At 64.7% G+C, this 115,343-nt stretch carries 93 protein-coding genes, 2 tRNA genes and 2 pseudogenes (2 of these 97 cut by a window edge); 44 read left to right on the top strand and 53 right to left on the bottom strand.

Annotated features, from left to right (window positions below):
• The 3 genes from metW to VXM69_RS18655 all read left to right on the top strand — a co-directional run.
• Window positions 1-248 carry the end of a methionine biosynthesis protein MetW gene (gene metW / locus VXM69_RS18645; RefSeq protein ID WP_034179337.1) on the top strand. It extends 361 nt beyond the left edge of the window, so 248 of the gene's 609 nt are visible here — the last part of the coding sequence; its start codon lies beyond the left edge, outside the window; its stop codon occupies window positions 246-248.
• A gap of 93 nt (window positions 249-341) precedes the next feature.
• Window positions 342-1,763 carry an AmpG family muropeptide MFS transporter gene (locus VXM69_RS18650; protein ID WP_059561492.1) on the top strand — a complete coding sequence of 474 codons (1,422 nt, stop codon included), beginning with the start codon at window positions 342-344 and terminating at the stop codon, window positions 1,761-1,763.
• A complete protein-coding gene (locus VXM69_RS18655; RefSeq protein WP_069706568.1) occupies window positions 1,753-2,805 on the top strand; it encodes a M48 family metallopeptidase in 1,053 nt (350 codons plus the stop codon). Before VXM69_RS18650 ends, VXM69_RS18655 begins: the two co-directional genes overlap by 11 nt.
• A 9-nt stretch (window positions 2,806-2,814) precedes the next feature.
• Here the strand turns inward: VXM69_RS18655 and VXM69_RS18660 are convergent, their stop codons facing one another.
• Window positions 2,815-3,759, bottom strand: coding sequence for an AraC family transcriptional regulator (locus VXM69_RS18660; RefSeq protein WP_034190243.1), 945 nt, complete (start codon window positions 3,757-3,759; stop codon window positions 2,815-2,817).
• 227 nt (window positions 3,760-3,986) lie between these two features.
• Here VXM69_RS18660 and VXM69_RS18665 point away from each other — a divergent pair, with 227 nt between their 5' ends.
• Window positions 3,987-5,039 carry an NAD(P)-dependent alcohol dehydrogenase gene (locus VXM69_RS18665; RefSeq protein ID WP_367189997.1) on the top strand — a complete coding sequence of 351 codons (1,053 nt, stop codon included), beginning with the start codon at window positions 3,987-3,989 and terminating at the stop codon, window positions 5,037-5,039.
• Between the two features lie 86 nt (window positions 5,040-5,125).
• Here VXM69_RS18665 and VXM69_RS18670 read toward each other — a convergent pair whose 3' ends face one another.
• The 5 genes from VXM69_RS18670 to gatC form a co-directional block, all read right to left on the bottom strand.
• The gene (locus VXM69_RS18670) at window positions 5,126-5,899 is read right to left on the bottom strand and encodes an exodeoxyribonuclease III (protein ID WP_034190241.1); all 774 of its coding nucleotides are present in this window, start codon (window positions 5,897-5,899) and stop codon (window positions 5,126-5,128) included.
• A 41-nt stretch (window positions 5,900-5,940) separates the two neighbouring features.
• The gene (locus VXM69_RS18675) at window positions 5,941-6,780 is read right to left on the bottom strand and encodes a polyphosphate kinase 2 family protein (RefSeq protein ID WP_124609236.1); all 840 of its coding nucleotides are present in this window, start codon (window positions 6,778-6,780) and stop codon (window positions 5,941-5,943) included.
• A gap of 118 nt (window positions 6,781-6,898) precedes the next feature.
• Window positions 6,899-8,374, bottom strand: a complete 1,476-nt coding sequence (gene gatB / locus VXM69_RS18680; RefSeq protein ID WP_034190239.1) for an Asp-tRNA(Asn)/Glu-tRNA(Gln) amidotransferase subunit GatB — start codon at window positions 8,372-8,374, stop codon at window positions 6,899-6,901.
• A 3-nt stretch (window positions 8,375-8,377) separates the two neighbouring features.
• Window positions 8,378-9,868, bottom strand: a complete 1,491-nt coding sequence (gene gatA / locus VXM69_RS18685; protein WP_367189998.1) for an Asp-tRNA(Asn)/Glu-tRNA(Gln) amidotransferase subunit GatA — start codon at window positions 9,866-9,868, stop codon at window positions 8,378-8,380.
• Window positions 9,869-9,937: 69 nt separating this feature from the next.
• Complete coding sequence (gene gatC / locus VXM69_RS18690; protein ID WP_034190237.1) at window positions 9,938-10,237, bottom strand: Asp-tRNA(Asn)/Glu-tRNA(Gln) amidotransferase subunit GatC; 300 nt, start codon at window positions 10,235-10,237, stop codon at window positions 9,938-9,940.
• A gap of 367 nt (window positions 10,238-10,604) precedes the next feature.
• Between gatC and VXM69_RS18695 the strand changes: the two genes are divergently transcribed.
• The 5 genes from VXM69_RS18695 (at window position 10,605) to rodA (ending at window position 16,878) form a co-directional block, all read left to right on the top strand.
• Window positions 10,605-11,648, top strand: coding sequence for a rod shape-determining protein (locus VXM69_RS18695; protein ID WP_004189550.1), 1,044 nt, complete (start codon window positions 10,605-10,607; stop codon window positions 11,646-11,648).
• A gap of 125 nt (window positions 11,649-11,773) precedes the next feature.
• The gene (gene mreC, locus VXM69_RS18700; protein WP_343727679.1) at window positions 11,774-12,832 is read left to right on the top strand and encodes a rod shape-determining protein MreC; all 1,059 of its coding nucleotides are present in this window, start codon (window positions 11,774-11,776) and stop codon (window positions 12,830-12,832) included.
• Complete coding sequence (mreD, locus tag VXM69_RS18705; protein WP_006482567.1) at window positions 12,829-13,341, top strand: rod shape-determining protein MreD; 513 nt, start codon at window positions 12,829-12,831, stop codon at window positions 13,339-13,341. The genes mreC and mreD overlap by 4 nt, the downstream gene beginning before the upstream one ends.
• 94 nt (window positions 13,342-13,435) lie before the next feature.
• A complete protein-coding gene (mrdA, locus tag VXM69_RS18710; protein ID WP_343727680.1) occupies window positions 13,436-15,718 on the top strand; it encodes a penicillin-binding protein 2 in 2,283 nt (760 codons plus the stop codon).
• Window positions 15,719-15,729: 11 nt separating this feature from the next.
• Entirely contained in the window at window positions 15,730-16,878 is a 1,149-nt protein-coding gene (rodA, locus tag VXM69_RS18715) for a rod shape-determining protein RodA (RefSeq protein ID WP_049028978.1), read from the top strand.
• Window positions 16,879-16,960: 82 nt separating this feature from the next.
• On the opposite strand, the gene VXM69_RS18720 is transcribed toward rodA, so the two are convergent.
• From VXM69_RS18720 to def, 14 genes are all read right to left on the bottom strand, one after another.
• Window positions 16,961-17,713, bottom strand: coding sequence for a tetratricopeptide repeat protein (locus VXM69_RS18720; RefSeq protein WP_034190233.1), 753 nt, complete (start codon window positions 17,711-17,713; stop codon window positions 16,961-16,963).
• Entirely contained in the window at window positions 17,710-18,495 is a 786-nt protein-coding gene (locus VXM69_RS18725; RefSeq protein ID WP_034190232.1) for an HpcH/HpaI aldolase/citrate lyase family protein, read from the bottom strand. The genes VXM69_RS18720 and VXM69_RS18725 overlap by 4 nt, the downstream gene beginning before the upstream one ends.
• A gap of 317 nt (window positions 18,496-18,812) precedes the next feature.
• Entirely contained in the window at window positions 18,813-19,265 is a 453-nt protein-coding gene (gene queD, locus VXM69_RS18730; protein ID WP_006482561.1) for a 6-carboxytetrahydropterin synthase QueD, read from the bottom strand.
• An 18-nt stretch (window positions 19,266-19,283) separates the two neighbouring features.
• Window positions 19,284-19,916, bottom strand: a complete 633-nt coding sequence (gene queE / locus VXM69_RS18735) for a 7-carboxy-7-deazaguanine synthase (RefSeq protein ID WP_034190231.1) — start codon at window positions 19,914-19,916, stop codon at window positions 19,284-19,286.
• A 75-nt stretch (window positions 19,917-19,991) separates the two neighbouring features.
• Window positions 19,992-20,726 carry a 7-cyano-7-deazaguanine synthase QueC gene (queC, locus tag VXM69_RS18740; protein ID WP_059561481.1) on the bottom strand — a complete coding sequence of 245 codons (735 nt, stop codon included), beginning with the start codon at window positions 20,724-20,726 and terminating at the stop codon, window positions 19,992-19,994.
• Window positions 20,727-21,076: 350 nt separating this feature from the next.
• A tRNA-Phe gene (locus tag VXM69_RS18745) sits at window positions 21,077-21,152 on the bottom strand.
• A gap of 61 nt (window positions 21,153-21,213) precedes the next feature.
• On the bottom strand, window positions 21,214-21,915 hold the full coding sequence (gene esaR, locus VXM69_RS18750; protein ID WP_034190229.1) for a response regulator transcription factor EsaR: 702 nt from the start codon (window positions 21,913-21,915) through the stop codon (window positions 21,214-21,216).
• Window positions 21,916-24,330 carry a sensor histidine kinase EsaS gene (esaS, locus tag VXM69_RS18755; RefSeq protein ID WP_367190002.1) on the bottom strand — a complete coding sequence of 805 codons (2,415 nt, stop codon included), beginning with the start codon at window positions 24,328-24,330 and terminating at the stop codon, window positions 21,916-21,918.
• Window positions 24,320-24,910 carry a DUF4390 domain-containing protein gene (locus tag VXM69_RS18760; RefSeq protein WP_034190340.1) on the bottom strand — a complete coding sequence of 197 codons (591 nt, stop codon included), beginning with the start codon at window positions 24,908-24,910 and terminating at the stop codon, window positions 24,320-24,322. Before VXM69_RS18760 ends, esaS begins: the two co-directional genes overlap by 11 nt.
• On the bottom strand, window positions 24,907-26,298 hold the full coding sequence (gene rsmB, locus VXM69_RS18765; RefSeq protein ID WP_069706588.1) for a 16S rRNA (cytosine(967)-C(5))-methyltransferase RsmB: 1,392 nt from the start codon (window positions 26,296-26,298) through the stop codon (window positions 24,907-24,909). The genes VXM69_RS18760 and rsmB overlap by 4 nt, the downstream gene beginning before the upstream one ends.
• Before the next feature lie 229 nt (window positions 26,299-26,527).
• A complete protein-coding gene (gene htpX, locus VXM69_RS18770; protein ID WP_059561479.1) occupies window positions 26,528-27,385 on the bottom strand; it encodes a zinc metalloprotease HtpX in 858 nt (285 codons plus the stop codon).
• Between the two features lie 100 nt (window positions 27,386-27,485).
• Entirely contained in the window at window positions 27,486-28,127 is a 642-nt protein-coding gene (locus VXM69_RS18775; RefSeq protein WP_367190005.1) for a LysE family translocator, read from the bottom strand.
• Between the two features lie 110 nt (window positions 28,128-28,237).
• Window positions 28,238-29,221, bottom strand: coding sequence for a methionyl-tRNA formyltransferase (gene fmt / locus VXM69_RS18780; RefSeq protein WP_200086591.1), 984 nt, complete (start codon window positions 29,219-29,221; stop codon window positions 28,238-28,240).
• Window positions 29,222-29,253: 32 nt separating this feature from the next.
• Window positions 29,254-29,757 (bottom strand): peptide deformylase, encoded by a 504-nt coding sequence (def, locus tag VXM69_RS18785; RefSeq protein WP_006477461.1) that lies wholly within the window; start codon window positions 29,755-29,757, stop codon window positions 29,254-29,256.
• 185 nt (window positions 29,758-29,942) lie between these two features.
• On the opposite strand from def, the gene dprA reads away from it, so the two are divergent.
• The 3 genes from dprA (at window position 29,943) to VXM69_RS18800 (ending at window position 34,492) form a co-directional block, all read left to right on the top strand.
• Window positions 29,943-31,256, top strand: coding sequence for a DNA-processing protein DprA (gene dprA, locus VXM69_RS18790; RefSeq protein ID WP_367190006.1), 1,314 nt, complete (start codon window positions 29,943-29,945; stop codon window positions 31,254-31,256).
• Window positions 31,257-31,292: 36 nt separating this feature from the next.
• Window positions 31,293-31,673, top strand: coding sequence for a thioredoxin family protein (locus VXM69_RS18795; RefSeq protein ID WP_034190222.1), 381 nt, complete (start codon window positions 31,293-31,295; stop codon window positions 31,671-31,673).
• 194 nt (window positions 31,674-31,867) lie between these two features.
• Window positions 31,868-34,492, top strand: coding sequence for a DNA topoisomerase III (locus VXM69_RS18800; protein ID WP_367190007.1), 2,625 nt, complete (start codon window positions 31,868-31,870; stop codon window positions 34,490-34,492).
• A 138-nt stretch (window positions 34,493-34,630) separates the two neighbouring features.
• Here VXM69_RS18800 and VXM69_RS18805 read toward each other — a convergent pair whose 3' ends face one another.
• Window positions 34,631-35,680, bottom strand: coding sequence for a LysR family transcriptional regulator (locus VXM69_RS18805; protein WP_034190220.1), 1,050 nt, complete (start codon window positions 35,678-35,680; stop codon window positions 34,631-34,633).
• Between the two features lie 426 nt (window positions 35,681-36,106).
• Here VXM69_RS18805 and VXM69_RS18810 point away from each other — a divergent pair, with 426 nt between their 5' ends.
• Complete coding sequence (locus VXM69_RS18810; protein ID WP_034190219.1) at window positions 36,107-37,120, top strand: D-2-hydroxyacid dehydrogenase family protein; 1,014 nt, start codon at window positions 36,107-36,109, stop codon at window positions 37,118-37,120.
• A gap of 49 nt (window positions 37,121-37,169) precedes the next feature.
• Here the strand turns inward: VXM69_RS18810 and VXM69_RS18815 are convergent, their stop codons facing one another.
• Window positions 37,170-38,036, bottom strand: a complete 867-nt coding sequence (locus VXM69_RS18815; RefSeq protein WP_034190218.1) for a patatin-like phospholipase family protein — start codon at window positions 38,034-38,036, stop codon at window positions 37,170-37,172.
• Between the two features lie 8 nt (window positions 38,037-38,044).
• Window positions 38,045-38,449, bottom strand: coding sequence for a PaaI family thioesterase (locus tag VXM69_RS18820; protein WP_034201217.1), 405 nt, complete (start codon window positions 38,447-38,449; stop codon window positions 38,045-38,047).
• A gap of 190 nt (window positions 38,450-38,639) precedes the next feature.
• Between VXM69_RS18820 and VXM69_RS18825 the strand changes: the two genes are divergently transcribed.
• A tRNA-Lys gene (locus VXM69_RS18825) sits at window positions 38,640-38,715 on the top strand.
• Window positions 38,716-38,897: 182 nt separating this feature from the next.
• The gene (locus VXM69_RS18830; protein WP_069706575.1) at window positions 38,898-39,947 is read left to right on the top strand and encodes a DUF3592 domain-containing protein; all 1,050 of its coding nucleotides are present in this window, start codon (window positions 38,898-38,900) and stop codon (window positions 39,945-39,947) included.
• A gap of 36 nt (window positions 39,948-39,983) precedes the next feature.
• Here VXM69_RS18830 and VXM69_RS18835 read toward each other — a convergent pair whose 3' ends face one another.
• Window positions 39,984-40,598 carry a CGNR zinc finger domain-containing protein gene (locus tag VXM69_RS18835; protein ID WP_069706576.1) on the bottom strand — a complete coding sequence of 205 codons (615 nt, stop codon included), beginning with the start codon at window positions 40,596-40,598 and terminating at the stop codon, window positions 39,984-39,986.
• A gap of 81 nt (window positions 40,599-40,679) precedes the next feature.
• Here VXM69_RS18835 and VXM69_RS18840 point away from each other — a divergent pair, with 81 nt between their 5' ends.
• A complete protein-coding gene (locus tag VXM69_RS18840; RefSeq protein WP_200089145.1) occupies window positions 40,680-41,495 on the top strand; it encodes an alpha/beta fold hydrolase in 816 nt (271 codons plus the stop codon).
• Window positions 41,496-41,519: 24 nt separating this feature from the next.
• Here VXM69_RS18840 and VXM69_RS18845 read toward each other — a convergent pair whose 3' ends face one another.
• The 5 genes from VXM69_RS18845 to phnA all read right to left on the bottom strand — a co-directional run bounded on the left by VXM69_RS18845 (window position 41,520) and on the right by phnA (window position 46,655).
• Complete coding sequence (locus tag VXM69_RS18845; RefSeq protein WP_367190008.1) at window positions 41,520-42,278, bottom strand: amino acid ABC transporter ATP-binding protein; 759 nt, start codon at window positions 42,276-42,278, stop codon at window positions 41,520-41,522.
• A complete protein-coding gene (locus tag VXM69_RS18850) occupies window positions 42,275-42,955 on the bottom strand; it encodes an amino acid ABC transporter permease (RefSeq protein WP_034190212.1) in 681 nt (226 codons plus the stop codon). Before VXM69_RS18850 ends, VXM69_RS18845 begins: the two co-directional genes overlap by 4 nt.
• A 14-nt stretch (window positions 42,956-42,969) precedes the next feature.
• Window positions 42,970-43,752 (bottom strand): amino acid ABC transporter substrate-binding protein, encoded by a 783-nt coding sequence (locus VXM69_RS18855; protein ID WP_049028912.1) that lies wholly within the window; start codon window positions 43,750-43,752, stop codon window positions 42,970-42,972.
• Window positions 43,753-43,932: 180 nt separating this feature from the next.
• A complete protein-coding gene (phnY, locus tag VXM69_RS18860; protein ID WP_034190339.1) occupies window positions 43,933-45,387 on the bottom strand; it encodes a phosphonoacetaldehyde dehydrogenase in 1,455 nt (484 codons plus the stop codon).
• Window positions 45,388-45,416: 29 nt separating this feature from the next.
• Window positions 45,417-46,655, bottom strand: coding sequence for a phosphonoacetate hydrolase (phnA, locus tag VXM69_RS18865; RefSeq protein WP_034190338.1), 1,239 nt, complete (start codon window positions 46,653-46,655; stop codon window positions 45,417-45,419).
• A 209-nt stretch (window positions 46,656-46,864) separates the two neighbouring features.
• On the opposite strand from phnA, the gene VXM69_RS18870 reads away from it, so the two are divergent.
• The 5 genes from VXM69_RS18870 to VXM69_RS18890 all read left to right on the top strand — a co-directional run bounded on the left by VXM69_RS18870 (window position 46,865) and on the right by VXM69_RS18890 (window position 53,511).
• Complete coding sequence (locus VXM69_RS18870; RefSeq protein WP_226229461.1) at window positions 46,865-47,920, top strand: putative 2-aminoethylphosphonate ABC transporter substrate-binding protein; 1,056 nt, start codon at window positions 46,865-46,867, stop codon at window positions 47,918-47,920.
• Between the two features lie 106 nt (window positions 47,921-48,026).
• Window positions 48,027-49,118 carry a putative 2-aminoethylphosphonate ABC transporter ATP-binding protein gene (locus tag VXM69_RS18875; protein WP_367190009.1) on the top strand — a complete coding sequence of 364 codons (1,092 nt, stop codon included), beginning with the start codon at window positions 48,027-48,029 and terminating at the stop codon, window positions 49,116-49,118.
• Window positions 49,115-50,842 carry a putative 2-aminoethylphosphonate ABC transporter permease subunit gene (locus VXM69_RS18880; RefSeq protein ID WP_367190011.1) on the top strand — a complete coding sequence of 576 codons (1,728 nt, stop codon included), beginning with the start codon at window positions 49,115-49,117 and terminating at the stop codon, window positions 50,840-50,842. The genes VXM69_RS18875 and VXM69_RS18880 overlap by 4 nt, the downstream gene beginning before the upstream one ends.
• A 47-nt stretch (window positions 50,843-50,889) precedes the next feature.
• Window positions 50,890-52,020, top strand: a complete 1,131-nt coding sequence (locus VXM69_RS18885) for a 2-aminoethylphosphonate--pyruvate transaminase (RefSeq protein WP_367190012.1) — start codon at window positions 50,890-50,892, stop codon at window positions 52,018-52,020.
• Window positions 52,021-52,122: 102 nt separating this feature from the next.
• Window positions 52,123-53,511 carry an FAD-dependent oxidoreductase gene (locus VXM69_RS18890; RefSeq protein WP_034190336.1) on the top strand — a complete coding sequence of 463 codons (1,389 nt, stop codon included), beginning with the start codon at window positions 52,123-52,125 and terminating at the stop codon, window positions 53,509-53,511.
• A 91-nt stretch (window positions 53,512-53,602) separates the two neighbouring features.
• Here VXM69_RS18890 and VXM69_RS18895 read toward each other — a convergent pair whose 3' ends face one another.
• Together VXM69_RS18895 and VXM69_RS18900 are read right to left on the bottom strand one after the other, a co-directional pair.
• Entirely contained in the window at window positions 53,603-54,331 is a 729-nt protein-coding gene (locus VXM69_RS18895) for a phosphonate utilization associated transcriptional regulator (protein ID WP_034190207.1), read from the bottom strand.
• A 190-nt stretch (window positions 54,332-54,521) separates the two neighbouring features.
• Window positions 54,522-56,693 (bottom strand): phosphocholine-specific phospholipase C, encoded by a 2,172-nt coding sequence (locus VXM69_RS18900; protein WP_367190014.1) that lies wholly within the window; start codon window positions 56,691-56,693, stop codon window positions 54,522-54,524.
• A 230-nt stretch (window positions 56,694-56,923) separates the two neighbouring features.
• Between VXM69_RS18900 and VXM69_RS18905 the strand changes: the two genes are divergently transcribed.
• Entirely contained in the window at window positions 56,924-57,841 is a 918-nt protein-coding gene (locus tag VXM69_RS18905; protein WP_367190015.1) for a LysR family transcriptional regulator, read from the top strand.
• A 95-nt stretch (window positions 57,842-57,936) separates the two neighbouring features.
• On the opposite strand, the gene VXM69_RS18910 is transcribed toward VXM69_RS18905, so the two are convergent.
• Window positions 57,937-59,577: an L-lactate permease gene (locus tag VXM69_RS18910; protein ID WP_034190204.1), complete on the bottom strand. Its 1,641-nt coding sequence runs from the start codon at window positions 59,575-59,577 to the stop codon at window positions 57,937-57,939.
• Window positions 59,578-60,043: 466 nt separating this feature from the next.
• On the opposite strand from VXM69_RS18910, the gene VXM69_RS18915 reads away from it, so the two are divergent.
• Complete coding sequence (locus tag VXM69_RS18915; protein ID WP_034190203.1) at window positions 60,044-60,355, top strand: DUF4148 domain-containing protein; 312 nt, start codon at window positions 60,044-60,046, stop codon at window positions 60,353-60,355.
• Window positions 60,356-60,429: 74 nt separating this feature from the next.
• Here the strand turns inward: VXM69_RS18915 and gshA are convergent, their stop codons facing one another.
• The 3 genes from gshA to ada all read right to left on the bottom strand — a co-directional run bounded on the left by gshA (window position 60,430) and on the right by ada (window position 64,556).
• Window positions 60,430-62,043 (bottom strand): glutamate--cysteine ligase, encoded by a 1,614-nt coding sequence (gshA, locus tag VXM69_RS18920; protein WP_301743055.1) that lies wholly within the window; start codon window positions 62,041-62,043, stop codon window positions 60,430-60,432.
• 465 nt (window positions 62,044-62,508) lie between these two features.
• Window positions 62,509-63,468: a DNA-3-methyladenine glycosylase gene (locus VXM69_RS18925; protein WP_301743054.1), complete on the bottom strand. Its 960-nt coding sequence runs from the start codon at window positions 63,466-63,468 to the stop codon at window positions 62,509-62,511.
• Window positions 63,465-64,556, bottom strand: a complete 1,092-nt coding sequence (gene ada / locus VXM69_RS18930; RefSeq protein ID WP_367190016.1) for a bifunctional DNA-binding transcriptional regulator/O6-methylguanine-DNA methyltransferase Ada — start codon at window positions 64,554-64,556, stop codon at window positions 63,465-63,467. The genes VXM69_RS18925 and ada overlap by 4 nt, the downstream gene beginning before the upstream one ends.
• Window positions 64,557-64,987: 431 nt before the next feature.
• Between ada and VXM69_RS18935 the strand changes: the two genes are divergently transcribed.
• Window positions 64,988-65,401: a VOC family protein gene (locus VXM69_RS18935; RefSeq protein WP_059561439.1), complete on the top strand. Its 414-nt coding sequence runs from the start codon at window positions 64,988-64,990 to the stop codon at window positions 65,399-65,401.
• A 21-nt stretch (window positions 65,402-65,422) separates the two neighbouring features.
• Here VXM69_RS18935 and VXM69_RS18940 read toward each other — a convergent pair whose 3' ends face one another.
• The 3 genes from VXM69_RS18940 to speG form a co-directional block, all read right to left on the bottom strand.
• Window positions 65,423-65,977, bottom strand: coding sequence for a YaeQ family protein (locus tag VXM69_RS18940; RefSeq protein ID WP_034190198.1), 555 nt, complete (start codon window positions 65,975-65,977; stop codon window positions 65,423-65,425).
• Between the two features lie 189 nt (window positions 65,978-66,166).
• Entirely contained in the window at window positions 66,167-66,514 is a 348-nt protein-coding gene (sap1, locus tag VXM69_RS18945) for a surface attachment protein Sap1 (RefSeq protein WP_034190197.1), read from the bottom strand.
• Window positions 66,515-67,001: 487 nt separating this feature from the next.
• On the bottom strand, window positions 67,002-67,559 hold the full coding sequence (gene speG / locus VXM69_RS18950) for a spermidine N1-acetyltransferase (protein WP_049029762.1): 558 nt from the start codon (window positions 67,557-67,559) through the stop codon (window positions 67,002-67,004).
• Between the two features lie 151 nt (window positions 67,560-67,710).
• Between speG and VXM69_RS18955 the strand changes: the two genes are divergently transcribed.
• The 3 genes from VXM69_RS18955 to VXM69_RS18965 all read left to right on the top strand — a co-directional run bounded on the left by VXM69_RS18955 (window position 67,711) and on the right by VXM69_RS18965 (window position 69,708).
• Complete coding sequence (locus tag VXM69_RS18955) at window positions 67,711-67,881, top strand: hypothetical protein (RefSeq protein WP_006489933.1); 171 nt, start codon at window positions 67,711-67,713, stop codon at window positions 67,879-67,881.
• 111 nt (window positions 67,882-67,992) lie between these two features.
• Entirely contained in the window at window positions 67,993-68,241 is a 249-nt protein-coding gene (locus VXM69_RS18960; RefSeq protein WP_049029761.1) for a DUF2795 domain-containing protein, read from the top strand.
• A 108-nt stretch (window positions 68,242-68,349) separates the two neighbouring features.
• Window positions 68,350-69,708 carry a sensor domain-containing diguanylate cyclase gene (locus VXM69_RS18965; protein WP_034190194.1) on the top strand — a complete coding sequence of 453 codons (1,359 nt, stop codon included), beginning with the start codon at window positions 68,350-68,352 and terminating at the stop codon, window positions 69,706-69,708.
• 466 nt (window positions 69,709-70,174) lie between these two features.
• Here the strand turns inward: VXM69_RS18965 and mnmE are convergent, their stop codons facing one another.
• A complete protein-coding gene (gene mnmE, locus VXM69_RS18970) occupies window positions 70,175-71,569 on the bottom strand; it encodes a tRNA uridine-5-carboxymethylaminomethyl(34) synthesis GTPase MnmE (protein WP_301743053.1) in 1,395 nt (464 codons plus the stop codon).
• A 328-nt stretch (window positions 71,570-71,897) separates the two neighbouring features.
• Here mnmE and VXM69_RS18975 point away from each other — a divergent pair, with 328 nt between their 5' ends.
• Window positions 71,898-72,332: a transcriptional regulator gene (locus VXM69_RS18975; RefSeq protein WP_034190192.1), complete on the top strand. Its 435-nt coding sequence runs from the start codon at window positions 71,898-71,900 to the stop codon at window positions 72,330-72,332.
• A 115-nt stretch (window positions 72,333-72,447) separates the two neighbouring features.
• Here the strand turns inward: VXM69_RS18975 and yidC are convergent, their stop codons facing one another.
• The 4 genes from yidC to rpmH all read right to left on the bottom strand — a co-directional run bounded on the left by yidC (window position 72,448) and on the right by rpmH (window position 75,077).
• Window positions 72,448-74,115: a membrane protein insertase YidC gene (gene yidC / locus VXM69_RS18980; RefSeq protein WP_367190018.1), complete on the bottom strand. Its 1,668-nt coding sequence runs from the start codon at window positions 74,113-74,115 to the stop codon at window positions 72,448-72,450.
• Window positions 74,116-74,123: 8 nt separating this feature from the next.
• Entirely contained in the window at window positions 74,124-74,390 is a 267-nt protein-coding gene (yidD, locus tag VXM69_RS18985) for a membrane protein insertion efficiency factor YidD (RefSeq protein WP_006750110.1), read from the bottom strand.
• Window positions 74,391-74,465: 75 nt separating this feature from the next.
• Entirely contained in the window at window positions 74,466-74,927 is a 462-nt protein-coding gene (gene rnpA / locus VXM69_RS18990) for a ribonuclease P protein component (RefSeq protein WP_006489941.1), read from the bottom strand.
• 15 nt (window positions 74,928-74,942) lie between these two features.
• Window positions 74,943-75,077 carry a 50S ribosomal protein L34 gene (rpmH, locus tag VXM69_RS18995; RefSeq protein ID WP_004198824.1) on the bottom strand — a complete coding sequence of 45 codons (135 nt, stop codon included), beginning with the start codon at window positions 75,075-75,077 and terminating at the stop codon, window positions 74,943-74,945.
• A 421-nt stretch (window positions 75,078-75,498) separates the two neighbouring features.
• Between rpmH and dnaA the strand changes: the two genes are divergently transcribed.
• From dnaA to VXM69_RS19030, 7 genes are all read left to right on the top strand, one after another.
• Window positions 75,499-77,076, top strand: coding sequence for a chromosomal replication initiator protein DnaA (gene dnaA / locus VXM69_RS19000; RefSeq protein WP_034190190.1), 1,578 nt, complete (start codon window positions 75,499-75,501; stop codon window positions 77,074-77,076).
• Between the two features lie 170 nt (window positions 77,077-77,246).
• Complete coding sequence (dnaN, locus tag VXM69_RS19005; protein WP_006490996.1) at window positions 77,247-78,353, top strand: DNA polymerase III subunit beta; 1,107 nt, start codon at window positions 77,247-77,249, stop codon at window positions 78,351-78,353.
• A 193-nt stretch (window positions 78,354-78,546) separates the two neighbouring features.
• Window positions 78,547-81,021, top strand: a complete 2,475-nt coding sequence (gene gyrB, locus VXM69_RS19010; RefSeq protein ID WP_367190193.1) for a DNA topoisomerase (ATP-hydrolyzing) subunit B — start codon at window positions 78,547-78,549, stop codon at window positions 81,019-81,021.
• A 1,524-nt stretch (window positions 81,022-82,545) separates the two neighbouring features.
• A complete protein-coding gene (locus VXM69_RS19015) occupies window positions 82,546-83,553 on the top strand; it encodes an AAA family ATPase (protein WP_367190020.1) in 1,008 nt (335 codons plus the stop codon).
• Window positions 83,554-83,944: 391 nt separating this feature from the next.
• On the top strand, window positions 83,945-86,167 hold the full coding sequence (locus VXM69_RS19020) for a S8 family peptidase (protein WP_367190021.1): 2,223 nt from the start codon (window positions 83,945-83,947) through the stop codon (window positions 86,165-86,167).
• A 161-nt stretch (window positions 86,168-86,328) separates the two neighbouring features.
• Window positions 86,329-87,906 carry an AAA family ATPase gene (locus VXM69_RS19025; protein WP_367190022.1) on the top strand — a complete coding sequence of 526 codons (1,578 nt, stop codon included), beginning with the start codon at window positions 86,329-86,331 and terminating at the stop codon, window positions 87,904-87,906.
• 404 nt (window positions 87,907-88,310) lie between these two features.
• A complete protein-coding gene (locus tag VXM69_RS19030) occupies window positions 88,311-88,769 on the top strand; it encodes a hypothetical protein (RefSeq protein WP_367190023.1) in 459 nt (152 codons plus the stop codon).
• A 189-nt stretch (window positions 88,770-88,958) separates the two neighbouring features.
• Here VXM69_RS19030 and VXM69_RS19035 read toward each other — a convergent pair whose 3' ends face one another.
• The 4 genes from VXM69_RS19035 to VXM69_RS19050 form a co-directional block, all read right to left on the bottom strand.
• Window positions 88,959-89,162: a hypothetical protein gene (locus VXM69_RS19035; RefSeq protein WP_208807039.1), complete on the bottom strand. Its 204-nt coding sequence runs from the start codon at window positions 89,160-89,162 to the stop codon at window positions 88,959-88,961.
• Window positions 89,163-89,307: 145 nt separating this feature from the next.
• Window positions 89,308-92,430: a type I restriction endonuclease subunit R gene (locus VXM69_RS19040; protein WP_367190024.1), complete on the bottom strand. Its 3,123-nt coding sequence runs from the start codon at window positions 92,428-92,430 to the stop codon at window positions 89,308-89,310.
• Window positions 92,427-93,659, bottom strand: a complete 1,233-nt coding sequence (locus tag VXM69_RS19045) for a restriction endonuclease subunit S (protein WP_367190194.1) — start codon at window positions 93,657-93,659, stop codon at window positions 92,427-92,429. Before VXM69_RS19045 ends, VXM69_RS19040 begins: the two co-directional genes overlap by 4 nt.
• Window positions 93,649-95,145, bottom strand: a complete 1,497-nt coding sequence (locus VXM69_RS19050; RefSeq protein WP_367190025.1) for an N-6 DNA methylase — start codon at window positions 95,143-95,145, stop codon at window positions 93,649-93,651. The genes VXM69_RS19045 and VXM69_RS19050 overlap by 11 nt, the downstream gene beginning before the upstream one ends.
• A 74-nt stretch (window positions 95,146-95,219) precedes the next feature.
• Here VXM69_RS19050 and VXM69_RS19055 point away from each other — a divergent pair.
• Window positions 95,220-96,034: pseudogene (locus tag VXM69_RS19055) on the top strand (IS5 family transposase); the annotation flags it as partial.
• On the opposite strand, the gene VXM69_RS19060 reads toward VXM69_RS19055, so the two are convergent.
• On the bottom strand, window positions 95,962-96,153 hold the full coding sequence (locus VXM69_RS19060) for a type I restriction-modification system subunit M N-terminal domain-containing protein (protein ID WP_367190026.1): 192 nt from the start codon (window positions 96,151-96,153) through the stop codon (window positions 95,962-95,964). The pseudogene VXM69_RS19055 and the gene VXM69_RS19060 overlap by 73 nt on opposite strands.
• Before the next feature lie 334 nt (window positions 96,154-96,487).
• Window positions 96,488-96,775: a DUF6471 domain-containing protein gene (locus VXM69_RS19065; RefSeq protein WP_367190027.1), complete on the bottom strand. Its 288-nt coding sequence runs from the start codon at window positions 96,773-96,775 to the stop codon at window positions 96,488-96,490.
• A gap of 245 nt (window positions 96,776-97,020) precedes the next feature.
• Between VXM69_RS19065 and VXM69_RS19070 the strand changes: the two genes are divergently transcribed.
• From VXM69_RS19070 to VXM69_RS19105, 8 genes are all read left to right on the top strand, one after another.
• Complete coding sequence (locus VXM69_RS19070) at window positions 97,021-97,791, top strand: hypothetical protein (protein WP_367190028.1); 771 nt, start codon at window positions 97,021-97,023, stop codon at window positions 97,789-97,791.
• Window positions 97,788-99,821 (top strand): transposase, encoded by a 2,034-nt coding sequence (locus VXM69_RS19075; RefSeq protein WP_367190029.1) that lies wholly within the window; start codon window positions 97,788-97,790, stop codon window positions 99,819-99,821. The genes VXM69_RS19070 and VXM69_RS19075 overlap by 4 nt, the downstream gene beginning before the upstream one ends.
• Window positions 99,818-100,804 carry a TniB family NTP-binding protein gene (locus VXM69_RS19080; RefSeq protein ID WP_230948081.1) on the top strand — a complete coding sequence of 329 codons (987 nt, stop codon included), beginning with the start codon at window positions 99,818-99,820 and terminating at the stop codon, window positions 100,802-100,804. Before VXM69_RS19075 ends, VXM69_RS19080 begins: the two co-directional genes overlap by 4 nt.
• A complete protein-coding gene (locus VXM69_RS19085; protein WP_060121863.1) occupies window positions 100,801-102,648 on the top strand; it encodes a TniQ family protein in 1,848 nt (615 codons plus the stop codon). Before VXM69_RS19080 ends, VXM69_RS19085 begins: the two co-directional genes overlap by 4 nt.
• Window positions 102,649-102,788: 140 nt before the next feature.
• Window positions 102,789-103,124 (top strand): hypothetical protein, encoded by a 336-nt coding sequence (locus VXM69_RS19090; protein ID WP_060121865.1) that lies wholly within the window; start codon window positions 102,789-102,791, stop codon window positions 103,122-103,124.
• A complete protein-coding gene (locus VXM69_RS19095) occupies window positions 103,108-103,308 on the top strand; it encodes a BPSL0761 family protein (RefSeq protein WP_081078601.1) in 201 nt (66 codons plus the stop codon). Before VXM69_RS19090 ends, VXM69_RS19095 begins: the two co-directional genes overlap by 17 nt.
• Window positions 103,309-104,015: 707 nt before the next feature.
• A complete protein-coding gene (locus VXM69_RS19100) occupies window positions 104,016-106,607 on the top strand; it encodes a hypothetical protein (RefSeq protein ID WP_367190030.1) in 2,592 nt (863 codons plus the stop codon).
• 1 nt (window position 106,608) lies between these two features.
• Complete coding sequence (locus VXM69_RS19105) at window positions 106,609-108,426, top strand: hypothetical protein (RefSeq protein ID WP_367190031.1); 1,818 nt, start codon at window positions 106,609-106,611, stop codon at window positions 108,424-108,426.
• Window positions 108,427-108,545: 119 nt separating this feature from the next.
• Here VXM69_RS19105 and VXM69_RS19110 read toward each other — a convergent pair whose 3' ends face one another.
• From VXM69_RS19110 to zorA, 4 genes and pseudogenes are all read right to left on the bottom strand, one after another.
• Window positions 108,546-112,298 carry an SNF2-related protein gene (locus VXM69_RS19110; RefSeq protein WP_367190032.1) on the bottom strand — a complete coding sequence of 1,251 codons (3,753 nt, stop codon included), beginning with the start codon at window positions 112,296-112,298 and terminating at the stop codon, window positions 108,546-108,548.
• Window positions 112,299-112,307: 9 nt separating this feature from the next.
• Window positions 112,308-114,001, bottom strand: a pseudogene (locus VXM69_RS19115) (EH signature domain-containing protein).
• Window positions 113,998-114,708, bottom strand: a complete 711-nt coding sequence (locus tag VXM69_RS19120; protein WP_060121874.1) for an OmpA family protein — start codon at window positions 114,706-114,708, stop codon at window positions 113,998-114,000. The pseudogene VXM69_RS19115 and the gene VXM69_RS19120 overlap by 4 nt, the downstream one beginning before the upstream one ends.
• A 3-nt stretch (window positions 114,709-114,711) precedes the next feature.
• Window positions 114,712-115,343 carry the 3' end of an anti-phage ZorAB system protein ZorA gene (zorA, locus tag VXM69_RS19125; RefSeq protein WP_367190033.1) on the bottom strand. It continues 1,393 nt past the right edge of the window, so the window shows 632 of its 2,025 coding nt (coding positions 1,394-2,025); its start codon lies beyond the right edge, outside the window; it ends in the stop codon at window positions 114,712-114,714.

Raw genomic sequence — 115,343 nt, forward strand, 5'->3', positions numbered from 1 at the left:
CGAACTTCGGCTACTGGCCGCACCGGCTGTCGGTGCTGCACGGCCGCATGCCCGTGTCGAAATCGCTGCCGTACCAGTGGCACAACACGCCGAACGTGCGGGTGCTGACGATCAAGGATTTCGAGGCGCTCGCGCCCGAAGTCGGCGTCACGATCCTCGACCGCGTCGTGCTGCACGAGGGCCAGCCGATTCGATGGGGAGCGAACTGGCGTGGTAGTCTTGCTGTCTACCGCGTCAAGCGCAGCTGAGCCGGGGGGCCGTTGACGGACGCCGGGCCCGGCCCGCGCCGCCCCCGCCGCGCGCTGCCGCCGCAATCAGTCAACGCTACCCAGTTCCAGTCCATGTCGAAAACGCCACACGAGGCGCCCGCACTCACCGCTCACGAGGATCACCCCGGCTGGCGAGCCTATCTGAACACGCACATGCTGATCTGCGTGTTCCTCGGCTTCACGTCAGGCCTGCCCCTCTTCACGCTCGTCTACCTGGTGCAGGCATGGCTGCGCTCCGAGGGCGTGAACCTGAAGGAAATCGGCCTGTTCGCGCTGATCCAGTTCCCGTATACGTGGAAGTTCCTGTGGGCGCCGCTGATGGACCGCTACATCCCGCGCCTGCCCGGCTGGCGGCCGGGCCGCCGGCGCGGCTGGATGCTGCTCACGCAGGTGCTGGTCGCCGGCGCGATCGCCGCGCTCGGCTTCGTGTCGCCGCGCGACTCGATCTGGACGGTCGCCGCGCTCACGACGCTCGTCGCGTTCTTCGGCGCGAGCTCCGACATCGTGATCGACGCGTACCGCCGCGAGCTGCTGCGCGACACCGAGCAGGGCCTCGGCAACGCGGTGCACGTGAACGCGTACAAGCTCGCCGCGCTGATCCCCGGCTCGCTGGCGCTGATCCTGTCCGACCACATGCCGTGGGACGCGGTGTTCGCGCTCACCGGCGCGTTCATGCTGCCGGGCATCCTGATGACGCTGCTCGTGCGCGAGCCCGAAGTGGTCGGCACGCCGCCGCGCAACCTGCGCGACGCGATCGTGCTGCCGTTCCGCGAATTCATCCAGCGCGACGGCTGGGCCGGCGCGCTGCTCGTCATCGCGTTCATCTTCCTGTTCAAGATCGGCGACACGATGGCCACCACGCTGTCGACGTCGTTCTTCCTCGACATCGGCTTCTCGCGCACCGAGATCGGCATTGTCGCGAAGACCACCGCGCTCGTCGCGAGCGTCGCCGGCGGCATCATCGGCGGCATCTGGCTCGTGAAGATCGGCATCGGTCGCGGGCTGTGGATCTTCGGCGCGCTGCAGATGGTGTCGACGCTCGGCTTCGCGTGGCTCGCGCAGCTCGGCCCCGGCTCGCCGGTACTCGCGATGCTGTACGACTTCACCGTCTCGACGAGCCATGCGATCGCATCGGCGCTGTCGGTGTTCGGCATCGCCGTCGCGCCGCAATTCAGCCCGATGACGGTCGCGCTCGCGATCGTCTACGGGTTCGAAACCTTCACGACGGGCCTGACGATGGCCGCGTTCGTCGCCTATATCGCGAGCACGACCGACCCGCGCTACACGGCCACGCAGTTCGCGCTGTTCACGAGCCTCGCGTCGGTGCCGCGCACGCTCGCGTCGGCCGCGAGCGGCTTCATCGTCGCGAAGATCGGCTGGTTCGACTACTTCATCGTGTGTACCGCGCTCGCGATTCCCGGCATGCTGCTGCTGTTCAAGATCGCGCCGTGGAACGGTACCGCCCGCAACGGCGAGGCCAGCCGTGCGCAGTGACCGCCTGCACCGCGTCGCGCGCGCGGCGGCCTCGCTGAGCATCGGCGCCGCGGCACTTGCGGCGTCGTTCGCGCACGCATCCGACGCCGCCGCGACCGCGGCGGGCTCCGGGCCCGCCGCACCGCCCGCGCCGGCGACTTCCGCCGCGCCCGTGGCGCCGTCCGCCGCCGAAGCCGCGCAGCCGACCGGCGCCGCCGCGCCGGCGAAGGCGTATGCGCAAACGCCTCAGCAGCAGGTCCGCTACGGCAACGCGATCGCGTTCCGCACGCTGATCCCGTCGCCGCTGCTCGAACAGCTCACCGCGAACGAATATGCGCAGATCGTGCAGACGGCCGCCGACAGCAACCGGCTGCTGCCCGCGAACCAGCCGCGCGTGAAACGCCTGCGCGCGATCGTCGCGAAGCTCGCGCCGTATTCGGTGAAGTGGAACGACCGCGTGAAGAGCTGGGCCTGGGACGTCAACGCGATCCGCTCGCGCGACATCCGCCTGACCTGCCTGCCGGGCGGCAAGGTGCTCGTGTACGGCGGCATGCTCGACCGCATCCGCCTGAACGACGACGAGCTCGGCGTGCTGCTCGCGCACGGCATCGCGCACGCGCTGCGCGAACACGCGCGCAGCAACTTCAGCGCGACGTCGCAGACGTCGCTGCGGGCGGCCGCGCTGCCGCCGCTGTTCGGCGTCGGCGATCCGCTGCCGCAGGCGCTGAATCTCGGCGAGCGCCTGCAGTCGCTTCACTACGAGCCGACCGACGAGACCGAAGCCGACGTGATCGGCGGCGACATCGCCGCACGCGCGGGCTTCGATCCGCGCGCCGCGATCACGCTGTGGGACAAGCTCGCGGTCGCGACGCGCGCGAACAAGGCGACGGGCTTCATCTACACGCACCCGTACAGCACCGCGCGACGCCAGGACCTGCTGAACCGGCTGCCCGACCTGATTCCGCTGTATGCGAAGGCGATCGGCAAGCGGGTCGACGCGCTGCCCGACTATGCGGGCATCAGCGCGCAACGGCGCAAGGTCGTCCGGCGCGCCGCCGGGTAACGCCGAACGCTACGCGTCCACCCCGGTCGCGACCGGGCGGACCCCGCTTTCACGCATCCAGCGCACCTCGTCACCGGGGCTGCGGCCGAACAGCCGCTTGAACTCGCGGCTGAACTGCGACGCGCTCGCATAACCGACGCGCGCGGCCGCCGTGCCGGCGCCCATCCCGTCCTGCACCATCATCAGCCGCGCCTGGTGCAGCCGCGCCGCCTTCACGTACTGCATCGGCGACGTCGCCGTCACGTGCTTGAACTGCGCGTGGAACACCGCGAGGCTCATTCCGGCCTCGCGCGCGAGCGTCTCGACGTCGAGGTCGGCGTTCAGTTCCGCATGGATGCGCCGCAGCGCCTTCGCGATACGGCCGAAGTGATGCTGCTGCACGAGCGCCGCGCGCATCGCGTCGCCCTGCTCGCCCGTCAGCACGCGATAGGCGATCTCGCGCATGATCGCGGGCCCCAGCACGCGCGTGTCGTGCGGCGATGCGAGCGCTTCGAGCAGCCGCACGACCGCGTCGGCCAGCGGCGCGTCGAGCGGCGTCGAATAGACGCCGAGCGGTTCGCTGACGGCCGCGCCGAGCGTCTCGTCGAGCAGGATCGCGAGCTCGGCGATCACCGCGAGGTCGACGCGGATCGAGATCGCGAGAAACGGCTCGTCCATGCTCGCGAAGGTCTCGCATTCGAACGGCAGCGGCACCGACAGCACCAGGTACTGCTGCGCGTCGTAGACGAACGAGCGGTCGCCGAGATAGCCGAGCTTGCGCCCCTGGCACACGACGATGATGCTCGGTTCGTACAGCACGGGCAGGCGCGGCACGGGACGGCTCACGCGGATCAGGCGCACGCCGTCGAGCGCCGCGAGCGTATCGCCCTCGTTCGGCGCGAGATGCGTGTGCAGCTCGATCATGCGGCGCTGCACGCGGTCGCCCGCGTCGGCCAAAAGGGGTTGGAAGCTCATCGGCGTGGTCCTGCGCGGCAAGAGAATCTGGCTTGCAATGTAGCAGCCTGCACGCGTTTTGACGGCTGTTCGCGTGCAGTTCAAGAGGAATAGGCAAATCTTCGAGACCTTCGTGTATTTCGCCGGCGCGCCGCGATCCTTACGATGACGTCCTGCCTCGCCGCATCGCCACATGATGCGACGGCAGTCTGTTTCGCCGGATCCGTTCCGGACAAGGAGCCCATCGCATGAGCACTACCTATGCCTACGCGGCGACCGATTCGCAGTCGCCGCTCGCCCCGTTCGAATTCCAGCGTCGCGCGCTGCGCGACCTCGACGTCCAGATCGACGTCCTCTACTGCGGCGTCTGCCACTCGGACCTGCACCAGGCGCGCAACGAATGGCGCAACACGATGTACCCGGTCGTGCCGGGTCATGAGATCGTCGGCCGCGTGACGGCGACCGGCCCGCAGGTCTCGCGCTTCAAGGTCGGCGAGCTGGTCGGCGTCGGCTGCCTCGTCGATTCGTGCCGCACCTGCCCGAGCTGCGCCGAAGGGCTCGAGCAGTATTGCGAGAACGGCTTCGTCGGCACCTACAACGGCCAGGATCGCGTGACGGGCGACGTCACGTACGGCGGCTATTCGACGCAACTCGTCGTCGACGAGGCGTTCGTGCTGCGCGTGCCGGACACGCTCGACCCGGCCGGCGCCGCGCCGCTCCTGTGCGCGGGGATCACGACCTACTCGCCGCTGCGGCAGTGGAACGTCGGCCCCGGCAAGAAGGTCGGCATCGTCGGGCTCGGCGGCCTCGGCCACATGGGCGTGAAGCTGGCGCGCGCGATGGGCGCGCACGTCGTGCTGTTCACGACGTCGCCGTCGAAGATCGAGGACGGCAAGCGCGTCGGCGCGCACGAAGTCGTGATCTCGAAGGACGAAGCGCAGATGAACGCGCACCTGAACAGCTTCGACTTCATCCTGAACACGGTCGCCGCGCAGCACGACCTGAACCCGTTCCTGCACCTGCTGAAGCGCGACGGCACGATGACGCTCGTCGGCGCGCCGGAACACGATCACCCGTCGCCGCAGGTGTTCAACCTGATCTTCAAGCGCCGCCGCCTCGCGGGCTCGCTGATCGGCGGGATCGCGGAAACGCAGGAAATGCTCGACTTCTGCGCGCAGCACGGGATCACGTCGGATATCGAGACGATTCCGATGCAGCAGATCAATGCCGCTTACGAGCGGATGCTGAAGAGCGACGTGAAGTACCGCTTCGTGATCGACATGGCGTCGATCAAGCAGTAAGCCCCGCCTCAAACGAAACGGGCCGCATGTTCGACATGCGGCCCGTTTCGCATTCGGCGACTGCGCACGCGGCGCAGCGCCGGCAATCACTTCGCGTAGTCGTAGTCGATCGTCAGCGGCGCGTGATCGCTGAACTTGATGTCCTTGAAGATCGACGTGCGTTTCGCGGTACCGGCCACGCCCGGCGTCGCGATCTGGTAGTCGATCCGCCACCCGACGTTCTTCGCGTACGCCTGGCCGCGATTGCTCCACCACGTGTACTGCTCGGGACGCGGGTCGAGCGTGCGGAACACGTCGACATAACCGACGTCGTCGAACAGCTTCGTGAGCCATTCACGCTCTTCCGGCAGGCAACCCGAGTTCTTCTGGTTGCTCTTCCAGTTCTTGATGTCGATTTCCTTGTGGACGATGTTCACGTCGCCGCACAGGATCACCTCGCGCTTCTTCTTGAGCTGCGCGAGGTGCGGCATGAATTCGTCCATGAAGCGGTACTTCGCCTGCTGGCGCTCCTCGCCGCTCGAACCGGACGGCACGTACACCGACACGACCGACAGCTTGCCGTAGCGCGCCTCGACGTAGCGCCCTTCGGCATCGAATTCGCTGCTGCCGAAGCCGATGATCACGTCATCGGGTTCGCGGCGGCTGTACACGCCCGCGCCGCTGTAGCCCTTCTTCTCGGCGTGGTGGAAATAGCTCTTGAAGCCGTGCGGCTCGACGAATTCGGCCGGCAGGTCGTCGGCCGATACCTTGATTTCCTGCACGCACACGCAATCGGCATTCTGTTCGCCGAGCCAGTCGAAGAAGCCCTTCTTCGCGGCGGAGCGGATGCCGTTCAGGTTGGCGGTAATCACTCGCATCATGTCGGGTTCCGTTCAGTTCGATGTTTTTACAGGGTGGCAGCTTAACGGATCTTCACGCCTTCGAGCTCGGGCTTCGGCGGCGGGAATTCCAGCTTCATGTCGGTCATCGTGCGCAGCAGCAGCTCGGCGATCATCACGTTGCGGTGCGTCTTCGAGTTCGCGGGGATCACGTACCACGGCGCATGCTCGACCGACGTCGCGGCGAGCGCGTCGCGGTACGCGGACTGGTAGGCGTCCCAATGCTTGCGCGCATCGAGATCGGCGATGTCGAACTTCCAGTGCTTGGTCGGATCGTCGATGCGCGCCTGCAGCCGCGCGCGCTGCTCGTCCTTCGAGATGTGCAGGAAGCACTTGACGATCGTCGTGCCGTTTTCGTGCAGCATCGTCTCGAAATCGCGGATCTGCCGGTAGCGGCGCTCGCATTCCTTGCTGTCGATCGCGTCGAGCACGCGCGGCACCAGCACGTCTTCATAGTGGCTGCGGTTGAAGATCGCGAGCTCGCCCGCGGCCGGCACCTGCGCGTGCACGCGCCACAGGAAATCGTGCGCGGCCTCGATCGGCGTGGGCGCCTTGAACGACACGACGCGCAGGCCGAGCGGGTCGACCTCGCGGAACACCGCGCGCACGGTGCCGTCCTTGCCGCTGGTGTCCATCCCCTGCAGCACGAGCAGCACACGCTTCTTCTGCTGCGTGTGCAGGCGCTCCTGCTGGACGTCGAGCTCGGTCGACACGGCCGACAGCCGTTCGCGGTCGGCGTCCTTCGAGCCGGACGAAAACGGCTTCGCGGCCGGGTCGAACGCATCGAGCTTGAATGCGGCGGCTTCCTTCTCGCGCGTGAATTCAGGCACGCGGAAATCGTCGAGAGACGGTTGTTTCGCCATTCGTTCCTCCGTTGGACGGTGTGGCGCATACGATAACGCATCCGCCAAACGCAACGGGCCGCCCCGAACTGGTTCGAGGCGGCCCGTCGTCAAGCGCGGTTCAGGCGCGCGGTCATGCTCAGCCGAGCTTCTTCTTCAGCAGTTCGTTGACCTGCTGCGGATTGGCCTTGCCCTTGGTCGCCTTCATCGCCTGGCCGATCAGCGCGTTGAACGCCTTTTCCTTGCCCGCGCGGAATTCCTCGACCGACTTCGCGTTCGCCGCGAGCACGTCGTCGATGATCGCTTCCAGCGCGCCGGTATCGGAGATCTGCTTGAGCCCCTTCGCGTCGATGATGCGGTCGGCCGCGCCTTCGTCGGTCGCCTTCTCGTCCCAGATCGTCGCGAAGATTTCCTTCGCGATCTTGTTCGAGATCGTGCCGTCGGCGATGCGCTGCAGCAACAGCGCGAGCTGCGCGGCCGACACGGGGATCGCGTCGATCTCGATGCCGTCGCGGTTCAGCTGCGACGACACGTCGCCCATCAGCCAGTTCGCGACGGTCTTCGCGTTCGCCGCGCCGGCCTTCGCGACCACCGACTCGAAATACGCGGCCATCGCCTTGCTCGACGTCAGCACGCCCGCGTCGTACGCGGACACGCCGTACTCGTCGGCGAAGCGCTGCTGCATCGCGGCCGGCAGCTCGGGCATCCCGGACTGCACGCGCTCGATCCAGTCCTGGCCGATCACGAGCGGCATCAGGTCGGGGTCGGGGAAGTAGCGGTAGTCGTGCGCGTCTTCCTTGCTGCGCATCGAACGCGTCTCGCGCTTGTCCGGATCGTAGAGGCGCGTTTCCTGCACGACCTCGCCGCCGTCCTCGATCAGCTCGATCTGGCGACGCACTTCATAGTTGATCGCTTCCTCGAGGAACCGGAACGAGTTCAGGTTCTTGATTTCCGCGCGCGTGCCGAACTTCTCCTGGCCGACCGGGCGTACCGACACGTTCGCATCGCAGCGGAACGAGCCTTCCTGCATGTTGCCGTCGCAGATGCCGAGCCACACGACGAGCCCGTGCAGCGCCTTCGCGTACGCGACGGCCTCGGCCGCGCTGCGCATTTCCGGCTCGGTGACGATCTCGAGCAGCGGCGTGCCCGCGCGGTTCAGGTCGATCCCCGTCATCCCGGCGAAGTCCTCATGCAGCGACTTGCCCGCATCTTCCTCGAGATGCGCACGGGTCAGGTTGACCGTCTTCTCGTAGGCCGGCTTGCCGGCCTTCTCGTTGGCGGGCACCTGGATCGTGATCCGGCCGCCCTGCACGACCGGAATCTCGTACTGGCTGATCTGATAACCCTTCGGCAGATCGGGGTAGAAATAATTCTTGCGCGCGAAGATGCTGCGCGGCGCGATGGTCGAGCCGATCGCGAGGCCGAAGCGGATCGCCCGCTCGACCGCACCGCGGTTCAGCACCGGCAGCACGCCCGGCAGCGCCAGGTCGACCGGGCAGGCCTGCGTGTTCGGCTCGGCGCCGAACTGCGTCGACGCGCCCGAGAAAATCTTCGAGACGGTCGACAGTTGCGCGTGCGTCTCGAGACCGATGACGACTTCCCATTGAGTAGCCATTGCTTACACCCCTGCCGGAACTTGCTTGTGCCAGTCGGTCGCGCGCTGGAACGCGTCGGCGACCTGCAGCATCCGGGCTTCGTTGAAATAGTTGCCGATGATCTGCAGGCCGACCGGGCGCTTCGCGTTCGCGCCCGCGCCGAAGCCGCACGGCACGCTCATGCCGGGAAGACCGGCGAGGCTCACCGACAGCGTGTAGATGTCCGCGAGATACATCTGCACCGGATCGTCGCCCTTCGCGCCGAGATCCCATGCGACCGTCGGCGACGCCGGGCCCATGATCACGTCGCAGGTCTTGAACGCTTCCTGGAAATCGTTCGCGATGATGCGGCGGATCTTCTGCGCCTGCAGGTAGTACGCGTCGTAGTAGCCGTGCGACAGCACGTACGTGCCGACCAGGATGCGGCGCTTCACCTCGGGGCCGAAGCCTTCGGCACGCGACTTCTTGTACATGTCGAGCAGGTCGCCGTACTGCGCGGCACGATGGCCGAAACGCACGCCGTCGAAACGCGACAGGTTCGACGACGCTTCCGCCGGCGCGATCACGTAGTACACGGGGATCGACAGTTCCGTCTTCGGCAGCGACACCGGCACGAGCGTCGCGCCGAGCGCCTCATACTGCTTCAGCGCCGCGTCGATCGCCGCGCGCACGTCGTCGGCGAGGCCGTCGCCGAAATACTCGTTCGGCAGGCCGATACGCAGGCCCGCGAGCGGCTTGCCCGCATCGTTGCCGGCCGCCCACGGCTGGCCGAGGTGGCGCGTGAAATCCTCGTCGTCGCGCTCGAGGCTCGTCGAGTCGCGCTCGTCGAAGCCGGCCATCCCGTTCAGCAGCAGCGCGCAGTCGGACGCGCTCTGCGCCATCGGGCCGCCCTGGTCGAGCGACGACGCGAACGCGATCATCCCGTAGCGCGACACGCGGCCGTAGGTCGGCTTGATGCCCGTCACGCCCGCGAACGACGCGGGCTGGCGGATCGAGCCGCCGGTGTCGGTGCCGGTTGCCGCCGGTGCGAGGCGCGCGGCGACGGCGGCCGAGCTGCCGCCCGAGCTGCCGCCCGGCACGGCGTTCGTGTCCCACGGGTTCTTCACCGCGCCGAGCGCGGAATTCTCGTTCGACGAGCCCATCGCGAACTCGTCCATGTTGGTCTTGCCGAGCGTGACCATGCCGGCCGCCTGCAGGCGGGCGACGACGGTCGCGTCGAACGGGCTCTCGTAGTTCGCGAGCATCTTCGAGCCGGCGGTCGAGCGCCAGCCGCGCGTGACGAAGACGTCCTTGTGCGCGATCGGCAGGCCGGTGAGCGCGCCGCCCGCGCCGCGCGCGAGTTCCGCGTCGGCGGCTTTCGCCTGCGCGAGGGTCAGGTCGGCGTCGACCTGGACGAACGCGTTCAGGTCGCGTGCGGCGTCGATCCGCTTCAGGTAGAGCTGCGCGAGCTCGACGGCCGAGCACTCCTTGGCGGCGAGCGCGGCGCGCAGTTCGGTGAGGCTTTTTGCGTGCATTGAGTGGTTTTCCTGGGAATTCTGGGTGGCGCGCGGCGCAGGGCGGCCGGCGCGCTTGTCATCGAATGCTTACTCGATCACCTTCGGCACGAGGTAGAGGCCGTCCTGGACGGCCGGCGCCGGACGCTGGTTGTCGTCGCGATTGACGACTTCCGTCACGGCGTCGTCGCGCAGGCGCTGCGCGACTTGCTGGATCTGTTCGATCGGGTGGGCGAGCGGCGCGATGCCGGCGGTGTCGACCGCCTGCATCTGCTCGACGAGCCCGAAGAATTCATTGAGCTGGCCGAGCATGTGCTCGGCGTCGGCGTCGGCCATTTCGAGTCGCGCGAGGTGCGCGATGCGTTTCACATCGGTCAGGGTCAGGGCCATGCGATCACCGGAAAAACAAGGCTGCGCAGCGCATCGAAAGCAGCGCTGCGGCGGGGGGTTGGAGGGTGCGATCCCACCCTCAAAAATCGGGGCCGAAGCGGCAAAAATACCGCCCGTTTCGATTCAAATACCGTGAAATTATAAGGTATCATTACGCGTTCGACCCAAACCCGGCAGCCTTTTCCCGCACCGTTTCGCCCCGCTTCGGCAAGCCGTGCGTGCTTCGTGCGATCCCCGGTAGACATCACTCGCAGCTTCGTGCGCCGCGGCGGCCGCTTCCGCCACGCTTCCCGAGGCTGTTATTTTTTCCGCTGCCGCCCTCAGCGTCCGCTAAGCAGGGCCGGCCCAGAGCGAAACAGGATTCTGAATGTTCGGTTTTTTGCGCAGCTACTTCTCCAACGATCTTGCGATCGACCTCGGCACCGCAAACACCCTGATCTACATGCGCGGCAAGGGCATCGTCCTCGATGAGCCGTCCGTCGTGTCGATCCGCCAGGAAGGCGGCCCCAACGGCAAGAAGACGATCCAGGCGGTCGGCAAGGAAGCCAAGCAGATGCTCGGCAAGGTGCCGGGCAACATCGAGGCGATCCGCCCGATGAAGGACGGCGTGATCGCCGACTTCACCGTCACCGAGCAGATGATCAAGCAGTTCATCAAGACCGCTCATGAATCGCGCATGTTCTCGCCGTCGCCGCGCATCATCATCTGCGTGCCGTGCGGCTCGACCCAGGTCGAGCGCCGCGCGATCAAGGAAGCCGCGCACGGCGCCGGCGCATCGCAGGTCTACCTGATCGAGGAGCCGATGGCGGCCGCGATCGGCGCGGGCCTGCCGGTGTCGGAAGCCACCGGCTCGATGGTCGTCGACATCGGCGGCGGCACGACCGAAGTCGGCGTGATCTCGCTCGGCGGCATCGTGTACAAGGGTTCGGTGCGCGTCGGCGGCGACAAGTTCGACGAGGCGATCGTCAACTACATCCGCCGCAACTACGGGATGCTGATCGGCGAACAGACCGCCGAGGCGATCAAGAAGGAAATCGGCTCCGCGTTCCCGGGCTCCGAAGTCAAGGAAATGGAAGTGAAGGGCCGCAACCTGTCGGAAGGCATTCCGCGCAGCTTCACGATCTCGAGCAACGAAATCCTCGAGGCGCTGACCGATCCGCTGAACCAGATCGTGTCGTCGGTGAAGATCGCGCTCGAGCAGACGCCGCCGGAACTCGGCGCCGACATCGCCGAACGCGGGATGATGCTGACGGGCGGCGGCGCGCTGCTGCGCGACCTCGATCGCCTGCTCGCGGAAGAAACCGGCCTGCCGGTGCTCGTCGCCGAAGATCCGCTCACCTGCGTCGTGCGCGGTTCGGGCATGGCGCTCGAGCGCATGGACAAGCTGGGCAGCATCTTCTCGTACGAGTGATCGTCTAGGCAGTTCCCTGACATGACGCACCCGCGGCGTGGCCGGATCGCTCGTTCAGAACGAACCGCCGCGCCGTTTGCGCGTCTGAGCATCATTTAACCGATCACACGCGCCCGGCGCCGACCATGGAATACAGTCCGCCGCCCCTCTTCAAGCAAGGTCCGCCCGCGCTCGCGCGGCTCATCTTCTTCGTTGCCCTCGCCATCGCGCTCCTCGTGTCGGACGCGCGCTTCAGCACGCTCGAAATCGTGCGCGGCGTGCTCGGCACCGTGCTCTATCCGCTGCAGCGCGCGGCACTCGTGCCGCGCGACCTGTTCATGGGCGCGGCCGACATCGCCGTCACCGGCGCGTCGCTGCGCCACGAGAACGACGATCTGCGCAAACGCAACCTGCAGTTGTCCACGCAGGCCAACCAGGCCGCCGTGCTCACGCAGGAAAACGCGCACCTGCGCGCGGTGCTCGAGCTGCGCCAGCACATCGCGACGCAATCGACGCCGGTCGAGATCCAGTACGACACGAGCGATCCGTTCACGCAGAAGATCGTGATCGGGCAAGGCTCGCAACAGGGCATCCAGAACGGCTCGCCCGTCGTCAGCGAGGACGGCGTGATCGGCCAGGTCACGCGCGTGTTCCCGCTGCAGGCCGAAGTCACGCTGGTCACCGACCGCGATCTCGCGATTCCCGTGCAGGTGCTGCGCACCGGCCTGCGCAGCGTGATCTACGGCACGCCGAAGGGCGATTCGCTCGACCTGCGCTTCGTGCCGACGAGCGCGGATCTCGTCGCCGGCGACGAACTCGTCACGAGCGGCCTCGACGGCGTCTATCCGCCCGGCCTGCCGGTCGCGAAGGTCGCGCGCGTCGACAAGCTCGCCGATACCGCATTCGCACGCGTGACCTGCGCGCCGATCGCCGCCGTGCGCGGCGCGCGCCAGATGCTCGTGCTGCATTACCAGAACGACATCCCGCCGCGCCCGGCCGAGCCCGATCCGGCCGCCGACAAGAACGCGAAGGGCAAGAAGGGCGCGAAAGCCGCCGCGAAGGGCGAGAAAGCCGACGCGAACGCGAAGCCGGCCGCCGCGCCCCCGCCGGCCGCGAAGCCTGCACCGGCGGCGCCCGCCGCTCCGGCCAAGCCGGCCGCCGCGCCCGCGAAGCCCGCGGCCGGGCAACCAGGAGCCCAGCGATGAACCGCCCGCAATACATCCTGCAGCCGGTCAATCCGTACTTCATCGTCTTCAGCCTCGCCGCCGCGTTCCTGCTGAACCTGATGCCGTGGGGCCGCCTGCCCGGCGTGCCCGACTTCGTCGCGCTCGTGCTGCTGTTCTGGAACATCCATCAGCCGCGCAAGGTCGGGATGGGCGTCGCGTTCGCGCTCGGCATCCTGATGGACGTGCACGACGCGGGGTTGCTCGGCGAGCACGCGCTCGCCTATACGCTGCTGTCGTACGGCGCGATCACGATCCACCGCCGCGTGCTGTGGATGCCGATCGGCGTGCAGGTGCTGTATGTCACGCCGCTGCTCGTCGTCGCGCAGCTCGTGCCGTTCGTGATCCGTCTGCTGATGGGCGCGGCGTTCCCGGGCTGGCGCTACCTCGTCGACGGCTTCGTCGAAGCCGCGCTGTGGCCGATCGCGAGCCACCTGCTGCTGATGCCGCAACGCCGCCCGGTCGATCCGGACGACACGCGCCCCATCTGAGCCGGACCGACCTTGAATACCCGCCGCTCCCACGCCCGTTGCGCCCAGGGGCGGCACCTCGCCCGCCCGCGCGGGCCAGACCGCCCCTAACCGCATGACCGAATTCAACGACACCCAACAGCAGCTCTCGAAGTTCCGCCTGCGCGTCGCGGCGGCGGGCGTGTTCGTGTTCGTCTGCTTCGGGCTGCTCGCGAGCCGCTTCTTCTACCTGCAGCTGATGCAGCACGGCAAATACGCGCTGCAGGCCGAGGAGAACCGCATCTCGGTCGCGCCGATCGTGCCGAACCGCGGGATCATCACCGACCGCAACGGCGTGATCCTCGCGAAGAACTATTCGGCGTACACGCTCGAGATCACGCCGTCGAAGCTCGACGACACGCTCGACAACACGATCGACAAGCTGTCCGAGATCGTCCCGATCGACGCGCGCGACCGCCGCCGCTTCAAGAAGCTGCAGGAAGACTCGAAGAACTTCGAGAGCCTGCCGATCCGCACGCGGCTCACCGACGCGGAAGTCGCGCGTTTCACCGCGCAGCGCTTCCGCTTCCCCGGCGTCGACGTACGCGCGCGGCTGTTCCGGCAATATCCGCTCGGCATGACGGCCGCGCACGTGATTGGCTACATCGGCCGGATCTCTAAGCGCGACCAGGATCGCATCGACGCGATGAGCGACGACAACGACAGCGACCAGGAAAACTACGATCCGCGCCGCGACGCGAACAACTACAAGGGCACCGACTACATCGGCAAGATCGGCGTCGAGCAGAGCTACGAGACCGAGCTGCACGGGCTGACGGGCTTCGAGGAAGTCGAGGTGACGGCCGGCGGCCGGCCGGTGCGCACGCTGTCGCGCACGCAGGCGACGCCCGGCAACAACCTCGTGCTGTCCCTCGACATCGGGCTGCAGCAGGTCGCCGAGCAGGCGTTCGCCGGCAAGCGCGGCGCGCTCGTCGCGATCGAGCCGAAAACGGGCGACGTGCTCGCGTTCGTGTCGTCGCCGAGCTTCGACCCGAACTCGTTCGTCGACGGCATCGACCAGCAGACCTGGGACGAGCTGAACAACTCGCCCGACAAGCCGCTGCTGAACCGCCCGCTGCACGGCACCTACCCGCCCGGCTCGACCTACAAGCCGTTCATGGCGCTCGCGGGCCTGACGCTCGGCAAGCGCACGCCGGGCTGGGGCTTCCAGGATCCCGGCTACTTCACGTTCGGCGGCCATACGTTCCGCAACGACGTGCGTTCGGGCCAGGGCTGGGTCGACATGAACAAGGCGATCATGGTGTCGAACGACACCTACTTCTACATGCTCGCGCGCGACCTCGGCGTGAACGCGATCGCGAACTTCATGAAGCCGTTCGGCTTCGGCCAGATCACCGGGATCGACATCCAGGGCGAGGCGCGCGGGATCCTGCCGTCGACCGACTGGAAGAAGAAGGCGTTCAAGAAGGCCGCGCAGCAGAAGTGGTTCGACGGCGAAACGATCAGCCTCGGGATCGGCCAGGGCTACAACTCGTTCACGATCCTGCAGCTCGCTCACGCGACCGCGACGCTCGCGAACAACGGCGTCGTGATGAAGCCTCACCTCGTGAAGGAAGTCGAGGATCCGATCACGCGCGCGCGCCACCTGACCGTGCCGAAGGAAAGCGAGGTGATCCCGCTCAAGGCGGCCGACATCGACGTCGTGAAGCGCGGGATGGAGAACGTGATCGAGAACCCGTCCGGCACCGCGTACAAGGTATTCCGCGGCGCGCCGTACCTCGCGGCCGGCAAGACCGGTACCGCGCAGGTGTTCTCGCTGCAGGGCTCGAACTACAAGGGCCACCTGCTCGCCGAGCACCTGCGCGACCACGCGCTGTTCATCGCGTACGCGCCGGTCGACCACCCGCAGATCGCCATCGCGCTGGTCGTCGAGAACGGCGGCTGGGGCGCGCAGGCCGCCGGCCCGATCGCACGCCGCGTGCTCGACTACTACCTGGTCGAGCGCCAGAACCCGAAGAACGAGGCGGCGGCCGTGGCGGCCGCCGCGTCGGCGACCGAACCCATCAGCGCACCGGTGATCGGCGATGCGACCAAGCCCGCCGCCGTCGCGGCCGGCTTCAAGGCGCTGCCGCAGCCGGTCGTGCCGACCGCGGCCAGCGCGGCGGATGCGGCATCGGCTGCCTCGGCCGCCGCCGCATCGGACGCAGCCGCCAGCGCGGCCCAGCCGGCCGACGCGAGCGCCGCGGCGCCGAGGGCCGCGAGCCTGCCGCCGATCCGGCGCCCGCACCGGCCGCGCCGGCCCGCCAGCGATGCGCAGCCGCTCGCCGCCGCGCCGCGGGACGACAACCACCGTGCGACGGCCGCCGCGAAAGCGGCGGACGCCGGCACCGCTCATTAACGGAGAAAGGCATGCAATTCGACAAGCGCGCCTGGCTCGACAAGATCAAGCAGATGTTCGCGGGCTTCGACCGCCCGCTCGCCCTCATCGTGTTCCTGCTGCTGTGCGTCGGCATCGTCACGCTGTACAGCGCATCGATCGACATGCCGGGCCGCGTCGAGGATCAGCTGCGCAACATCCTGCTGACGTTCGTGCTGATGTGGGTGATCGCCAACATTCCGCCGACCACGCTGATGCGCTTCGCGGTCCCGCTCTATACGTTCGGGGTCGCGCTGCTGGTTGCGGTCGCGCTGTTCGGGATGACCAAGAAGGGCGCGAAGCGCTGGCTGAACGTCGGCGTCGTGATCCAGCCGTCCGAAATCCTCAAGATCGCGACACCGCTGATGCTCGCGTGGTACTACCAGCGCCGCGAGGGCGGACTGCGCTGGTACGACTTCGTCGCCGCGTTCGGGATCCTGATGGTGCCGGTCGGGCTGATCGCGAAGCAGCCCGACCTCGGCACGGGCCTGCTCGTGTTCGCGGCAGGCTTCTTCGTGATCTACCTCGCCGGCCTGTCGTTCAAGCTGATCGTGCCGGTGCTCGTTGCGGGCGTGATCGCGGTCGGCTCGATCGCGGTGTTCGAGGAGCGCATCTGCCAGCCGGACGTGCAGTGGCCGCTGATGCACGATTATCAGAAGCACCGCGTGTGCACGCTGCTCGACCCGACCTCCGACCCGCTGGGCAAGGGCTTCCACACGATCCAGGCCGTGATCGCGATCGGCTCGGGCGGCGTGCTCGGCAAGGGCTATCTGAAAGGCACGCAGGCGCACCTCGAATTCATTCCGGAAAAGCACACCGACTTCATCTTCGCGGTGTTCTCGGAGGAATGGGGGCTCGTCGGCGGGCTCGTGCTGCTGACGCTGTACATGGCGCTGATCGCGCGCGGGCTCTACATCGCCGCGCAAGGCGCGACGCTGTTCGGCCGCCTGCTCGCGGGCTCGCTCACGCTCGCGTTCTTCGTCTACGCGTTCGTCAACATCGGGATGGTGAGCGGCGTGCTGCCGGTCGTCGGCGTGCCGCTGCCGTTCATGAGTTACGGCGGCACGGCGCTCACGACGCTCGGCATCGCGATCGGGATGATCATGAGCGTCGGGCGGCAGCGGCGGCTGATGAAGAGCTGACCGCGCGGCCTGCCCCGCGGTCGAGGAAAACGGCGCTCCGGGGCGCCGTTTTTCATGGAGCGGACCACAACGCCGCGTGCGCTCATGGCGGCGGCGCGTGCGGCCCGCCCGGCTCCGCCGCGCCGCCCGGTGCCGGCCCCTGCGACTTCAGCCGCGCGCTCAGCTCCTTGAATTTCAGCCCGGCCGTCTCGTCGCCCTGCGCGGCCGCCGCCGCGTAATACGCCCGCGCGATGTTCAGGTTCTGCGCGACGCCGTCGCCGCCGCGCTCGTAGAACGACGCGGTCACGTACTGCGCGGTCGGCTCGCCGGCGTCGGCGGCCTGCTTGTACCACCCGAACGCCTGCCGGTTGTCGCGCGGCGTGCCGCGCCCGTCGAGGAACTGGTTCGCGAGCGACAGCTCGGCCTGCACGTGCCCCTGCTTCGCCGCCCGCAGGAACCAGCGATGCGCTTCGGCCGGGTCGCGCGCGACGAACTCGCCGTCGTCGAACATCCGGCCGTACACGTATTGCGCATGCGACATGTTCGCGTCGGCCGCGCGCTTCAGCCAGCGCAACCCTTCGTCGACGTTCGCGGTCACGCCCTCGCCTGTCAGCAGCATCATCGCGTAGTTGAATTGCGCGAGACGATCGCCGCGCTCGGCCGCGTCGTGGAACTGCACCAGCGCCGCGCGATAGTCGCCGGCGTTGTAGTCCGCGACCGCCGACTGCGTCTCGCGCGACGGATCGGGCTTCGCTTGCGGCGTGCCCTGCGCGGCCGCCGCGATACACAGGGCCCACAGGCCGACCATCACGCCGATCCGCGCGCGCACGCCGCATTCACCGCTGCCGCCGTTCATGACCGTACCTCCTGCAATGCCTGCCGCGTCGCGCGCAACAGCCAGCTCACGTCGGCCGACACCGTGATCATCCGGTAGCCGGCCTCGCGGTACTGGCGCGCGGCCGCCGTGTCGCCGGCGAAGATGCCGACCGCGACGCCGGCCTGCCGGCCGGCCGCCAGCACGCGTGCCATCGCGGTTTCGACGTCCGGGTGGCGGATGTCGCCGAGATGCCCGAGGCTCGCCGCGAGATCGGCCGGGCCGACGAACAGGCAGTCGATGCCCGGCGTCGCCGCGATCCGCTCGACTTCGTCGACACCGCGCGCCGATTCGATCTGCACGATCACCGCGACCTGCGCGTTCGCCGTCTGCACGTAATCGCGGCGCATGCCGAATGCCGCCGCGCGCACCATGCCCGCGACGCCGCGCAGCCCGTCGGGCGAATCGGGCGACGGATAGCGCGTGAGCCGCACCGCGTGCGCGGCTTCGTCGGGCGTCTCGATGCCGGGGAACATCAGCGTGCGCGCGCCGGCGTCGAGCGCGCGCTTCACGAGCCACGGCTCGCGCGCCGGCACCCGCACGACGGGCTCGCTCGGCAGGTGGGCGGCCGCGATCGCGCGCAGCTGCGAGGCCACGTCGCGGCTGTCGTTCGGCGCATGCTCCATGTCGATGCAGAGCCAGTCGTAGCCGGCATGCGCAAGCGCTTCCGCGGCCGACTCGCTGCCGAGCGACAGCCACAGGCCGTACAGCGGATCGTCGCCATCACGCAGGCGTTGTTTGAGGGAATTGGTGAGCGTGCTCATCGATACGGCCTCCTGGACGGAACGGCAATCGAACGGGACAAGCAACAGGCGAGACCGGATGCAACACACCGTGCAGCGCAGCACGGCGGCGGCATCGGGATCGCCCCTGGAATCGTTAGTCGGCGACGGGCAGCCGATCTGACAGCGCGTGCCGCACGACGACGCACGGGTACGGTGGCCGGTGCCACGCGACGATCATAGCGCGCGCTGACGCGGAATGTGGGAACAGGCGGGAAGCGGCGCCAGCACGGATCGAAACCGCACGGCACGGTGACGGGCAGCCCGCACCGGCCGGCGCGGGCTGCCGGGTAGAAGAATCAGCGGCCGGGCTGGCGCTCGACGTCGGCCCAGCAGTTCGGCGTTTCGTACAGGCGCACGCGCTCGAGGCGCAGGTTCACGCCGTAGTGCGCGTCGTACACGTTCGCGAGCAGGTCGAACGCGATCGCCGCGAGGTTCTCGACGGTCGGGATCCGGTCGATCACGACGGTCTTGTGGTCGGCCATCTGCTCGAGGAACGAGCGCACGACCTCGTCGCGCGCATAGACCAGGAACGCGTGATCCCACTTGCTGACGAGGTGCTCCATCGCGAGCGCCTTCACGTCGGCGAAATCCATCACCATGCCGCGGTCGGGCGCCCCCTCGGTATCGACGAGATCGCCGCGCAGCGTGATTTCGAGCACGTAGCGATGGCCGTGCAGGTTCCTGCACTGGCTGCGGTGATCGGGGATGCGGTGGCCCGCGTCGAATTCGAGTTTTCGGGTAATCAGCACGATGTCAAAAGCCGGGGCTCAGGGAATGTTCAGATATTTGTGGGTCTGCATCGACAGCCGCCACTGCGGATGACGCTTGCACCAGTCGATCGCGAGCTTCGTATTGAGGTCGCGCGACGGGCCGTCCATCGGCTGGACCAGGAAGTACTCGAAGTCGAGCTTCGCATAGTCGGCCAGCCGCTGGTTGTCCTGCGGGATCACGACCTTCAGCTCGTTGCCCTTCGTGACGACGAGCGGCGCGTCGGCCTTCGGGCTCACGCAGATCCAGTCGATCGATTCGAGCACCGGCAGCGAGCCGTTGGTCTCGATCGCGATCTCGAAGCCGGCCGCGTGCAGCGCGTCGACGAGCGGCTGGTCGAGCTGCAGCATCGGCTCGCCGCCCGTGCAGACGACGAAGCGGTGCGCCTCGCCCTCCGGCCACAGGCCGGCGATCGTCGCGACGAGCGCATCGGCGTCCTTGAACTTGCCGCCGTTCTCGCCGTCGGTGCCGACGAAGTCGGTATCGCAGAAGCGGCACACGGCCTCCGCACGATCCTCTTCGCGGCCCGACCACAGGTTGCAGCCGGCGAACCGGCAGAACACGGCCGGCCGGCCCGCATTCGCGCCCTCGCCCTGCAACGTGTAGAAAATTTCCTTGACCGCGTAAGTCATCGTGCTTCGTCCGGCTCGCGCCGCTCGTTGTCGATCAGAATCCGTTATTCATGCGGCGCTGCCGGCGCATCCGCGTCACAGCGGCGCTTCGGTCACCCGCTCGCCCTTCAGGTAAGCCTCGTAGCCGCGCTTGCGCAGCTTGCAGGCCGGGCACTCGCCGCAGCCGAAGCCCCAGTCGTGCAGTTCCGCGCGCTCGCCCACGTAGCACGTGTGCGTCTCGACGCGGATCAGTTCGACGAGCGCTTCGCCGCCGAGCTGTTCGGCCAGTTGCCAGGTCTGCGCCTTGTCGAGCCACATCAGCGGCGTCTCGAGCACCATGCGCGTATCCATCCCGAGATTCAGCGCAACCTGCAGCGCCTTCATCGTGTCGTCGCGGCAGTCGGGATAGCCCGAGAAATCGGTCTCGCACATCCCGCCGACCAGTACGCGCAGCCCGCGGCGATAGGCGATCGCCGCGGCGATCGTCATGAACATCAGGTTGCGGCCCGGCACGAACGTGTTCGGCAGGCCGTTCGCCGTCGTCTCGATCTCGATCGTGCGCGTCATCGCGGTATCGCTGATCGCGCCGAGCACCGACAGGTCGATCATGTGATCGTCGCCGAGCCGGTCCGACCATGCGGGAAAATCGCGCTTCAGCGCTTCGCGCACGCCTTCGCGACATTCGAGCTCGACGATATGGCGCTGGCCGTAATCGAAGCCGAGCGTCTCGACCGTCTGGTAGCGTTCGAGGGCCCATGCCACGCACGTGGCCGAGTCCTGCCCGCCGGAAAACAACACGAGCGCGCCGTCTTTAGCGTCTGTCCGAGTCACCGTGATACTCCGTGAATGTGTAGGCTCGCGTCGCGCTCCGACCCTGGGCCGGCTGCCGCCGGGCGGCCCGACGCGGCCGGCCCGCGCCGGCTCGACCAGTATAGGCAGCGCGGTCGGCCGCGAACGCGGCGGCGCGCTTATACCGTCCATCGCGCAGCATCGTTGCCGCATGCCGCGGCGGCGTGCGCTTCGCAGCCTGCCGTGCGCGTGAAGCGATGCGCTAAGTCATTGAGCGGGCACGGATTTTATCATGCCCCTGCGAATACTGCCGGCCACGCCGCCCACGACACGCGATACCCACCACAAACGAAAAACCCCAAGAACCTTCCGATTCTTGGGGTTTTAAATGCTGGTGGCCTGGGACGGAATCGAACCATCGACACGCGGATTTTCAATCCGCTGCTCTACCAACTGAGCTACCGGGCCAACGAAGAATGAAAGTATATCGAGCTATTCGTACCTGAGCAAGTGCTTTCGCAAAATATTTTTATACGGCGCCTTCGGTCGGCTTCTTGCCGAGCTCGACGCCGAGCTGCTTGAGCTTGCGGTACAGGTGCGTGCGCTCGAGGCCCGTCTTCTCCGCGACGCGCGTCATGCTGCCGTTCTCGCGCGCGAGGTGATATTCGAAGTACGCGCGCTCGAACGCGTCGCGCGCTTCGCGCAACGGGATGTCGAACGGGATCGCGGCCGTCTGGCCCGCCAGGCCGAGTGCCGATGCCATGTCGTCGCCGAGCGTCGGCAGCGCGGCCGCGGACGCGACCGCCGCGGGCCCTGCGGCCTGTCCGGCGCCGGCCTTCGCCGCCGCGTTCGCCGACACCGGCGCCGCGCCGCGGGCGAGGCCGTGCTCGACGGACTTCAGCAGCTTCTGCAGCGCGATCGGCTTCTCGAGGAAATCGAGCGCGCCGATCTTCGTCGCCTCGACGGCCGTATCGATCGTCGCGTGCCCGGACATCATGATCACGGGCATTGTCAGCAGCCCTTGCGCCGCCCACTCCTTGAGCAAGGTCACGCCGTCGGTATCGGGCATCCAGATATCGAGCAGCACGAGATCGGGCGCCTGATTCAGCCGGTATTCCCGCGCGGCCTGCGCGTTCTCCGCCGCCTCGACGACATGTCCTTCATCGCTGAGGATCTCCGAGAGCAATTCCCGGATGCCCATTTCATCATCTACCACCAGGATGGTTGCCATTTACGCTGCCTTTGTCTGCTCACTTGCTTTTGTCTTAGCGGGGGTCACCCCGTCCTGTGCGCGATGTTCGGCGCCTGGCGTATCACTTGCCATCTGCAGGAACAGGATCGACACCTGCGCACCCTCGACGGTCTCGCCGTGCATGCGATTGCGCAGATCGATCCGCGCGCCATGCTCGTCGACGATTTTCTTGACCGTGGCCAACCCGAGCCCCGTGCCCTTCGCCTTCGTCGTCACATAAGGCTCGAACGCGCGGGTCAGGATGCGTGCCGGAAAACCGGGCCCGTTGTCGGACACGGTAAGACGTACCGCGACGCGCGTTTTGCCCTCGGCGTCGGGATCGCCATATTCTACTGTCTTGGTTTCGATCAACACACGCGGATGCGCGGACTCCGCGACCGAATCCTGCGCATTCTGCAGCAGGTTGTGAATCACCTGGCGCAGTTGCGTCGCGTCTCCGCGTATCACCGGCAGCGACGGCGCGAGCTCGGCGACGATCGGGCTCTTGCCTTCGCCGACACCATACAGCCCGAGCACCTCGCTCGCCAGTTCGTTCAACTGCAGGTTCGCGAGCACCGCCGGCGGCGTGCGCGCGTATTCGCGGAAATCGTCGACCATCCGCTTCATCGCCGCGACCTGGTTCACGATCATCGTCGCGCCGCGCTTGAGTACGTCCGCATCGGACGGCGCGAGCTTGTCGGACAGCTTCATCTGCAGCCGCTCGGCCGACAGCTGGATCGGCGTCAGCGGATTCTTGATCTCGTGCGCGAGCCGGCGTGCGACCTCGCCCCACGCGACCGACCGCTGCGCGGAAATCACGTCGGAAATGTCGTCGAACACGACGACGTAACCGGACGTCTGCGGATCGTCGGCCTGCCCTTCGACCGTCGACACGAGGCGCGTGCCGCGCACGAGCAGCGTCAGCGGATCGCTTTCGCCCGGCACCTCGATCGCGAACTGCTGCTGCCAGTGGCCGCGGTCGCCGCTGCCGCCGTCGGACGCCGCCTCGCGATCGGCGAACGCCTTGCGCACCATCGCGCCGAACCCCGCGGCCACGCCGATCCGGTCGAGCGTCGTGCCGATCATCGAGTTGAACGGCTGCCGGAAGATCCGCTCGGCGCCGCGATTGGCCGTCGTCAGCCGGAACTGGCGGTCGAGCACGAACACGCCGGCCGTCAGGTTCGCGAGGATGCTCTCGAGATACGTCTTCGAATGCTCGAGCGCGATGCGGTTCTTCTCGACCGCGAGCCGTGCCTCGGACAACTGCCGTGTCATCGCGTTGAACGACTGCGTGAGAAAGCCGAGCTCGTCGCGCGTCTTGATCTCGCGCTTCGGCGTGTAATCGCCTTCCGTGATCTCCTTCGTGCCCTGCGCGAGCAGGAACAGCGGCCGCGCGAGCTGCTGGCCGAGCGCGAGCGCGAGCATCATCGCGATGAAGGTCGCGAGGAACAGCGCGAGCGTCAGCGTGCCGATGTACATCTTGCGCAGCCCCGTGCGGCCGAGCGACTTTTCCTGGTACTCGCGGTAGGCGCGCTGCACGGCGTCCGCGTTGTGCGCGAGCGTCGGCGGCACCGGCTGCGTGAGCTGCAGGAAGCGCTCCGCCGGCTGCAGCAGCGACGTCGTCGCATCGGGAATCGGCCGCACCACGCGCAGCCGCAGCGCGCCCTTCGCGCCATGCGCGCGCGGGTCGCCGTCGACCTCGCCCTCGATCGCCGCGTACGCGCCGTGTTCGCGCGCCTGGCTCAGCATCAGCGGTGTCGGCAGGTCGTCCGGAATCAGCGCCGCGAAATTGCCCGACGCCTGCGCGACAATGTGCAGGTCGGGCGCCGCGCCCGAGCCGCCGCGGCTCGGCTCGACGATCGTCGCGTCCTGCACGCCGAACTGGTCGCGCAGCCGCAGCAGCGTGAGCGTCGTGCCGTTCGTGTTCGCGTCGACGCTCGCGAGCTGGTCGGACATCAGCCGCGCCTTCGTCTGCAGATCGGACAGCGATGCATCGAGCATCCCGCGGCCGAGGTTCAGGCCGGCCGTCAGCGCCGTCTCGACGTTCACGTCGAACCACGACTCGATACTGCGCGACACGAACTGGTACGACACGATGTAGATGATCCCGCCCGGCACCACGCCGACGAGCGCGAAGAACACCGCGAGTTTCGCGAGCAGCCGCGTGCCGAACTTGCCCTTCCTCAGGCGCACGACGATCATCCCGATCAGCCCGAGCACCACGAGCAGGAACACGAGCGCGACGACGATGTTCGTCGCGTACAGCCACGAGTAGTAGCGATCGAAGAACTCGGTGTTCGCGCTCGCGGCGGCGAGCAGCACGAGCAGCAGCAACGCGGTCAGCGCGACGGTCGAGACGATCACGCGAATGAGGAAGCTCTTCCCGCTGGCCGCGCGGCGCACTTTATTTAGCACGTTCGGTCACCGTGAAGTTGAAGCGCTTCCAGTCGGACCCGAGCGTCCAGTCGCGGTTGTTCACGGCATCGACCTGGAACGGCTTCGGCATCAGCGCCGTGTCGAGCTGCATCCGCACCGACGCCGTGTAGGTCTCGCCCGCGCGCACCTGGTTGCGGTCGATCACATGCCACGACGTGATGTGCCGGATCACGGCGAGCGCGTCCTTCAGCGACGGGAAGCCGAGCTGCAGGCCGCCCGTCGACACGCGGTACTCGCGCGTGAGCGGCTGGAACGACAGGCGGATCGTCTGCGTCACCGCCACCGGCTGCTCGTCGAACCAGTACCAGCGCGCGCGGCTCAGCTCGAAGTCGGTCGTGAAGTAAAGCGGGATGCCCTTGTTGACGGCATCCTCGAGGTTCGGATTCAGCTCGAAGTCGAAACGCGCGTCGAGGCTCCAGCCGCTTCCGTCGGCCTGGAGCGACGCGCGCTGCACGGCGATCGATTCGGCATGCGCCGGCCGGACGACGGCCAGGCACAGCATCAACGCGACCAGCAGGACGGCCGCGAGCCGAAAGGGAAAAAGGTGTTTGATCGTCACCGTTTCTGAAACCGCGCGTAGAAAAATCCGTCGTGATCGGTGTTCTGGTCGAGTGCGCCGGCGGCCGCCCGTCCCTGCACGCCGCCCGGCAGCAGCTGGCCGGGGGCGTCCAATCGTACCGCATCTTCACAGGCCGCTTCAAACCAGCGGGCCTGCATTTCGCCTTCTTCCGGGAAGATCGAGCAGGTCACGTAAAGCAGTTCGCCGCCCGGCTTCACGAGCGGCCACAGCGCCGACAGGATGCGGCGCTGCTCCGCGACGAGCGCCGGAATGTCGGCCTCGCGGCGCAGCCAGCGGATGTCGGGGTGCCGCCGCACGATGCCGGACGCCGAGCACGGCACGTCGGCGAGGATCCGGTCGAACGGGCGCCCGTCGTACCACGCGTCGGGTGCGCCGGCATCGCCGACGCGCACGTCCGCCTCGAGCGACAGGCGCACGAGATTCTCGCCGATGCGCGCCGCGCGCGTCGCATCGCTTTCGAGCGCAACGACTTCCGCGTCAGCGAGTTCGAGAATATGGCCGGTCTTGCCGCCGGGCGCCGCGCATGCATCGAGCACGCGCATGCCGTCGCGCGCGTCGAGCCATTCGGCCGCGAGCTGCGCGCCGGCGTCCTGCACCGACACGACGCCGTCGGCGAACCCCGGAATGCGTTCGACCGGCAGCGCCGACGCAAGCCGCACCGCGTGCCGGCCGATTGCGGTCGCTTCGATCCCGCTCGCACGCAGCGTCTCGAGATACGCGTCGACGCTCGCGCGGCGCGCATTCACGCGCAGCGTCAGCGGCCCCTGTCGTTCGCCGGCCGCGAGGATCGCCGGCCACGCATCGGGCGCTGCACGCTTCACCGCATCGACCCACCATGCGCGGTAATTCCAGCGTGCGACCGGATCGTCCTGCATTGCCGCGACGAGCGCATCGCGTTCGCGCAGGAAACGGCGCAGCACCGCGTTGACCATGCCCTTCGCGAACGCGCATTCGCGCCGCGCGCCGATGACGGTGACGGCCTGGTCGACCACCGTGAACGCCGGATACGCGGCCTCGTCCGCCGGGTCGAGCAGCAGCGCGAGCGCGCCGGCGAGCACCGCATGCACGTGCGCGGGCGGCGCCTTGCTGACGAGTTTGCCGATCAGCCAGTCCGCGCTGCCGAGGCGACGCATCGTCCGGTAGGCGACGTCCTGTGTCGCACCGCGCGCGAGCGCCTGTGCGCCGGACGCCATCTGCGCGAATACCGCCGACAACGCTGCCGGGAGCGCGGTGCCGCGCCGTACCGCATCGACCGCCTGCGCGGCCGCGTCGAGCGCGAAGCCGAGCGAATCGGGCGCCAGATGCAGCGCGGCCAGACGCGCCGGGCGGCCGGAAGAAGACGGAGCGGAAGAACGGGTTCGTGTCATCGGTACGGAATCGGCAATCAGGCGCGGCAAACAAATACGGCTAACGGCAGGATCGCGGCGGCCGCGAGGCCCCGCGATCCCAAACCGCGCATTGTAGCGTGCGACCACGCGGCCCCTTTGGCCCCTTTGACCTCTTTAAGGCGCGCGCAAATGAAACACCCCGCAGCGCGAAGCGTGCGGGGTGGCATGCCGGCCCCCGCGCGGCAACGGCCGCGCGGTACGCCGGGGTTCAGTCGAAGCGGCCGGTACGCGCCATCTCCATCAGGCGCGCGATGCGCTCCTCGGTGGCCGGGTGCGTCGAGAACAGGTTCTGCAGGCCGCCGCCGTGCAGCGGGTTCATGATCATCATCTGCGCGGTGGCCGGATGGGCCTCGGCCGCCTGGAACGGGATACCCGCCGCATAGCGATGGATCTTGTCGAGCGCGGTCGCGAGCGACTGCGGATCGCCGGAAATCTGCGCGCCGCCGCGGTCGGCCTCGAACTCGCGGGCCCGCGAAATCGCCATCTGGATCAGCGCGCCGGCGATCGGCGCGAGCAGCGCGACCGCGATACCCGCGATCGGGTTGGCCGGCCGGCCGTTCTCGTCGCGCCCGCCGAAGAACATCGCGAAGTTCGCGAGCGCGGAGATCGCGCCCGCCATCGTCGCGGTGATCGTCGAGATCAGGATGTCGCGGTGCTTCACGTGCGCGAGCTCGTGCGCCATCACGCCGCGCATCTCGCGCTCCGACAGCACGCGCAGGATGCCCGTCGTCGCGGCGACCGCCGCGTGCTCGGGGTTGCGGCCCGTCGCGAACGCGTTCGGCGCATCCTCGTTGATCAGGTAGACGCGCGGCATCGGCAGGTTCGCGCGCGTGGCCAGCTCGCGCACCATCCGGTAGAACTGCGGCGCCGTGTTCTCGTCGACTTCCTGCGCGTTGTACATGCGCAGCACCATCTTGTCCGAGAACCAGTACGAGAAGAAATTCATGGCGAGCGCGAACAGCAGCGCGATCGTCATGCCCCGCGAGCCGCCGATCATCCCGCCGATCACGATGAACAGGGCCGTGATCGCGGCCATCAGCATCGCCGTTTTGACCCAATTGAACATACCCACTCCTTATCCGTCAGGGGACCCGCCGCACATCACAGCGCACGGCGGAAAATTGTAAGCGATTTGTTAGATAAGGTCTTGCCGGAAAAATTCAATCTCAGCGTTGCGATGCCGCAAGACGCAGCCCGAGGCCGACGAACGCGCTGCCGACCGTGCGGTCGAGCCACTTCCTGACGCCCGGCTTGCCGGAAAAACGCTGCGTGACGCTGCCCGCCACCCATGCGACGAGGCTGGTCCAGACCGTGCTCATCGCGACGAACACCGCGCCGAGGGTCAGGAACGCCCATGCCTTGTGCGGGCTGTCGGCCGACACGAACTGCGGAAAGAACGACACGAAGAACAGCACGACCTTCGGGTTCAGCACGTTGGTCCAGAAGCCCTGCATGAACAGCTGGCGCAGCGGCTTGACGGCCGCGGCCTGCGCGGCTTCGGCGCCCGACGGCGCGGCGGCCTGCTTCGTGACGATCATCCGCACGCCGAGGTAGATCAGGTAGGCCGCGCCAACCAGCTTGATCACCGTGAACGGGGTGGCCGACGCCGCGAGCAGCGCGGTCAGGCCGAATGCGCACGCGAGCGCGTGCACGCAGCAGCCGGCCGAAATGCCGAACGCCGACATCAGCCCCGCGCCGCGGCCCTGCGCGACGCTGCGGCCGACGATGTAGGCCGTATCGGGGCCGGGCGTGACGTTCAGCAAGAAAACCGCCAGCACGAAGAAACCGAAATGGGTGATGCCGAACATGAAAACCTCGAAACCGGAGAGCGCAGGGAAATTCTACGCGCGCCTGCCGCGCCGCGCGACTCGGCCGTTCGGCCGATTGCGCAGGGCGGGCAGGTCGGATCGAATGGCGCTCAGGCCGCGTCGGGCAACGCGAAACGCTGGCCCGCGACGAGCGGCGAGCCGGCCAGGAATTCGCGCGCGGGCAACCGCTTGCCGCCCGGCTTCTGCAACTGCGTGACGCGCAGCGCGCCGCTGCCGCACGCGACGACCACGCCTTCCGGCGCGGCTTCGACGATCGTGCCGGGCGCCGCGTCGCCGCGCGCCGCCACGGGCTCTGCCGCCCACAGCTTGATCGCCGCGCCGTCGAGCGTCGCGACGCCGCCGGGGAACGGATCGAACGCACGCACCTGGCGCGCGAGCACGTCGGCAGGCTTGCGCCAGTCGAGCGCCGCTTCGTGCTTGTCGATCTTTTCCGCATAGGTCACGCCGTCGGCCGGCTGCGGCGTCGCCGGCAGCGTGCCGTCGCGCTCGAGCCGCACGAGCGCGTCGACGATCAGCCGCGCGCCGTCGGCGGCCAGACGGTCGTGCAGCGTCGCGGTCGTATCGTCGGCCGCGATGGCGACACGGGCTTCCTCGATCATCGCGCCGGTGTCGAGGCCGACGTCCATCTGCATCAGCGTGACGCCCGTCTCGGCGTCGCCGGCCTCGATCGCACGATGGATCGGCGCGGCGCCGCGCCAGCGCGGCAGCAGCGACGCATGGATGTTGATGCAGCCGGCGCGCGGGATGTCGAGCACTTCCTGCGGCAGCAGCAGGCCGTACGCGGCCACCACCATCACGTCGTGCGGCGTCGTGCGCAGCAACTCGATCGCGTCGGCCGCCTCGGCCGGGTACTTGCCCGCGCGGCGCAGCGACGGCGGCTGCGCGACCGGCATCCCGTGCTCGACGGCGTAACGCTTCACAGCGCTCGCCTGCAGCTTCATCCCGCGCCCCGCAGGGCGATCGGGCTGGGTGAGCACGAGCGGCACCGGGAAACCGGCCTCGTGGATCGCGGCAAGGGCAGCCGCGGCGAATTCCGGCGTGCCGGCAAAAATCACGCGCAACGTATGGGTCATGAAAGCGTTCGGGTCGGGCAGGGGAACGCGCGTTACATCGCGCGTTCGAGTTTCTTCATCTTCGTCTTGATGCGCGTCTGCTTGAGCGGCGACAGGTATTCGACGAACACGCGCCCCATCAGGTGATCCATCTCGTGCTGGACGCACACGGCGAGCAGGCCTTCGCAGTCGAGCTCGAAGGTCTCGCCCTGCTCGTTGAGCGCGCGCACGCGCACGTGATCGGGCCGCTCGACTTCGTCGTAGATGCCCGGCACCGACAGGCAGCCCTCTTCATAGATCTGCTTCGCGTCGCTCGACCACACGATCTCGGGGTTGATGAACGCGCGCAGCTCGTTCTTCTCCTCGGAGACGTCGATCACGATCACGCGCTCGTGCACGTCGACCTGCGTGGCCGCCAGGCCGATGCCGGGCGCCGCGTACATGGTTTCGGCCATGTCGGCGACGAGCTTGCGGATCCGGTCGTCGACCTTGTCGACGGGCTTGGCGACCTTGTGCAGCCGCTTGTCGGGGTAATGAAGAATATTGAGCAAAGCCATGGTGTTCGGTATTCGGTGGAGCGACGTGCCGCATCGGCCGTCCGGCCGACTGGTGCCGCCGCCGGGATGCAATGAAGATGGGGCGGATGCGTGGCGAATCAACGCCGCGGATCGCGCCTCCTGCAATCGGCCGGGCGCTTGTGCGCGCGGCCCTGTCGAGTATTTCGGATGATGAAAATTTTATCATGGCGCCACGCGGTTCGCTGGCCGCCGCATTCGAGGGCAGCCTCATGTCGCCGCAAGCGCTGACGCCGTCCGCGCTGCGCGCGTGGCTGCAGCTCGCGCATGCGCCCGGCCTCGCGCCGGCCGTGCTGCAGATCCTGCTCGATACCTTCGGTTCGCCGGCCGCGCTGCTGCGCGCATCCGACCCGGCCATTGCCGCGGTGAGCAGCGCCGCCGCCGCGCAAGCCGTCCGCGCGAGCGAGCGCGGCGATCTCGACGTGTGCACCGACGCCGCGCTCGCGTGGCTCGACGCGCCGGGCAATGTGCTGGTCACGCTCAACGATCCGGCCTACCCGCCGCGGCTGCGCGACCTGCACGATCCGCCGCCCCTGCTATATGTAAAGGGCCGGCTCGACCTGCTGCGTGCACGCGGCCTCGCCGTGGTCGGCAGCCGGCACGCGACGCTGCAGGGGCTCGCCGACGCAACGGGCTTCGCACGCGCGTTGTCCGACGCAGGGCTCTCGATCGTCTCGGGCCTCGCGCTCGGGATCGACGGTGCCGCGCATCGCGGCGGGCTCGACGGCCGCTCGGGCACGGTCGCCGTCATCGCGACGGGCGCCGATCTCGTCTATCCGGCGCGGCATCGCGCACTCGCGCACGAGATCGCCGCGCGCGGCGCGATCGTGTCCGAATGGCCGCTCGGCACGCCGGCCCGTGCCGCGCATTTCCCGCGGCGCAACCGGATGATTGCCGCACTGGCGATCGGCACGCTCGTCGTCGAGGCCGCGCCGCGCTCCGGCTCGCTGATCACCGCGCGGCTCGCGAACGAACTGGGGCGCGACGTGTTCGCGGTGCCGGGCTCGATCCACGCACCGCTTGCCCAGGGCTGCCACGCGCTGATCCGCGACGGCGCGAAGCTCACCGCATCGCCGCTCGACGTGCTGGAGGAATACGGGTTGGGCGAACCGGCAGCGCGCGCGACGGGTGGTGCCGCGCGCGCCGACAGCCGTGCCCCGACAGACGGCGAAATTCGCACCCCCGAATCCGCCTCCATCGCACCAGCGGATTCCGCCGCAGCGGCCATCGCGCCGGCCCGGATCGACGGCCCGCCACCCTGCTCCCCGCCGGAGCGAGCCGTGCTTGCCGCCTTGGGATACGGCCCCGTTACCTACGAGTGGCTCGCCGAACACAGCGGCCTGCCCGACGACGTGCTGCACGGCGCGCTGCTGGCGCTGGAGCTGGCCGGCCGCGTCGCCAACCTCCCCGGCGGACGCTTCGCGCGGCTTGACGCCGCGCCCACCCCGGCCGCGCGCGGCGTGCTACATTCCCCGGCATAGAGGCGGCCAAGCCGCCGACGATATCCAAGGAATTCCATGCCCGCGCTGAACCTCGACACCGATGCGGATCGGATCGCCGAGCGCCTCGCCGATCCCGGCACGTTGCTCGTCGCCTGCCTGTGCGCCGAGTGGTGCGGCACGTGCCGTGACTACCGGACGGCCTTCGACCAGCTCGCCGATGCGCATCCAAACGCCTGTTTCGCCTGGATCGACATCGAAACGCATGCCGACCGGCTCGACGATCTCGACGTCGAGAACTTCCCGACGATCCTGATCGAGGACGCCAACACCGCACGTTTCTTCGGCACGGTGCTGCCGCACGCGGCGATCGTCGAGCGGATGCTGTCCGACCTGAGCGCGGTACCCGGCGCGCCGCACGCACCGAAATTGCGCAACGTCCTGATCGTCGAAGCCTGAATTCGCCGGCCGGCGCAGCGGTTGGGCGCGTGTTTGCGCGCCTCGCCGCGGCGGGGCGCTTGCCGCCGTTGCAGCCCCCCTCTATGATGGGCCGCTTTTTACACGCCGAGCCGCCGTCGCTGCGGCGTGTGCTATAAAGCGGTCGTAAAAGCGACCCACAACCGGCGAACCCGGTCTACCAACACACACCTGTCATGTCCAAAGCACTGATCATTGCGGAAAAGCCTTCTGTCGCGAACGACATCGCACGCGCTTTGGGCGGCTTTACCAAGCATGACGAGTATTACGAGAGCGACGATTTCGTCCTTTCGTCCGCTGTCGGCCACCTGCTGGAAATCGCCGCCCCGGAAGAGTACGAGGTCAAGCGCGGGAAATGGAGCTTCGCGCATCTGCCCGTCATCCCCCCGCATTTCGACCTGAACCCGATCGCAAAAAGCGAGTCGCGCCTCAAGGTGCTCACGAAGCTGATGAAGCGCAAGGACGTCGACCGCCTGATCAACGCATGTGACGCGGGGCGCGAGGGCGAACTGATTTTCCGCCTGATCGCGCAGCACGCGAAGGCGAAGCAGCCGGTCCAGCGCCTGTGGCTGCAGTCGATGACGCCGCAGGCGATCCGCGACGGTTTCGCGAACCTGCGCAGCGACACCGACATGCAGCCGCTCGCCGACGCCGCGCGCTGCCGCTCGGAAGCCGACTGGCTCGTCGGGATCAACGGTACCCGCGCGATGACCGCATTCAACAGCAAGGGCGGCGGCTTCTTCCTGACCACCGTCGGCCGCGTTCAGACGCCAACGCTGTCGATCGTCGTCGAACGTGAAGAGAAAATCCGCCGCTTCATTCCGCGCGACTACTGGGAAGTGAAGGCCGAGTTTGCGTGCGCCGGCGGCTTCTACGAAGGCAAGTGGTTCGACCCGAAATTCAAGCGCGACGAATTCGATCCGGAGAAGCGCGACTCCCGCCTGTGGAGCCTGCCGGCCGCCGAAACGATCGTCGCCGCGTGCCGCGACCAGATCGGCACGGTCTCCGAGGAATCGAAGCCGTCAACGCAACTGTCGCCGCTGCTGTTCGACCTGACGAGCCTGCAGCGCGAGGCGAACAGCCGTTTCGGCTTCTCCGCGAAGAACACGCTCGGTCTCGCGCAGGCGCTGTATGAAAAGCACAAGGTGCTGACCTACCCGCGTACCGACGCGCGCGCGCTGCCGGAAGACTACCTGTCGACGGTCGAGTCCACGCTCGAGATGCTCAAGGAAAGCAACAACTACCTGCCGCACGCGAAGCAGGTGCTCGACAAGGGCTGGGTCAAGCCGAACAAGCGGATCTTCGACAACTCGAAGATCAGCGACCACTTTGCAATCATCCCGACGCTGCAGGCGCCGAAGTCGCTGTCCGAGCCGGAGCAGAAGCTGTACGACATGGTCGTGAAGCGCTTCCTCGCCGTGTTCTTCCCGGCGGCCGAATTCCGCGTCACGACGCGGATCACCGAAGTCGCCGGCCATCACTTCAAGACCGAAGGCAAGGTGCTCGTCGAGCCGGGCTGGCTGCAGGTGTACGGCCGCGACGCCGAAGGCGCGGACGCGAACCTCGTGCCGGTGCAGAAGGACGAGAAGGTGAAGACGGACGAAATCGCCGCCGTCGCGCTCGTGACGAAGCCGCCCGCACGCTATTCGGAAGCGACGCTGCTGTCGGCGATGGAAGGCGCGGGCAAGCTCGTCGAGGACGACGAGCTGCGCGAGGCGATGGCCGCGAAGGGTCTCGGCACGCCGGCAACGCGTGCGGCGATCATCGAAGGCCTGCTCGGCGAGAAATACCTGCTGCGCGAAGGCCGCGAGCTGATCCCGACCGCGAAGGCATTCCAGCTGATGACGCTGCTGCGCGGGCTCGGCGTGAAGGAACTGACCGCGCCCGAGCTGACCGGCGAATGGGAATACAAGCTGTCGCAGATGGAGCGCGGCAATCTCGGGCGGGACGCGTTCATGCAGGAAATCGCCCGCATGACGCAGCAGATCGTCAAGCGCGCGAAGGAATACGATTCCGACACGATCCCCGGCGATTACGCGACGCTCGAGACGCCATGCCCGAACTGCGGCGGCCAGGTGAAGGAAAACTACCGCCGCTTCGCGTGCACGAAGTGCGAGTTCTCGATCTCGAAGATCCCGGGCAGCCGGCAGTTCGAGATCCCGGAAGTCGAGGAATTGCTGCAGAAGAAGGAAATCGGGCCGCTGTCCGGCTTCCGCAGCAAGATGGGCCGCCCGTTCTCGGCGATCCTCAAGCTGTCCTTCGACGACGAGACGAAGAACTACAAGCTCGAGTTCGATTTCGGCCAGGACCAGGGCGGCGAGGAAGGCGAAGCGCCCGACTTCTCCGCGCAGGAACCGGTCGGCGCGTGCCCGAAGTGCAAGGGCCGCGTGTTCGAGCACGGGATGAGCTACGTGTGCGAGCACTCGGTGGCGAACCCGAAGACCTGCGACTTCCGCTCGGGCAAGGTGATCCTGCAACAGGAAATCACGCGCGAGCAGATGGGCAAGCTGCTGGCCGACGGCCGCACGGATCTGCTGCCGAACTTCAAGTCGTCGCGTACCGGCCGCAACTTCAAGGCGTTCCTCGTGAAGCAGCCGGACGGCAAGATCGGTTTCGAGTTCGAGAAGAAGGAACCGAAGGCCGCCGCCGCGAAGAAGACGGCAAAATCGGCGACGAAGGAGGCCGAAACCGTGACAGAAGGCGCCGAAGAGAAATCGGCACCGGCCCGCAAGACGGCCGCCAAGACCACGGCGACCAAGACCGCCGCCCGCAAGACGACGACGCGCAAGACGGGGTCGTAACGGCCCGGCCGCCGGGAGCCGGGAGCCTTCCCCGGCGTATCGGGCTGCGCCAGGCAGCCATGAAAAAAACGCGGATCGATCGCTCGATCCGCGTTTTTCTTTTGTGCCGGCGGCAACCGCCGCCCGGCCGTCGCGCCGTTACAGCGGCGACGGCGCCGCGACGCGCGTACGCGGCGAACGCGGCAGGCGCGGCGACAGGTTCGGGTCGGCCGCTTCCGGCTGCTCGGCACGCGTCTCGACGCCGATCGGCGCGAGCGCCGAACTCTGCGCGGCCCACTGTTCCCCCATCATCGCGTCGGTCGAGTGGCTGAAATGCTCGACGAGGTGGTCGATGAAGGTCCGAACCTTCGCAGGCAGATGGCGCCGGCTCGGGTACGCGATGTTGATCTCGACCTGCGGCAGCCGGAAATCCGGCAGCAGCCGCACCAGCGCGCCGCGCGCGATGTCGCTGCCGATCAGGTAGCTCGGCAGGATCGCGACGCCCATGCCGAGCAGCGCGAACTGGCGCAGCATCGCGGTGTTGTTCGCGACGATCACGTTGGTCGGGCGCACGCGCACTTCGCCGTCCGGCCCCGTGAACACGCGCTCGTCGCCCCAGTATTCGGTCGGCAGGCTCAGGCTCGGGTGCTCGGCGAGCTGCTCCGGATGCGTCGGCACACCGTGCTTCTCCAGGTAGCTCGGCGTCGCGCACACGGTCATGCAGCCGGTGGTCAGGCGCCGCGTGACGATGCTCGCGCTGCGCATCTGGCGCGTGACGACGATACCGACGTCGAAGCCTTCCTCGACGAGGTCGACCTGCCGGTCGACCAGCGTGAGATCCGGCACCACTTTCGGGAAATTCTCCGTGTACGACTGCAGCACGGGCGCGAGGTTGTGCAGGCCGAACACGACCGGCGCGACGATGCGCAGCGTGCCGACCGGCTCGTGATTGCGCGCGACGACCATCTGCTCGACGTCCTCGAGCTCATCGAGGATCTGGCGGGCACGCTCCAGATAGACCTGACCCGACTCCGTCAGGGAGAGGCTGCGCGTGGTGCGATTGAGCAAACGTGTGCCAAGCCGGCCTTCCAGGTCGGCGACATGGCGCGTCGCGACCGCGTTGGAGATATCCATTGCGCTCGCGGCCCGCGCGAAACTGCCGAGATCTGCAACCTTGACGAACACGCGCATCGACTGCAAATGATCCATAAACGACTCCTGCCGCTAGTACAACTTCAAAAAGATGAAGCAAATGCGTAATTCTCCTACGACAGCGGAAATGATGCAGAGTTGCTCAACAAGGCACCGGTTGACGATAAAAATAGTCAAAAATCCTCGCCTTACGCGGATGGATGATCCAATTATTCTGATTGGAGCAACAATTGGGTGAACCTCGTCGAGTAAGCAGCCGAATCAGGAAGGACGTGTCTGATGCGACACAACAGCGCACCCTTCCACACTGCGCGCGAGCGGCGCCGGGTCAGGCTCCCGCCAATTGCGGCGGAGCGTAACAACCTGTTAAAAAGACACCATGAAGGCGGCCGACGTAGCATCATGTCGGCCCCGGCCGGGCGGGACGGGCGCGCAACGTGCGCCGCCGCCACGGCCGCTTTCAACGCGCGACACCCGTTCACCATGAAAATTGCCATCCTCGACGACTACCAGGACGCCGTCCGCAAGCTGAACTGCTTCGAGATGCTCGCCGGCCACGACGTGAAGGTCTTCAACAATACGGTGCGCGGCCTGGGACAGCTCGCAAGCCGCCTGGCGGAAGTCGAGGCGCTCGTGCTGATTCGTGAACGGACCCCGATTACGTCGCAACTGCTCGCCAAGCTGCCGAACCTGCGCATGATCAGCCAGACCGGCCGCGTGTCGAGCCACATCGATCTGGAAGCCTGTACCGACCGCGGCATCGCGGTGCTCGAAGGCACCGGTTCGCCGATCGCGCCCGCCGAACTGACGTGGGCGCTCGTGATGGCCGCCCAGCGCCGCATTCCGCAATACGTCGCGAACCTGAAGCAGGGCGCCTGGCAGCAGTCGGGCCTGAAGACGTCGGCGCTGCCGCCGAACTTCGGCCTCGGCCAGGTGCTGCGCGGCCAGACGCTCGGGATCTGGGGCTACGGCAAGATCGGCCGGCTCGTCGCCGGCTACGGCAAGGCCTTCGGGATGAACGTGCTGATCTGGGGCCGCGAGCATTCGCTCGAGGCCGCGCGCGCCGACGGCTACACGGCGGCCGAGAGCCGCGAAGCGCTGTTCGAGCAGAGCGACGTGCTGTCGCTGCACCTGCGCCTGCACGACGACACGCGCGGGATCGTGAAGCAGGAAGACCTGATGCGAATGAAGCCGACGTCGCTGCTCGTCAACACGAGCCGCGCCGAGCTGCTGGAGGAAAACGCGCTCGTCAACGCGCTGTCGCACAACCGTCCGGGGATGGTCGCGATCGACGTGTTCGAGAGCGAGCCGATCCTGCAGGGCTACAGCCTGCTGCGGATGGAAAACGTGATCTGCACGCCGCACATCGGCTACGTCGAGCGCGAAAGCTACGAGCTTTACTTCAGCGCGGCGTTCCGCAACATCCTCGCGTTCGACGACGGCGACATGTCGAGCGTCGCCAACCCGGAAGCGCTGACGCCGATCCGCAAGCGCTGATCGCACGGGCTGCGCGCGCCGCGCGGCCCCGCTTCTCCCTTCCCGATCGTCAGGCGGCCGCGCGGCCGCCCGTCATCGCGCCGACGCGCGTGAGGAAATGCTCGCCGTCGCGCCGCCCGAGATCGTACGCATGCCGCATCTGCGACGGGCTCGTGTAATCCCAGCTCGAAATCGGTACCTTGCTCGACGGCTGCACGTACAGCCGCCGCTGATCGCCGTGCGCGACCGTGAACATCTGCGGACGCGGGTACAGCCGCGTGACGAGCACCAGCACGTCGCCGGGCGACGGGTCGAGCGCGTCGACGGGCACGTTGTCGACCATCCCGCCGTCGAGCACGGGCCGGCCGCCGCGGCGCAATACCGGCGTGAACGGCGGCGTGCAGGACGACTGCAGGATCAGGTCGGCGAGTTCGTCGACGCGCGTGCAGGCCTGCGCCCGCACGAATTCGGGCCGAAAGCCGAGCGTGCGCCCGAGCGTCGGGTGCAGCGTCTTGCGCACGTATTTCTCGATGTTGTACGCGACGAGCCCGGCGGCGACCGCGCTGCGCGCGCCGAGCCAGCGCGGCACGTGCGACACGCCGATGCGGATCTCCGGCGCGTCGGCCAGCTTCGCGAACGGCTCGCCGTAGATGTCGAGCAACGCCTGGCGATAGATGCGGTAATGCGGAAACACGGGCTCGCGCCCGAACAGGTTGCCCCAGTACGCGTTCTTCCGGTTGTCGCGCAGCGCCTCTTCGTAATAGCGCATCACCCATGCGGCGTCGCGTGTATACAGCATGCACGCGGTCGCGGCGCCGGCCGAGATGCCGGTGATCACGCGCGGGCGCAGGCCGAGCGCCGGCTGCGCGACGTCCCAGAAGCCGGCCTGCCACCAGCAGCGATTGCCGCCGCCCGCAAAAACGATCTGGTCGAACATCGCGCCGCTCAGCTGACGAGGGCGTAGGTCGACGTCGCATGGACGGCCATCTTGCCGTCCTCGTCGAACAGCTCGACTTCGCCGAACACGAGGTTGCGACCCATCCGCAGCACGCGCGCGGTGACAAGCACGTCGCCCTTGCGCACGGGACGCATGAAGTTGGTGTTCAGCGATACCGTCGTCATCGGCCGGAACTCGCCGAGCGCGGACGAGATCGCGACCACCATCGCGGTATCGGCGGCCGCCGTGAACACCTGGCCGCAGATGATGCCGCCCGAATGGCGGAATTCGCCGGAAAACGGCAGGCGCAGCGTGACGCTGTCGTCGCCGATCGACACGGGGACCAGACCCAGCGAGCGGACCCACGGGGCCAGCAGGCGATCCAGCAATTCGCGGACTGCGTTTTCGTCCATCTTCGACTGTCCAGAAAGCGTTGCGCGACCGCCGCGCAACACGTGTGGCGTCATCATACCGGGAGCGCGCAAACTGCGATCGCTCGTTACCGCGCCGCCGCCGGCCGCCGGCGTGACGAAATATTTTCAGGAAATTTGCACAAAGGGCTTGCCATACCCTGAAAACCCCGGCATAATCTTTCTTCTGTTGGGGGCGTTAGCTCAGTTGGTAGAGCAGCGGACTCTTAATCCGTAGGTCGAGTGTTCGAGTCACTCACGCCCCACCAGGAATTTCAAAGGCCGGTCAGCGCAAGCTGACCGGCCTTTTCCTTTTCCGCCACCGAATTTCACGGTTGTACACCTTTCTCGGCATGCAACCCGCGCGCCTCTCGTGCAACGTTTCCGCTAGAATCGTCCGACAAATATCACACGACCGGCCCAGGCGTTTGCCTGCCGGCACTGAGAGAACATGGGACGTCATACATGGAAGCATGTGAACGAGACGCGACCATTCAGAGGGCCTGGTTGCGCCGATATCGGCTTGTCCGTCGGGTCGAGCCGCGCACCCGAGCCCGTCCGAATCCGCCGCGCGACGCACGAACCGGATCGGACCATGCCGGGTAAGGACGCGCTCGTCGCGCTGGCACTCGGCGTCGCGCTGCTCGTGCTCGCAGGCGTGCTCGCCGTCACGGCCGGCCGCGCAACCGGCCACTTGATCCGCGCGCCGGGCACGGTCGTGCGCATCGTGCAGGACAGCGACGCGATGCGCGCGTACCGGCCGATCGTCGCGTACCTCGCGAACGACGGCCAGCGCCGCGAAATTGCCGGCAATACCGCCTCGACCGTCCCGGCGTACGACATCGGCGAGAACGTCGACGTGCTGCTCGACCCCGCCCACCCCGACCGCCCCGCCCTGATCGACGATTTCGCGCAACGCTGGTTTCCGGTGCTCGTGCCGGCGCTGCTCGCCGTCGCGTCGTTCGCGATCGGCGGCCTGCTGATTGCCGCCGAGCGGCGGCGCCGGCCGGCCGAGCCGCCGCCGACCCGCGCCGCGCTCAAACGGGCGCGGCGCCGCTGGGATGTCGCGATCGTGCTGATTCCGATCGCGATCGGCACGGGCTTTTTCGCCGGCGCCGGCGCGACCGCGCTGCATCAGTGGCAGATCGTGCACCACTACGCGCGCTCGACCGGCCACGTCGTCGAGATCGCGAAAAACGGACGGTCGTCGCGCTCGCGCACGTCGCTCTATTCGGCCATCGTCGCGTTCACGACCGACAGCGGGCGGCTGATCACGTTCGCGCAAGGCTCGGCGTCGTCGCATCCGGGCCTGCACGAGGGCGACACGGTCAACGTGCTGTACGACCCCGTCACCCCCGAACGCGCGATCGTCGACCGCTTCTGGGATCGCTGGGGCCTCACGGCCATCCTGTTCGCGATCGGTGCGCCGTTCCTCGCCGCCGGGCTGTTCATCGCCGCGACGCTGTGGCCCGAACACCGGCCGCGCGAAGCCGCCCAATGACGCACGCACGGCGCGCGCCCCGTCACGCCGTGCGCTTCATCGTTCCCTGAACGCCTCCACCTTCGCGCGGTTCCCGCACGTGCGCATGTCGCACCAGCGGCGCCCGACACCACGGCCGCGATCGACGAAGAACCACGTACACCGGCCGCACTGACGCACACGCGCGAAATCGTCGCTGCGCAGCAACTGCTCGAAGCCGAGCGCGGCCGCATCGATCCAGCGCGACGCGGCGCGCACGTCGGGCCGCCACGCGAAGCGGCCGTCGATCGCATCGAATGCGCTGCGCCCGATCGCTTCGCGGATCGCCACCGCGAGCCGGCCCGCCGCGCGCGCACCGGCGCTGCCGCCCCCATCCGCCGTCAGGTGCGCGATCGCGGCATACGCATCGTCACGAAAGCGGCGCAGCGCCGCGAGTTCGTCAGGCCCGTCCTGCCGCGGATGACGCAGCAGCCGCGCCAGATCGTCCGGCGCCAGCAATCCGGCCTGCTCCGCCCACGCGCGCACGGCCGGCCAGTCGACGAGCTTGTCCTCGTCGCGGGTCTTGCCCGTGTCGGCCACCGTATTGAGGAAATCGAGCGCCGGATGGCCGCCGACGAAATCCGCCGCGCGCCATTCATGCGCGTGTCGCGCCGGCTCGGTTCGAGTAACCATTTATTTTCACCTATCGGTTTCACATCCGGACGATCCGGCGTAACCTGTTAACAACCAAAACAGGTTATCACGGAGAAGCCGATGCTCGAACTCCCGAATCGCTTCAATGTCGACGGCCACCGGATTGCCTGGGGCGCGTTCGGCGAAGGGCCGCCGCTGGTGCTCGTGCACGGCACGCCGTTTTCATCGCAGGTGTGGCGCCGGATCGCGCCGTGGCTCGCGCGGCGTCATCGCGTGTATTGGTACGACCTGCTCGGCTACGGCCAGTCCGACATGCCGGACGCGGATGTGTCGCTCGGCCGCCAGAACGCGCTGTTCGGCGCGATGCTGAATGCGTGGGGCCTTTCGCGGCCGCGCGTCCTCGCGCACGACTACGGCGGCGCCACCGTGCTGCGCGCGCACTTTCTCGACGGCGTCGCGTACGCGGACCTCACCCTCGTGAATCCGGTCGCGATCGCGCCGCAAGGGTCGCCGTTCGTGCGGCACGTCGCGCAGCACGAAGCCGCGTTCACCGGCTTGCCCGCGTATGCCCATCACGCGCTCCTCACGGCCTATCTCGGCCATGCGGTGGCGCGGCCGCTGAGCGACGACGCGCTGTCGATCTACCGCGCGCCGTGGCTCACGCCGGCCGGCCAGGCCGCGTTCTATCGGCAGATCGCGCAGATGCGCCAGTGCTACATCGAGGAAGCCGAGGCGCGCTACGCGCCGCCGGATTTCCCGGTGCGCATCGTGTGGGGCGAGGACGACGCGTGGATTCCGCTCGAACAGGGGCAGGCGCTTGCCGATCGCATCGCGAACGGCAGGCTGATCAGGGTGCCGCGGGCCGGGCACCTGGTCCAGGAAGATGCGCCGGAGGCCATCGTCGCCGCGGTACTGGACGGGCACGTGACCGGCTGACCACCGCCGGCATCGCGCCGCGCGTCAGAACGCCGGCACGCCCTGCGCGAGCGTCGCGACGAACTTCGCGGTGCGCGGGTCGCGCGGCCGGCCGAACAGGTCGCGCGACGCACCGGCCTCGACGATGCGGCCGTCGGCGAGGAACACCGCGTCGTGTGCGATCGACGCGGCCAGGCGCAGGTCGTGCGTGGCCATCAGCATCGTCGTGCCTTCGCGTGCGAGCTGGCGCAGCACCTCGACCACTTCGACGGACAGCTCCGGATCGAGCGCCGACGTCGGCTCGTCGCACAACAATACCTGCGGAGACGGTGCGAGCGCACGTGCGATCGCGACGCGCTGCTGCTGCCCGCCCGACAACGTGGCCGGCCATGCGTCGGCCTTGTCCGCGATGCCGACCTTGTCGAGCAACGCGAGTGCCCGCTGGCGCGCCCGCTCGCGCGGCCAGCGCTGCACGGTGACGAGCCCCTCCATCACGTTCTGCACGACGCTCAGGTGCGGAAACAGCTGGAAGTTCTGGAACACCATGCCGGTCTGCCGGCGCACCGCGAACACCGCGTCGCGCGACGGTCGCCGCCCCGGTGCGAACGCGATGCGCGCGTCGCCGACCGCGAGCGTGCCCGCTTCCGGCACTTCGAGCAGGTTCACGCAGCGCAGCAGCGTGCTCTTGCCGCTGCCGGACGGCCCGATCAGCGCAGTCACGCTGCCCGGCTGCAATGCCAGGTCGATTCCGCTCAGCACGCGCTGCGCGCCGAACGACTTGTCGATGCGTTCGAGACGGATCATCGCAACTCCGCCTGGAACAGCGCGTGGCGGCCGAAGCGGGCTTCGAGGCGACGTTGCAGCGTGGACAGCACCGAGCTGAACAGCAGGTAGATCAGCGCGGCTTCGGTATAGAGAATCAGCGGCTCGTAGGTCACGGCCGCGATCCGCTGCGCAGCCTGGAAAATCTCGGGCACGGTCAGCACGGCCGCGAGCGACGTGTCCTTCACGAGCGAGATGAACGAGTTCGACAGCGCGGGCAGCGCCACGCGCGCGGCCTGAGGCAGGATCGCGCGGCGCAACGCCTGCGCGCGCGTCATCGCCATCGAGTAGGCGGCTTCCCACTGCCCCTTCGGCATCGATTCGATCACGCCGCGGATCACCTCGGCGTTATACGCGCCGACGTTCAGCGAGAAACCGATCACGGCCGCCGTCAACGGATCGAGCACGATGCCGACGTTCGGCAATCCGTAGAAGATCACGAACAGCTGCACGAGCAACGGCGAACCGCGGAACAGCCAGATATAGAAACGCACGACGGCCTGCGCCCAGCGCGGCCCGAACAGCCGCGCGAGCGCCGCGCCGAACGCGAGCAGTAGTCCGATCGCGAACGACGCGAGCGTGAGCGGAACCGTGAACACGAGCCCCGCGTATAGCAGGGGCCGCAGCGATTCCGCCATCAGGTGCAGCCAGGCCGGCATCGTTCAGCCTCGCGTCACGGCTGCGACACGTCGCGGCCGAAGTACTTCTGCGAGATCTTCGCGTAGGTGCCGTCCGCCTTGATGTCGGCCAGTGCCTTGTCGATCGCGGCCACCAGCGCGGGGCTGCCCTTGCGCAGCAGCACGCCGGATGCGTCGCCGGCGCCGGTCTTGTCGGTCGCCGCGATCTTCAGTTTCGCGTCGGGCTTGTGCTTGCGGAAATCGAGGTACGACAGCGAATCGTTGATCGTCGCATCGACGCGCCCCGACGTCAGCAGATCGATCGATTCGTTGAAGCCCTGTACCGGCACCACGTCGGCGCCATGGGCGGCCGCGAGCTTGCCGAAATTGCTCGTCAGCGTGTTCGCGGACTTCTTGCCCTTCAGGTCGTCGAACGAGCGGATCGTCGTGTTGTCCGAGCGCACGATCAGCACCGCGTGCGACGTGATGTACGGGGTCGAGAAATCGTATTTCGCCTTGCGCGCGTCGGTGATCGACACTTCATTGACGACCGCATCGTAGCGGTTCACGTCGAGGCCCGCGATCAGGCCGTCCCACTTGCCTTCGACGAACTGCGGCTTCACGCCGAGGCGCTGCGCGATCGCCGTTGCGATGTCGACGTCGAAACCGGTCAGCTTGCCAGTTTCGTCGTGGTACGTGAACGGCGCATAGGTGCCTTCGGTGCCGACCCGGAACACGCCGGACGACTTGATCTGCGACAGGTCGTCGGCGGCCAGCGCGCTGGTGGCCGCGGTGGCCTGCAGCAGCGCGACGATCAGGATGGAGCGGAGGAATTTCATGGTGCGGACCCCGAATGATTAGAGGAAATCATCCCGCCGGCACGCATGCGCCGTTCGAGAGGTCCGCGAATTCTACCGATGCGCCGGAGCGCGACAAACACGCAAATCCGCTAACGATATGAGCCGATCGAATAACGCCCGCACCGGCCGCGCAACCGGCGCGGGCGCCTTACACGCCGCTTACCACGGCAGCGAATAGGTCTTCGTGTTCGTGAAGCTCTTCATCGCTTCCTGCACGCCTTCCTTGTATCCGAGCCCGGAATCCTTCACGCCGCCGAACGGCGTCAGTTCGAGCCGGTAACCCGGCACTTCGCGCACGTTCACGCTGCCGACTTCCAGCTCGGTGATGAAGCGCGTGATGTGGTCGAAGCGGTTCGTGCACACCGACGACGACAGCGCATAGTCGGTGCTGTTCGACATCCGGATCGCGTCGTCGATGTCGCGAAAGCGCAGGATCGGCGACACCGGGCCGAACGTCTCGTACTTCACGATCGGCATGTCGGGCGTCACGCGGTCGATCACCGTCGGCGAATACAGCGCGCCGTCGCGCACGTTGCCGACCAGCAGCCGCGCCCCGCGCGCGATCGCGTCGTTCACCTGCTGCTCGCAGAACTTCGCGGCCGCCTCGTCGATCACGGTGCCCATGTCCACCGCCGGATCGGACGGATTGCCGTACGACCAGGCCCGCGTCTTCTCGACGACGAGTTCGGTGAAGCGATCGGCCACCGATTCGTGCACCAGCATCCGCTTGATCGCCGTGCAGCGCTGCCCCGAGTTCTTGTACGAGCCCGACACCGCGAGCGTGCTCGCTTCGTCGAGATCGGCGTCTTCCATCACGATGATCGGATCGTTGCCGCCGAGTTCGAGCACGGCGCGCCGGTAGCCCATCCGCGCCGCGATCGACTTGCCGATCGACACGCCGCCCGTGAACGTGATGAGGTCGATCGCCGGGTTCGTGATCAGCTCGTCGGCGATCTCCTTCGGGTCGCCGGTGATCACCTGCAGCATCTGCGGCGGCAAGCCGGCTTCGTACAGGATGTCCGCAAAGAGATAACACGACAGCGGCACCTTTTCCGACGGCTTCACGACGATCCGGTTGTTGGTCGCGATCGACGGTACGATCTTGTGCGCGACCTGGTTCATCGGATGGTTGAACGGCGTGATCGCGGAGATCACGCCGAGCAGCGGGTCGCGCTGCGTGTACACGCGGCGTTTCTTGCCGTGCGGCGTCAGATCGCACGAGAAGATCTGCCCGTCATCCTTCAGCACTTCGCCCGCGCCGAACGTCAGCACGTCGGCCACGCGGCCCGCCTCGTACGTCGAATCCTTGAGGCACAACCCGGCCTCGGCCGTGATCAGCGCCGCGATCTCCGCCGTGCGCGCACGCACGATGTCGGCCGCGCGGCGCAGGATCGCCGCGCGATCGTGGCGCGTGAGCGCCGGCCGGTATGCACGCGCGACCGCGAACGCGCGGCGCACGTCGTCCAGCGTCGCCTTCGGCACGGTGCCGACCAGCGAGCCGTCGTACGGGTTGCGCACGTCGATCACCGCGTCCCGATGAATCCGCTCGCCGTCGATTCGCAGTGCTTCGCGACGAATCCCGCGGACGGCCGTCGATGCTGCAATGGCGTTCATGAGTATGTCCCCTTGCGGATGCAGGTGCATCACTGCAGATGGTTGAGCGCGATGTCGATGATGTCGAAGTTGCGCAGCCGCGCGCGCGCCGTGACGTCGGTCGCGACCGGCTTGCTGAAGATCAGCGGCACGATCTGCTCGGAGATGCCGCCGTGCGAGCGCAGCGGCACGTCGAGGCCCGACAGGTCGTGCTTGATGCGACGCGTGCCGAGCACGACGTCCTGCTTCGAGATCACGATCAGGTCGCCCATGCGCGCGGGCGGCAGCTCGAAGCGCGCGCAGCCTTCGGCGCCCGTCAGCACGACCTCGATGCCGTCGACCGCGGCGAGCCGCGCGCGCAGCGCGTCGGCATCGGCCGTCGCCGGCACGTAGACGGTCGCGAACGAGCCGAGCGCGCCGTGATGAACGACGTACGGATCGGTGATCGGCAGGATCACGCGCGCCGCGTCGTGGCCAAGCCACTCGTCGAACAGTTCCTGCAGGTAGATCACGTTCGGCTCGCCGGTCTCGTCGTCGTGCTTCGCGTTCATCCCGTGGTCGGCCGTGATCGCGACGATCGCACCGAGCGCGTCGAGACGCTGCAGGTACTGGTCCATCATCTCGTAGAACGCGTTCGCGCCGGGCGTGCCGGGCGCGCACTTGTGCTGCACGTAGTCGGTGGTCGACAGGTACATCAGGTCGATCGGGCGCGTCTCGAGCAGGCGCACGCCGGCCGCGAACACGAATTCCGACAGCGCCGCGCTGTACACGCTCGGCACCGGCTTGCCGACCAGCTCGAGCACGTTGTCGATGCCGTTTTCCTCGAGGCTCGCCTCGTCGGCCTTTTCCGACGAGAAGCAGATGCCTTTCAGCCCCTTGCCGAGCAGGCGGCGCAGCTTGTCCTTCGCGGTGACGACCGCGACGCGCGCGCCCTGTTCGGCGAAGGTCGCGAGCACGGTGGGCGCGACCAGGTACTTCGGATCGTTCATCAGCACCTCGGCGCCGGTGTCGCGATCGTAGAAGTAGTTGCCGCTGATCCCGTGAATCGCCGGCGGCACGCCGGTCACGATCGACAGGTTGTTCGGGTTCGTGAAGCTCGGCACCACGCATTCGCCCTTGAGCGCCGTGCCCGGCTTCAGCAGCGTGCGCAGGAACGGCGCGACACCGGCCTCGGCGGCTTCCTCCAGATATTCGTATGCGCAGCCATCGACGCAGACCACCACCACGGGCCGGCTCATCCAGTTGTAGCGGCGGCCGTTCACTTCCACGGATACAGGCGTTTCACTCATGACGTTCATTCCTTTCGGTTCGAAGGGGTTGAGCCGTCGGCGCCCGCGCCGCGCCGAAGGGAGGTGTTTTCCATGCTTGACATTAAAATGGATGATTTGTAGATTGTCAACAACATGCAGAGAACAGAAAGCAAAACAACGCAGCAGCAAGAGGGCTGGTCTCCACTCATCCGCCGTGTGCCGCGGCGCCACAGTCAAGGGGTCTGAAGATGAACGAAGTGCCGGTAAACAAGCGTTTGAATGCATGGGCGACGGGCGCGGCCCGCCTCGCGCTGGCCGCGGCGGTCGCGCTCGGCGTCGCGCAGGCGGCGCACGCGAGGACGTCGCTGCTCGTCTACACCGCACTGGAAGACGAGGCGATGAAGCCCTACAAGGACGCGTTCGAGAAAGCGAACCCCGACATCGAGATCCGCTGGGTGCGCGACTCGACCGGCTCGGTCACCGCGAAGCTGCTCGCGGAAAAGAACAACCCGCGCGCGGACGTCGTGCTCGGCCTCGCCGCGTCGAGCCTCACGCTGCTCGACCTGCAGGGCATGCTGATGCCGTACGCGCCGAAGGGCTTCGACCAGCTCACGCGCAAGTACAGCGACGCGAACAACCCGCCGCACTGGGTCGGCATGGACGTGTGGGGCGCGACGATCTGCTACAACCGCGTCGCCGCGCAGGCGAAGAACATCCCGAAACCGACGTCGTGGGAAGACCTGACGAAGCCGGTCTACAAAGGCGCGATCGTGATGCCGAGCCCCGTGTCGTCGGGCACCGGCTACCTCGACGTGACCGCATGGCTGCAGACCTTCGGCGACGACAAAGGCTGGAAATTCATGGACGCGCTCGACAAGAACGTCGCGCAGTACGTCCACTCGGGCTCGAAGCCGTGCACGCTCGCCGGCACCGGCGAATTCCCGATCGGCATCTCGTTCGAGTTCCGCGGCCACGAACTGCAGTCGCAGGGCGCGCCGATCGACCTCGTGTTCCCGAAGGAAGGGCTCGGCTGGGACATGGAAGGCACGGCGATCATGAAGACGACGAAGCAGCCCGAGGCGGCGAAGAAGCTCGCCGACTTCATGGCGAGCAAGGATGCGAACCAGATCACCGCGCACTGGTGGGCGATCGTCGCGTATCCGGGCGTCGCGCGCAAGCTGGCCGGCATCCCCGACAACTACGCGGACCTGCTCGTGAAGAACGATTTCGTGTGGTCGGCGAAGAACCGCCAGTCGATCCTCGATACGTGGCAGAAGCGCTACGGGGCGAAGGCCCGGCAATAACGCGGCCAGCACGCCGCGAACGGCAGCGGGGCCGCGCAACGCGCCGCCCCGTGCCCCTTCCCCTCGTCGAATCCGGCCCCCGGGCCGCCCCAGCATGGAGGCGCGCATGGCACCTTATCTGAGCGTAGAACGCATCGAGAAGCGGTACAACGACACGCAGGTCCTCACCGACATCGACCTGAGCGTGATGAAGGGCGAGATGATCTGCTTCCTGGGGCCGTCGGGCTGCGGAAAGACCACGCTGCTGCGGATCATCGCGGGGCTCGAGACGCAGAACGCCGGCCAGATCATGCAGGACGGCCGCGACATCTCGCGGCTGCCGCCGCAACTGCGCGACTACGGCATCGTGTTCCAGTCGTACGCGCTGTTCCCGAACCTCACCGTGTACGACAACGTCGCGTACGGGCTCGTGAATCGGAAGATGAAACGCGACGCGATCCACGCGCGCGTGCACACGCTGCTCGCGCTGGTCGGCCTGCCCGACAGCCATCGCAAGCATCCCGGCCAGCTGTCCGGTGGCCAGCAGCAGCGGATCGCGCTGGCGCGCGCGCTCGCGACGTCCCCGGGCCTGCTGCTGCTCGACGAGCCGCTGTCCGCGCTCGACGCGCGCGTGCGGGTGCGGCTGCGCCAGGAAATCCGCGCGCTGCAGCAACGGCTCGGCGTGACGACGATCATGGTCACGCACGACCAGGAAGAAGCGCTGTCGATGGCCGACCGCATCGTCGTGATGAACCACGGCGTGATCGAGCAGATCGGCACGCCGCTCGAAATCTACCGGCAGCCCGCCTCGCCGTTCGTCGCGGATTTCATCGGCCGGGTCAACACGATTCCCGCCGAAGTCGCGCGGGACGGCACGCTGCGCGCGGGCGCGGTCGGCCTCGACTGCCGTCATGGCACGGCCCGCCCCGCGCCAGGCGCGGCGGTATCGGTCTACGTGCGGCCGGAAGACCTGCGGATCCGCGTGCCGGGCGAGACGGCCGACAACGTGCTGGCCGGCCGCGTCGAGAAGCTCGAATTCCTCGGCGCGTTCTGCCGCGTGAGCTTCCTGATCGACGGGCTCGACGGCCAGGAGATCGTCGCCGACCTGTCGTATCACGACGTCGACCGCACCGGCGTGCAGGCCGGCGCGCGCATCGACCTCGCGCTCGATCGCGAGCATGTCCGCGTGTTCCCGTGCGCGAAGGAGCGACTGCAATGAGCACCGTCCTGACCGAGCGCCGCCGCGGCGCCGCCGCCCCCGCCGACGTGCAGCAGATCACGCACTGGCACGACCGCCTCGCGCAGCTCGCGCTCGTCGCGATGGCCGCGCTGATGTCGCTGTTCCTGCTGCTGCCGCTCGCGCTCGTCGTGCAGAAATGCTTCGTCGACGCGGACGGGCGTTTCGTCGGCGCGCACAACTTCGTCGAATACCTCGAGGACAGCGGCGTGCTGCGCTCGATGCTGCACTCGCTGACGGTCGGCGCGCTCGTCACGATGATCGTCGTGCCGATGGCGTTCACGTTCGCGTATGCGCTGACGCGCTCGTGCATGCCGCTGAAGAACGCCGCGCGCACGATCGCGCTGCTGCCGCTGCTCGCGCCGACGCTGCTGTCGGCCGTGTCGTTCATCTACTGGTTCGGCAACGCGGGGCTGCTGAAGCCGCTGCTGCACGGCCATTCGATCTACGGGCTGCCGGGCATCGTGCTGAGCATGGTGTACGCGTCGTTCCCGCACGTGCTGATGATCCTCGTCACCGCGCTGTCGCTCGCGGACGGCCGGCTCTACGAGGCCGCCGACGCCATGGGCACGCGCCGCATCCGCAAGTTCTTCACGATCACGCTGCCCGGCGCGAAGTACGGGCTGATCAGCGCGACGATGGTCGCGTTCACGATGTGCATCAACGACTTCGGCGTGCCGGTCGTGATCGGCGGCTCGTACAACGTACTGTCGACCGACATCTACAAGCTGATCATCGGGCTGCAGGACTTCAACCGCAGCGCGGTCGTGAGCCTGATGCTGCTGTGCCCGGCACTCGTCGCGTTCGGCGTCGATTTCTTCATCCGCCGCCGCCAGCAGTCGCAGCTCGGCGCACGCTCGACGCCGTACCAGCCGAAACCGTCGCGCGGCTTCGACGCCGCGATGCTCGCGTATTGCGCGCTCGTGTGCGCTTTCTTCATCGCGGTGGTCGGCATCTCGGTGTTCGCGTCGTTCGTGAAGTTCTGGCCGTACCAGATGAGCCTCGGGCTGCAGCACTACCGGATGGGGCTGATCGCGGCCGGCATCTTCGATGCGTACAAGAACAGCCTGCGGATGGCCGCGACCGTGGCGATCGGCGGCACGATCGTCGTGTTCGGCGGCGCCTACCTGATCGAGAAGACGCGCGGCGCGCGCTGGCTGCGCGGCTTCATCAGCCTGTGCGCGATCCTGCCGATGGGCGTGCCGGGGCTCGTGCTCGGCATCAGCTACATCTTTCTGTTCAACGCGCCCGGCAATCCGCTGAACGGGCTGTACGGGTCGCTGTGGCTGCTCGCGATCGTCACGGTCGTCCACTACTACGCGTCGAGCCACCTCACCGCCCTCACCGCACTCCGGCAGATCGACAGCGAGTTCGAGGCCGTGTCCGCATCGCTGAAGGTGCCGTTCTACAAGACCTTCCTGCGCGTGACGGTGCCGGTGTGCCTGCCCGCGATCCTGCTGATCGCGCGCTACCTGTTCGTCAACGGGATGACGACGGTCTCGGCCGTCGCGTTCCTGTACTCGCCGGACACGCAGCCCGCGTCGGTCGCGATCCTGAACCTCGACGACGCGGGCCAGATGGGCCCGGCCGCGGCGATGGCCACGCTCGTGCTCGCGACCTCCTCGTTCGCGTGCGTGCTGTTCGCCTGCATCTCCCACCGCCTGCTGCGCCGCACGCAGGCGTGGCGCAACCCGCATCGCCGTTGATTTCCCGCCGCATTCACGTGACGTCCCGACTTCATCAAGGAGACACCATGACGCTCGCCGCCCAGCCGATCCTGCTCACCCCCGGCCCCCTGACGACCTCCGACACCACGCGCGACGCGATGCTGCGCGACTGGGGTTCGTGGGACAGCGACTTCAACGCGATCACCGCGCGGCTGCGCGAACGCCTGCTGCGGATCGTGCACGGCGCAGGCACGCACGAATGCGTGCCGCTGCAAGGCAGCGGCACGTTCTCGGTCGAAGCGGCCATCGGTACGCTCGTGCCGCGCGACGGCCACGTGCTCGTGCCGAACAACGGCGCGTATTGCCAGCGCATCGCGAAGATCTGCCGCGTGCTCGGCCGCCGGCTGACGACGATCGACTACCGCGAGGATCGCCGCGTCGATCCGGCCGACGTCGAGCGCGCGCTCGCCACCGATCCGACCATCACGCACGTCGCGCTCGTCCACTGCGAGACCGGCGCCGGCGTGCTGAACCCGCTGCACGAGATCGCGCAGGTCGTCGCGCAGCACGGGCGCGCGCTGATCGTCGATGCGATGAGCTCGTTCGGCGCGATCGACGTCGATGCGCGCACGACGCCGTTCGATGCGGTGATCGCGGCGTCTGGCAAATGCCTCGAAGGCGTGCCGGGGCTCGGCTTCGTGATCGCGAAGCGCAGCACGCTCGAACGCTGCGAAGGCAACAGCCATTCGCTCGCGATGGACCTGCACGACCAGTGGGTCTACATGCAGCGCACGACGCAATGGCGCTTCACGCCGCCGACGCACGTGGTCGCGGCACTCGACGCGGCCGTCGCGCAATACGTCGACGAAGGCGGGCTCGCCGCGCGCGGCGGCCGCTACCAGCGCAACACGCGCGCGCTGCTCGACGGGATGCTCGCGCTCGGCTTCCGGCCGTTCCTGGATCCGGCGATCCAGGCGCCAATCATCGTCACGTTCCATGCGCCGGACGACCCGAACTACGACTTCAAGCGGTTTTATCAGGAGGTCAAAAAGCGCGGCTACATTCTGTATCCGGGCAAGCTGACCGAAGTCGAGACGTTCCGCGTCGGCTGTATCGGCCACTTCGGCGAAGCCGGAATTCCAGGCGCCGTCGCCGCGATCGCCGACACGCTGCGCGCGATGGGCGTGCGCCGCGTCTCGGCCGCGGCGGCGGCTTAACGACGCAGCGCGACGCAGCCGGCCGCGTGCGTACGCGCCTGCGGCCGCCCGTTTCCCGGCCGTGCGCGGCACGTGCCTCGACCCTTATTGACGAACCATCCGATGCGACCCTTCTGGATCGAACAAGCGCTGTTCAACGACGGCGATCTCGCCCCCGCGCTGCAAGGCGCGACGCAGGCCGACGTGTGCATCGTCGGCGGCGGCTTCACGGGACTCTGGACCGCGATCCAGGCGAAGCAGCAGAACCCCGCGCTCGACATCGCGATCCTCGAGGCCGACCTGTGCGGCGCCGGCGCGAGCGGACGCAACGGCGGCTGCCTGCTCACGTGGTCCGCGAAATTCCTGACGCTACGGCGCCTGTTCGGCGAAGCCGAGGCAATCCGGCTCGTGAGGGCATCCGAAGCGGCCGTGCAGCACATCGCCGATTTCTGCCGCGCGCACGCCATCGACGCGGAACTGCGGCTCGACGGCACGCTGTACACCGCGACGTCGCGCGCGCAGGTCGGCACGCTCGCGCCGGTGCTCGACGCGCTCGCCGCAGCCGGCATCCACAGCTACGAACCGCTGCCGCCCGCGGAGGTCGCGCGCCGCTCGGGCTCCGCGCGCAACATCGACGGCGTCTACTCGCCGATCGCCGCGACCGTGCATCCCGGCAAGCTCGTGCGCGGGCTGCGCCGCGTCGCGCGCGCGATGGGCATCCGGATCTACGAGCGCACGCCGATGCTCGACTTCACGCCCGGGCAGCCGGCCGTCGTGCGCACGCCGTCCGGCAGCGTCACGGCGGGCACGCTCGTGTTCGCGATCAACGCGTGGATGGCGAGCCGCTTTCCGCAGTTCGAGCGCACGATCGCGGTCGTGTCGAGCGACATGGTGATCACCGAGAAATGCCCGGAACTGCTCGAGAAGACCGGCCTCGTGGACGGCGTGTCGGTGCTCGATTCGCGGATCTTCGTCTACTACTACCGCACGACGGCCGACGGGCGGCTGATGCTCGGCAAGGGCGGCAACACATTCTCGTGGCGCAGCCGCATCGCGCCGGTGTTCGACCGGCGCTCGCCGTACGAGGCGCAACTCACGCACAGCCTGCGCGAGTTCTTCCCGTCGCTCGCCGGCGTGCCGGTCACCGCGAGCTGGAACGGCCCGTCTGATCGTTCGGTCACGGGCTTCCCGTTCTTCGGCCGCCTCGACGACGCGCCGAACGTGTTCTACGGCTTCGGCTATTCGGGCAACGGCGTCGGGCCGACCTACATGGGCGGGCAGATCCTGTCGTCGCTCGTGCTCGGCCTCGACAACGCATGGACGCGCAGTCCGATCGCGCGCGGCCCGCTCGGCCATTTCCCGCCGGAGCCGATCCGTTACGTCGGCGCGCACGTCGTGCGCAACGCGATCCGTCGCAAGGAGCGTGCGGAGGACGAAAGCCGGCAGCCATCGGCTGTCGATACGTGGCTCGCGAAGTTTGCGAGCGCGGCCGGCAAGGCCGACAAGGCGTGACGACGCGTCGACCTGACGACGCAACGAAAAAGGGACGCTGCGCAGCGTCCCTTTGTGTGTGTGCGGCAGCCCGCGCGGGCGCCGCCGACGCTCATGCGCGCGCGGTTTTATCCCGCGCCGCCTTGCCCGCGGCCGGCAGCCCCTGCTCGTGCGTCCGGCGCATCCGCGCGAGGCCGTGCGCGACGTGCTCGCGCACGAGCGCGACGGCCTGCTCGCCGTCGCCAGCCGCGAGCGCCTGCACGATCTTGTCGTGCTCGGCCGCGGACACGGCGATCGCATCCTCCTCGGCCTCGATCGCGGCCTGGCGCAGCAGGCCGAGCTGGCGCACCAGCCGGCGGTAGGTGTCGGTGAGGTGCGTATTGCCGACGCCGACCACCATCGCATCGTGGAACTGCACGTTCAGCTCGGTATAGCGCGTGACGTCGTGCGTCTTCGCGGCGTCCTTCATCGACTGGATGATGCCCTTCAGCACCTTCAGCGTGTCGGGCGAGATGCGCGTCGCGAGCGCGCGCGCGACCGACTCGTCGAGCATCGCGCGCACTTCGTAGATCTCCTCGGCCTCGCGCAGCGGCACGACGCGCACGGTCACGCCGCGGTTCTTCTCGTTGCGCAGCAGGCCGGCCTGCTCCAGCGCACGAAACGCTTCGCGCACGGGGCCGCGCGACACGTTCAGCCTGGTCGCGATGTCGACTTCGTTGAGCTTTTCGCCGGGCGCGTATTCGCCGGAAACGATCGCGCGCTCGAGCATGTCCTGGACGATCATCGCGAGCGACTGGCTTTGCAGGAGTTCGATGGCGCTGAGCGCGTTCGGGGAAGTCATGGTCGGACAGGCAGCGGAGCTGCGGGTGAAAACGAGGGCGCCCTATCGGCGAATGATCCTTGTATACCCTCGGTCCGACACATTGTCAACAGTTTTCAGTTTCCAAAAATCCATGCCGCCTGCCGGAACACGCCCGGCAGGCGGCGCGCACGCGGCGGCCGAACCTGCCCGGCCGCGCGACCTCCGGCCGTCAGGCCGTGCGCTTCACCGGCCCCGGATCGCTCTGGCTCGGCCGGCCCGTTTCGACGTGGCCCGCGAAGCGGCGCACGACCTTGTCGTCGCCGCCGCGCAGCGTCGTCGCGGTGATCGTCAGATCGTACCAGCCGTGGCTCGACGACAGCGCGAAGTGGTCCTCGACGCGCTCGCCCGGCTCCAGCGTGTAGGTCCGCGCAGGCGCATGCCCGTATGCGTTGTCGACCGTCACGCGGCACGTCGCGCGGCCGCTGTTGCGCAGTTGCAGGTACACGTGGCGGTTGCGCACGTCGTAGCCGATCTTCGCCTCGGGGTTCGCGTGGCGGCCGTCCGCGGCGAGCCGCGTGTTGCCCTGGAACTCGCACAGATAGCCGTTCGGGCCGTAGGCGGCGAGATGGTACTCGCCGCGCGCGGCCGACGTGCTCCACGTATCGGCGAAGCGGTCGTGCGCGGACACCGCGTAGCGGCGCGGCGGCGTCGCCGGGTTGCGGCGATCGTACACGTAGAACGCGGCGCCCGCGTCACCGGCGTTCGCGAAGTCGAGCGACACGCTGTCGTCGCGGCCATGCACGTGGGCATGCACGAACAGCTCGTACGGCAGCGCCCGCGCCGGACGCGTGCCGGGCTCCTGCGCCGGCATCGACTGCCGGGCGGGCACCTGGTACGCCTGGCCGGCCGTCGCGATGTGCTGCGGCACCGTGAAGCTCACCGTGCGCGTGTCGGGTCGCGCGGAGAAGTCGAACGCCGACGTGAGATCGCCGCAGATCGACCGGCGCCATGCGCTGATGTTCGGCTCCTTCACGCCGAAACGCGCTTCGAGGAAACGCAGCACCGACGTGTGGTCGAACGTTTCCGAGCAGACCCAGCCGCCCTTCGTCCACGGCGAGATGATGATCAGGGGCACGCGCGGCCCGAGGCCGATCGGCTGGATGCCGCCCGGGTCGGCGCCCGGCACGAGCGGGCTCATTTCGCCCGGGTACTGGTTCAGGTCGAGCAGCTCGTCGCCGAGGTTCGACAGCAGGTTCGACGACACGATGCCCTGGCCGCCCACGCCGCTCGTGACCGGCGGCACCGGCGGCACGACGTGGTCGAACAGCCCGTCGTTCTCGTCGTAGTTCAGGATGAACACCGTCTTCGCCCACACCTCCGGGTTCGACGTCAGCGCCTCGAGCACCATGTTGATGTAGAACGCGCCGTCGGTCGGCGACGCCTGCGGGTGCTCGCTGTACTTGTACGGCGACACGATCCACGACACCTGCGGCAGCCGGTTCGCCTGCACGTCGGCCTTCAGCTCGGCGAGCGTGTGGTCCGATGCGCCCTTGTCGACCAGCGGGCCGCTCGCGCCTTCCTTCACCTGGAACTTCTTGAAGAACATCAGCGAGTTGTCGGTGTAGTTGTCGGTCGGGTCGCCCGGGATGCCCGTGCCGCCTTGGTACACCTTCCAGCTGATCTTCGCGTTCTCGAGGCGCTCGGCGTAGGTCGTCCACGTGTAGCCGTTCACGTCGTCGCGCTCGCCGATGCCCGGGCCGTTCGGCGGGTTGCCGTAGACGTTGCGCGGGTCGACCGTGCCGGTCCACAGGTAGATGCGGTTCGGCGCGGTGTCCGCGTGCGCGGAGCAGAAGTACGAATCGCAGATCGTGAATGCATCGGCCAGCGCGTAGTGGTACGTGAGATCCTGGCGCTTCAGATAGCCCATCGTCAGCACGTCCTGCTTCTGGTTCACCCATTGGTCCCACTGGCCGTTGTTCCAGGACAGGTGGCCGCTGCTCCAGCCGTGGTTGGTGCCCGGCTGGAATTCGGTCGTCTGCTTCGGATCGAGGTAGAACGGCAGCACGTACGGCGCCGACGGATCGAGGCCGCGCGAATGGTAGTTCTTCGTGAACACCGACGCCGGCGGCTGCTGCCATACCGGCGCACCGCTCGGCAGCAGGTGCGGGCGCGGATCGTTGAAGCCGCGCACGCCGCGCAGCCCGCCGAAGTAATGGTCGAACGAACGGTTTTCCTGCATGAAGATCACGACGTGTTCGACGTCGCGGATCGTGCCCGTGCGATAGGCGGCCGGCATCGCCAGCGCGTTGCGGATCGCGGGCGGAAAGCCCGCATAGGCGGCCATCGCGCCGGCCGACTGCGCGGCAAGGCGCAGGAAATCGCGTCGATTGTTCGAGGACATGAAGGGAACCTTGTTGTCGGTAGGAGTGAGGGCCGGTCGAGCGGGGCCGGCGGTCGGTGTGTTACCCGCCATTACCCCGCACCGGCGTGTCCCGGCCATGACCGGTTACCGCAGGATTCTTTGGGTGACCCACAGGTTTTTTTCGAAGCGGCGCACGACGCGCCTTTCATGCGGCCGACACACGCGTGCGCTACGCTGACGCGCGATGAAGAGGGGGGAGAAGCCGAGTCGTGTTCGATCAGCTGAAGGCGTTCCACGCGACCGTCCGGCAGGGCAGCATCACGCGAGCCGCGCGCCATCTGGGCGTGAGCCAGCCGACGATCGCCGCGCAGATCCGGCAGGTCGAGCAGGTGTACGGCGTCGAGCTGTTCTACCGCAGCGGCCGCAAGCTCGAGGTGACCGAGACCGGCATCGAGCTGCTGCCGCTCGTCGAGCGGATGATCGCGCTCGAGGCGCAGGCCGACATCATGCTGCGCAACGTCGGCGGCCTGTTCGAAGGCCACCTGCGGATCGGCGCAACGGGCCCGTACTACATCATGGATGCGGTCGGCCGCTTCTCGCACGCGCATCCGTCGATCGCGCTCACGTGCCGGATCGGCAACTCCGATGAAATCCTGCAGGCGCTGCAGGAATTCCGCATCGACCTCGCCGTCTCGTCGCAGCGCAACGATGCCGACGGCCTCGAACGCAAGGTGATCTCGACCGATCCGCTCGTGCTCGTCGTGCACCGCAACCATCCGCTCGCGCGGTTCGATGCGATCGATCCGGCTCGACTCGCCGACGTGCGGCTGCTGATCCGCGAGGAAGGTTCGGTCACGCGCCGCTGCACGGAGACGATCCTGGCGGCGGCCGGTGTCGCGGCCGTGTCGGTTGCCGAGATCGGCAGCCGCGAAGCGATCCGCGAGGCGATCCTGCACGGCGTGGGCGGCAGCCTGTTTCCGCTCGGCGAGGCCGAACGCCATCCTGACCTGCGCGTGATCGCGCTGCGCGGCGCCGAAACGACGATCGACGAATACGTGTACTACCTGAAGGCGCGCCGCCAGAGCCCGGCGATCGACGCGTTCCTCGCGTGCATCCTGCCGGACGGCGGCAAGCCGGCCGCGGCGGACGAAACCGGACGCACGGCGCGGCGGGCGAACGCGCGCTGAGCTGCCGCGCGCTCGCCGGTTCCGCACTTGACCGGCGCTGTTCCCGCGCCTTCCCTCGTGTTGCCTCGTGCCTTCCTTCCGTCGTTGCGCTCACCTCATTTCGGCAGTGCCGGAATCATCCACGTCAGCACGTGCTGCTGCAGGAACACCAGCACGCCGAGCAGCAGCGTGAGAATCACGCTGTGCCAGAAGGTGCGCGCAAACACGACACCTTCCTGCCCTTTCAGGTCCGTCGTCGACACGCCCGTCGCGATGTTCTGCGGCGAGATCATCTTGCCCATCACGCCGCCCGACGAGTTGGTCGCGGCCATCAGCACCGGATCGAGGCCCAGCTGCCGGGCGGCCACGACCTGCAGGTTGCCGAACAGCGCGTTGCCCGACGTGTCGCTGCCCGACAGGAACACGGCGATCCAGCCGAGCGACGCGGACACCAGCGGGAACAACGCGCCCGTCGACGCGACGCCGGTGCCGAGCGTGTAGCTGATGCCCGAGTAGTTCAGCAGGTAGGCGAGGCCGACGATCATCATCACCGTGACGATCGCGATCCAGGTCTGCCGCCACGTCTTCACCACGCATTCGACGAACGCCCCGGGGCCGGTGCGCGTCAGCGCGGCCGTGATGAGCGCCGACACCAGGATCGCGGTACCCGTGCCGAGCGGCTGGAAGTCCCAGATCGCCGCATACGGCTTGTGATACAGCGACACGAACACCGCGTTGTGCAGGCCCGGCCACTTGATCTTCACGTCGCCGATCGCCGCGATGTTCGCGTGCACCCACACGATCACGACCACCGACACGACGAGCCACGGCAGCCAGCCGCCGAAGCCCGCGCGCGCGGCGCCGGCCGCCGCCGGCACGCTGCGCGCGAGCGCGTATTGCGGATCGGGCTGCGGCTTCCACACCTGCAGGAAGCCGATCGTCACGATCAGCGACGTGAGCGACGACAGCACGTCGGTGAGCTGGTAGCCGAGGAAGTTCGACGTGACGAACTGCGCGAGCGCGAAACTGCCGCCCGACACGAGCAGCGCCGGCCACAGCTTCGAAATCGAGCGCAGCCCGCCGTACGCGCCGACCACGTAGAACGGCAGCAGCAGCGCGAAGAACGGCAGCTGGCGGCCGACCATCTGCGCGAGCGTCGCGGGCGGCAGCGACGTGACCGCGCCGAGCACGGTGATCGGCACGCCGAGCGCGCCGAACGCGACCGGCGCCGTGTTGAACAGCAGCGTATAGGTGAGCGCTTCGAGCGCGGGGAAACCCAATGCGATCAGCAGCGCGCTCGTGATCGCGACCGGCGTGCCGAATCCGGAGATCCCTTCGAGCAGGCACCCGAACGAGAACGCGACGACGAGCAGCACGAGGCGGCGGTCGTCGGGCAGGTTGTCGAGCATCCACTGCCGGAACTGGTCGAAGCGGCCCGACTTCACCGCGATGTTGTACAGCAGCAGCGCGTTGAAGACGATCCACATCACCGGCACGACCGCGAGCGCCATGCCGGCGCCGACCGCGTTGAACGCCAGCCCGGCCGGCATGCCCCACGCGCCGATCGCGACCGCGAGGCCCGCGACGAGCCCGGCGAGCGACGCCTGCCACGCCGGGCGGCGCAGCACGCCGAGCGCGATCAGCGCGACGGCGATCGGGATCGCGGCGACGAGAAACGACAGCAGCAGCGAGTGGGCGACGGGCGTCAGCGGCTGCGCGAAGACGATGCCGGGCGGTAGGGCGTCGGTCGGGTTCATCGTGTCTCCAGATGTCGACCCGAGTTGGCGCTTTAGCGCTTACTCGGGTCCCATGCCTTGCGCTGACGACCCGGGTTGGCGTGTCGATGCCCCGGGTTCGGTACAAGGCGATGTCCTGTGGTCACGACCACGATCGGGCGCTTGCGCACGCAACGACGTTGCATGGCCAACCGATCGGTCGCTTAAAAGAGGTTAGGAGGCGCGCGGCGCTTGTACAAGGGGGACAAGCCCGATGCGTGACGACCCGATACGGCCGTTGCGCCGCCAGATGACCGGCGGATGGCGGGTGGCTGTCGCGTTCGACAGGAAGCCTGGTCATGCGGTCGACCGCGCAATGTTGCGCGCGCGGCAAAGGTGACTGACGGCAACGAGGATGTTTCGTCCGGCATCCGACGCCTAGACTGGCTGCATCGATTCCGGCCGGGCCAGAAACGGCGCGGCACCGGAACCTCTCGGAGCAGACACGATGAAGACGATCCAACACGCGGCATGCGCCTTCCTGCTGATCGGCGCGGCCGTCGCCGCCCATGCGCAGGCGGCATCGACGGTGACGCGCGCGCAGGTCCGCCAGGAACTCGTTGAATTGCAGGCCGCCGGCTACCGGACGAGTCTCGCAAGCAGTCCCGACTTTCCGGAGCACATGCAGGCGATCATGCAGCGTGCCGCGCGGGCGCGCGGCGGCGATACGGGTCACGGCAGCGACGGCCGGGCGAACGGGGAATCAGGCAAGCCGGCGCTGCCGCACGCGATCGATCGCGGCACGTACGCGCATCACTGATCCGATGACGGAAGGAACCGGACGATCGCGCCGCGGCGGCGCGGCGCGCGCTGCGCCGGCCGCCCGCGCGACCGTCAGACGCTGAAGCGGTTCAGCGTATAGGCGCGATAGGCCGCGACGAACGCATCGAACGATCCGGCCTCCTTCGCTTCGAGTTCGGCCTGCTCGGCCAGCGACTTCGCGGCGAGCGCCTGCTCGGCGTGCAGCGTATCCGCCGACGGCGGACGGGCGCGGAAATGCGCGGCATGCGCTTCGCTCTGCGCGAGCGCAAACGCGAGGAACGACTGGCCGTTGTCGCGCATCGTGCGCAGCACGCGCGCGGACGGCGTGCGTTCCGGATCGGCGAGCTTCTCGCGCTGCGCGGCAATCGCGCGTGCGTGCTCGTCGCCGCCGCGGATCTCGTCGAGGCGGCGGCCGACGGTTTCGATATCGGCCATCAGCGCGTCGGCCCACTGCCGCAGCGAGATCGACTGGCCGTCGCGCGTGAGCGCGAGCCCCGGCTTGCGGCCTTCCATCGTCACGCTGCCGAAGTTCGCGTTCGCTTCCTTGTACGCATCGCAGTCGAGCGGCGCACTGTCGTCCAGCGCGCACGCGAGCAGGAATGCGTCGATGAAGCGCGTGGTTTCCAGCGCGATGCCGGTCGGCTCGAACGGATCGATGTCGAGGCAACGCACTTCGATGTACTGCACGCCGCGCGACGCGAGCGCATGCAGCGGCCGCTCGCCCGAGTACGTGACGCGCTTCGGGCGGATCGTCGAGTAGAACTCGTTCTCGATCTGCAGCACGTTCGTGTTGATCTGGATCCACTCGCCGTCGCGATGCGTGCCGATCGCCTCGTATGCCGGATACGGCTCGCTCACGGCCTTCGACAGCGCGTCGAGATAACCGGGCAGCGTGTTGTAGTCGACGTGCAGCGCGGCCTGGGCCGTCGTGTTCGAGTAGCCGAGATCGCTCATCCGCAGGCTCGTCGCATACGGCAGGTACAGCGTGTCGGCGTCGAACGTGTCGAGCTTGTGCGGCTTGCCGCGCAGGAACTTCGTGTCGAGCACCGGCGATGCGCCGAACAGGTACATCAGCAACCAGCTGCGGCGGCGGAAGTTGCGGATCTGCGCGAGATAGCGCTCCGACTGGTAATCGACGAGCGTGGCCGTCGAGCCTTCTTCCGCATGCAGGCGCCGCCACACCTCCTCGTGCAGCGAGTAGTTGTAGTGGATGCCGGCGATGCACTGCATCGTGCGGCCGTAGCGATACGCGAGGCCGCGCCGGTACACCGTCTTCAGGCGGCCGATGTTCGACGTGCCGTAGTTGGCGATCGGAATCTGGTCGTCGGCCGGCAGCAGGCCCGGCATCGAGTCGTTCCACAGCAGCTCGTCGCCGAGCGACGCATAGACGTAGCGATGCAGGTCGTCGAGGCGTTCGAGCGTGATGGCGGCATCGCGCTCGGCGGGCGTGATCAGCTCGATCAGCGCTTCGGAATAGTCGGTCGTCAGCGCCGGATGCGTGAGCGCCGAACCGAGCGCGCGCGGATGCGGCGTGAACGCGATCATGCCGTCGCGCGTCACGCGCAGGCTTTCCTTCTCGATGCCGCGCAGGCCGTCGGGCAGATGCTGCCGCGTCGGGCCCGAGCTCAGCGCGTCGAGGCGTTTCAGCAGCAGTTCGGACTGGCGGTGAGTCATGGTGTTCGACATGGAGACGCAAGTGCGTGACGGCCGCGCGCAGAACGCCGCGCGCGGCCGGCTGGATTGTTGGTCGCTTCGTTGGTAGCGGGCACTTTAACATCTCGCCGGAACACGCGCTTGAGGTGGCGCCGGGCACGGCACACGGGCCTGAGCGGGCCATCGGAGGGGCCGGCGCGGCAGTCCGGGCCCGTGTCACCCGTTCGCGACGAAGCCGATCCGCACACCGGTCACCGCCATTCGTCGGACGGAACGAGAACGACGAACGGGTGGCGGCAGGTGCAACCGTGCCGCTGAATGGATCGGGAAACGACGCGTGCGCAGGCATCCGCACGCGCGACATCCGGCCGATGCCGGATGCGTGGAATCGCCATCACGGGCCGCGTCACGCCGGCACTCGCCGCATGCCGGCACCGCGTGCGCAGCGGGTTGCGGCGCCGCCTTCTTGCGGTCGCACCCGACCGCGGTGCGCCGCGATCACCCGCCGCGCGCGCCGCCCGCCCGGTCGGCCACCTCGTTCCACAGATGCAGCGCCGCATACGCGCGCCACGGCCGCCAGCCTTCGGTGCGGCGTTTCTGGCTGGCGAGCCGGTCGAGCGCCGGATCGCGCGCGGCGATCGACTGCATCAGCACGAGATCGGAGGCCGGCCACGCATCCGGGTCGCGCCACGCGCGCATCGCGATGTATTCGACGGTCCACGGACCGATGCCCGGCAGATCGAGCCACGCGCTGCGCAGCGTCGCGAGATCGGCATGCGCGCGATCGACCGGCACGTCGCCGGCCGCCACCGCGCGCGCCACGCCCGTCAGCGCCGCCACCCGCTTGCCGGGCATCCCGATCTTGTCGAGATCGCACGCGGCCAGCGCGTCGGGCGTCGGGAAACGCCACGCGGGTGCGCCGTCGTCGTCATGCACCACGCGCTCGCCCGCCCGTTCGACGAGCCGGCCGACGATCGTCGTCGCGGCCTTCACGCTCACCTGCTGGCCGACGATGGCGCGCACGGCCAGTTCGAACCCGGACCACGCACCCGGCACGCGCAACCCCGGCGCGGCCTCGACGAGCGGCGCGAACCACGGATCGCGCCCGAGCCCGCCGCCGATCGCGGCCGGATCGGCGCCGAGGTCGAACATCGTCGCGACGCGCGCGGCGAACGCCTCGTCGACATGACGCGCGGCGGCCCCTTCGACGGTCGCGATCAGGCAATGCTTGCGCGGATGTTTCGTGACGGTGAGCCGGCCCGCATCGCCGTGCAGGTCGACGATGCGGCGATACGCGCCGTCCGCGACCTGTTCGACGCCCGGAATCGCGCGCCCGCTGAAGAAGCGCAGCACGCGCGCCCAGTCGTACGGCGCCTGGTAGCGCAGCGTCATTTGCGCGGACGGCGGCACGTGGCCGCCGTTCGCGATGGACGTGATCGTTGTCGTTTCGATGCTCAAACCGCACTGCCCTCCGTCACGGCGTCGGCTTCATCGGGGTGGATATGACGCGCCTCGGATGCGAGCAGCGTCGCCTTGCGGCGCACGCCCCAGCGATATCCTGCCAGCGCGCCGCCCTTTTGCACGACGCGATGGCACGGGATCGCGAGCGCGACCGGATTCGACGCGCACGCGGAGGCGACCGCCCGCACCGCGCGCGGCGAGCCGAGCGCCTCGGCAATCTCGGAGTAGCTGCGCGTCTCGCCGTACGGAATATGCGTGAGCGCTTCCCACACGCGCTGCTGAAATGCGGTCGGCGCGATGTCGAGCGGCAGGTCGAATGCGTGCCGCGTGCCGTCCAGGTATGCGCGGATCTGCGCGACGAATGGCGCGAGCCGGGCGGACGCCTCGACCAGCTCGGCGCGGGCAAAGGCGTCCTTCAGCTCGCCGACGAGCGCCGCCGGTTCGTCGCCGAACGCGATCCGGCAGATGCCCTGTCCGGTCGCGGCGACGAGCACGGTGCCGAGCGACGTCGACGCGGTCGCATAGTCGATCGTCAGGCCGGCGCCCTGGCGGCGGAACGCGGACGGCGCCATCCCGAGCTCGCGCGGCACCGACGCATAGAGCCGCGACGGCGAGTTGAAACCCGCATCGACGGCCGCCTGCGTGACCGGCTGCCCGCTTTGCAGCGCCTGCCGCAACGCGGCGCCGCGCTGCGCGGCCTGGTACTGCCGCGGCGACACGCCGACCACGCGCTTGAAGAGCCGCTGCAGGTGGAACGGGCTCACGTGCACGGCATCGCTCAGTTGCTGCAGCGTGAGCCGCTCGGCATGCGCGTCGAGCACCGCGCACGCGCGATTGACGATCTCGAGCTCGCGCGGCAGCCCTTCCGGCTGACAGCGCTTGCAGGGCCGGAAGCCGGCCGCGCGCGCGGCCGCCGGATCGGCGAAGAACGACACGTTCTCGCGGCGCGGCAGCCGCGACGCGCAAGTCGGACGGCAGAACACGCCGGTCGTGCTCACGGCATAGAAGAACGCGCCGTCCGCATGCGGATCGCGCTTGGTCACGGCGCCCCAGCGGGCATCGTCGGTCGGATAGGCAGTTTTCATCTGAACCTCGCACGCTCTAGTGTAGATGGTGCCTACTCTAGACATCGGCACCTGCCGTCGCGCCCTGAATCTTGCTCTGTGATTCGCGCCGCCGAACCGGGGACACATCGGTCGGCCATCCATCCGACAAAACACCCGAAACGGCTGCTCCGGCGCGGTTTTCGTCATCGTCCCGTCACCATTTTGCTGCAGTGCGGATGCGACAAATCGCCGTCCTGACGTTTTTTTGCAAACGGAATATTGCGTCGCACCATCGCCGTGTGTATAGTTGGAACTGTCTCCTCCATGTCTCCTCCTGATATGGATTAAGCCCGTTCCGCACTGCGTGAACGGGCTTTTTTTCGTCTGTCGATTGTGCCGTGTTCCGGCCGGCGGCGCCGGCGCGATGCGTCTACACTCGATGCTCGTCGACTGCGAAGGAGTATCGGTTCATGAAGCCCACCATCCGCGGGATCGATCACATCGTGCTGCGCGTGACCGACATGGCGGCGATGACGCGCTTTTACTGCGACGCCGTCGGCTGCCATGTGGAAAAGGAACAGCCCGATCTGGGCCTCGTGCAGTTGCGCGCCGGCGATGCGCTGATCGACCTGCTGGCCGTCGGCGGCCCGATCGACCGCCCCGACAGCGGGCCGCCCGGCACCGGGCGCAACCTGGATCACCTGTGCCTGCGCGTCGAGCCGTTCGACCCCGACGCATTGATCGCCCATTTCGCCGCGCACGGCGCGCGCCCGGGCGCCCCGGCCGACCGCTACGGCGCCGGCGGCTACGGGCCGTCGATCTACCTGTTCGATCCCGAGGGCAACATGGTCGAATTCAAGGGGCCGCCGCCCGCGATCGGCTGAACGCGGCCGGCATGCGGGCCGTCACGCGTCCGCGCGCGCCTTCAGCACCGTCCATTCGACCGCAACGGGATCGTGGTCCGCGCTCGAGATCCACGCCGCGCCGTCCTGCACCGTGCACTGCAGGCGCATCGTGCGCTCCGCGAGCTGCCCGAGCGCGCTCGCGACGCCGTCGGCGAGCGACAGCACCTGCACGTTGCGCAGCCGTTCGACCTTGCTGCGCACGCCCTGCCACCAGATATCCGAGGTCTTGCCGCCGTACGCGATCACCGTGACCTGCCCGGCGCGGCCGGCCGCCTTCGAGATGCGCCGTTCGTCGGGCTGGCCGGCCTCGATCCACACGTCGATCGCCCCCGTCAGGTCCTTCTGCCACAGATCGGGTTCGTCGACGTCCGACAGCCCCTTGCAGAATTCGAGCCGCTCGTGCGCGAACAGCGCGAACGCGACGATGCGCACCATCATCCGGTCGTCGGTTTCCGACGGATGGCGCGCCACCGTCAGCGCGTGATCGGCGTAGTAGTGCCGATCCATGTCGGCGATTTGCAGTTCGGCTTTGTAGATCGTGGATTTCAGCGCCATGCGGAGTCGGCCCGGGCGGGCATTCGGTTCGGTCGGGCCGTGATGATACCGAATGCGCGCCGCCCGGCGCGTGTCATGCGTGCCCCACAGCGCAACGGCCCGGCATCAGCCGGGCCGTATTCGGTTCGCGCCGCCGGCACCTCGGGCCGGCGCGCTCGCGCGTCGTGCGACTGCGCGGGGATGGATCGGTTACTGCTTCACGAAGCGCGAATCGGTCCAGAGGCCTTGCTGGTCGCTGTTGTCGGCGCTGACGAACTGCACGTCGCCCTGGTCGACCGACACCACGCGGAAGCGCTGGCCTTCCGGCACCGACAGGCAACGGAAGTCGTCGAAGTACTGCTGCTTCGCCTGCGACTTGCCGTCACGCTCGTGATTCAGTACGGAATCCAGATTGTCTTTCGACAGGCAGCCCCACGCATTCTTCGTCAACTGGATTTCCTGCTTCGGCTTCACGGCGGAATCGCCGCCGGCCTGGGCAATCGACACCGCGCAAAATGCGCCGACGAGGGCAAAAAGGATACCGGTACGCTTCATCATGTTCTGTCTCCAGGCTGCGGGCACCAGGCTTGGGTTAGCTATGCGTTTAAAGATGATCGTGAACCCGCGTTTTTCACTTTAGAAGACCGGCAAACGATAGCAAGCACATTTGTTGTGCGACCGCAATAGCGGCGGATTGTCGCACCCCCGTGCCCAGCCCGTTTTTCGCGCGCGCATGCGGCGGAAAACACCTGTCGCGTGGCGGACAGCCCCGTCACGCCGGGCGGAAAGCGTTATCCGACAAGGCTTTCATCCAAGTTACATGGTGGCAATTGAACGGTTTGGATAATCCATTTCGTGATCCCGATCATTTTGATGCGCCGCACATAAAGTCATCCGAAACGATTCGACTTTACCGCAGCGCGGAATCGCCATTACCCGACACAAGAAAAATGCCAGGTATAAGCGAATCCGTATTTATCCGTAGTTCCCCGCATGGATTCGGCACCCGAGAAAGTCCCGTCGCAAGCGTTTTTCGCCAGCGTGTTTACCCTGCCTTATTCGGACTGGATTGCGGGCGTTCGAAATAATCGCGCTGGAAAATGCACATGCGATAGGCGTTGTGATACGCGCCGTTTCCGAAAAATTCTTCCTTCAATTCGGCTTCGTGCTGGAATCCGCATTTCTCGTACACGTGAATCGCCGCCGCATTCGACGTGTCGACGATCAGGTACAGCTTGCGCATGTTCAGCACCTTGAAGGCGTACTCGATCGCGAGGCGCGTCGCCTGCCCTGCATAACCGCGCCCCTGGCATTGCGGCGCGATGATGATCTGGAACTCGCCGCGGCGGTGGATGTAGTCGAGCTCGATCAGCTCGACGAGGCCGACCAGCTCGCGTTGCGCATCGACCGCGACGAACCGCCGTTCGCGCTGGTCGTGCACGTGGCGGTCGTACAGTTGCGACAGTTCCGAGAAGGTTTCGTACGGCTCCTCGAACCAGTAGCGCATGATCTTCGCGTCGTTGTTCAGCTCGTGGACGAAGCGCAGGTCCTGGCGCTCCAGCGGCCGCAGCGCGAGCGTGTGGGTATCGTTCTGGAGTTGCATGTTGGTGTCCTGTTGGATGCCGGCGCACGGGCGGAACGCCCGCGCGGCACGGCCGCGTCCGGGCCCGTTCCGCACTGTAAGAAATTGAACGCGGGCGAGGTTCAGAGCCTAGAATGGGAGCAAGGGTTCCTGCCACCGCAAGGAGGCTATCGTGATCGAGCAAGTCATACTCGGAATATTCCTCGTGCTGCCGCTCGTCATCGTCGCGGCGCTGTTTTCCGACGAACTGTGGCAAGAACACCGGCGCCAGCATCCACGCGACGAAAACGCACCGCATATCGACTGGAAGCATCCGTGGCGCCGCGTGCGACGCGGCCATTGAGCCGGTTCACCCTCGCTCCGCAGCACGCGCCGGCCCGGACGCCCCGAGCCAAGTAACGCGCGCTGCACCAGCCCTTCGACCCGATTCCCGCCCAACCCGTGAGACGCCGACGTGAACGACAAGCCCGCTGCCCCTGCTCACGATATCCCTCACGAAACGATCGACCTGCAGATCGCCGACGTGCTGGCGGCCGTCCGCTACCCGGCGAACAAGGATGCAATCGTCGATGCCGCGCGCGACGCCGGCGCCAGCAACGAAGTGCTGTCGATGCTCGACGGCCTGCCCGAACAGGACTACGCGGACGTCGATGCCGTCACGCACTGGGTCGCCGGCAACTTCGGCCCGGGGCTCGGCATTTGAGCGGATGCCGATAACGCGATAGGATCGGGCCGCACCGGTCGCGCCGCGACCGGGAGGCGTGCCGCCCGGCGCAAGATCGGGTGCGGGCACGCGTGTCCGGGGGACTCCATGGAAGGCATCCTGATCCAGCACACGACGCGACGTCAGCTCTGGTTCGGCGCGCTGACGGCGCTCGTCATCCTGCTCGCGCTCGGGATCGCCGCGCCGCACGCGAATGTCGCGCTACCGGCCGTCGAGCCGTTCATGCCGATGTGCGCGCTCACCGTGTTCACGACCGCGAGCATCGCCGCGTTCTTCCTCGGCGCGCAGTTCACCGTCACGCGCCAGCCCGTGCTCGGCGCACTCGGCGGCGCCTATGCGTTCACCGCGCTCGCCGTCGCACTGCAACTGCTCACCTTTCCCGGCGTATTCGCGCCGCACGGCCTGCTCGGCGCGCGCCCCCAAAGCGCCGCATGGATGTGGATCTTCTGGCATGCCGGCTTCCCGTGCTTCGTGATGGCCGCACTGTTCGCGCGCGAGCGATTGACGCGCGCACCGGTCGGCGAGCACGAGACGCGCCGCTGGACGGTCGCGCTCGTCGGCGGGCCGGCCGTCGCCGCGGCGCTGCTGTGCGCGCTCGCGCTGAACGTGTCGCTGCCGCCGGCGTTCCATCCGCCCGGCGACGCGGCCGTGCTGCCCGTCAACGGCATCGCGCTCGTCGTGTGGCTCCTCAATGCGCTCGCGCTCGTCGCGGTGCTCGCCACCGGCCGGCTGCGCACGACGCTCGACCTGTGGCTCGCGATCGCGGTGCTCGCGTGCCTGACCGACACGACGCTGAACCTGCTGACGACGAATCGCTTCACGGTCGGCTGGTACGTCGCGCGCGTGTTCAGCATGTTCACGCCGGGCGTGCTCGTCTGCGTGCTCGCGTGGGAAGTGACGATGCTGTACCAACAGCTGTTCGAGGCGCATGCGACGCTGGTTCGCTCATCCGCGCGCGACGGGCTCACCGGCGCATTCAACCGCAGCCACTTCAACGACCATTTCCACACGCTGTTCCTGCAGGCGCGGCGCCAGGGCGAACCGCTGTCGCTGCTGATGGTCGACGTCGATCACTTCAAGGCCTACAACGACACGTTCGGTCACGTGAAGGGCGATGCGTGCCTGATCGCGGTCGCGAATGCGCTGGCCGGCGCGGTACGGCGGCCCGCCGATATCGTCGCGCGTTACGGTGGCGAGGAGTTCGCGATCGTGCTGCCGAACACCGGTGCGCGCGGTGCGCGCGTGGTGGCCGACGAAGCGCGCGAAGCCGTGCTTCGGCTCAACCTCGAGATGCCCGATTCGCCGGCCGGACGCGTGAGCGTCAGCATCGGTTGCGCGACCGTGTCGGCCGACGATCTGTCGACGACCGACGCGTTGATCGAAGCCGCCGATGCCGCGCTGTATCGTGCGAAGGATACGGGGCGAAACCGGGTCGTCGTCGCCTGAAAACGTCTGCTGTTTGGCTATTTGTTACGGTCATTGTGACCGGAATAATCCGCCGTTACGGATTGCGGAGCGGCGATACGATCGCTTACAGCCGGTGTTGATGGCGCTCGCTATGCTGGGCTTCATATCGAACCCAAGCAGGTGAACGCGATGAAGAAGACCCTTTTGCTGATTGCCGGCGTCGCCGTGTTGCTGAGCGGCTGTATCGTGGTGCCTGACGGTGGGTACTACGGCGACGGGTATTACCACCATCATCGTCATTGGGATTGAGGCAGGCGAGGATTCCGGCGCGTCGCTCGCGTAACGGCCGACGTGCCGTCGTGATCGATGCGCCGACGGTTTGATTTTCGCCCAGCGATCGGCGCGACGAGCGCAAGCACGGTGGTCGTGCAGCGTAGTGTCGTAAGCAACAGGGCGACCGAGATCGCCTGACAAGAGAGCCGCCCGTCTCGTCCCAGGCGGCCGCTCACTTCCCGATGCAGAACCTGCTGAAAATCACCCCCAGCAGATCATCCGACGTGAACTCCCCGGTAATCGAATTCAGTTGCTCCTGCGCGAGCCGCAGCTCCTCGGCAAACAGGTCGAGCGACTGAGCGCGTTGCTCCGCGTGATCCGCCGCCTGCGCCAGGTGTTCCTGCGCGGCCCGCAGTGCGATCAGATGCCGCTCGCGCGCGAGGTACACACCTTCGGCCCCTGCCTCCCACCCGGCGATCCGCAGCAGTTCCGCGCGCAGCATGTCGATGCCGTCGCCGCGCTTCGCCGACAGATGTACCTCGGTCAGGTCGCCCGCCGCCGCCGGATGCTCGACGCACGCCGGCACGCCGGTCAGGTCCGTCTTGTTCAGCACGCGCACCACCGGCACGCCGCCGGGAAAGCGCGCCGCGATCACTTCGTCATCGGGCGTCATTCCCGTGCGCGAATCGAGCAGATGCAGCACGACATCCGCGCGCTCGATCTCGCTCCACGTGCGCGCGATGCCGATCCGCTCGACTTCATCCTCGGTCTCGCGCAGCCCGGCCGTATCGATGATGTGCAGCGGAATCCCCTCGACCTGGATGGTCTGCGCGACCTTGTCGCGCGTCGTCCCGGCGATCGGCGTGACGATCGCCAGCTCCGCGCCGGCCAGCGCATTCAGCAGCGACGACTTGCCGACGTTCGGCTGCCCCGCGAGCACGACCGACAGCCCTTCGCGCAGCAGCGCCCCCTGCCGTGCATCGCCGAGCACATGCGCCAGCTGCGCGCGGATCCTCGCGAGCTTGCCGCGCGCGTCGGCCGCCTCGAGGAAGTCGATCTCCTCTTCCGGAAAATCGAGCGTCGCCTCGACCAGCATCCGCAACGTGATCACGTCGTCGACGAGCGCATGGATCTGCCGCGAGAACGCCCCATCGAGCGAACGCCCCGCCGAGCGCGCCGCGGCCTCCGTGCTCGCCTCGATCAGGTCGGCGACGGCCTCGGCCTGCGCGAGGTCGAGCTTGTCGTTCAGGAACGCGCGGCGCGTGAACTCGCCCGGCTCCGCGAGCCGCAGCCCGAAACCGCGCCCGGCATCCAGGCAACGCTGCAGCAGCAGTTGCATCACGATCGGCCCGCCATGCCCCTGCAGTTCGAGCACGTGCTCGCCGGTGTACGAATGCGGCGCCGGGAAATACAGCGCAATCCCGCGGTCGAGCGGCGCGCCATGCTCGTCGAGGAACGGCACGTAGCTCGCATGGCGCGGCGCGAGCTTCTGCCCGCACAACGCGTCGATCAGCGGCAGCGCGGCCGCCTCGCCGCCGCGCCCGAACGATACGCGGACGACCCCGATGCCCCCTCGGCCGGCAGCAGTGGCGATGGCGACGATCGGATCGGAGTCGGTAGCGAGCATGGGAATCGGGGATGAGGATGAAAACGGTGCGCCCGCACAACAGTTCGGGCATCGGAACGCCGGCATTGTAGCGTGCCGGCTCACACGCGACCGGCCACCGTGCCGGATTCGAACTCGCCCGAATTTATCCCGCCGGGGATAAGCCGAGTATCAGTCCAGCGCGATGACTTTGCCATCGTTTCGGACGAGTATGCCCGCTGGAGCGCCCCAACGATTTGCCCCCAAATTTCCGCACTCCATCCGGCGAAGGTCGCGATTCGTCCGAAAGAGATACGTTTAGCTCATATGGTTGTCTGAAACGCGTCGATGGAATTGCACAATCTCCCCCATGCCGACATCCGAAGAAAAAGCCGCGTTCTCGGAACGCCTGAAATTCGCCCTGCGGCGCAGCCCGGAGAAGGTCACCGGCGCGACCGAGCTGGCGAATCGATTCAATCTGCGCCACCGCGGAACGCATCCCGTTTCGCCGCAAACCGCGCACAAGTGGCTGACGGGGCGCACGATTCCGACATCGGACAAACTCGAAACGCTCGCCGAATGGTTGCGCGTCGAAGTGCACTGGCTGCATTACGGGCCGTCGCCGAGCGTGATCGAACACCCGACGCCGCAACCGCTGCCCCGCGACGAGCGCTATCCGCCGACGCCCGAGACGATCGAACTCGCGTCGAAAATCGAGGCGTTGTCGCCGCATCAGCGCTACCTCGTGCAGGAGCTGGTCGAGCAGTTCTACGGCGATCTGAAACTCGAAGCGAAGAAAGCCTGACCGGGAACGGCGCGCCGCCGCCGCCGTCGGGAAACAAAAAAGCCGCATGGTCATGAACCATGCGGCTTTTTTGCGTGCGTCGCGGGCGGCTGGCCGCCCGCGCGTGCCACGGGCGTCAGGCAGGCTTCTTCTTGACGCCGCCGAGCTTGCGCGTGATGTAGTACTGCTGCGCGATCGACAGCACGTTGTTCACGACGTAGTACAGCACCAGGCCGGCCGGGAAGAAGAAGAACATCACCGAGAACGCGATCGGCATGAACTTCATCATCTTCGCCTGGACGGGGTCCGGCGGCGTCGGGTTCAGGCTCGTCTGCACGAACATCGACACGGCCATCAGCACCGGCAGGATGAAGAACGGATCGCGCTGCGACAGATCGTGGATCCACAGAATCCACGGCGCGCCGCGCATTTCGACCGAGGCGAGCAGCACCCAGTACAGCGAGATGAACACCGGAATCTGGATCACGACCGGCAGGCAGCCGCCGAACGGATTGACCTTCTCGGTCTTGTACAGCTCCATCAGCGCGGCATTCATCTTCTGCGGATCGCTCTTGAAGCGTTCGCGCAGCGCCTGCATGCGCGGCGTGATTTCCTTCATGCGCGCCATCGACTTGTAGCTCGCGGCCGACAGCGGGAAGAACACGGCCTTGATCAGCACCGTCAGCAGCACGATCGCCCAGCCCCAGTTGCCGACGTAGCTGTGGATCTTCTCGAGCAGCCAGAACAGCGGCTTCGCGATGATCGTCACCCAGCCGTAGTCCTTCACGAGCTCCAGACCCGGCGCGATGCCTTCGAGCATGCGCTCTTCTTCCGGACCGGCGAACAGGCGCGCCTGCACGTCGGCCGACTGGCCCGGCGCGATCGCGGCGACCGGCTGCTTCACGCCGACGCGGTACAGCGTCGGATCGATCTTTTCAGCGTAGATGTCGCGCTTCACGCCCTGCTGCGGAATCCACGCCGACGCGAAGTAGTGCTGCACCATCGCGACCCAGCCGTTGTCGGCGGAGTTCACGAAGTCGGCCTTGTTCTTGTCGAGGTCGCTGAAGTTGATCTTCTGGAAGTGCTTCGCGTCCGTGTAGACCGCCGGCCCGAGGAACGTGTGCGAGAACATCGGCGTTTCGACGGCCGTGTTGTCGCGCACCAGTTCCATGTAGACCGTCGGCGTGACAGGCGCCGTGCCGACGTTGTCGATCTTGGTGTCGACGCCGATCACGTAGCTGCCGCGCGTGAACGTGTAGGTCTTCACGACCTTCACGCCGCCCTTCACCGGCGACTCGAACGACAGCTTCAGCGTGTTCTGGTCGCCCGTCAGCGACGTCGAGCCGGGGTTCAGCTGCGTGTAGACGTCGTTGTGGTTCGGGAAATCGCCGCCGAGCAGGCCCGTGCGCGCGAGATACGTGTGGCCGGCCGTGTGGTCGAACAGCGTGATGTACAGGTCGGGCTGCTTGCCGTCGCCCTGCTTCTTCAGCGTCAGCTTCGCGAGCGTGCCGCCGCGCGTGTCGATTTCGCCGTCGTACACGTCGGTCGAGAACTTCACGAGCTGCGCCTGCGCGGCCGGGGCCGTCGTCGTCGGTGCGGCGCCGGCCGCGGCGGCAGGCACGTCACCTGCGGTCGTCGTCGTCGCGCCCGTGCCCGATGCGCCGCCGGCCGCGGCCGCGGGGGCCGTCTGCGTGGCGCTCGGGAAGAACATCGACGGGCGTCCATGGGACCGCTGCCAGTTGTCGTACAGCATGACAGCTGACATGAAGAAGATCACCCATAGGACGGTGCGTTTGATATCCATGCGTTGTCTCAGAGTCGATGGGACCGCGCGTCGGCTTCGCCGCGAGCGCGAGTGTCGGAGTTGGGCGGCGGGACGAGGTCGATGCCGCCCGCGGAAAACGGATGGCATCGGCACACGCGCCTGACGGCGAGATACGTGCCGCGCGCGGCGCCATGATACTGGATTGCCTCGCGCGCGTAATCCGAACAGGAAGGATAAAAACGGCAACGGTTGCCGAGCATCGGGCTCACGGCAACCTTGTAGAAGCGCAGCAAGGCGATCAGTACCGTTTCCATACCTTGGGCGGCGCCGTACGACGCCGCGTCAAAACCGGCCGGGCAGGCGCGAACGCCGCACCGGGCACGGATGCGTCACTCGGACGCGGGCTTCGACGCACGGCGCGCGATTTCCCGGACTGCCCTGTCGAGCAGTTCGCGGATCTCGGCCGCGCACATCGCCGCGAGCGGGGCGGAAGCCGCGCTCGGCAGCGCTTTCTTGTCGAAGCGCGTGTGCTGCCGCAGCAGCAGGTCGTAACCGGCGAATTCGGCCCGGCGCAGGCGAAACTGATCGCGCGCCAGCCGCTTCACGAGGTTACGCGTCACCGCTCGCGGCGCATACTTCTTGCCGATGACGAGCCCCAGACGTGCAGGCTGACCGGTCGGTTTGCCGTAAATCACGAAGTGCGCGGAGCGCCGCCAGGGGCGCAAACGAAAAACGGATGAAAATTCATCCGTTTTCAGAAGTCGCGCAGCTTTCGGGAAGGCGGCTTTCGTCTGCGACGGATTCGCACCCGGCTCGACGGCACCTTCCGCAGGACTGCGGACGGCGGACACAGCGCGCAACCTGCCTTAGATGGCGAGGCGCTTGCGGCCCTTCGCGCGGCGAGCGTTGATGACCTTGCGGCCACCTGCCGTCTTCATGCGGACACGGAAGCCATGGGTGCGCTTGCGGCGCGTCACGGACGGTTGGTAAGTACGTTTCATGATGTTCTCACTTGTTCGAGAATGTCGAAATTCAGGGGACCGCGTGCCCTTAACCGGAGGCATTCGGGCGAACGCAATCGCCGGGAATACAGGATTGGTTTTCGCGGAACCCGCTATTTAAACCGTTTTTCCGTTGATGGTCAATACTTTACGAGTCGCCCGCCTGTGCCGGGCCGCTCCGATCCGGCCCCGCGCCTCACAAACACAGCCTGTGGATAAGTCCCGCTGTGGCCGCGTTTGGCGTTAGAATCTCGCCTTATCTCCAAGAATCCCGCACGCCGCCTCGGCTCGCGCCTGCCCCTCCAACACTGTGACGCAGGCGTCCGAGGCACGCTCGCACGACCGCTTCGGGCCTTGTTGCGCGACCGCGACAAGGGCGCCGGCGAGCCGCGCTGTGCACGCAAAAAACGACAGTTACTTGATGAACGATTTCTGGCAACACTGTTCCGCACTGCTGGAGCGCGAGCTGACGCCCCAGCAGTACGTGACGTGGATCAAACCCTTGGCCCCGGTGGCCTTCGATGCGTCGGCGAACACGCTGTCCATCGCCGCGCCGAACCGTTTCAAGCTGGACTGGGTCAAGAGCCAGTTTTCGGGACGGATCTCCGATCTGGCCCGGGATTTCTGGAACGCGCCGATCGAAGTCCAGTTCGTCCTGGATCCGAAGGCCGGCATGCGCAGCGCGCCCGCCGGCAGCGCGCCGGCTGCCCCGCGCGCGCCGCTCACCCCGAACGGCCCGGCCGCGACGGTCGCCGCGATCGCCGCCAACCTGACCGCGAATGCCGCCGCCGCGCCCAGCGCGCCGGCCGACGTGCCGATGACGCCGTCGGCGGCCGCCGCGCATCACCTGAACGCCGACGACGCCGACATCGACCTGCCGAGCCTGCCCGCGCACGAAGCGGCGGCCGGCCGCCGCACGTGGCGCCCGGGCCCCGGCGCGGCCCCCGCGAACGGCGGTGAAGCCGATTCGATGTACGAACGCTCGAAGCTGAACCCGGTGCTCACGTTCGACAACTTCGTGACCGGCAAGGCCAATCAGCTCGCGCGCGCCGCCGCGATCCAGGTCGCGGACAACCCGGGCATCTCGTATAACCCGCTGTTCCTGTACGGCGGCGTCGGCCTCGGCAAGACCCACCTGATCCACGCGATCGGCAACCAGCTGCTGCTCGACAAGGCCGGCGCGCGAATCCGCTACATCCATGCGGAACAGTACGTGTCGGACGTGGTGAAGGCGTACCAGCGCAAGGCGTTCGACGACTTCAAGCGCTACTACCATTCGCTCGACCTGCTGCTGATCGACGATATCCAGTTCTTCTCCGGCAAGTCGCGCACGCAAGAGGAATTCTTCTACGCGTTCGAGGCGCTCGTCGCGAACAAGGCGCAGGTGATCATCACCAGCGACACGTATCCGAAGGAAATCTCGGGCATCGACGATCGCCTGATCTCGCGCTTCGACTCGGGCCTCACCGTCGCGATCGAGCCGCCCGAGCTGGAAATGCGCGTCGCGATCCTGATGCGCAAGGCGCAGTCGGAAGGCGTGAACCTGTCGGAGGACGTCGCGTTCTTCGTCGCGAAGCACCTGCGCTCGAACGTGCGCGAACTCGAAGGCGCGCTGCGCAAGATCCTCGCGTATTCGAAGTTCCATGGCCGCGAGATCTCGATCGAGCTGACCAAGGAAGCGCTGAAGGACCTGCTGACCGTGCAGAACCGGCAGATTTCGGTCGAGAACATCCAGAAGACCGTCGCCGACTTCTACAACATCAAGGTCGCCGACATGTACTCGAAGAAGCGCCCCGCGAACATCGCGCGGCCGCGGCAGATTGCGATGTACCTGGCGAAGGAACTCACGCAGAAGAGCCTGCCGGAAATCGGCGAGCTGTTCGGCGGGCGCGACCACACCACCGTGCTGCACGCGGTGCGCAAGATCGCCGACGAGCGCAGCAAGGACGCGCAGCTCAACCACGAGCTGCACGTGCTGGAACAGACGCTGAAGGGCTGAGCGCGCGCACCGCGCTTGATAATTCGGCCTCCGCCCCAATTTAAGGGGGGCGGTTCGGTTTTGAGGCACAATACTGGTTTGACCGCCCCGGTGGTGGCGGGCCAAGAGCCCGGCCGGCGGGGCGCTGCGAGGCTGCTGCGCTGCAGGCCGTTACTCAACGAAGGAACTCTATGCAACTGGTCAAGACCGAACGAGACACCCTCCTCAGGCCGCTGCAAACGGTCAGCGGCATCGTCGAACGCCGCCATACGTTGCCGATCCTCGCCAACCTGCTGATCACCAAGAACGGCCCGGACGTTTCATTCCTGTCGACCGACCTGGAGCTGCAGATCACCACGCGCGCCGATTTCGGCGTCGGCGGCGACCAGATCGCGACCACCGTCGCGGCCCGCAAGCTGCTCGACATCCTGCGCGCGATGCCTGACGGCCAGGTCACGCTGTCGCTCGCCGACAAGCGCCTCACCGTTCAATCGGGCAAGAGCCGCTTCGCACTGCAGACGCTCGCGGCCGACGAGTTCCCGACCGTTGCGCAGGCCAAGGATTTCGGCGCCACGCTGACCGTCCCGCAGAAGTCGTTCCGCCAGCTGCTGGGCATGGTGCACTTCGCGATGGCGCAGCAGGACATCCGCTACTACCTGAACGGCATGCTGCTCGTCGTCGACGGCGACCAGCTGATGGCCGTGGCCACCGACGGCCACCGCCTCGCGTTCTCGTCGATGAAGCTCGAAGGCGGCACGTTCGGCCGCCAGGAAGTCATCGTGCCGCGCAAGACGATTCTCGAGCTGCAGCGCCTGCTCGAGGACATCGACGACACCGTCACCATCGACATCGCGCAAACCCAGGCCAAGTTCACGTTCGGCCAGGTCGAGCTCGTGTCGAAACTCGTCGAGGGCAAGTTCCCCGACTTCCAGCGCGTGATCCCGAAGGCGCACAAGAACACGTTCGAGATCGGCCGTGAAGAACTGCAGCGTTCGCTGCAGCGCGCGGCGATCCTGACCTCGGACAAGTTCAAGGGCGTGCGCTGCATCATCGCGCCGGGCCAGTTGAAGATCATGTCGACCAACGCCGATCAGGAAGAGGCGCAGGAAGAACTCGAAATCGCCTACCAGGGCGATACCGTCGACATCGGCTTCAACGTCACGTATCTGCTCGACGTGCTCGCGAACCTGAAGGTCGACACCGTGCAGGTGAGCCTCGGCGACGCCAGCTCGAGCGCGCTGATTACCGTGCCCGAGAACGACGAGTTCAAGTATGTCGTGATGCCGATGCGCATCTGACGCGCACGACATCAAGACACACACCAGGGGGCGGCAAGCCCCTTTGGCGTTTTTATGGCGAACCGACAACCCGTCCTTTCGGTGCCCGACCGGCACCGTGGATGGGCCAGGAAACTGGAGCGGCCCGGCGATTTCCTTCGCTGAAACGCACCGCGCCGCCACTAGAGTGGCCTCGCAGAACCGGAAGATATCCATGAGTGAACAGCACAATTCGCAACCCGATAACAGCAGCTACGGCGCCTCGTCGATCCAGATCCTCGAAGGTCTGGAAGCGGTGCGCAAGCGCCCCGGGATGTACATCGGCGACACGTCGGACGGCACCGGTCTGCACCACCTCGTGTTCGAGGTGCTCGACAACTCGATCGACGAAGCGCTGGCCGGGTACTGCAACGACATCCACGTGACGATTCACGCCGACAACTCGATTTCCGTGACCGACAACGGCCGCGGGATTCCGACCGACGTGAAGATGAACGACAAGCACGAGCCGAAGCGCAGTGCGGCGGAAATCGTGATGACCGAGCTGCACGCCGGCGGCAAGTTCGACCAGAACAGCTACAAGGTGTCGGGCGGCCTGCACGGCGTGGGTGTGTCGTGCGTGAACGCGCTGTCGAGCTGGCTGCGCCTCACCGTGCGCCGCGACGGCAAGAAGCGTTTCATGGAGTTCCACCGCGGCGTCGCGCAGGATCGCGTGATCGAGGTGGTGGACGGCGTGGAAGTGTCGCCGATGCTCGTGACCGGCGACACCGAGAACCGCGGCACCGAAGTGCATTTCATGGCCGATCCGACGATTTTCGGCACGGTCGAGTATCACTACGACATCCTCGCGAAGCGGATGCGTGAGCTTTCGTTCCTGAACAACGGCGTGCGGATTCGTCTCACGGACCTGCGTTCGGGCAAGGAAGACGATTTCGCGTTCGCCGGCGGGGTGAAGGGCTTCGTCGAGTTCATCAACAAGACGAAGACCAACCTGCACCCGACGGTGTTCTTCGCGAACGGCGAGAAGGACGGCGTGGGCGTCGAAGTCGCGATGCAGTGGAACGACAGCTACAACGAAAACGTGCTGTGCTTCACGAACAACATTCCGCAGCGCGACGGCGGCACGCACCTGACCGGCCTGCGGGCCGCGATGACGCGCGTCATCAACAAGTACATCACCGACAACGAAATCGCGAAGAAGGCGAAGGTCGAGACGACCGGCGACGACATGCGCGAAGGGCTGTCGTGCGTGCTGTCCGTGAAGGTGCCGGAGCCGAAGTTCAGCTCGCAGACGAAGGACAAGCTGGTTTCTTCCGAGGTTCGTGCGCCGGTTGAGGAAGTTGTGGCGAAGGCGCTGGAAGAGTTCCTTTTGGAAACGCCGATCGACGCGAAGATCATTTGCGGGAAGATCGTCGAAGCTGCTCGGGCGCGGGATGCTGCGCGGAAGGCGCGTGAGATGACGCGACGCAAGGGTGTGCTCGACGGCGTTGGTTTGCCGGGCAAGCTCGCGGACTGCCAGGAGAAAGACCCGGCGAAGTGCGAAATCTACATCGTCGAGGGTGACTCGGCAGGTGGGTCCGCGAAGCAAGGGCGTGACCGGAAGTTCCAGGCGATCCTGCCGCTGCGCGGCAAGGTGCTGAACGTCGAGAAGGCGCGCTACGACAAGCTGCTGTCGTCGGAACAAATCGTCACGCTCGTGACCGCGCTTGGGTGCGGTATTGGCAAGGAAGACTACAACCTCGAGAAGCTCCGCTATCACCGCATCATCATCATGACCGACGCGGACGTCGACGGTGCGCACATCCGGACGCTGCTGCTCACGTTCCTGTATCGCCAGATGCCGGACATGATCGAGCGCGGGTACGTGTATATCGCGCAGCCGCCGCTTTACAAGATCAAGGCGGGCAAGGACGAGCGGTATCTGAAGGACGACGTGGAGCTCAACGCGCATATGCTGCGGTTGGCGCTGCAAGGGTCGGAGCTCGTGCCGGGTGAGAATGCTGCGGCGATTTCGGGCGATGCGCTTGGGGAGTTGGCGCGGTCGTATCTGCTGTCGCAGAGCGTGATCGAGCGGTTGAGCCGGTTGTATGACCCGGCCGCGCTGGAAGCGGTCATGGATGGGGTGGTGATCGATCTCTCCAGCGAGGCTTCGACCGAGGCTTCGGCTAAGGCTTTGCACGCTGCGTTGCACGACGAGGCTTTGAAGAACGAAGTGCGTGTGGTGCCTTCGTATGACCCGGTTCGCGAACAACGTGCGTTGCATGTCGAGCGCACGCATCACGGCAACGTGCGGGTTTCGGTCATCGACCAGGAATTCCAGCACACGGCAGATTATCAGCAGCTCGTGACGACCGCGAATACGTTCAAGGGGCTGATTGGGGAAGGTGCGGTCATCAAGCGCGGTGAGCGCAGCATGGCCGTCGCGGACTTCAAGAGCGCGATGAAGTGGCTGCTGGCGGATGCTGAACGCAACGTCTCAAAACAACGCTATAAGGGCCTCGGCGAGATGAACCCCGAGCAGCTGTGGGAAACGACGATGGATCCGGCAGTGCGGCGTCTGCTGCGTGTGCAGATCGAGGATGCGATTGCTGCGGACGGGATCTTTACTACCCTCATGGGGGATGATGTGGAGCCGCGGCGGGCGTTTATTGAGAGCAATGCGTTGCGGGCGGGGAATATTGACGTTTAACCCAGGCTGTAGCGGGAACCATAAGGTGAGATTTTGGGAAGCATCCACTGAGATATTTATTGATGGATGCACTCCGATAGCTCACATTACAGCACCTAGCTAACGTCACAGCCGCAGGAACGAGGGCCGCAATGTTGAGGTGGCCCTCGTTTTTTCAGTCTCGGCAACAATCAGGGGGCGTTTCAGCTTGACTTATGCTGCCTTCGCCAGTCCGCGGTACTTGGCTGTGCTTCAGGCCAATGTACTGAAAGCGATTCAGCCTGCGACAGCATCGCCCGGCTCAAGCACCGGGGCTTCGTTGGTCGCCAAAGCATCGTAGTCGGGGTGGCTCGGTTTGCTGCTCTAGCGAATGCGCTTCTGCTTCTTATAGATAGACCCACGGCGCTCACCACCGCCGAAAGACACCACGCGGCGATGACCCTTGATTCCCTCCTATCTGACGCCGGCAAAAACGTGGAATCTGGCGAAGTCGGTGACGGTGGAGTGAAAGGCCGGCTGGGGCGGGTGACCGTGCTAAGTTGCATTAATTCCGGTTATGGACACTCGATTTAGGTTTGGTTACGAGGGCCTTTTGTGCCGCCAAGCCTTTCCTGACAAGGCGTAACTGAAACTGTTGTCAAAGGGGCGCCGGAGCTTTTTTCGGCGCCCCTTTTTTGCGATTGCCTTGCAGATTTCATAAATTCCACAGGAGCGACGCCCCATTGAGCGAACGTTCGCGGCCTCATTGTCGGCCTGCGCCCCCACCCTCCAGACCTTTCAGCCATCCAACGCCCACCACCTAACCCCGGCAAAGGCTGTGGAGTTAAGCTGTTGTTGTCGCGCCAAGACAACCTGTTCTTGACGCTTTTGCGGCCGAAACACGTCTTCCACAAGACCTCCCTGTCGCCAAAGTCTGCAGACGCTTCAAATCCCCGTGGTCGCACCCTTTTTCGGGTCACAGTGACCATCTCGCCTGACCGGCGCCTATTTGGATATAGCGAGAGCGGTCCGTCGTGGCGCTTGGTCTCAGAGACTCCACTCTGCTAGCAACTCCGACCGTCCATGCCAAAGCGGCCGACCGATGCGCCTAAGTGCGACGCGTCGTGCCTGGACGCATTCCCATATTGGCAAAACCCCAATAGCTGTATATATATACAGTATCCAATTTCCGCTCTCTCAGCGTCCAGTGAGCCCTTCGAGCAGGAGCACCGTCCGCTTCGCGTTCTCAAGCGCCCCCTCCAAAGCGTTCTCGGTGTGGGATTGCTCGCTCAACGCTTCGGCCATCCGAGCTAGGCAGTAGTTGATGAGCGACACAGGTGCGCCGAGTTGCTCTCTCTCGTACCGCGAGAGGGCTGACTTGCTGACACCGGTCGTGGCGGCAAAATCGGCTTGCGTATTTGTGCCGCGGGCCCAACGGAGGAGTTCGCCCTGACTGCGAGGTGGAAACATGCGTGGAAAAATGCTGTAGTAGCAACATGGTTGCTATAATAGCAACTTTCAGCCGGCTCGAAGCCTATACTTCGTCTCAAGACTTCTGAGGTTCAAATGGCCCGTTCAGACCAACTAAAAGCATTACTGCGCGCCTATGCTGGTGACAATCACGAGCATTTCTTCGCGGTGGCTATGCAGATGGCGGCGGACGAAGCGCACCGCGGGCACACGAAATTGGCGGCAGAACTGCGCGACCTCGTCGATGCGGCCAAGGCTGGCAAACCTACGCTCAAAATTGGGGCGCGCGGAAAGACTTCCGCCCGCCCTATTCCACTTGCGCAACCCAAGGGGGAGCTGGCTGAGCTGCTCGCGGTTCAATATCCGGAGGAGCACCTGCAGCACATGGTGCTGTCCGATGGAGTTCGTCAGAAACTTGCTCGTGTGCTGCGTGAGCAGCGCCACCACGAGCAGTTGCGTCTTCATGGGTTGAGCCCGAGGCGCAAGCTTCTGCTTGTGGGCCCGCCGGGAACTGGCAAAACCATGACTGCGGCGGCGCTCGCCGGCGAGCTCCGGCTCCCGCTCTTTACTGCGCGGTTCGATAGCCTGATAACAAAGTTCATGGGCGAGAGCGCGTCCAAGCTGCGTCTCGTCTTTGAAGCGTTGAAGTCGAGTCGCGGCGTGTACTTTTTCGACGAATTCGACTCGCTAGGTCTGCAGCGAGGCAGCCAGCATGACGTCGCCGAAATGCGACGCACGCTCAACATGTTTCTGCAACTCATTGAGCAGGACACGTCGGACAGCCTTCTAATTGCAGCAACGAATCACGGGAAGGACCTCGACACGGCTCTGTTCCGCCGATTCGATGACGTCATCAACTATGAAGCGCCCGACGAGCAGCAGATTGAAGCTCTGCTCAAAAACAGCCTCGGCACGTTCGTGACGCCGAAAATAGACTTCCGGCGACTGGCTCAAATTGGCCGCGGCGAGTCTCACGCTGACATTGTCAAGGCATGTCTCGATGCCCTCAAAGACGCCATCATGGAAGGCGAGAAAGTGGTTAGCCACGAGAGCGTTGAGCGCCATCTAGAAGAACGTGCTCAAGGGCGCAATTTCCGCGTGTAAATCTTTGTAAGAACTGCTGTAGACTCTTGAACTAATAGAACAAATTAGAGCTTAAGAGAATGGCAGACGAACTTAAAAGTCACCTGTCCATTGACGGATATGTGACCGGGGTCAAATTTCGCTCTCCGTTAAACGTCATCCGGGAGCCCGCTCCGCAGCGGGCGGACCGGGGGGCACACGGAGCACGCCTGCTAAGCAGATTGAGGAGCTCGGCGGCGACATCGAAGACCTGGAAGACCTGCGCCAGCAGCTTGGGCTCCCTCTGCGCCGCGGCATCCGAATCGCCATTGAATTCAGGCCGCGGAACTCGTTTGATTACGGCTCGGTTGAGTGGGCAAAAGACGGCATCCAGCTCCTGACTGTGATTCCTCAAGATGACCACGACGTCGTCGTGTTGCACGTGCCGGACGGGAAGCTATCGGCATTTGTGAAGCGCATCCAAGAATACATACATGAAAACAACAAGAAAGGCGACAAACCTAAGAACGCTCCGCTGGTAAATGCGATTGAGAATATTCGGCGCGCGGCGTTTTCTGAACTCTGGACCGACGCGGCTGCCCCGCCAGAAGACAATGAGAATCATTGGTTTCAGGTCTGGTTGCGGCATACCGCAGGCAAGCCGGAAGCCGTCGTCGCCGAGTTCAAAGCCGAGGCAGGCAAGGTAGGCATCGAGGTTACCCCCGGATATGTCCCGTTCCCCGGCAGATTGGTGATTGCCGCGTATGGGAATCGCCTAGCGTTCCAGCAAGCGGTCGATGTGCTCGACTTGATTGCTGAAATCCGGTTTGTCGAGCCGAATGCGGAATTTTTCATCAGCGAACTAACCGCTGCCGAACAGGCTGACTGGATTCTCGACTTGGTCGAACGTACGACTGTTGGCGATGCCGACGCACCGCATGTATGCATTCTGGATACCGGTGTGAATAATGGGCATCCGCTACTGGAGCAGGCACTGCATGCACACGACATGCACACCTACCATCCGGATTGGCCGAAACACGATGCGGACAGGCATGGCAGCGAGATGGCAGGCATCGCTCTGTACGGCGATTTGTCTTCAGCGCTCAATTCACAAGAGCAAATGGCGCTGCCACATCGCCTTGAATCCGTGAAGATTCTCCCGCCCGAAGGAGCGAATTCGCCAAAGCTTTGGGGCGCTGTAACTATCGATTCGGTCGGTCGCGTTGAGGTCGAAAATGCCAAACGCACTCGGGTTTTTGCGATGATGACGACATCTGTCGGACACGTTGAGGGAAACCCGTCAGAGTGGTCTGCGACCATAGACCAATTGGCATTCGGTCGAGCGCCGGTAGACATCCCGACGCTGAAAGCACACCTCAAGGCGAAATCAAAAATCGAGGAGACGCCGCGCGTCCCGCGGCTCTTTGTACTCTCTGCAGGCAACGTGGAATGGCCAGAATGGGCCGAGTACCCAGAGAAGAACGCCCAGAGTCCAGTTCAAAATCCCGCGCAGTCATGGAACGCCCTGACTGTCGGAGCATGCACGCACCTCGTTGACATCGATACCAAGAAGCATCCGGGTTATAAGGCAATTGCCGCACGCGGCCATCTCTCGCCTGCCTCAACGACCTCAATGATTTGGAGCGGAACAGCGTGGCCCTTCAAGCCGGACGTAGTTGCGGAAGGCGGCAATGGTTCGTTGGACGCATTGGGCATGGTCGATACCGGACCGGAGTCGCTGCGCGTTCTTACCACGTCGAATCGTCCGCTGGAGGAACCATTCGCGGCCTCAGGCGACACCAGCGCTGCCGCTGCCGAAGTTTCCCGCATTTGCGCTCACCTGCGCGCCCAGTACCCTGGGTACTGGCCCGAAACCATTCGTGCCCTTGTCGTCCACGGCGCTGAGTACACGCCAGCCATGCGCGCGACTTTGTCCGCAAAACCGAAAAAAGAGGACAAAGAGCAGCTGCTGCGCACCTTTGGCTACGGGATGGTCAGCCTCGAGCAATCGGAGTTCTCAACCATCCATCGCCCGACGCTCGTTATTCAGGGGGAATTCAATCCATACGTTCGCGGGGGCAAGTCAATCACGCTCGGCGACATGCAGCTGCACGACCTTCCGTGGCCAGAGGAAGAGCTGCGAGCGCTTGGCGCGACGCAAGTCGAGATGCGCGTCACGCTATCGTACTTTGTCGAACCAAACCCGAGCTCGCGCGGCTGGCAAAGCAAGTTCCGATATCAGTCTCACGCACTTCGGTTCGCAGTGAAGGCTGCGACAGAAGACGCCAGCGAATTCCGCAAGCGAATCAACAAGGTCGAGCGGATGGAGGGCGAAGCAGGATTCACCGACCCAGATTCCGCGCAATGGCTATATGGCCTTCAACTTCGTTCGCGAGGCTCGTTGCATTCCGACGTCTGGACCGGAACTGCGGCGCAGCTCGCCTCGAAATCTCATGTGGCCGTCTTCGCCGTGGGCGGCTGGTGGAAAGATTGGGAGCAGTTGAAGCAGTGGAAACACAAGACGAGATATGGCCTAGTCATCTCGCTCCGGGTCGCCGACACTGTGGATACTGACATTTACACGCCCATCGCAAACATTATCCAGCAAGGCATCGCAATTGATATTGACGTGCCCAGGGGCTCGCAGAACTAATAGTAGTCAAGACGCGCGCGCCTTCCATCTCAAGATGGTCACGCGTTCGGTTTAAACGCACTGCCCAAAAAGATTCGAGATATAGCAACTGCATGGACGCAAGAATTCACGTAGTTTCGCCTAGGACCTCACTGCGGACGGCTCCCCCACATTCGTTTATCTTGACGCAAGATAACTGGGACGATTTTGGGTACAAGACCCAATATCACTTGAGCTATGCTGATGGCGATGGAAATGTGACCCACATTGGGAATGTAAAGATACTGCACATTAACCAGCCCGAATCCAGCTCTTCTGCGTTGCATCAGGCGTTTGACTCTCTCGGAGACGAATACTGCTCATTGGGGCAATCGCTCGACTACTACCAGCGAATAGCAGAGATGCCTGAAGAGGATAGAAACTATGTTCTGTCCGCACTGAAAGATGTAATTCGTGACCGTAGTCGTCAAACTCGCTTCGAGTCTGAGGTGGGATGGCGGAAGTCCTTGCTCCGCGAAATTGGCTCGCTTGACGAATTCGTTCCGCTCGCTTCGACGATTTTGGAGCAAAACTATAGCGAATTGCCGAGTCTCGGCTCCCATTTTGAATTCCGGATGCCCGGGTGGTCAAGCGCCGTTGAATTTGCGTTCGATGCTCCAAACGTCCCGGATGTACGACCATATCTGGAACGTGCCGCAGACGGCCCCCCAGCCGAACTACCGCGTCGCATTTCCGTTGTTATCGGGCGCAACGGCTCTGGCAAAAGCACACTACTCTCGCGACTCGCCCGATTCGCGCATGCATCACGTGGCGACCGTCTACGGCACAACCTAACCTCACTGGGAGAGTTGACACCCGCTGGACTGGGATTCTCACGCATTTTAACGGTTTCTTATAGTGGGTTCGACAACTTCCAGGTGCCGGGCGTTACACGACGGGAACGACAGACGATTGCCGAAGAACTGGCCAGAGGAACCGGTCGCTTTATCTTTTGTGGGCTTCGAGATATTGGAGCAGAGTTGGGTTCAGAACTGGACCACTCGCCAGGGGACGATAATCAGTGGACTCCATTCGAAGACCGACAACAGACAACCATGCTGAAATCGGCTCAGACTTTGAGTGCCGAATTTGCCAGAACAGTCGACCGCGTCCGAGCTCTAGAGCGTGGCTCTCTTCTTGCCATTGCTTTGCAGCCAATTCTCGCAGACCCATCGTTCAACGACCTTCGTCCTACCCTCTACGGTCAGCTAATGACGGGAAACTGTGAGCAAATGTTCCTTGCTTGGAGCACAGGCCATAAAATCGTGTTACATGTGATTTGCAGCCTCGTTGCCTACGTCGAACCCCGTTCACTCGTCCTTTTCGACGAACCTGAAACGCATTTGCATCCTCCATTACTCGCTTCGTTGATGCACTCCTTACGACGGGTACTCGCGGAGAAAGATGCGTATGCCGTCGTCGCGACGCATTCGCCTGTCGTTTTGCAGGAAACCATGGCGAAGCATGTGCACATCATCTCAAGAGAAGGCTCAGAGACGGTGGTTCAACGGCCCGGCGCCGAAACTTTTGGCGAGAATATCGGCATTCTCACATCAAGCGTATTCAATCTCACGTCGGAGGTCACCGATTTCAACGAGACGCTACGGAAGCTGGCGAGGCAGGTGCAGAATCTCGACCAGCTCGAGGCACTCTTCGAAACGGGAGGGCTTAGCCTTCAAGCACGCGCATACGTAATGTCCGTTCTGGCATCCGCACGGTAACAGCAAATGTGGAAACTCCCTCTGCCAGACGATGCTCCGGCCATGGATGAGCTGGTCACGGCACTCACTCCCGCGCGCGGTGCACCGGTCGTTGAACTCTCGGACGACGATAAAGCTGCGTTTCTCGACCTGTATCGGCTTTACGATGCCCATCGAGGAGAACCGAGCCTCGAGCTCGAGGCCAGGAATATTTCCGCTGTCGCGGCCCAGGCGGTTCACGACGGGTACGATGCGACACAGGCCGGCAGTCGTCTTGCGCACCTTCGCACAAGATTGCAGGCCGGCATCCCCCGGTGCCCCTTCTGCGGATTTGCGCCAGTAACGTCTCTTGACCATCACTTGCCGCGTTCGACATATCGAGCGCTTGCTGTATATGCGCGCAATCTTGTTCCCGCATGCGGCACTTGCAACCAAAAAAAGGAGCCTCCGTCGGCGGTCAAGAGGAACATCAAAGGTTCATCAACGCCTACTTTGCCGACCTTCCTGCCGAGCGATTCTTCGTTGCGAGATGCGCCATGGTGGGCGGAGCGCTCGTCACCCAGTTCGAAGTCGTTCAAACGCCCGGACTGTCCGACCATGTTTTCAGAAGGCTAACGTATCAGTTCCAGCGACTCGAACTCAACGCTCGTCTACAGGGGGAGACCATGGATTTCCTCGTTTCCCTTGAGACCGGGTTGGAAGATGCATACAACACACCAGAGGGTGCGCTCGCTGTGTCGCATTTCCTTGCCAGGTCCGCGACATCACAAGAGCGCGTGAACGGCCTCAATCATTGGAAGACGGCGCTGCTACACGGACTGACCGGATGCATTGAATTCTGTGACGGCGGCTTCAGACTCGGCCATGCAAACCCGGGCGCCTGACCTAACGCAATGCAGTCGCGTGACGGTTTTGCTTCTGACCGCGCGCAATCTGCAGCAAACATCCTCTGCTCTTATCTCGCCGCGCACAGGTATGCCCTTGCGTATGAAACCGCTGTCGACATTTGCGATACGTTGGCGGTGACGATAATGGCCGACAAAGGTGTCCGCCCGACCATTGCGTAAGCAGCCTCATGAACCACGCTTCTTCGCCATAACGGCTCGGATGTCCTTCTCGCTAACCTTTCCGGTCTTATCGCGCATTGTCTTCAGGGTCGTGTCCGGCGCGAATCCCGGGATGGGTTTCTGCAAGTTCTTGTTCTTCGTATTGCCGTGCTTCAGGTCAATCGTTCCGTCCTTGTCACGATGGCGACCATCGAGTCCAGGTTGCTTCATGGTGGCGCTCCTTTTGGTTATGAGGGGATTCGAAATGCCGTAACATTATGTGACGACGGATGAGTTGGACGAGGAGCTAATGCAGTATCAGCGGAGAGAACCAAGAACTCGCTGATTGCTCTCTCACGTATCGCTCCTCTGCTCTCTATGCTCCAACCCACGCCAATGAAAGCGATTCCGCCTGCGACAGTACGGTGTCCGTCGCCTCCTCCTGTCGGTCCGGCGGGTACTTGTAGCGTTTGAGCAGCGTCTTGACCATCACTCGCAGCCTTGCACGCACGGTTTCCCGCTTCGACCAATCGACCGTGACCGAGCCCCGAAGCTTCACGACCAGCTCAACTGCGATTTTCTTGAGCGTGTCATCGCCCAGCTCACGCACAGCGGCTTCGTTGGTCGCCAGAGCATCGTAGAACGCCATTTCATCTGGGCTCAGGCCCAGCTCCATACCGCGCTGAGCCTCAGCCTGGAACTTCTTCGCCATCGCAATCAGTTCCTCGATGACCTGGGCGGTCTCCACGGCACGATTGCGGTAGCGCGTCAGGCTCTGTTGCAGTAGCTCCGAGAACTTCGCGCTCTGCACGACATTGGTCTTGAAACGCGACTTGATTTGGTCTTTTAGCAGGCGCTCCAGCAGCTCGACAGCCAGGTTGCGTTGCTGCATGTGGCGCACATCCTCGAGAAAGCCATCGGAGAGCACGCTGATGTCGGGACGCTTCAGCCCTGCCGCAGAAAAGATGTCGATGACCTGGTCGCTGACCACGGCCCGGCTAATGATTTGCCGCAGCGCATGCTCCTTCTGCTCATCGGTCAGCACCTTGTCAGCGCCGTCATGCTTGATTAGCGCGGCCTTCACGGCTTGCAGGAAGGCCAGCTCGTCGCGATAGGCAAGCGCTTCGTCAAGCGTGCAGCACAACGCGAACGCTTTGCTCGCGGCAAGCACGGTGTCGGCGAAGCGTTTCTTCCCGTCGTCCTGACCGAGTACATGGTTTGCCACGCCTGGCAGTAGTTGCCATGCCTGGGTGCGAAACGCCGCGTAATCGACGCCGTACAGCATGTTGTGCAGCACGTCCATCTTTTCGGCCAGGATGGCCAGAGCTTCGTGCGCGTCGATGGTCGGTCTGCCACGCCCGTGAGCTTGGGTGTAAGTGGCGAGTGCGGATTTCAGCTCGTTTGCGATGCCGATGTAGTCGACTACTAGACCGCCGGGTTTGTCTTTGAAAACCCGATTCACTCGCGCGATGGCCTGCATCAGATTGTGGCCGCGCATCGGCTTGTCGATGTACATGGTGTGCATACACGGCGCATCAAAGCCGGTTAGCCACATGTCGCGGACGATGACTAGCTTAAACGGGTCGGCTGGGTCCTTGAAGCGCTTTTCGAGGTCGTCGCGTACCTTCTTCGGGTAGATGTGCGGCTTGAGCATCGCCTTGTCGGACGCCGACCCGGTCATCACTATTTTGATGGAACCCTGCGTCGGGTCGTCGCTGTGCCATTCCGGGCGAAGCTGGGTAATCGCGTTGTACAGGTGCACGCAGATGTCGCGGCTCATCGCGACAATCATTGCCTTGCCGTCCATGACGGACTGACGGTTCTCGAAGTGGCTGACGATGTCGGCGGCGATTTTCTGAATACGTGGCGGTGCGCCGACGATTTTCTCCAGAGCAGCCCAGCGGCGCAACGTGGCGACCTTGGCCTCATCACTTTCCTCGTCCTCGGTCAGCTCGTCCACTTCGTCATCGAGCGCACTCGCGTCTTCGTCTTTCAGCTCTAGGCTGGCGAGGCGGCTTTCGTAGTAGATGGGCACCGTGGCACCATCTTTTACCGCCTGCTCGATGTCATAGATGTGGACGTAGTCGCCAAACACGGCGCGGGTGTCGCGGTCGTCGAGCGATACCGGCGTGCCGGTGAACGCGACGAAGGTGGCTTTGGGCAGCGCGTCGCGCAAATATTGAGCGTAGCCGTAGCGGACAGCCGTGCTTTCGCCCTTGCCGTCCGTATTTGGCAGGCGGGCGTCGAAGCCGTACTGGCTGCGATGCGCCTCGTCGCAAATGACGACGATATTGCGACGGTCGGACAGCACCGGGAACATGTCTTCGTCAGCACCGGGCGTGAACTTCTGGATGGTCGTGAAGACGACACCACCTGATGGACGGTTTGCCAGAAGCTCGCGCAGTTTGGGCCGCGTGTCGGCCTGCACTGGGGTTTCGCGCAGAAGCTCTTTCGCGCCTGCGAACACCCCAAAAAGCTGGTTGTCAAGGTCGTTGCGGTCGGTCACGACCACGAGCGTTGGGTTCCCCATGCCTTCGTGGGCCATCAATGCTCCAGCGAGGCAGGTCATTTCGATGCTCTTGCCCGCGCCCTGCGTATGCCAGACCACGCCACCCTTGCGCGAGCCTCCAGGGGCTGAGGCTAGCAGCACGCTTTGCACGACTGCGCGCACGGCGTGAAACTGGTGGTAGGCGGCAACCTTCTTGACGAGCTGGCCGTCGTCCTCGAACAGGATGAAGTGGTGCAGGTATTCGAGGAGGTAGTCGCGCCGGAACAGGCCCCGCGTCAGAGTTTCCAGCTCATGCATCTCGCCGAGCGGGTCGGTTTCATCGCCGTCGATGGTCCGCCAGGCCAGAAAGCGTTCCTTGTTCGACGTGAGCGAGCCCATGCGGGCGGTGGTGCCGTCCGAGATGACCTCAAGCGCGTTGGCGTTGAACAGGTCGGGGATGTCTTGATGGTAGGCCTGGAGCTGGTTCCAGGCGGCCCAGATATCGGCATTCTCGTCGCCAGGATTCTTCAGCTCGACCACGACAATCGGCAGGCCGTTGAGATACAGCACGACATCGGGGCGACGAAGCTGCTTCGGCCCCTGGATGGCGAGCTGGTTGACCGCGAGCCAGTCGTTCGCGTCGATGTCGGTGAAATCGACCAGGCGCACGCGGTCGCCGCGCGTTTCGCCGTCTTTCTGGAACTCGACCGGCACGCCGTCCACCAGCCAGCGGTAAAGCTGGCGATTGGCGTTAACGAGGCCGGGCACGTTCGGATTCAGCACATGGCGCAGCGCGTCCTCGCGGGCGATGGACGGAATGTGCGGGTTCAGCTTCGCAATGGCGGCAGCCAGGCGGTAGCGCAGCGTCACGTCGCGATAGGTGTCGCGCTCCGTGCCCGGCGTCTTGGCGTCTGGTGGGGAAATATCGGGGCCGTGGGCGGTCTGCCAGCCCAATGCGGCCAGCCATTCAAGCATTGCCTGTTCGACTGCGTCCTCGGTGATGCCGCTCATGCCAGCGCCTCGTTCAATTGGGCCTCCGCTTCAGGGAGGCGGAGTTTGCCGGAAATTAGTCGAGGAAGAAGCATGTCGCGAAGGTCGGCCAAACTCTTCACCGTCCAACGGTCTTCGCCGACTTTGGCAAGTAATGCCCTGACGGTTCGGCTGAACGCGTCGTAGACATCACCCGGAGCCAACACAAGTGCGAGCGCGGCCACCTGGTCGGGCTTGACGCGCTGATGGCTATTTGAAGTGCCGGTAACCAAGGTTCGAACGGATGCCGCGAACGCCGGACTACTCAGCGTGCAGTAGATGACTTCCTCGCTTGCAGTTCCTTTCGGCACCCAGGGAAGAAATTCTGTTGAGCAAACGGCTCTATCGCCTACACGCGAAGGGAACCAAACACGAGGGATATGCGGATTCAACTTCGACTGCAGAACGGCGCCAGCTGGCACGCGTGTCTTGTTGCTCTTGATTGTCTCGCCCAGCTCAAAGACGGGGAGCTGCGATGCGTCGAAGGCCGGCAAACTGTAGTGCTCAAATGTATCGGCCGGCGTGGTCATGGGGTTTATCGAACCCTTGACCAAGCTGGCAAGGTCACCAAAAGTTCCCACTCGCCACCCCTTCGGAATCTCCCCCAACTTCGAATCCTCGAACGAATCCGGAAATAGCGCTGCCGTTTCTGCGCCCATGCCTTCTGGTTCGCTGCCCTCAGCCTTCACGCGCACCGGGTCGAAGTCGATGAACCAGCTTTTGAACAGTGCTCGGGCGATGGATTCGAGCGTGGCGTTGGTCCGGCGCAGGAGGTCGATGCGGTCGTCGAGCGAACCAAGTACATCAGCTATGTCCCGTTGAACATTCACCGGCGGTAGAGTAACCCGCGCTTCATGAAGATGATTTCGATTTACTCCCGGGACCGCAGCCTTATCTGAAAAAGCGAAGAAATCGAAAGTCGACAAGAAGTAACGAATATATTTCGGGTCATTTCCCTTGAAATCTCGCACGTAAAGTGTCGTATTCAAAGGCCAGAAGTCATCTTCAATATAGAAAACCTGACCGAGCGTTCCATATCGCCCCGTCACGACGCCTGGCCCATTGACCATCGACACGTTGTGTGAATCGCTAACACCCGACGACGATACGAGTGGCACAGTTCCCTTTACTCGCTTTGCCTGCGGTAGGTCGTAGCCGCGCTTTAGCTCGATAAAGTCGCCCAAACGACCCGAACGCCACTCAGATTGCATATCCAAGCCCCCCGAGCTTTTCCCGAATCACTGCATCCAACTCCGCGCCCTTCGCCATTTGCTCGGCAAGCTGCGCGGTCAGCCCGTCCATCTTCTCATTGAACGCCTCGTCGTCATCCTCGATTTCTTCGGCTCCAACATAGCGCCCCGGCGTGAGTACATACCCATGCTCGGCAATCTCTGCCAGCTTCACCGACCGGCAGAAGCCCGGCGCATCAGCATAAGGCTCGTCGGTGCCATCCTCGCCATCGGCACGCCAACGATGCACAGTCGCGGCAATCTTAACGATGTCCTCGTCATCGAACACGCGCACCACGCGCGATTCCATGCGCCCGAGCTTGCGCGCGTCGATGAACAGCACTTCACCGCGCCGGTCACGCCTCGGCTTGGCACCGGCAATCGGTGTGCCACTCTTGTCCTTCGCGAGGAACCAGAGGCAAGCTGGAATCTGGGTGTTCAGGAACAATTGCGGCGGCAGGGCAACCATCACGTCTACCACGTCGCCATCGACCATCGAACGGCGAATGGCCCCTTCGTTGTTCTGGTTGCTGCTCATGCTGCCGTTGGCAAGCACTACGCCCGCCTGACCGCGTGGGCTCAGGTGGTGCAGGATGTGCTGGAGCCAGGCGTAGTTTGCGTTACCGGTGGGAGGCGTGCCATGTGTCCAGCGCCTGTCATCGGCAAGACGCTCGCCGCCCCAATCGCTGATATTGAACGGCGGATTCGCCAGCACATAGTCGGCGCGCAAATCTGGGTGCTGGTCACGGTGGAACGTGTCGGCGGGCTCTTTGCCCAAATCCGCCGCAAAGCCTCGAATCGCCAGGTTCATGGCAACCAGACGCCAGGTAGTCGGGTTGGCTTCCTGGCCGTAAATGCTGATGTCGTCCGCCCGCCCGCCGTGAGATTCGATGAATTTTTCGCTCTGCACGAACATGCCGCCCGAGCCGCAGCATGGGTCATAGACGCGTCCTTGATGGGGTGCCAGCACCTCGACTAGGACGCGCACCACTGAGGCGGGCGTGTAGAACTGCCCGCCCTTCTTACCTTCGGCAGTGGCGAACTGCCCGAGAAAGTATTCGTACACCTCGCCCAGCAGGTCTTTCGCGTGGTGGCCCTCGCCAAAGCCAATCTTTGAAATCAGGTCCACCAGCTCGCCGAGCTTGCCCGGTTCGAGCTGCGTGCGGCCAAAACGCTTGTCGAGAATGCCTTTCAGGCGCGGGTTATCAGCCTCGATGGCTTCGAGCGCAGCATCAATCCGCACGCCAATGTCGGCCTGCTTTGCCTGCGCGCGCAGCGTCTCCCAGCGTGCCGCTGCAGGCACCCAGAAAACATTTGCCATCGTGAAATAGTCGCGCTCTTCCAGCGCCTCGACATGGTCTGCGGCGTCGGGCAGATACAGGTCGTCATTCTCGTCGGCAAATGCAGCAGAGAGTTGCGCACGCCGCTCGTCGAATGCATCCGAAATGTATTTAAGAGGCCAGTTCAAAAACTCCGGAGAGGGGTTGTTTACTTCCTCGGCAAGCTGTTAACCTTGGGCATCAGAACAAGGGAAGTCCAAGGATGGAAGCGCCAATCATTGACGACGAACTGTGGATACTGATCGAACCATTGCTGCCACCTGCGAAGCTTCGCGCGAAGAGCGATCCTGGTCGTCCGCGCGTGTCCGATCGTGCGGCGCTCAACGGTATCCTGTTCGTGTTCAAAACGGGAATTCGTTGGAACCACTTGCCGACTCGTCTGGGCTTTGGCTCGGGCGCCACTTGCTGGCGGCGATTGAGCGGCTGGCAAAAGGCTGGTGTATGGGACCAACTGCACGAGTTGCTGCTCGACAAGTTGCGTGCGACCGGCCAAATCGATCTGTCATACGCTGCGGTCGATTCGTCGTCCGTGCGCGCCGTTGGGGCGGGCGAAAAACTGGCCCGAACCCCACGGATCGCGCGCGACCCGGTTCCAAGCACCACATCCTCGTAGACGCCAACGGCGTTCCTCTCGTTGCGATCCTGACTGGCGCGAACACCAACGACGTCACGCAGTTGCTGCCGCTCGTTGATGCGATCCCACCCATCCGCGGCGTTCGTGGCCGACCGCTTCAGAAGCCCGGCGTCGTCTACGCCGATCGCGGCTACGATTGCACCCGACATCGTCGCGCGTTGCGCGAACGCGGTATCAAGCCGGTGATCGCCAAGCGCCGGACCGAGCATGGCAGTGGTCTGGGCAAGTATCGTTGGGTGGTCGAACGTACGCATTCCTGGCTCCACAATTTCCGTCGCCTACGCACTCGCTTTGAGCGACGTGCCTACATTCACGAAGCATTCCTGAAACTTGGCTGCTCGCTCATCTGTTGGAACATCTTCCGACGAGCTGAGCAGGGGTTTTTGAACTGGCCTCTAAGGAAAATTAGGCCGAGGACAAGATGCTTGTATTCTGCGGCGTCCATGGAAGCGCGCAGCTTGTCGGCTGCGGCCCACAGCGTCTTTTTCAGGTCTTGATTCATGTGATGCCGAATGTCGGGGCGAAGTCAGGATGATACCGGGCCTGTCTCTAAACCGGCCGCATGTGCGGGCGAGAAATGGTTGCTGCCTGACAGGAAGTGATTGATATCACCGCCGGCTCCGGAGTCCAACCAGCTTGAAAATCTCCTGACCATTGCCTACGGTGGTAAACCCACGCCGGTGCAACGCCGGCACGCAGTGCCACGAACGAGCCTGTATTCGTCTGGCGACCGCCCGCGCGGTCAGGCCCCCTATTTATGAGAGGGTACGACGCGGGAGTCGGCGATGGAACAGGTCTGGCCATGGACGAATCCGTCGAAGTGGGCGGCCTACCGCCTACTTCGCCTTCGCATTGCTCAGTTCCTTTTTGAGCAAAATGGTCTCCACACCCATGGCGCGCAGGCATGCGACCAGGAACGCTGCCGAAAACCGTTTGCGATTGACCTTGCGGTTTATCTGGTCGGGCGATTCCTCGATTCCCAGCTCCTCGAGCATCCGCGAAAGCTGTTTGTAGCCGATTTTGCGCCGCAGCATCTCCTCTTCTATCAGCCCCTTTGCTTCTTCTTCCCACTGCTCGTAGGGCTGGCCCGGCACCCGGACACGGTTGTGCGCCAGTTCTTCCATCGTTCCCTCTCGACGTTGCTCGCGCCCCTGCTTTTCTGGAATTGGAATTTTCTCACGGCAATTTTCGGTCGTATACGACCGATGCCAAACCGGCGGCGCTACACGTCCTTAGCAAGCCATCTTTGCGAGGACAGAATGCTGACAAAATCCTTACCCTCCAGCTCACCAGCCCGACGGGCTGCAGTTGCATCCCGGACGACCAGCCTGACCGGCAGCCGATTGCACGCGCTAGCCGGAGGTGCGAAATGAGAAGCGCACCGTCCTATGGCGTCCGTAGTCGCCGGAGTGCTGCGAACGCCGGTGTCCGGCTCACGGCCCGGACGTACGGTAAGGCCCGAATCGGCACCTATGCCGAAAAGGCCGACGGTCACATCACCGTTGAATCCGACGCGGAACGCCTGGTAGCGCACATGCTGAGCGTCGACCCACGCGTACGTTCGTTCAAGCAGCAACCGTTTACCGTCGACCTGGTCGGTGAACGGCTGCTGTTCACGCGCGAGGAACTGTCCGAAGCGCGCAGGATGCGTGGTGGTCGCACCGGGGAGGCCGAGTACACGCCAGACTTCGCCACCGTTCAGGCCGATGGCCTGCAGCGCGCGTATGAAGTCAAACTTCAGGGCTTCGAGGGCGATGACCGGTACTGGGCCAAGGTCGGGCGGGCCCGGGAAATCATGGAGGCGTACTGCTATCCGCTCTCCACGGTGGTCGTGCCCGCGGATGAACGGCACCCGGTCGTCGTCAACGCCCAACTGTTGAAGCCGGCAATAGCTCGGGCCCACGAATACCTGACACCGGACATCATCGACCGGGTCGAACGCTATTGCGAAGCCGGCCCGGTGCTGCAGCGCGCGCTGTGTGCCGACCTCGATATTTCGACGGGCCTGATTCCTCAACTGCTAGCCACTGGTGTGCTGCGGGCAGACCTGGCACATCACCACATCTGCGCCACGCTGGAACTGTCGGCCGCATATGGCGACCTGGGCCACCTCTGTTTGATTGAGGAGCTGCGGCCATGATGTCCGACCTGCGCGCCGGAGACAAGTTGGCGCTGCCCGGAAAAACGGACAGCTGCTTCGAGGTGATAGACGCTCGCCTGCATGCCGGCTCCATCCAGCTCTTCGATGCCGAGAAATGTGAGGCCCGCTATGTCAAATACGACGACATCCGCGCCCAGATTTCGGAAGGCGGTCTGGTCCTGCATCGAAAGGGGATGCCGCGCGTCAGCATTGCTGCGCAGTACGACAATCCGGAATTGCACAGTAAGGTCCGCCTGCTGAACGACACACTGCAGCGTATTGATGCCATCCGGAAGCAACGAGGTTTGTCGTTTAACGCAGCGATACCTCTGGCCCGTGAAGCCTATCAGATGGAAAACGAAGACAATCCACTTGTCTGTCCGTTTCCGTCGCGCGCAGCCCTGTACCGGGCGCACATGAATCAACTGCTCGGCCTGCCGGTTCTCAAGGGTGACAAAAATAAGGGCAATGCGACGGCCAGATATTCAAAAGACCTCGTCGAATTTGTCGAAGAAGTCATCCAGGACAGGTTTCTGGTCACGGAATCCGGGTGGACTGTCCTCGCCCTGACTAGATACATCAACCGTGAAGCTCGTCGTCGTGGCCTGCATGTTGCCAGGCACGCTATCAGCCGGAAGTTCGTGTGCGCCAGGATTCATGACCTGACCGTCGATGCCGAATACGACCGGATGGACCCGCTAAACCGGGTCGCCGGCAAGTCGTTCGCGAAGCAGCGTATACGGGCAGCATTCCCGTTCGCCAGAATTGAGCAGGATGCTCTTCATCTGCCATTCGTTGTACGCACGCCCCACGGAATCGCCCGGACCATCTATCTGGTGCTCGCAATTGATGTTTGCACTGGATATCCGGTCGGATGGCATCTCGTCATCGGTTCACCGCGCGAGATGGATTCGCTGTTGTGCCTTGAGATGTATCTGACGCCTGCCAAGGCATCCCGCTTCAAGGAGCTTGGCATCGCTCATGCGCTGAACATTTATGGCACGCCCGCACAGGTCATTTTTGATAATGGGCCAGAGACCAAAGGCGGACGAATCGTCCGCCTTGAGCGGCTCGCTATGGACGTCAAGCATTGCAAAGCAAAGGAAGCTCAAGGCAAACCATTCATCGAGCGCCTGAACAGGTCGCTCAAGGAGGCATTGCAGCTTCTCTCGGGCTGCACGCGCTTTGAAGGAAAGGATGGCGTGCGCGACCCGGAGGCGCTAGGCGACGACTTGATGACCCTCGACGCGTTCGAGAAATGGATTGTCAGGTGGCTATATGAGGTCTGGGTCAACACCCCGCTCGACCGGCTGCGTTGGGACGAACTGCTGCTCGATTCGGTTAAGGGAAAGACGCCGCTTGAGCGCCTGACCTACCAGACCGAAAAAATGGGACAACCCATCACCATGCCGCCGGCGCGTCGTGAATGGATGGCTGCACTCTTTGAAAACAAGATGTGCGTGTTGAGCGCCAAGACAGGAATCACGCTTGAGCATGGATTCAGGTACCGCGGCAAAGCCATGTCGTATCTGCTGGCCAAGTACGGCGACCACGCGCAGCTCCACGTAGTCTACAACCCCGACGACTTCCGCCAGGCATATGTGTACGAGGGAGATGACCTTCCGCTCGTCACGCTGACGCACGAACACGTTCGTGAGGACACGCCGGCGTGGACCTTTGCCGAAGCCAAAGCGCGATTCGATTCGGGTATGGCTAACTGGACGGTCCCGGACGAAAAGGTCCAATTCGAGCGTGACATGGACGAGGCGGTCACCGGAAACGGGAAAGCCGATAAGCGCAGAACCCGCGGTAAGCGCGAGGAAAACAAGGAAACCGTGCGCCGCGCCAAAGACGATTCGGCGGTCCAAAGGGCCATCGACCGGCCGCTTTCAGCGGCAGCGCCGTTCGGGCCTGCACCTTCGACCAATCAGTCGTTGCCGGCGGAAGACCTTCAGCCCGACGCCATCTCGTACGACAACGCGCCTTTGATGCACATCGTAAACAGAAACACCGGAGAGAAACTGCTGTGACGCCAGCCCAACAACTGCGCAGAGATATTGAGGCCTGCGAACTTCCGCATCCCATGTTTGTGGAGCACCTCACTGCGCTCAAACGACGCATCGATGACGCCCTTACTGGCTTTGCGCCCAAAGTCGTTCGGGTTCCCGGTCCGAGCGGCGTGGGCAAATCCTCGCTCATCGCCAACCTGTCTCGCGACTACCCTGAAACCCGTATCGATGGACGGCGCCATGTCCCCGTCCTGGTTGTTGAGGTGCCCCAATCCGCAACGGCCAAACTGCTTCCTAAAAGTGTGCTGCGTGCGTTGGGCATCCAGGTTCCGGGGAGCATGACGGCGGGCGCGATGTTCGACTTGATGGTGACGCAGCTTCGCCTGGCCGGCACACGTGTCGTGATTTTCGACGAGATATCGCACCTCGTGGATGAAGGGTCACGGGTGCCTCCGCGCACAGCCAGCGACTGGCTCAAGACCTTGACGGACACGCTCGGCATGACGCTGATTCTCTTCGGCATTCCGCGACTCGAACGACTTTTTTCAGCGAATGAACAGCTGCGTCGTCGTGCTTGCCCTGCTCGTAATTTCCTTCCGTACGACGCAAGCATAGATGACCAGATGGCAGCCTACATCTCGTGCGTCGTTAATTATGCGCGCCTGTTCTCGGCGGCGGGCTATCCGCTTGACGTGCCCCCCCGAGTGCTGACGCAGCAAAGCTATCTGCTCACCGGCGGCCTGATAGGGGTGCTCGCTGACTTCATGCGCGAGCTGGCCAGCTCGATGGCGAACGAAGCACCACGCGCCATTACATACGCTGACTGCCAGCGGGCGAATGAATACGTCAGCCACGCCGGGTCACCGCACCGACTAGCGTTTCAGGATTCTGGCATCGACGGCGCGGGCGTTGAGCCTGCGGCGATGAAACAGGCATACGTTCAAGTCCTGACCAATAACTCGGCGTCCGTACCAGTTCGGAAAAAATCAGGAGATAAGCAATGAGCCTAGTTCTCACCTATGCCCCCCGGGACGACGAATCCGGGATGGGGTATTACCGGCGTCTCTCCGCCGACAATGCCCTTTTCAACTGGCGCGACCTGGCAAGTACGGCGGGTATCGAGCGCAATCGCCGCGCCTTGCTCACACGCACGGATGACGTAGCGCGTAACCTTGGCCTGGAACCGGCATGGACCGAATTCACCAGGCAGCAGGAAAACCTCACCCGGGATTGGGGACGTCTGCACCGCGCTCAGTCTGACGCCGTGTGTCCGGTGTGTCTGGCTGAATCGCCTTACCTGCGACATCACTGGGAACACGCTTATGTCACCGCATGTCCGCACCATAGAATCCTGCTGGTCGACCAGTGCAACGCGTGCGGGAAGCACCTTTCGTCGGAGCGGCTCTACATTGGATTGTGCTCGTGCGGCCATGACCTGAGCAGCCTGCCGCGTGTGCCGGCGACCCGGGCGCAGCAGTGGCTGTCGACGCTGATTGCGAGCAACGGGCAGCAGGCTGGCAGCGTGAAGCCGCCCCTGCACGGCGTGGACATCGATGTGCTGGTGAAGGTCATCCGTACGCTCTGCCAATATACGGACCCGACGCGCCCCGGGTTGCCGCGCGGCGCGGCATTGCCGAAATTCGTCACCGACGCGGTCGAATTCCTCTCGCCGCTCGAAGCCTTGCTGGCCGACTGGCCAACGGGTTTTCGGAATCACGTCGAGCAGCGCATTGCCGCCGGCCGCAAGGATGCCCGCACACTGAACACCTTGCTCGGCGACTGGTACATCAGTCTGCGCAAGGTGTGCCAGGGCACGACGCTCGAGCCCCTGCTGCAAATCATCATCGATGTCGCTGCCCAGAAGTCCGATTGCGTCCTGGGCCTGGATTCGGCCAAAGCAATGGCCGAGGATGCGACTGGATACATGCGCGCGCCAGATGCCGCGAAGGCCATTGGCGTCAGCGTTTCACGTTTGCATGAATCCATTCGCGATGGCGAGTGCGAGCACCGTGCACGGCGCACTGGCACGCGTGGCCAGCTGTTCGAAGTTCCATGCGCTGAGGTTGAGCGTATCCAGCGACAACGCGCCGGTTGGGTTTCCGATGTCGACGCCTGTGAACTGGCGGCCGTTCCACCCATCGTCCTCGAACGCATGAAAGCTGCCGGCGTAATCCGTTCGGACGTCCGCTGGCGCGAGGACCTGATGAAGGGCGGTCCGGTCGAGCGTCAGTCCATCGTGGATTTATATGAGCGTGCGGACCGGTGGGCTGAACCAGCTGCACTGGCTGAAGATTCGACACTCACATGGGCGGAGCTGACCAGTCGGCGTATGGGTGACCGACGAGCAATTGAATCGCTGATGCAGGCCATCGCAAACGGCGACGTGAAGGCCGTCGCGCATGGTCGGACACTGGGCGAAATGTCCTTCCTGAGGGGGGACGTGTCGCAGTATTTCGGCACGCCGCTGCTCGAGGCCGGCATGTCGATTCAGCAGCTCGCGAACGCGACCGGTTGGAAATGGGAGTCCATTCAGCACTGGGTAGACGAAGGGTTACTGGCGTCCGACTCGATTCAACGACGCGGCCAACCTTGCCACGTCGTGCTACCGCACCAGTTGCTGGCGTTCAGGCAGGCCTATGTCCCGCTGGCAGACCTGGCGCGTGCCATGGGCACGACGTCGTCGGCGTTGTCGCGCCTGCTGCCCCGCGTCGAACTGGTCGGCGCGAAACGGCTTCCTGATGGCGCAATGCGGGGCGCGCTGATTCGTATCGCCGACCTCGGCCGGTTGGCCGTTATCGGCGCAAGAGCCGGGCACGACCTGTTTGTTCCTGCATCGTTGGCGCTATGAGAAAGCGATACGTCGAACCGACAGTGCGCATCAATCGGCGACGTACGCGCCGTTCGGGACGTCGGTCGACTCTCACGTAGTGCCGCCCGGACTAAGTAACTGAGCAGAAGGATGTGATTTCCCACCACCAGGAGACTGCGATGCCCATCTGGAAACCACGGCCAACGTCCGAATTGCCCACGATTCTGTTATCTCGATGGCGCATATTCGAAACGCAGAACGCGAGCCGACATTTTGTTGGCGTAGACATGCTGGACTCGTCGGGACGAGTCAGCTCTCAGATTGTGACGTTCGACCGGGTCACCTTGCAGGGGGTGACTCAATCGGGACGCATTTACGAACTGGTCGGCAAGAAGGGCTGGTCACTCGACGGCGAGTACATCTGGAAAAGATGGTGCGAACTGAACGAGGTGACGTCATACACCGACGTCACTGAACGCCTTCTTCATGGAGCTGATGATGACGACCCCATATGAACGTACGAAAGCCGTCATTGAGACGCGCGAGTTCCTGAAGTTGCTCGCCTCTTCCGACCACGTCGCTAACCGTAGTGAAATCGAAGCATTCGCTGTACGGTTGCTTCGGCACTACCCGCTCGACATCGACCTCGACGTTTCCGCTACAGCGCTTCCAGGAGTCTGGGCTGCACCGGAACACTAGCGAGCTGGCTCAGCAGCAGTTCCGGAATATCCGGCGCGCATCCAAAGGCTCAGCCCTAAGCATATCCCTGGGTTTGAGTCGCTGGGTGGTGAGGCTGAGCCCAGCCCTCCCTGCGGCATATGCCCGGGAAAGCCTTCCACTCAGCATCGCCACCCGTATGTCACCGGTATGGAGCCGCCTCGCCCGCCAGCCTGTATGCGCCCTCCGGGACGCTAGCTTCGCCATCCCGTTGCCGATGTCTCAGACGCTAATCCCCGCAGTCTCGGCTATCCCCTGCGCGCTGCCGGTGGATTCAGCCCCCGTTCACGCAAGCGGCATTGCGTCGTGTCACCGAAGCCAACCAGATGGGTTGGGCGGCCCTCCTGCCCGGCGGCTCGATGACTCGGCGGGCATGCACGAATGCGCTGCAGAACGGTATATGGATTCCGACAGCTGAACAGAGAGCGATGACGCATAAAATTTTCTTATCGAAACACATTTCCTTATGAGCTGACGTCGGGACTCGCTGAAACTAAGCTATATCGCGTCGTCAATGAACCGGACTAGGCGCAGTTCATCCTCCAGGCGAACATCCTGCAGCGCGGCAAGGTAGCGCCGTCCGCCGCACCAATGGCGTTCGGTGCGAAGAGATGACGCCTTGATTGCCGACGTCTAAAATCACTGCTGCACGATAACAAGGCTACAGAAAGCGGCCATCGGGGAAGCGCATGCAGACGAGACTTCAGGCCATCATCGACGAGGCACGGCCGCGCCGCGCGATGTTCACCACCTTCACCTTCAGCGCCAACTGGTTTGAATCCTTCTGTCTGCCCCTGCTGAGGGTCTCTGGCTGCCAGAAGGTTGAACTGCTCGTCGATTCCCGCGAAGCATGCAAATCGACGGACGAGACGTCGAGTCTCTATGCCGGCAGCTACTATCGCGTCATCCCGGTCCGTCAGGCAACTGGCGGATTCTTTCACCCGAAGATTGCCTACCTTGAGCGCGGCTCTGGCGACGACGTCCTTGTTGTCGGTAGCGGCAATCTGACGACGCGTGGACAGAACTCCAACCTCGAAGTGCTCGACTCCGTGAACGCGCTCGAGCACCCGTTGGTGTTTGAAACCTTCGCGGACTTTGCTGAGCTGTTTGCGCAGACAGAGGGACTGTCCGCCAAGGTGTCCGCGAGCCTCATGTATTACGCGCGGCGCGCGCGCGAGGTTGCAGCCGCCGTGCCCGCATCCGCCCGGCGGAACCCAACGGCCTGGCTCATCCACACTCTGAAAGAACCCGCGGGCAACCAGTTTGCGGAACTGGTTCTTGAACACCTTACGGCTGCAGCCACGTTGACTGCATACGGCCCGTATCTTGACCCCAAGGCGAACGCCGTATGCGACCTGGCCGGGTTGTGCGGCGTGCCCGAGATTTCCCTGGGTGCGCAACTCGTCGACGAAGAATACGTGATTCGGGTCGACGCAAATCACAACCTGCCCGAGAAGACGCGCTTCGTGGTGCCGGTGGTGCCGGACCGCAAAGACCTGAACCGTTTTCCCCACGCAAAAGTCTTCGAGGTGCGTTCGCCTTCCGGATGCATGGTGATGACGGGCTCGGTCAATGCAACCTTGCAGAGTCTTTTTGGCCTGGAGAACGTCGAAGTTTCGCTCGTGCGCAAGCTCGAGGTGCCGCCATTCGACTGGCAGGCGCTGGAAGGCGACGACTTCGCGAAAACGAAGTTCGAGGCCTGCGTCTTCAAGTCGCCCGAGCTCGGTCGCGCCGCGCCGGCGCTCGACGCTCAGTGGCAGTCCGATGGCACCATCACGGGCACGGTGTCACCGTGCCCGGATGAGCGTCTGGCCACACTTGAAGTGTGGCGGGAGGATGAACTCGAATGCGGCCCCATCGAACCGGTGCTCATCGACGAAGACGGTTCGTTTGCCACGCCTGTCCAGACACTCGCCGATGAAGAAGGCGCGCGGCGTCTGCGCCTTCAAGCAGGTGACTTCACCGTGACGGGCTGGTTGAACGTCGAGGTTGAGCTCGACGCCAACCCATTGGAAAAGGCACTATCCCGTGCCGTCAGGCGTATCCGCCAGGGAAGCCGGCCCAACGACCGGGACCTGCTGCCTATCCTGAACTGGATGGCGGCCGTCCTGCACCGCAAGCGGGAGCCTGAGGCAAAGACTAAAGGTGGGACCACGACTGGTCCCAAAACGGGTGGTGCCGACAAGGGGCAGCCCGCCGTACAGAAGCACATCACGCCGCGCCCCGCTAACGATTGGGGTCCCCAGGACGAGCCCGAACTTAACGTGCCTCCCGCCACCGCCGAACAGGCCATGGCAGCCGCGTTCAGAAGGCTGACGGCACGCATCCTGTCGCATTCCGCACTCGCAGGCGGCCCACGTAGCAAGCTTGTCATTGTGGATTTGCAGAAAAAGGAATCGGGCAAGGACAAACCGGAAGAGCCGGAAGAGCAGAAGGCATGGGATGCGATGCTTGAAAAGCTCCCTGCGACGCTCAAGAAAGATGCCACCGCGCCCATCGTATCGGCGGTGGTAGCGCAAGCAGCCGCCGAAGTCCTTCAGACGTACGTTGATACGCTGGCGGTCGGTGGCGCCCCTGCGTATAACCAGAGCGCCGAAGAACCAGCCTATGTCGCGACGGACCCGCATGGACTTCGCGACTGGCTGGAGCAGTACACGGCTTATGCTTACGACGATGATAACCGCGAGCGATTGCTCTCGGTCTTCTGCACTTTCGCGTGCTGTGCCCTGGACATTTCCCCCAAGCTCCCGACGGGCGCACTCAAGGAAGTGATGCAGGCATTCGCGCTTCGAGAGTTGACACTCGATGACTGGCATACGGCAATCGCGAATACGACCGGCAAAGATGACCCGTTCGAGTTTGTGCCGGAGCAGGCACGTGGACGCCTGCGCGCGCATGCGTCAAAAATCGTCGCGAGCCTCACCTTGCAGGAAGAATTGGAACAGATGGTCGGCTCCGTTTTCGGGGATGCTCCGGCCGTCTCTCCGCCCAATCCCCGCTATCAGCGCATTCTTGAGCGATTGCTGGAACTGAAGTCGAAGCCACCCGCGAAGGGCAAAATCTTTGGTCTGATTCCGCAGAAACTGCCGACCTCGAGGAAACCGGGCTGCCCGCACTGCAACGGAGAATCGATACAAGGGGTCAGTGAAGTGAGGGCGCTCGAGACTCACCGGGTAACGATTCACTCGGCGTGCGGGAAGCCGGTCTTCGCGGGAATCCGTAACGCGAAACTTCAGCGATTCAAAGTGCCGCACGAACTGTACCTCGACTGGAACAAGTGACATGCACGCCGCCCCTGTCTTTACTACCCGCGCCAAGCCGGCGACCATTATTGACCCGCTTGGCCTGCAGAACGCGAACATGTCCCTGTACAGGACGATGTTCTTTGGCATCAACAACGTCGCGGACTCCATCCGGGTGTACTCGGCCCTGTGCTGGATGGTCCGTCTGGCACGCGCGCGTGCTCTCGCAATACCCGAAGAGAAGACCGCGGAACGGCGCGAACTCTGCGCGGGGGCTTTGGAGAAAATTGACCTGCTGCTCGTGTGGTGTAACCGTTCGCAGCGTAGCGGGCTGCCTGGCACTGACCGAGAATGGCCAAAAGGAGACGAGCCCGTCAGGTTGCGGCTCGTGGAAATCCTCAGCAAGGAGCAGGCGAAAAAGAAGGAGGCTACAGGGGAGGTCAACACAGCGCGCGGCGCATATCTGATGACTGCTCCTCAGTACAGGCCGAGCATCATCAACGGCCTGGGTTTCCTTGCGCATGCCACCGACATCAAGGGCTTCTTCAGACTCACTGACGCTGGTAACAAGCTCGCCGACGCCTTTGCGGCGCATCTCGAGGACGAGATTTCCGAGAGCAACGACCCGGAAGGCACGCGACATCTGGTCAGATGGCTTGAAGACCCGGAGAACCTCGTGATTGTTCCGTCTCGAATGCCGGAGCTGTATCCGCTGTTGCGCCTCGATATTGTCCACGCGAAGGAGCAGAAAGCATTTCTCGGGCAGTATTTTCCGTCGCCCGGTACCAAGCCGATAGAACTGGGCGCAGAATGGACGGGGCGTCACCAGGGCATCACGCTCGCGTTGCGAGCCATCGTCGCGGCGGAGAAGGATGCTGGTGCCGCCAACGGTTTCGTTCCGGAAGCCATGGTGCGGCACGCAATGGGCAGCGGGCTCGCTCCTGACGGCACGAAGATTGATATCGTCGAGCTTGAGGAGGCGCGGGGTGTTTGGGCGAGCCTCCAGGTCCGACAGTATCTCAAGCTGGCTCTCGAGACGCTCCTGCGCTTGACCGAGTTCAAGACCAGGGACCTTATTAGTTCGGGAGCACATCGAATCCAGCAGGTCGCGGATGCTGTTGCCGCCCTCGCGTCCGATGAGGAGCACGTGCAGGCCCCTCTGGTCGACTGGCTGAAGCGATGGAGCGTTCTTCAGGGAGACGCCAGTACGTTGTACGAAGCCGGAGCCATTAAGGGCGCGGCTCCGGGCCTCAAAAGCCTCCCTGCGCTCTTCGACGAGCTACGTGCCGCTGCGAAACAGAAGAAGGACAAAGCCAGAAACGCTGCCTATCAGGCGCTCGTCGCGCTGACCTATTGTGCGGTCGAGGCCCGCAACTGGGAAGGCAATGTCGTGTATCGCTTGGCCGATGGCCGGGACCGTCTTGCACCACAACGGCTTTCCCAATTGGCGAGCCGATATGCCACTTGCTCCGCGCAAGAGTTCCTGTCCATGATAGTCCGAGACTTCGTCGTCAACCTGCACTTCAAGGTCGCCCGCGAGCGGGCTGAAACCGAGCCGACCAATCCCCGGGAGCGTTATATTCTCGTTCCGGGCGATGAGGGTCTTGAGCTCAACTTCGAACGCCAGACGACGTTCTCGCCGCCCATTTTGACGGACCGGTTGCGCTGCGCGATGCTGCTCTTGACGCAGGCAGGCCTGCTAGAAAAGCTCGAGAAGAAAGCTAGTGTGCTCGCGTTTCGCGTAACAGCGGAAGGCCGCAGGCGTGCAGCGGAATTCATTCCAGCATCGAATCCCGTTTCGTCCGAGCCGGCTTCCGCACCGACGACCGGCCCTCATGAGTTCCCGACCGTCGTGTGATGGGTTAGGACGACTTTGCCTCCCCAGAATCGGATGGCACGACAGCAAACTAGTTGACGACTACCTGCCTGTCGCACTGACCTAAACAACGGGCCGGCGCGACAGATGAGTACCAACATTCAAACGTCCGCCGATTGCCATTCGGCGAAAAGCATCCGCTCGACCTCGAGCATGGTTGTTTCATGCGCTCGAAGCAGGTCGCCGAGATGCTTCTGGTCAACCAACTCGACAGAGTTCAAATGCGCGTTTTCCTTCGCCTGCGCATTGAAGAACTGATTTGTGACGCAGACTTTTTCGAACGAGACATTGGGGTGCCTACGTCGGTAGAACGCTTCGCCAGCCACCACCTCCTTCACTGCGTCCCATCCGAGTTTTGTTCCGTCAATTCCGCTGGACTTGGCCTGAATAAGCTGACCTCGATTTCCGTCAATGGCCACAATGTCGACGCCGTTGTCATTCGTGCCCGGTGTCCGGTAGCAGTTATACCCACGCTTGCTCCAAAGTGCGCCTACAAGGCACTCGAAGTGTTGCCACCCCATGCGCTGTGCCATATCCAGCGTGATGCGTTCATCCAGGCCGTCGCTCTGCGAGTGTGGCACCACGTCCGTGAGGTTAAAGTCGGACGGCGCCACGTCTCCGGCGCCATTGAGCATGTCCTCTGACAACCCTCTTTTATGAGCTAGCAACTGGTCGAGCTTGACGTCGAAAGTCATAAAGTCGTCAGCCCAAATAGTTGGGTAATACACGTACACCGGCTTCGTCTGATTGATGCGGTACGCACGGTCGGTGGCCTGGTCTTCTTTGGCCGGATTCCATGTGCGCGAGTAATGGATAACGTGGTTCGCCGCCTGGATGTTTACGCCGAATCCGACGGCGACCGGCGAAAGAACCAGGACACCGAAGCCCGGAGTTTCTTGAAAGGCCTTGATTCTCTTTTGCCGACTGGCGACGTGACTCGACGACGCACTTGTATCACCGTTAATGATGTCGGGACGATACCCGAACTCGGCTTCGATGTAGTGCTGTAGGAGTCGCTGAATCTCCCGGAACTCGCAAAAGACGATTGCCTTCTCGCCCTTCGCTCTGATTTCGGAGAGCTGCCTGAGTAGCCAATTGAGCTTCGGGGATTTCGCACGATAGTCGCCCAATGGTTCCGGCTTGAACACGCTTAGACCGTGCACTCGTGGGTCAGTACAGACCAGCCTAAGGTAGTGTAGCAACCCGAGGTGATTCTTGAACGGCGTCGTATGGTTGGGCTCCTGGCGCCGTTTGAAGCCATCCACCGCCTTCGCGTAGAGGTTCCGCTGAACGCCAGAAATTGAGAGCCGCCGGCAATCTTCGACAACGATTTTCGGAGGTAGCCCAGTATCGACCTCGGTCTTCAGGCGCCGGAGAATCTGGGGCGAGATGCGAGCGCGCAATTCTTCGACACGAGCTTTTTCTTCGTCAGTCTTCGCCTCAATCGGCTTCCGGTACCGCTCACCAAAGTCGTTCAAGGCACCGAGCAAGCCCGGTTGCACATAGTCGAAGAGACACCACATATCGGCCAAGGTGTTCTCCACCGGGGTCCCGGTGCATGCAATCCTGAACGCGACATTCTGCTTCTTGGCGGCCCGGGTCACCATTGCGGCTGGGTTCTTGATGCGCTGCGCCTCGTCGCACACCATCAAGGACCACTTTTGCGCCGCAAACGAAAACTCCAAGTCTCGCAATGTCTCGTATGTCGTCAAAACCACCTTCGCATCGCCAATCCAGTTGGGCTTCAAAAACTTGACCAGGCCATCCTCGGTCTGCAAGCGTTGGTCTATCTGGCTGCGCGGTACGCGAAACGCGGCAAGACTTTCGCCGTATGCAGTCAATAGGGGCAATGCTCCAGGCTGAAAGAACTTGTTCGCTTCCTCTGCCCAGTTTTCCAGCAGTGAGACCGGCGCGACTACCAACATTGGACTCATGGTGGGGTCCCTCTCCAGCAACCAGGCCATAAGCGCCAGCAATTGGAAGGTCTTACCCAGCCCCATGTCGTCTGCAAGGATTGCGCCGCGAACCTGGTAATCGGTTTGCAGACTGAAGAGATGCTGCATCCACGCGAGACCCGCTTGTTGATGCGGCAACAATGAGAACTCCGTGCGAATGCTTTCCGGAAGCTTCGGACGAGCAGGTACGGCCTGCAGCGCTTCACGACGCAACTCTTCGTATTCGAGTGCCTGAATGTTTGCACGCAGAACTAGCTGCTTTTTGGCCACGCTTTCGCTGGGCCGTTTGCGCGCGTTTTCCGGGTCAAACTGCTTACCCGACTCCAAATCTGAAAAGACGCTCTCGAACGTCGAGATGATTTCTTTCGCGTCAGCCAGCGAAATGGGGTCCTTGAGCCAAGGGACGTCGAGCTGCACCATGCCCTTCGCGTCAGCGACCTGTACATCATTCTTCAGCTTCTCAATAGCAAGCTTGTTGGTCGGCACGGCCACCGGCTCGCCACCGTCCTTCGACTGATAAACAATGACAGGCAGAATGTTGTCAGGAAACCAACCTTCGCCCTCGTCCTTCTTCGCGATATACGGCGAATGGTAGGGCTTCTCCACACCAATCGATTCGATGCGCGCAGAGTAGCCAGCCAGGTCGTGGACCTGAGCGTAGGAGACCAGCGTCGGAGGAATGCGACGCTGTGCCAGTGCAGCCGACAATTCCTTGAGTTGCTGCTCCGAATCTCCCTGCAGAGCAAGGTCATAGCCCTGCCAGGCAAGCAGTTGATGGCCCTGCGTCAGCGACCTGGAGAGAGCCAAGATGAACGCGGAAAGTTCGTCGTCGTCGAGCCAATGCGTCTTCGAGGAGGTCGGTCCGCTCGCCACCGCAGATTCGATAAGCAGGCCGACACGTACTGGATAGCCCGCAGCATTTCGCTCGAACGTCGGTACGAAGCGTTCGTAGTCGAGGCCAGCGTCCTCACGAGCGCGTTCGAATTGTGATTCTTCGATGACGTCAATCGCGTCTGCACCGAGAGCCGCGAAGGGGTTGAGCAAAAAGGCCTGGGCCCGAGAACCTGCCACCCGCCGTCCGGGCAATCGCCGGATTTCCCGCAGCACAGTCTTTACCTTCGGTGTGACCAGAACCTGGACGACTCCATCCTGCGTTGTAATGTCGTACCGGTCGCGAACTTCTCGTGCTCTGTCGAACGTGTCGAGCCAGTCATCAGGTGCTCCGTCGAAGCTCGGCTCGATTTCGACTACGTGGTCGTCTACAACTGCCACCGAGCGCCGCAGACCTATATTGAGCTTTTCCGGACTCAATACTACCGAGCGGTAGAGAAAATCATCAAGTCTTGCTTCGGCATCGACTGCGAGCTTGCGAATCCGCCCCCACCCTTGCCGGTTGGCTAAATCAGAGTGGTCCTCGTCGCCACGGCGCGAGAATGCAATGACCGCATTAAAAAGCTTCCATTGCGCGGGACGCATCAGCATCTCTACGGCGCCTTCTAACATCACGGGCCCCGTGATAGTGCCTCGAAATTCACGGCCGCCGTCGATGCGCCATCCATCTATCGCAATAGAGAACTCGTGGTCGGTCAACGAATGGTTGCTTCGCAGATGCTGACGGAATTCCGTGAAAGGCGGTATTCGGAGAACATCGCGCAGCTGCCCGTAGTCCGGTTGTTCAAGGATGTCGTACAAAGACTGCCAATCCAACAAGAACTCGTCCTCGACCGGGCTGACGAGGCCATCATCGGTCAGTTGTGTGAGGTAGCCGCCAACGAGGTCTCCGTCGACCGTCGCTCCCGGGCTTTGAGTTCGCCGAGTTAGAACGATGCCCTTATCCGACCAGTGCCGCTTCCAGGTGATGACGTCTCGCGCTTTTGCTTGCTTGAATAACTTGAACACGGTTTCGCCTTATTTCCACCAACCCTTGCCCGGCTTCACACGGAAGCCCCATTCCATCAAAACGCGGCCGACACGCTCGTCACCTTCACCACCGCGCACCCACAAGTTTCCGCCGAGTGCAGTCCTGTCCTCGATTTGCAGACCATGCGTTGCCGCGAATCGCTTGAGCGCAACGTGTGAGTAGGATTCGTGTGCTTCGGTTCGATTTTGCGAAGAGCCAACGTTCTCACGGGAGGAGACGTTACTCGTCGACTTCGTAGGCTCGTTTGCGGCCTTGGCTCTACCTGAAGCACGCAAAGTTTCGGCTGAAGGAAGAATCTGAAAACTCTCACGCAGTGTTGCCTCGAACATCTCCTCCCATCGATTCCAGCCATGAATGCCGTCTCCATGCTTTAGCCACAGCATGCTTTTCGATTGCTTCAACGAGTTGCGTTCATTTTTCCCGAGCTTCAATGTCTGACTTGTATTGAATGGCAGAGAACGACTGGCGTCATAGCCATAAAACGCGTTTCCGAGACCACTAAATTCGACAGCAACCAACTTGCCCATCGTCATAATGAAGGCGTTGTTCGCGCCAGAGGCGTCGAGTTCGCGAGTCAGGCCCTTCATTCTCTTACGCAGCGCGACCAGGTCCGGTTCACGTGAATTGCGTGCAGTCGAGCCTAATGCGAACTCGATGTCATCGATGGATTTAACGTATCGCTTCCAAAACTCCATTCGCCGACGGTCGGCAAGACCGTCCTCCGCCAGCTTCGTAAAGAAGGTCTCGATAAATTCGAGCTTCAACCAGTCAGAGACCATTGCTCGAGCCGCAGGCTCGACGCCCCCCATCGGGTCGCATTTGAAGGTAGCCACGGATTGCCCCACCAGGCAACAGCATGGTCGCGCAGTCTCGGGTGTAAGGGGGTGCCAGAGACCTCAGCGTATCGGTCAAGGACCAGAATCGTTCCTCGGTCGCGGAGCACCTCATTGTGTGCAAGCAGACCAAGCAAGCGGGGTAGCAGCCTCACAAACTCATCGTCATCGAGCTTCGTCGCGCCCTCAACTTGCGTAAGCACGAGCTGGCGCAGAAACCACGACTCTTTTCCGATTTGAAGCTGCTCGCAAATATGGTCTATGCGCGACGTATCGCCTTCGAGCAACTCGCCCACATATCGTGTGCACGGGGACTCATCAAAAAGCTGTCTGTTTTCGATTGCCGTGTCGACCCATGAAGGGCTCGACCTGCTATCACGTATCTTGGGGTTCCGGTCGTGAAGGTAGTCTCGCAGGGTCAGCCAGTTCTTCCTTCCCGAGGACGCCACCCCACATGCATCTATGTCAAAGGAAAAGTAGCTCTTTGCGAGCCCTTGATAGCAGCGCCTGTATGACGCGGTCTTGGTTATGTAGCCATCAACGCTGTCCAGGATATGCTGCAAGCGTGGTCGGTCCTCCATCACGCACTCGCCTTGGGGACGGTGTGGAATACATAGGCCAAAGGACAGAAGATAGGCATCGCGGAACGTGGACACTTCGTGGCTCTGCCAATACCGTCGCACCGCGTCGAGCTGATGGTCATGAACAGGTTCTCGGCCAATACGAGATTTTGCGCGCGCTTTCAACTGTTCGAGAAGCACGTCGATTTCAGTGCCCGAGCGAATCGGCTGCGTCTCTTCGCTGACCGACGATTGCAGCAATGACGCCAGGTAGTTTAGTGCGCTCATCGCAATGCACAGTCGCCAAAGTTCCCCGATTGCGCCGGGGCCGGAGACCTATCCTCGCCAACACCTAGGAACTCAAGACGCATCTCGACGCGGCGACTCTCCTCGTCGGTTTCCTTCGAGTCATTGAACGAATATCCGCCGACCAAAAACAGATTTCGCACGTCCAGCTTTTGCGCCTCGTCGAGCACACTCGTACCGGTCGTTGCAAACATGCTGCACAACACCCGCTCGCTGCGCTGGAGACTCAGATTCAGGTTGCTCAGGTACGTGCCGGTTCTGTCTGTGTAGCCTTCGACAACCACTCGCTTAAGTACGCGCTTGCCCAGGTCATCGTTCGCCAATGTCAGGATTTCAGGAACGAACTGACGCAACACCGCTTCCTGCTCGGGCGCCAGGTTTGATTTCCCGAACGCAAAACGGGCGCGGTCACCAAAATCGATAACATGTCGATTGCGGTCTATCTTGATACCGTCGTACCGCTTGGCGGCAGTTTGAAACCGGTCGAGGATAAGCTCTATGTCCTTTCGATGTTGCTCTTCGCGCTTTTCTTTCTCCGTCACGTTCTTCGTCACGGCGAGCAGCGCTACCCCCATGACCACGAGGAAGAGCACCATCAGCGCGGTCATCAAGTCAGCAAAGGAAATCCAGAAGGGCTTTTCCGCCTCGTCGCGGCTTCCGCGCTTGACGACGATTTGAGTTCCAAACATCGCCTAGTTCCTCGCTGGTGTCAGGGTGCTCATCGAGGCGAGCGTTACCTCCAGCTCACCGACTGCAGACGAAAGCAACCCCACTGCCGAGGTCAGTTTTGTATGGAACTCGGCATTCGCTTTTTCCAGCGTACGCTTAACCTCAGTTGCAAAAGCGCCGTGCGCTTCAGCGAGAACCTGGCTTACACCAGCGAGATACTCGTCCGCCTGCTTTTGCGCCGCTCCAAGGTGGCTTGTGGATGTCTCAATGCGATTGAGAATGTCACCGGTCAACGCAGCTTCCCTTCTCGCAGCATCGACGGTGGCGCGCAATTCCGTAACAAGCTGGCCGATGCTGTCGCGATGAGCGCGGTAGTCGCTCAGCAGTTCCTGGATTGCTCCCGCACCGCTCGTCAAATTCCCGGCTGTCGCAGCGAGTTTGGTTGAGACGTCGGCGGTTTGCCCCATGACACCGGCGACGCGCTCACCTGCCGCGGCGAAGTTCCGCGACGCCGTGCCCAACGCTTCCGCGCCAGCATTCATGCGGTCGACTGACGAAGTTGTCGACTGCGTCAAAGCATTCACGCTTTGCGCCATCTGCGTGGTTGCGACGCCCAGCTCCTTGACAACAGCATCCATCGATTCCGACATCGCGG

The organism is Burkholderia sp. Ed8, assembly GCF_040761425.1.
Classification (GTDB): Bacteria; Pseudomonadota; Gammaproteobacteria; order Burkholderiales; family Burkholderiaceae; genus Burkholderia; species Burkholderia seminalis.

Coding starts and splice junctions, on each gene's coding strand:
- VXM69_RS18650 (WP_059561492.1), top strand. CDS start 342: ATGTCGAAAACGCCACACGAGGCGCCCGCACTCACCGCTCACGAGGAT.
- VXM69_RS18660 (WP_034190243.1), bottom strand. CDS start 3,759: ATGAGCTTCCAACCCCTTTTGGCCGACGCGGGCGACCGCGTGCAGCGC.
- VXM69_RS18665 (WP_367189997.1), top strand. CDS start 3,987: ATGAGCACTACCTATGCCTACGCGGCGACCGATTCGCAGTCGCCGCTC.
- VXM69_RS18670 (WP_034190241.1), bottom strand. CDS start 5,899: ATGATGCGAGTGATTACCGCCAACCTGAACGGCATCCGCTCCGCCGCG.
- VXM69_RS18675 (WP_124609236.1), bottom strand. CDS start 6,780: ATGGCGAAACAACCGTCTCTCGACGATTTCCGCGTGCCTGAATTCACG.
- gatB (WP_034190239.1), bottom strand. CDS start 8,374: ATGGCTACTCAATGGGAAGTCGTCATCGGTCTCGAGACGCACGCGCAA.
- gatA (WP_367189998.1), bottom strand. CDS start 9,868: ATGCACGCAAAAAGCCTCACCGAACTGCGCGCCGCGCTCGCCGCCAAG.
- gatC (WP_034190237.1), bottom strand. CDS start 10,237: ATGGCCCTGACCCTGACCGATGTGAAACGCATCGCGCACCTCGCGCGA.
- VXM69_RS18695 (WP_004189550.1), top strand. CDS start 10,605: ATGTTCGGTTTTTTGCGCAGCTACTTCTCCAACGATCTTGCGATCGAC.
- mreC (WP_343727679.1), top strand. CDS start 11,774: ATGGAATACAGTCCGCCGCCCCTCTTCAAGCAAGGTCCGCCCGCGCTC.
- mreD (WP_006482567.1), top strand. CDS start 12,829: ATGAACCGCCCGCAATACATCCTGCAGCCGGTCAATCCGTACTTCATC.
- mrdA (WP_343727680.1), top strand. CDS start 13,436: ATGACCGAATTCAACGACACCCAACAGCAGCTCTCGAAGTTCCGCCTG.
- rodA (WP_049028978.1), top strand. CDS start 15,730: ATGCAATTCGACAAGCGCGCCTGGCTCGACAAGATCAAGCAGATGTTC.
- VXM69_RS18720 (WP_034190233.1), bottom strand. CDS start 17,713: ATGAACGGCGGCAGCGGTGAATGCGGCGTGCGCGCGCGGATCGGCGTG.
- VXM69_RS18725 (WP_034190232.1), bottom strand. CDS start 18,495: ATGAGCACGCTCACCAATTCCCTCAAACAACGCCTGCGTGATGGCGAC.
- queE (WP_034190231.1), bottom strand. CDS start 19,916: ATGACTTACGCGGTCAAGGAAATTTTCTACACGTTGCAGGGCGAGGGC.
- esaR (WP_034190229.1), bottom strand. CDS start 21,915: ATGGCAACCATCCTGGTGGTAGATGATGAAATGGGCATCCGGGAATTG.
- rsmB (WP_069706588.1), bottom strand. CDS start 26,298: ATGACACGAACCCGTTCTTCCGCTCCGTCTTCTTCCGGCCGCCCGGCG.
- htpX (WP_059561479.1), bottom strand. CDS start 27,385: ATGTTCAATTGGGTCAAAACGGCGATGCTGATGGCCGCGATCACGGCC.
- VXM69_RS18775 (WP_367190005.1), bottom strand. CDS start 28,127: ATGTTCGGCATCACCCATTTCGGTTTCTTCGTGCTGGCGGTTTTCTTG.
- fmt (WP_200086591.1), bottom strand. CDS start 29,221: ATGACCCATACGTTGCGCGTGATTTTTGCCGGCACGCCGGAATTCGCC.
- def (WP_006477461.1), bottom strand. CDS start 29,757: ATGGCTTTGCTCAATATTCTTCATTACCCCGACAAGCGGCTGCACAAG.
- dprA (WP_367190006.1), top strand. CDS start 29,943: ATGGCGCCACGCGGTTCGCTGGCCGCCGCATTCGAGGGCAGCCTCATG.
- VXM69_RS18795 (WP_034190222.1), top strand. CDS start 31,293: ATGCCCGCGCTGAACCTCGACACCGATGCGGATCGGATCGCCGAGCGC.
- VXM69_RS18800 (WP_367190007.1), top strand. CDS start 31,868: ATGTCCAAAGCACTGATCATTGCGGAAAAGCCTTCTGTCGCGAACGAC.
- VXM69_RS18805 (WP_034190220.1), bottom strand. CDS start 35,680: ATGGATCATTTGCAGTCGATGCGCGTGTTCGTCAAGGTTGCAGATCTC.
- VXM69_RS18810 (WP_034190219.1), top strand. CDS start 36,107: ATGAAAATTGCCATCCTCGACGACTACCAGGACGCCGTCCGCAAGCTG.
- VXM69_RS18815 (WP_034190218.1), bottom strand. CDS start 38,036: ATGTTCGACCAGATCGTTTTTGCGGGCGGCGGCAATCGCTGCTGGTGG.
- VXM69_RS18820 (WP_034201217.1), bottom strand. CDS start 38,449: ATGGACGAAAACGCAGTCCGCGAATTGCTGGATCGCCTGCTGGCCCCG.
- VXM69_RS18830 (WP_069706575.1), top strand. CDS start 38,898: ATGGGACGTCATACATGGAAGCATGTGAACGAGACGCGACCATTCAGA.
- VXM69_RS18835 (WP_069706576.1), bottom strand. CDS start 40,598: ATGGTTACTCGAACCGAGCCGGCGCGACACGCGCATGAATGGCGCGCG.
- VXM69_RS18840 (WP_200089145.1), top strand. CDS start 40,680: ATGCTCGAACTCCCGAATCGCTTCAATGTCGACGGCCACCGGATTGCC.
- VXM69_RS18845 (WP_367190008.1), bottom strand. CDS start 42,278: ATGATCCGTCTCGAACGCATCGACAAGTCGTTCGGCGCGCAGCGCGTG.
- VXM69_RS18850 (WP_034190212.1), bottom strand. CDS start 42,955: ATGCCGGCCTGGCTGCACCTGATGGCGGAATCGCTGCGGCCCCTGCTA.
- VXM69_RS18855 (WP_049028912.1), bottom strand. CDS start 43,752: ATGAAATTCCTCCGCTCCATCCTGATCGTCGCGCTGCTGCAGGCCACC.
- phnY (WP_034190339.1), bottom strand. CDS start 45,387: ATGAACGCCATTGCAGCATCGACGGCCGTCCGCGGGATTCGTCGCGAA.
- phnA (WP_034190338.1), bottom strand. CDS start 46,655: ATGAGTGAAACGCCTGTATCCGTGGAAGTGAACGGCCGCCGCTACAAC.
- VXM69_RS18870 (WP_226229461.1), top strand. CDS start 46,865: ATGAACGAAGTGCCGGTAAACAAGCGTTTGAATGCATGGGCGACGGGC.
- VXM69_RS18875 (WP_367190009.1), top strand. CDS start 48,027: ATGGCACCTTATCTGAGCGTAGAACGCATCGAGAAGCGGTACAACGAC.
- VXM69_RS18880 (WP_367190011.1), top strand. CDS start 49,115: ATGAGCACCGTCCTGACCGAGCGCCGCCGCGGCGCCGCCGCCCCCGCC.
- VXM69_RS18885 (WP_367190012.1), top strand. CDS start 50,890: ATGACGCTCGCCGCCCAGCCGATCCTGCTCACCCCCGGCCCCCTGACG.
- VXM69_RS18890 (WP_034190336.1), top strand. CDS start 52,123: ATGCGACCCTTCTGGATCGAACAAGCGCTGTTCAACGACGGCGATCTC.
- VXM69_RS18895 (WP_034190207.1), bottom strand. CDS start 54,331: ATGACTTCCCCGAACGCGCTCAGCGCCATCGAACTCCTGCAAAGCCAG.
- VXM69_RS18900 (WP_367190014.1), bottom strand. CDS start 56,693: ATGTCCTCGAACAATCGACGCGATTTCCTGCGCCTTGCCGCGCAGTCG.
- VXM69_RS18910 (WP_034190204.1), bottom strand. CDS start 59,577: ATGAACCCGACCGACGCCCTACCGCCCGGCATCGTCTTCGCGCAGCCG.
- VXM69_RS18915 (WP_034190203.1), top strand. CDS start 60,044: ATGAAGACGATCCAACACGCGGCATGCGCCTTCCTGCTGATCGGCGCG.
- gshA (WP_301743055.1), bottom strand. CDS start 62,043: ATGTCGAACACCATGACTCACCGCCAGTCCGAACTGCTGCTGAAACGC.
- ada (WP_367190016.1), bottom strand. CDS start 64,556: ATGAAAACTGCCTATCCGACCGACGATGCCCGCTGGGGCGCCGTGACC.
- VXM69_RS18935 (WP_059561439.1), top strand. CDS start 64,988: ATGAAGCCCACCATCCGCGGGATCGATCACATCGTGCTGCGCGTGACC.
- VXM69_RS18940 (WP_034190198.1), bottom strand. CDS start 65,977: ATGGCGCTGAAATCCACGATCTACAAAGCCGAACTGCAAATCGCCGAC.
- sap1 (WP_034190197.1), bottom strand. CDS start 66,514: ATGATGAAGCGTACCGGTATCCTTTTTGCCCTCGTCGGCGCATTTTGC.
- speG (WP_049029762.1), bottom strand. CDS start 67,559: ATGCAACTCCAGAACGATACCCACACGCTCGCGCTGCGGCCGCTGGAG.
- VXM69_RS18965 (WP_034190194.1), top strand. CDS start 68,350: ATGGAAGGCATCCTGATCCAGCACACGACGCGACGTCAGCTCTGGTTC.
- mnmE (WP_301743053.1), bottom strand. CDS start 71,569: ATGCTCGCTACCGACTCCGATCCGATCGTCGCCATCGCCACTGCTGCC.
- VXM69_RS18975 (WP_034190192.1), top strand. CDS start 71,898: ATGCCGACATCCGAAGAAAAAGCCGCGTTCTCGGAACGCCTGAAATTC.
- yidC (WP_367190018.1), bottom strand. CDS start 74,115: ATGGATATCAAACGCACCGTCCTATGGGTGATCTTCTTCATGTCAGCT.
- yidD (WP_006750110.1), bottom strand. CDS start 74,390: ATGGAAACGGTACTGATCGCCTTGCTGCGCTTCTACAAGGTTGCCGTG.
- rpmH (WP_004198824.1), bottom strand. CDS start 75,077: ATGAAACGTACTTACCAACCGTCCGTGACGCGCCGCAAGCGCACCCAT.
- dnaA (WP_034190190.1), top strand. CDS start 75,499: ATGAACGATTTCTGGCAACACTGTTCCGCACTGCTGGAGCGCGAGCTG.
- dnaN (WP_006490996.1), top strand. CDS start 77,247: ATGCAACTGGTCAAGACCGAACGAGACACCCTCCTCAGGCCGCTGCAA.
- gyrB (WP_367190193.1), top strand. CDS start 78,547: ATGAGTGAACAGCACAATTCGCAACCCGATAACAGCAGCTACGGCGCC.
- VXM69_RS19015 (WP_367190020.1), top strand. CDS start 82,546: ATGGCCCGTTCAGACCAACTAAAAGCATTACTGCGCGCCTATGCTGGT.
- VXM69_RS19035 (WP_208807039.1), bottom strand. CDS start 89,162: ATGAAGCAACCTGGACTCGATGGTCGCCATCGTGACAAGGACGGAACG.
- VXM69_RS19040 (WP_367190024.1), bottom strand. CDS start 92,430: ATGAGCGGCATCACCGAGGACGCAGTCGAACAGGCAATGCTTGAATGG.
- VXM69_RS19045 (WP_367190194.1), bottom strand. CDS start 93,659: ATGCAATCTGAGTGGCGTTCGGGTCGTTTGGGCGACTTTATCGAGCTA.
- VXM69_RS19060 (WP_367190026.1), bottom strand. CDS start 96,153: ATGAATCAAGACCTGAAAAAGACGCTGTGGGCCGCAGCCGACAAGCTG.
- VXM69_RS19065 (WP_367190027.1), bottom strand. CDS start 96,775: ATGGAAGAACTGGCGCACAACCGTGTCCGGGTGCCGGGCCAGCCCTAC.
- VXM69_RS19070 (WP_367190028.1), top strand. CDS start 97,021: ATGAGAAGCGCACCGTCCTATGGCGTCCGTAGTCGCCGGAGTGCTGCG.
- VXM69_RS19075 (WP_367190029.1), top strand. CDS start 97,788: ATGATGTCCGACCTGCGCGCCGGAGACAAGTTGGCGCTGCCCGGAAAA.
- VXM69_RS19085 (WP_060121863.1), top strand. CDS start 100,801: ATGAGCCTAGTTCTCACCTATGCCCCCCGGGACGACGAATCCGGGATG.
- VXM69_RS19090 (WP_060121865.1), top strand. CDS start 102,789: ATGCCCATCTGGAAACCACGGCCAACGTCCGAATTGCCCACGATTCTG.
- VXM69_RS19095 (WP_081078601.1), top strand. CDS start 103,108: ATGACGACCCCATATGAACGTACGAAAGCCGTCATTGAGACGCGCGAG.
- VXM69_RS19100 (WP_367190030.1), top strand. CDS start 104,016: ATGCAGACGAGACTTCAGGCCATCATCGACGAGGCACGGCCGCGCCGC.
- VXM69_RS19105 (WP_367190031.1), top strand. CDS start 106,609: ATGCACGCCGCCCCTGTCTTTACTACCCGCGCCAAGCCGGCGACCATT.
- VXM69_RS19120 (WP_060121874.1), bottom strand. CDS start 114,708: ATGTTTGGAACTCAAATCGTCGTCAAGCGCGGAAGCCGCGACGAGGCG.